Source organism: Curtobacterium sp. AC268 (genome assembly GCF_979258745.1).
On record NZ_OZ409878.1, the window covers coordinates 2,508,827 to 2,619,322 of the forward strand.

The 110,496-nt window shown below is 71.5% G+C and carries 117 protein-coding genes and 1 pseudogene (2 of these 118 only partly in view); 72 read left to right on the plus strand and 46 right to left on the minus strand.

The window, feature by feature from the left end; translation table 11 throughout:
• Both ACZZ9K_RS11895 and ACZZ9K_RS11900 read left to right on the plus strand, forming a co-directional pair.
• Window positions 1–625 carry the final stretch of an Ig-like domain repeat protein gene (locus ACZZ9K_RS11895; protein WP_463444142.1) on the plus strand. It extends 1,514 nt beyond the left edge of the window, so the window shows 625 of its 2,139 coding nt (coding positions 1,515–2,139); the start codon falls outside the window, past its left edge; its stop codon occupies window positions 623–625.
• 376 nt (window positions 626–1,001) lie between these two features.
• Window positions 1,002–2,210: an ice-binding family protein gene (locus ACZZ9K_RS11900; protein WP_463444143.1), complete on the plus strand. Its 1,209-nt coding sequence runs from the start codon at window positions 1,002–1,004 to the stop codon at window positions 2,208–2,210.
• A gap of 193 nt (window positions 2,211–2,403) precedes the next feature.
• Here ACZZ9K_RS11900 and ACZZ9K_RS11905 read toward each other — a convergent pair whose 3' ends face one another.
• Window positions 2,404–3,141: a GAF and ANTAR domain-containing protein gene (locus ACZZ9K_RS11905; protein WP_138802344.1), complete on the minus strand. Its 738-nt coding sequence runs from the start codon at window positions 3,139–3,141 to the stop codon at window positions 2,404–2,406.
• A 164-nt stretch (window positions 3,142–3,305) separates the two neighbouring features.
• Between ACZZ9K_RS11905 and ACZZ9K_RS11910 the strand changes: the two genes are divergently transcribed.
• Entirely contained in the window at window positions 3,306–4,457 is a 1,152-nt protein-coding gene (locus tag ACZZ9K_RS11910; RefSeq protein ID WP_463444144.1) for a fatty acid desaturase family protein, read from the plus strand.
• 57 nt (window positions 4,458–4,514) lie between these two features.
• A complete protein-coding gene (locus ACZZ9K_RS11915; protein WP_138802346.1) occupies window positions 4,515–5,450 on the plus strand; it encodes a diacylglycerol/lipid kinase family protein in 936 nt (311 codons plus the stop codon).
• Here the strand turns inward: ACZZ9K_RS11915 and ACZZ9K_RS11920 are convergent.
• Window positions 5,447–6,160 (minus strand): GAF and ANTAR domain-containing protein, encoded by a 714-nt coding sequence (locus ACZZ9K_RS11920; RefSeq protein WP_463444145.1) that lies wholly within the window; start codon window positions 6,158–6,160, stop codon window positions 5,447–5,449. The genes ACZZ9K_RS11915 and ACZZ9K_RS11920 overlap by 4 nt on opposite strands.
• 198 nt (window positions 6,161–6,358) lie before the next feature.
• Between ACZZ9K_RS11920 and ACZZ9K_RS11925 the strand changes: the two genes are divergently transcribed.
• From ACZZ9K_RS11925 to ACZZ9K_RS11945, 5 genes are all read left to right on the plus strand, one after another.
• Window positions 6,359–7,090, plus strand: coding sequence for a S1 family peptidase (locus ACZZ9K_RS11925; RefSeq protein ID WP_214527157.1), 732 nt, complete (start codon window positions 6,359–6,361; stop codon window positions 7,088–7,090).
• Between the two features lie 145 nt (window positions 7,091–7,235).
• Window positions 7,236–8,123, plus strand: a complete 888-nt coding sequence (locus ACZZ9K_RS11930) for an SDR family oxidoreductase (RefSeq protein WP_027467207.1) — start codon at window positions 7,236–7,238, stop codon at window positions 8,121–8,123.
• 42 nt (window positions 8,124–8,165) lie between these two features.
• Window positions 8,166–8,465 carry a Dabb family protein gene (locus ACZZ9K_RS11935; protein WP_301596955.1) on the plus strand — a complete coding sequence of 100 codons (300 nt, stop codon included), beginning with the start codon at window positions 8,166–8,168 and terminating at the stop codon, window positions 8,463–8,465.
• 208 nt (window positions 8,466–8,673) lie between these two features.
• On the plus strand, window positions 8,674–8,868 hold the full coding sequence (locus tag ACZZ9K_RS11940) for a hypothetical protein (RefSeq protein WP_071404793.1): 195 nt from the start codon (window positions 8,674–8,676) through the stop codon (window positions 8,866–8,868).
• The gene (locus ACZZ9K_RS11945) at window positions 8,865–9,533 is read left to right on the plus strand and encodes a hypothetical protein (protein ID WP_463444146.1); all 669 of its coding nucleotides are present in this window, start codon (window positions 8,865–8,867) and stop codon (window positions 9,531–9,533) included. Before ACZZ9K_RS11940 ends, ACZZ9K_RS11945 begins: the two co-directional genes overlap by 4 nt.
• A gap of 7 nt (window positions 9,534–9,540) precedes the next feature.
• Here ACZZ9K_RS11945 and ACZZ9K_RS11950 read toward each other — a convergent pair whose 3' ends face one another.
• Complete coding sequence (locus ACZZ9K_RS11950) at window positions 9,541–10,389, minus strand: helix-turn-helix transcriptional regulator (RefSeq protein ID WP_463444147.1); 849 nt, start codon at window positions 10,387–10,389, stop codon at window positions 9,541–9,543.
• A gap of 86 nt (window positions 10,390–10,475) precedes the next feature.
• Between ACZZ9K_RS11950 and ACZZ9K_RS11955 the strand changes: the two genes are divergently transcribed.
• Both ACZZ9K_RS11955 and ACZZ9K_RS11960 read left to right on the plus strand, forming a co-directional pair.
• The gene (locus ACZZ9K_RS11955; protein ID WP_463444148.1) at window positions 10,476–11,261 is read left to right on the plus strand and encodes an SDR family NAD(P)-dependent oxidoreductase; all 786 of its coding nucleotides are present in this window, start codon (window positions 10,476–10,478) and stop codon (window positions 11,259–11,261) included.
• Between the two features lie 38 nt (window positions 11,262–11,299).
• Window positions 11,300–11,719, plus strand: a complete 420-nt coding sequence (locus ACZZ9K_RS11960; RefSeq protein WP_463444149.1) for a Rid family hydrolase — start codon at window positions 11,300–11,302, stop codon at window positions 11,717–11,719.
• Between the two features lie 43 nt (window positions 11,720–11,762).
• Here the strand turns inward: ACZZ9K_RS11960 and ACZZ9K_RS11965 are convergent, their stop codons facing one another.
• The 3 genes from ACZZ9K_RS11965 to ACZZ9K_RS11975 all read right to left on the minus strand — a co-directional run bounded on the left by ACZZ9K_RS11965 (window position 11,763) and on the right by ACZZ9K_RS11975 (window position 14,227).
• Window positions 11,763–12,194 carry a hypothetical protein gene (locus ACZZ9K_RS11965; protein ID WP_463444150.1) on the minus strand — a complete coding sequence of 144 codons (432 nt, stop codon included), beginning with the start codon at window positions 12,192–12,194 and terminating at the stop codon, window positions 11,763–11,765.
• 89 nt (window positions 12,195–12,283) lie between these two features.
• On the minus strand, window positions 12,284–13,081 hold the full coding sequence (locus ACZZ9K_RS11970) for an L-threonylcarbamoyladenylate synthase (protein WP_463444151.1): 798 nt from the start codon (window positions 13,079–13,081) through the stop codon (window positions 12,284–12,286).
• Between the two features lie 303 nt (window positions 13,082–13,384).
• Window positions 13,385–14,227 (minus strand): helix-turn-helix transcriptional regulator, encoded by an 843-nt coding sequence (locus ACZZ9K_RS11975; protein ID WP_463444152.1) that lies wholly within the window; start codon window positions 14,225–14,227, stop codon window positions 13,385–13,387.
• A 101-nt stretch (window positions 14,228–14,328) separates the two neighbouring features.
• Here ACZZ9K_RS11975 and ACZZ9K_RS11980 point away from each other — a divergent pair, with 101 nt between their 5' ends.
• Window positions 14,329–15,012 (plus strand): SDR family NAD(P)-dependent oxidoreductase, encoded by a 684-nt coding sequence (locus ACZZ9K_RS11980; RefSeq protein WP_463444153.1) that lies wholly within the window; start codon window positions 14,329–14,331, stop codon window positions 15,010–15,012.
• A 66-nt stretch (window positions 15,013–15,078) separates the two neighbouring features.
• Here the strand turns inward: ACZZ9K_RS11980 and poxB are convergent, their stop codons facing one another.
• A complete protein-coding gene (gene poxB, locus ACZZ9K_RS11985) occupies window positions 15,079–16,803 on the minus strand; it encodes a ubiquinone-dependent pyruvate dehydrogenase (protein WP_463444154.1) in 1,725 nt (574 codons plus the stop codon).
• A gap of 98 nt (window positions 16,804–16,901) precedes the next feature.
• Between poxB and ACZZ9K_RS11990 the strand changes: the two genes are divergently transcribed.
• Window positions 16,902–17,609: a phosphatase PAP2 family protein gene (locus ACZZ9K_RS11990; RefSeq protein ID WP_412168917.1), complete on the plus strand. Its 708-nt coding sequence runs from the start codon at window positions 16,902–16,904 to the stop codon at window positions 17,607–17,609.
• 106 nt (window positions 17,610–17,715) lie between these two features.
• Here ACZZ9K_RS11990 and ACZZ9K_RS11995 read toward each other — a convergent pair whose 3' ends face one another.
• Complete coding sequence (locus ACZZ9K_RS11995; RefSeq protein WP_111032645.1) at window positions 17,716–18,960, minus strand: multidrug effflux MFS transporter; 1,245 nt, start codon at window positions 18,958–18,960, stop codon at window positions 17,716–17,718.
• A gap of 46 nt (window positions 18,961–19,006) precedes the next feature.
• On the opposite strand from ACZZ9K_RS11995, the gene ACZZ9K_RS12000 reads away from it, so the two are divergent.
• The gene (locus tag ACZZ9K_RS12000; RefSeq protein WP_216852147.1) at window positions 19,007–19,447 is read left to right on the plus strand and encodes a MarR family winged helix-turn-helix transcriptional regulator; all 441 of its coding nucleotides are present in this window, start codon (window positions 19,007–19,009) and stop codon (window positions 19,445–19,447) included.
• Here ACZZ9K_RS12000 and soxR read toward each other — a convergent pair.
• From soxR to ACZZ9K_RS12015, 3 genes are read right to left on the minus strand one after another with little or no spacing between them, the layout of a single operon-like run.
• The gene (gene soxR, locus ACZZ9K_RS12005; RefSeq protein WP_463444155.1) at window positions 19,444–19,986 is read right to left on the minus strand and encodes a redox-sensitive transcriptional activator SoxR; all 543 of its coding nucleotides are present in this window, start codon (window positions 19,984–19,986) and stop codon (window positions 19,444–19,446) included. The genes ACZZ9K_RS12000 and soxR overlap by 4 nt on opposite strands.
• Before the next feature lie 10 nt (window positions 19,987–19,996).
• Window positions 19,997–21,040, minus strand: a complete 1,044-nt coding sequence (locus tag ACZZ9K_RS12010; protein WP_463444156.1) for a YdcF family protein — start codon at window positions 21,038–21,040, stop codon at window positions 19,997–19,999.
• Between the two features lie 2 nt (window positions 21,041–21,042).
• Window positions 21,043–21,498: an iron chaperone gene (locus tag ACZZ9K_RS12015; protein ID WP_196783353.1), complete on the minus strand. Its 456-nt coding sequence runs from the start codon at window positions 21,496–21,498 to the stop codon at window positions 21,043–21,045.
• 90 nt (window positions 21,499–21,588) lie between these two features.
• On the opposite strand from ACZZ9K_RS12015, the gene mgrA reads away from it, so the two are divergent.
• Together mgrA and ACZZ9K_RS12025 are read left to right on the plus strand one after the other, a co-directional pair.
• Window positions 21,589–22,632, plus strand: a complete 1,044-nt coding sequence (gene mgrA / locus ACZZ9K_RS12020; RefSeq protein ID WP_111047715.1) for an L-glyceraldehyde 3-phosphate reductase — start codon at window positions 21,589–21,591, stop codon at window positions 22,630–22,632.
• Window positions 22,633–23,191: 559 nt separating this feature from the next.
• A complete protein-coding gene (locus tag ACZZ9K_RS12025; RefSeq protein WP_463444157.1) occupies window positions 23,192–24,454 on the plus strand; it encodes an MFS transporter in 1,263 nt (420 codons plus the stop codon).
• A 77-nt stretch (window positions 24,455–24,531) separates the two neighbouring features.
• On the opposite strand, the gene ACZZ9K_RS12030 is transcribed toward ACZZ9K_RS12025, so the two are convergent.
• The 7 genes from ACZZ9K_RS12030 to ACZZ9K_RS12060 form a co-directional block, all read right to left on the minus strand.
• Window positions 24,532–24,888 (minus strand): cation:proton antiporter, encoded by a 357-nt coding sequence (locus tag ACZZ9K_RS12030; protein ID WP_463444158.1) that lies wholly within the window; start codon window positions 24,886–24,888, stop codon window positions 24,532–24,534.
• Entirely contained in the window at window positions 24,885–25,223 is a 339-nt protein-coding gene (locus ACZZ9K_RS12035) for an MrpF/PhaF family protein (RefSeq protein ID WP_214520579.1), read from the minus strand. The genes ACZZ9K_RS12030 and ACZZ9K_RS12035 overlap by 4 nt, the downstream gene beginning before the upstream one ends.
• Window positions 25,220–25,801, minus strand: a complete 582-nt coding sequence (locus tag ACZZ9K_RS12040; RefSeq protein WP_463444159.1) for a Na+/H+ antiporter subunit E — start codon at window positions 25,799–25,801, stop codon at window positions 25,220–25,222. The genes ACZZ9K_RS12035 and ACZZ9K_RS12040 overlap by 4 nt, the downstream gene beginning before the upstream one ends.
• Window positions 25,798–27,489: a Na+/H+ antiporter subunit D gene (locus ACZZ9K_RS12045; protein ID WP_027467192.1), complete on the minus strand. Its 1,692-nt coding sequence runs from the start codon at window positions 27,487–27,489 to the stop codon at window positions 25,798–25,800. The genes ACZZ9K_RS12040 and ACZZ9K_RS12045 overlap by 4 nt, the downstream gene beginning before the upstream one ends.
• Window positions 27,486–27,896 carry a Na(+)/H(+) antiporter subunit C gene (locus tag ACZZ9K_RS12050; RefSeq protein ID WP_214560293.1) on the minus strand — a complete coding sequence of 137 codons (411 nt, stop codon included), beginning with the start codon at window positions 27,894–27,896 and terminating at the stop codon, window positions 27,486–27,488. Before ACZZ9K_RS12050 ends, ACZZ9K_RS12045 begins: the two co-directional genes overlap by 4 nt.
• Complete coding sequence (locus ACZZ9K_RS12055; RefSeq protein WP_463444160.1) at window positions 27,893–30,805, minus strand: Na+/H+ antiporter subunit A; 2,913 nt, start codon at window positions 30,803–30,805, stop codon at window positions 27,893–27,895. The genes ACZZ9K_RS12050 and ACZZ9K_RS12055 overlap by 4 nt, the downstream gene beginning before the upstream one ends.
• A 101-nt stretch (window positions 30,806–30,906) precedes the next feature.
• Complete coding sequence (locus ACZZ9K_RS12060; protein WP_176708019.1) at window positions 30,907–31,659, minus strand: SDR family NAD(P)-dependent oxidoreductase; 753 nt, start codon at window positions 31,657–31,659, stop codon at window positions 30,907–30,909.
• Between the two features lie 45 nt (window positions 31,660–31,704).
• Between ACZZ9K_RS12060 and ACZZ9K_RS12065 the strand changes: the two genes are divergently transcribed.
• From ACZZ9K_RS12065 to ACZZ9K_RS12090, 6 genes are all read left to right on the plus strand, one after another.
• Window positions 31,705–32,427, plus strand: a complete 723-nt coding sequence (locus ACZZ9K_RS12065; RefSeq protein ID WP_301580862.1) for an SDR family oxidoreductase — start codon at window positions 31,705–31,707, stop codon at window positions 32,425–32,427.
• Window positions 32,424–33,083, plus strand: coding sequence for a FadR/GntR family transcriptional regulator (locus ACZZ9K_RS12070; RefSeq protein WP_463444161.1), 660 nt, complete (start codon window positions 32,424–32,426; stop codon window positions 33,081–33,083). Before ACZZ9K_RS12065 ends, ACZZ9K_RS12070 begins: the two co-directional genes overlap by 4 nt.
• Window positions 33,084–33,150: 67 nt before the next feature.
• The gene (locus tag ACZZ9K_RS12075) at window positions 33,151–33,771 is read left to right on the plus strand and encodes a DedA family protein (protein WP_173032337.1); all 621 of its coding nucleotides are present in this window, start codon (window positions 33,151–33,153) and stop codon (window positions 33,769–33,771) included.
• 40 nt (window positions 33,772–33,811) lie between these two features.
• Window positions 33,812–34,678 (plus strand): SMP-30/gluconolactonase/LRE family protein, encoded by an 867-nt coding sequence (locus ACZZ9K_RS12080; RefSeq protein WP_216852218.1) that lies wholly within the window; start codon window positions 33,812–33,814, stop codon window positions 34,676–34,678.
• A 7-nt stretch (window positions 34,679–34,685) separates the two neighbouring features.
• A complete protein-coding gene (rlmC, locus tag ACZZ9K_RS12085) occupies window positions 34,686–35,837 on the plus strand; it encodes a 23S rRNA (uracil(747)-C(5))-methyltransferase RlmC (RefSeq protein ID WP_463444162.1) in 1,152 nt (383 codons plus the stop codon).
• 302 nt (window positions 35,838–36,139) lie between these two features.
• Window positions 36,140–36,829, plus strand: a complete 690-nt coding sequence (locus ACZZ9K_RS12090) for a transglycosylase family protein (protein WP_463444163.1) — start codon at window positions 36,140–36,142, stop codon at window positions 36,827–36,829.
• Window positions 36,830–36,911: 82 nt separating this feature from the next.
• Here the strand turns inward: ACZZ9K_RS12090 and ACZZ9K_RS12095 are convergent, their stop codons facing one another.
• Together ACZZ9K_RS12095 and ACZZ9K_RS12100 are read right to left on the minus strand one after the other, a co-directional pair.
• A complete protein-coding gene (locus ACZZ9K_RS12095) occupies window positions 36,912–37,955 on the minus strand; it encodes an LCP family protein (RefSeq protein WP_463444164.1) in 1,044 nt (347 codons plus the stop codon).
• 76 nt (window positions 37,956–38,031) lie between these two features.
• Window positions 38,032–38,439, minus strand: coding sequence for a MarR family winged helix-turn-helix transcriptional regulator (locus ACZZ9K_RS12100; RefSeq protein WP_463444165.1), 408 nt, complete (start codon window positions 38,437–38,439; stop codon window positions 38,032–38,034).
• A 77-nt stretch (window positions 38,440–38,516) separates the two neighbouring features.
• Here ACZZ9K_RS12100 and ACZZ9K_RS12105 point away from each other — a divergent pair, with 77 nt between their 5' ends.
• The 4 genes from ACZZ9K_RS12105 to ACZZ9K_RS12120 all read left to right on the plus strand — a co-directional run bounded on the left by ACZZ9K_RS12105 (window position 38,517) and on the right by ACZZ9K_RS12120 (window position 43,781).
• A complete protein-coding gene (locus tag ACZZ9K_RS12105; RefSeq protein ID WP_463444166.1) occupies window positions 38,517–40,631 on the plus strand; it encodes an MMPL family transporter in 2,115 nt (704 codons plus the stop codon).
• 12 nt (window positions 40,632–40,643) lie between these two features.
• Window positions 40,644–41,294 (plus strand): GntR family transcriptional regulator, encoded by a 651-nt coding sequence (locus ACZZ9K_RS12110; RefSeq protein WP_349847365.1) that lies wholly within the window; start codon window positions 40,644–40,646, stop codon window positions 41,292–41,294.
• A 163-nt stretch (window positions 41,295–41,457) separates the two neighbouring features.
• Window positions 41,458–42,960, plus strand: coding sequence for an LCP family protein (locus ACZZ9K_RS12115; protein WP_463444167.1), 1,503 nt, complete (start codon window positions 41,458–41,460; stop codon window positions 42,958–42,960).
• 38 nt (window positions 42,961–42,998) lie between these two features.
• The gene (locus ACZZ9K_RS12120) at window positions 42,999–43,781 is read left to right on the plus strand and encodes an endonuclease/exonuclease/phosphatase family protein (protein WP_463444168.1); all 783 of its coding nucleotides are present in this window, start codon (window positions 42,999–43,001) and stop codon (window positions 43,779–43,781) included.
• Between the two features lie 58 nt (window positions 43,782–43,839).
• Here the strand turns inward: ACZZ9K_RS12120 and ACZZ9K_RS12125 are convergent, their stop codons facing one another.
• Window positions 43,840–44,589: a hypothetical protein gene (locus ACZZ9K_RS12125; protein WP_463444169.1), complete on the minus strand. Its 750-nt coding sequence runs from the start codon at window positions 44,587–44,589 to the stop codon at window positions 43,840–43,842.
• Between the two features lie 199 nt (window positions 44,590–44,788).
• On the opposite strand from ACZZ9K_RS12125, the gene ACZZ9K_RS12130 reads away from it, so the two are divergent.
• Window positions 44,789–45,715, plus strand: a complete 927-nt coding sequence (locus tag ACZZ9K_RS12130) for an SDR family oxidoreductase (protein ID WP_027467175.1) — start codon at window positions 44,789–44,791, stop codon at window positions 45,713–45,715.
• 150 nt (window positions 45,716–45,865) lie between these two features.
• On the opposite strand, the gene ACZZ9K_RS12135 is transcribed toward ACZZ9K_RS12130, so the two are convergent.
• Window positions 45,866–46,183, minus strand: a complete 318-nt coding sequence (locus ACZZ9K_RS12135) for a hypothetical protein (protein ID WP_138802373.1) — start codon at window positions 46,181–46,183, stop codon at window positions 45,866–45,868.
• Between the two features lie 169 nt (window positions 46,184–46,352).
• Between ACZZ9K_RS12135 and ACZZ9K_RS12140 the strand changes: the two genes are divergently transcribed.
• Both ACZZ9K_RS12140 and ACZZ9K_RS12145 read left to right on the plus strand, forming a co-directional pair.
• Window positions 46,353–47,036, plus strand: a complete 684-nt coding sequence (locus ACZZ9K_RS12140) for a TetR/AcrR family transcriptional regulator (RefSeq protein WP_027467173.1) — start codon at window positions 46,353–46,355, stop codon at window positions 47,034–47,036.
• Between the two features lie 91 nt (window positions 47,037–47,127).
• Complete coding sequence (locus tag ACZZ9K_RS12145; RefSeq protein ID WP_027467172.1) at window positions 47,128–47,322, plus strand: DUF2795 domain-containing protein; 195 nt, start codon at window positions 47,128–47,130, stop codon at window positions 47,320–47,322.
• 79 nt (window positions 47,323–47,401) lie between these two features.
• Here ACZZ9K_RS12145 and ACZZ9K_RS12150 read toward each other — a convergent pair whose 3' ends face one another.
• The 5 genes from ACZZ9K_RS12150 to ACZZ9K_RS12170 form a co-directional block, all read right to left on the minus strand.
• Window positions 47,402–48,919, minus strand: coding sequence for a threonine/serine exporter family protein (locus ACZZ9K_RS12150; RefSeq protein WP_035809647.1), 1,518 nt, complete (start codon window positions 48,917–48,919; stop codon window positions 47,402–47,404).
• 58 nt (window positions 48,920–48,977) lie between these two features.
• Window positions 48,978–49,232 carry a hypothetical protein gene (locus ACZZ9K_RS12155; protein WP_138802375.1) on the minus strand — a complete coding sequence of 85 codons (255 nt, stop codon included), beginning with the start codon at window positions 49,230–49,232 and terminating at the stop codon, window positions 48,978–48,980.
• Between the two features lie 96 nt (window positions 49,233–49,328).
• Window positions 49,329–49,769 (minus strand): OsmC family peroxiredoxin, encoded by a 441-nt coding sequence (locus ACZZ9K_RS12160; RefSeq protein WP_027467170.1) that lies wholly within the window; start codon window positions 49,767–49,769, stop codon window positions 49,329–49,331.
• 187 nt (window positions 49,770–49,956) lie between these two features.
• Window positions 49,957–51,606 carry a hypothetical protein gene (locus ACZZ9K_RS12165; protein ID WP_463444170.1) on the minus strand — a complete coding sequence of 550 codons (1,650 nt, stop codon included), beginning with the start codon at window positions 51,604–51,606 and terminating at the stop codon, window positions 49,957–49,959.
• The gene (locus ACZZ9K_RS12170; RefSeq protein WP_463444171.1) at window positions 51,603–52,130 is read right to left on the minus strand and encodes a hypothetical protein; all 528 of its coding nucleotides are present in this window, start codon (window positions 52,128–52,130) and stop codon (window positions 51,603–51,605) included. The genes ACZZ9K_RS12165 and ACZZ9K_RS12170 overlap by 4 nt, the downstream gene beginning before the upstream one ends.
• A 222-nt stretch (window positions 52,131–52,352) precedes the next feature.
• Between ACZZ9K_RS12170 and ACZZ9K_RS12175 the strand changes: the two are divergent.
• Window positions 52,353–53,395: pseudogene (locus ACZZ9K_RS12175) on the plus strand (NAD(P)-dependent alcohol dehydrogenase).
• A 105-nt stretch (window positions 53,396–53,500) separates the two neighbouring features.
• On the opposite strand, the gene ACZZ9K_RS12180 reads toward ACZZ9K_RS12175, so the two are convergent.
• Window positions 53,501–55,381, minus strand: a complete 1,881-nt coding sequence (locus ACZZ9K_RS12180; protein ID WP_463444172.1) for a gamma-glutamyltransferase family protein — start codon at window positions 55,379–55,381, stop codon at window positions 53,501–53,503.
• A gap of 159 nt (window positions 55,382–55,540) precedes the next feature.
• Between ACZZ9K_RS12180 and ACZZ9K_RS12185 the strand changes: the two genes are divergently transcribed.
• The 10 genes from ACZZ9K_RS12185 to ACZZ9K_RS12230 all read left to right on the plus strand — a co-directional run bounded on the left by ACZZ9K_RS12185 (window position 55,541) and on the right by ACZZ9K_RS12230 (window position 63,783).
• Entirely contained in the window at window positions 55,541–56,734 is a 1,194-nt protein-coding gene (locus tag ACZZ9K_RS12185; protein WP_463444173.1) for a peptidoglycan DD-metalloendopeptidase family protein, read from the plus strand.
• Between the two features lie 157 nt (window positions 56,735–56,891).
• The gene (locus ACZZ9K_RS12190; protein WP_463444174.1) at window positions 56,892–57,695 is read left to right on the plus strand and encodes a sulfite exporter TauE/SafE family protein; all 804 of its coding nucleotides are present in this window, start codon (window positions 56,892–56,894) and stop codon (window positions 57,693–57,695) included.
• Window positions 57,692–58,327 carry a DNA alkylation repair protein gene (locus ACZZ9K_RS12195; RefSeq protein ID WP_463444175.1) on the plus strand — a complete coding sequence of 212 codons (636 nt, stop codon included), beginning with the start codon at window positions 57,692–57,694 and terminating at the stop codon, window positions 58,325–58,327. Before ACZZ9K_RS12190 ends, ACZZ9K_RS12195 begins: the two co-directional genes overlap by 4 nt.
• A 151-nt stretch (window positions 58,328–58,478) precedes the next feature.
• Window positions 58,479–59,402 carry an aminoglycoside phosphotransferase family protein gene (locus ACZZ9K_RS12200; RefSeq protein ID WP_463444176.1) on the plus strand — a complete coding sequence of 308 codons (924 nt, stop codon included), beginning with the start codon at window positions 58,479–58,481 and terminating at the stop codon, window positions 59,400–59,402.
• Window positions 59,403–59,547: 145 nt separating this feature from the next.
• Window positions 59,548–60,741: a zinc-dependent alcohol dehydrogenase gene (locus ACZZ9K_RS12205; RefSeq protein WP_138802386.1), complete on the plus strand. Its 1,194-nt coding sequence runs from the start codon at window positions 59,548–59,550 to the stop codon at window positions 60,739–60,741.
• Window positions 60,741–61,838, plus strand: a complete 1,098-nt coding sequence (locus ACZZ9K_RS12210; RefSeq protein ID WP_463444177.1) for an NAD-dependent epimerase/dehydratase family protein — start codon at window positions 60,741–60,743, stop codon at window positions 61,836–61,838. The genes ACZZ9K_RS12205 and ACZZ9K_RS12210 overlap by 1 nt, the downstream gene beginning before the upstream one ends.
• 217 nt (window positions 61,839–62,055) lie before the next feature.
• The gene (locus ACZZ9K_RS12215; protein ID WP_463444178.1) at window positions 62,056–62,412 is read left to right on the plus strand and encodes an SHOCT domain-containing protein; all 357 of its coding nucleotides are present in this window, start codon (window positions 62,056–62,058) and stop codon (window positions 62,410–62,412) included.
• A complete protein-coding gene (locus ACZZ9K_RS12220; protein WP_463444179.1) occupies window positions 62,409–62,663 on the plus strand; it encodes a hypothetical protein in 255 nt (84 codons plus the stop codon). The genes ACZZ9K_RS12215 and ACZZ9K_RS12220 overlap by 4 nt, the downstream gene beginning before the upstream one ends.
• Window positions 62,664–62,672: 9 nt before the next feature.
• Window positions 62,673–63,083, plus strand: coding sequence for a DUF6314 family protein (locus tag ACZZ9K_RS12225; protein ID WP_138802390.1), 411 nt, complete (start codon window positions 62,673–62,675; stop codon window positions 63,081–63,083).
• A gap of 34 nt (window positions 63,084–63,117) precedes the next feature.
• Window positions 63,118–63,783 (plus strand): pentapeptide repeat-containing protein, encoded by a 666-nt coding sequence (locus tag ACZZ9K_RS12230; protein ID WP_138802391.1) that lies wholly within the window; start codon window positions 63,118–63,120, stop codon window positions 63,781–63,783.
• A 60-nt stretch (window positions 63,784–63,843) separates the two neighbouring features.
• On the opposite strand, the gene ACZZ9K_RS12235 is transcribed toward ACZZ9K_RS12230, so the two are convergent.
• Window positions 63,844–64,839: an NAD(P)/FAD-dependent oxidoreductase gene (locus ACZZ9K_RS12235; protein WP_463444180.1), complete on the minus strand. Its 996-nt coding sequence runs from the start codon at window positions 64,837–64,839 to the stop codon at window positions 63,844–63,846.
• Window positions 64,840–64,906: 67 nt separating this feature from the next.
• Between ACZZ9K_RS12235 and ACZZ9K_RS12240 the strand changes: the two genes are divergently transcribed.
• A complete protein-coding gene (locus ACZZ9K_RS12240) occupies window positions 64,907–65,515 on the plus strand; it encodes a helix-turn-helix domain-containing protein (RefSeq protein ID WP_138802393.1) in 609 nt (202 codons plus the stop codon).
• A 20-nt stretch (window positions 65,516–65,535) separates the two neighbouring features.
• Here ACZZ9K_RS12240 and ACZZ9K_RS12245 read toward each other — a convergent pair whose 3' ends face one another.
• On the minus strand, window positions 65,536–66,291 hold the full coding sequence (locus tag ACZZ9K_RS12245) for a glycosyltransferase family 2 protein (protein WP_463444181.1): 756 nt from the start codon (window positions 66,289–66,291) through the stop codon (window positions 65,536–65,538).
• Window positions 66,292–66,437: 146 nt separating this feature from the next.
• Here ACZZ9K_RS12245 and ACZZ9K_RS12250 point away from each other — a divergent pair, with 146 nt between their 5' ends.
• From ACZZ9K_RS12250 to ACZZ9K_RS12290, 9 genes are all read left to right on the plus strand, one after another.
• Complete coding sequence (locus ACZZ9K_RS12250; RefSeq protein ID WP_463444182.1) at window positions 66,438–67,274, plus strand: hypothetical protein; 837 nt, start codon at window positions 66,438–66,440, stop codon at window positions 67,272–67,274.
• Window positions 67,271–67,714, plus strand: a complete 444-nt coding sequence (locus ACZZ9K_RS12255; protein WP_051597109.1) for a phage holin family protein — start codon at window positions 67,271–67,273, stop codon at window positions 67,712–67,714. Before ACZZ9K_RS12250 ends, ACZZ9K_RS12255 begins: the two co-directional genes overlap by 4 nt.
• Window positions 67,711–68,283, plus strand: a complete 573-nt coding sequence (locus tag ACZZ9K_RS12260; RefSeq protein WP_463444183.1) for a DUF3618 domain-containing protein — start codon at window positions 67,711–67,713, stop codon at window positions 68,281–68,283. Before ACZZ9K_RS12255 ends, ACZZ9K_RS12260 begins: the two co-directional genes overlap by 4 nt.
• Before the next feature lie 79 nt (window positions 68,284–68,362).
• Window positions 68,363–68,788, plus strand: a complete 426-nt coding sequence (locus ACZZ9K_RS12265; RefSeq protein WP_419766686.1) for a MarR family winged helix-turn-helix transcriptional regulator — start codon at window positions 68,363–68,365, stop codon at window positions 68,786–68,788.
• 58 nt (window positions 68,789–68,846) lie between these two features.
• Complete coding sequence (locus tag ACZZ9K_RS12270; RefSeq protein ID WP_463444184.1) at window positions 68,847–69,488, plus strand: MBL fold metallo-hydrolase; 642 nt, start codon at window positions 68,847–68,849, stop codon at window positions 69,486–69,488.
• A 54-nt stretch (window positions 69,489–69,542) separates the two neighbouring features.
• Window positions 69,543–70,232: an HAD family hydrolase gene (locus tag ACZZ9K_RS12275; protein ID WP_463444185.1), complete on the plus strand. Its 690-nt coding sequence runs from the start codon at window positions 69,543–69,545 to the stop codon at window positions 70,230–70,232.
• Between the two features lie 97 nt (window positions 70,233–70,329).
• Window positions 70,330–70,812: a GNAT family N-acetyltransferase gene (locus tag ACZZ9K_RS12280; protein WP_463444186.1), complete on the plus strand. Its 483-nt coding sequence runs from the start codon at window positions 70,330–70,332 to the stop codon at window positions 70,810–70,812.
• A gap of 51 nt (window positions 70,813–70,863) precedes the next feature.
• Complete coding sequence (locus ACZZ9K_RS12285; protein ID WP_051597108.1) at window positions 70,864–71,484, plus strand: TetR/AcrR family transcriptional regulator; 621 nt, start codon at window positions 70,864–70,866, stop codon at window positions 71,482–71,484.
• A complete protein-coding gene (locus ACZZ9K_RS12290; protein WP_138802399.1) occupies window positions 71,481–73,166 on the plus strand; it encodes an MDR family MFS transporter in 1,686 nt (561 codons plus the stop codon). The genes ACZZ9K_RS12285 and ACZZ9K_RS12290 overlap by 4 nt, the downstream gene beginning before the upstream one ends.
• Before the next feature lie 100 nt (window positions 73,167–73,266).
• Here ACZZ9K_RS12290 and ACZZ9K_RS12295 read toward each other — a convergent pair whose 3' ends face one another.
• A complete protein-coding gene (locus ACZZ9K_RS12295; protein ID WP_258370918.1) occupies window positions 73,267–74,265 on the minus strand; it encodes a LacI family DNA-binding transcriptional regulator in 999 nt (332 codons plus the stop codon).
• Between the two features lie 162 nt (window positions 74,266–74,427).
• Here ACZZ9K_RS12295 and uriH point away from each other — a divergent pair, with 162 nt between their 5' ends.
• The 6 genes from uriH to ACZZ9K_RS12325 are packed head-to-tail and all read left to right on the plus strand — an operon-like array spanning window position 74,428 to window position 80,087.
• Window positions 74,428–75,459: a uridine-preferring nucleoside hydrolase UriH gene (uriH, locus tag ACZZ9K_RS12300; RefSeq protein WP_463444187.1), complete on the plus strand. Its 1,032-nt coding sequence runs from the start codon at window positions 74,428–74,430 to the stop codon at window positions 75,457–75,459.
• 6 nt (window positions 75,460–75,465) lie between these two features.
• Window positions 75,466–76,896, plus strand: coding sequence for a uridine transporter UriT (gene uriT, locus ACZZ9K_RS12305; protein ID WP_111057977.1), 1,431 nt, complete (start codon window positions 75,466–75,468; stop codon window positions 76,894–76,896).
• A complete protein-coding gene (locus ACZZ9K_RS12310) occupies window positions 76,893–77,753 on the plus strand; it encodes a ribokinase (protein ID WP_418516377.1) in 861 nt (286 codons plus the stop codon). The genes uriT and ACZZ9K_RS12310 overlap by 4 nt, the downstream gene beginning before the upstream one ends.
• A 51-nt stretch (window positions 77,754–77,804) precedes the next feature.
• Window positions 77,805–78,752, plus strand: coding sequence for a Ppx/GppA family phosphatase (locus tag ACZZ9K_RS12315; RefSeq protein WP_463444188.1), 948 nt, complete (start codon window positions 77,805–77,807; stop codon window positions 78,750–78,752).
• A 16-nt stretch (window positions 78,753–78,768) separates the two neighbouring features.
• Window positions 78,769–79,479, plus strand: a complete 711-nt coding sequence (locus tag ACZZ9K_RS12320) for a DUF998 domain-containing protein (protein ID WP_463444189.1) — start codon at window positions 78,769–78,771, stop codon at window positions 79,477–79,479.
• Window positions 79,476–80,087, plus strand: coding sequence for a TetR/AcrR family transcriptional regulator (locus ACZZ9K_RS12325; protein ID WP_463444190.1), 612 nt, complete (start codon window positions 79,476–79,478; stop codon window positions 80,085–80,087). The genes ACZZ9K_RS12320 and ACZZ9K_RS12325 overlap by 4 nt, the downstream gene beginning before the upstream one ends.
• Here ACZZ9K_RS12325 and ACZZ9K_RS12330 read toward each other — a convergent pair.
• Window positions 80,084–80,695: an antibiotic biosynthesis monooxygenase gene (locus ACZZ9K_RS12330; RefSeq protein ID WP_035809639.1), complete on the minus strand. Its 612-nt coding sequence runs from the start codon at window positions 80,693–80,695 to the stop codon at window positions 80,084–80,086. The two genes, ACZZ9K_RS12325 and ACZZ9K_RS12330, sit on opposite strands and share 4 nt — an antisense overlap.
• A gap of 142 nt (window positions 80,696–80,837) precedes the next feature.
• On the opposite strand from ACZZ9K_RS12330, the gene ACZZ9K_RS12335 reads away from it, so the two are divergent.
• Window positions 80,838–81,647 carry a cupin domain-containing protein gene (locus ACZZ9K_RS12335; protein ID WP_463444191.1) on the plus strand — a complete coding sequence of 270 codons (810 nt, stop codon included), beginning with the start codon at window positions 80,838–80,840 and terminating at the stop codon, window positions 81,645–81,647.
• A gap of 13 nt (window positions 81,648–81,660) precedes the next feature.
• Here the strand turns inward: ACZZ9K_RS12335 and ku are convergent, their stop codons facing one another.
• The gene (gene ku / locus ACZZ9K_RS12340; protein WP_463444192.1) at window positions 81,661–82,677 is read right to left on the minus strand and encodes a non-homologous end joining protein Ku; all 1,017 of its coding nucleotides are present in this window, start codon (window positions 82,675–82,677) and stop codon (window positions 81,661–81,663) included.
• A 134-nt stretch (window positions 82,678–82,811) separates the two neighbouring features.
• Here ku and ACZZ9K_RS12345 point away from each other — a divergent pair, with 134 nt between their 5' ends.
• From ACZZ9K_RS12345 to ACZZ9K_RS12355, 3 genes are all read left to right on the plus strand, one after another.
• Window positions 82,812–83,702: an SDR family oxidoreductase gene (locus ACZZ9K_RS12345; RefSeq protein ID WP_071245906.1), complete on the plus strand. Its 891-nt coding sequence runs from the start codon at window positions 82,812–82,814 to the stop codon at window positions 83,700–83,702.
• Complete coding sequence (locus tag ACZZ9K_RS12350) at window positions 83,699–86,233, plus strand: ATP-dependent DNA ligase (protein ID WP_463444193.1); 2,535 nt, start codon at window positions 83,699–83,701, stop codon at window positions 86,231–86,233. The genes ACZZ9K_RS12345 and ACZZ9K_RS12350 overlap by 4 nt, the downstream gene beginning before the upstream one ends.
• A gap of 158 nt (window positions 86,234–86,391) precedes the next feature.
• A complete protein-coding gene (locus ACZZ9K_RS12355) occupies window positions 86,392–86,547 on the plus strand; it encodes a hypothetical protein (RefSeq protein WP_185974087.1) in 156 nt (51 codons plus the stop codon).
• Window positions 86,548–86,882: 335 nt separating this feature from the next.
• On the opposite strand, the gene ACZZ9K_RS12360 is transcribed toward ACZZ9K_RS12355, so the two are convergent.
• The 6 genes from ACZZ9K_RS12360 to ACZZ9K_RS12385 all read right to left on the minus strand — a co-directional run bounded on the left by ACZZ9K_RS12360 (window position 86,883) and on the right by ACZZ9K_RS12385 (window position 91,989).
• Window positions 86,883–87,059, minus strand: a complete 177-nt coding sequence (locus ACZZ9K_RS12360) for a hypothetical protein (protein ID WP_155896953.1) — start codon at window positions 87,057–87,059, stop codon at window positions 86,883–86,885.
• A 9-nt stretch (window positions 87,060–87,068) separates the two neighbouring features.
• Window positions 87,069–88,043 carry a sugar phosphate isomerase/epimerase family protein gene (locus ACZZ9K_RS12365; protein ID WP_463444194.1) on the minus strand — a complete coding sequence of 325 codons (975 nt, stop codon included), beginning with the start codon at window positions 88,041–88,043 and terminating at the stop codon, window positions 87,069–87,071.
• Between the two features lie 153 nt (window positions 88,044–88,196).
• Window positions 88,197–88,880 (minus strand): fumarylacetoacetate hydrolase family protein, encoded by a 684-nt coding sequence (locus ACZZ9K_RS12370; protein WP_301629169.1) that lies wholly within the window; start codon window positions 88,878–88,880, stop codon window positions 88,197–88,199.
• A gap of 33 nt (window positions 88,881–88,913) precedes the next feature.
• A complete protein-coding gene (locus ACZZ9K_RS12375) occupies window positions 88,914–89,129 on the minus strand; it encodes a hypothetical protein (protein ID WP_110893998.1) in 216 nt (71 codons plus the stop codon).
• Complete coding sequence (locus ACZZ9K_RS12380) at window positions 89,110–89,439, minus strand: hypothetical protein (RefSeq protein ID WP_463444195.1); 330 nt, start codon at window positions 89,437–89,439, stop codon at window positions 89,110–89,112. Before ACZZ9K_RS12380 ends, ACZZ9K_RS12375 begins: the two co-directional genes overlap by 20 nt.
• 93 nt (window positions 89,440–89,532) lie before the next feature.
• Window positions 89,533–91,989, minus strand: coding sequence for a phosphoketolase family protein (locus tag ACZZ9K_RS12385; protein WP_463444196.1), 2,457 nt, complete (start codon window positions 91,987–91,989; stop codon window positions 89,533–89,535).
• A gap of 212 nt (window positions 91,990–92,201) precedes the next feature.
• Between ACZZ9K_RS12385 and ACZZ9K_RS12390 the strand changes: the two genes are divergently transcribed.
• Window positions 92,202–92,885, plus strand: a complete 684-nt coding sequence (locus ACZZ9K_RS12390; RefSeq protein WP_110865654.1) for a hypothetical protein — start codon at window positions 92,202–92,204, stop codon at window positions 92,883–92,885.
• Between the two features lie 193 nt (window positions 92,886–93,078).
• Here the strand turns inward: ACZZ9K_RS12390 and ACZZ9K_RS12395 are convergent, their stop codons facing one another.
• Window positions 93,079–93,681, minus strand: coding sequence for a DnaJ family domain-containing protein (locus tag ACZZ9K_RS12395; protein WP_259411005.1), 603 nt, complete (start codon window positions 93,679–93,681; stop codon window positions 93,079–93,081).
• Window positions 93,682–93,727: 46 nt separating this feature from the next.
• Complete coding sequence (locus ACZZ9K_RS12400; RefSeq protein ID WP_463444197.1) at window positions 93,728–95,548, minus strand: glycoside hydrolase family 15 protein; 1,821 nt, start codon at window positions 95,546–95,548, stop codon at window positions 93,728–93,730.
• 502 nt (window positions 95,549–96,050) lie between these two features.
• On the opposite strand from ACZZ9K_RS12400, the gene ACZZ9K_RS12405 reads away from it, so the two are divergent.
• From ACZZ9K_RS12405 to ACZZ9K_RS12420, 4 genes are all read left to right on the plus strand, one after another.
• Window positions 96,051–97,217, plus strand: coding sequence for an RtcB family protein (locus ACZZ9K_RS12405; RefSeq protein ID WP_463444198.1), 1,167 nt, complete (start codon window positions 96,051–96,053; stop codon window positions 97,215–97,217).
• A 127-nt stretch (window positions 97,218–97,344) separates the two neighbouring features.
• Window positions 97,345–98,178, plus strand: coding sequence for a DUF1206 domain-containing protein (locus ACZZ9K_RS12410; RefSeq protein ID WP_463444199.1), 834 nt, complete (start codon window positions 97,345–97,347; stop codon window positions 98,176–98,178).
• 161 nt (window positions 98,179–98,339) lie between these two features.
• Entirely contained in the window at window positions 98,340–99,215 is an 876-nt protein-coding gene (locus ACZZ9K_RS12415) for an SMP-30/gluconolactonase/LRE family protein (protein ID WP_138802415.1), read from the plus strand.
• A gap of 70 nt (window positions 99,216–99,285) precedes the next feature.
• Complete coding sequence (locus ACZZ9K_RS12420; protein ID WP_463444200.1) at window positions 99,286–100,356, plus strand: alpha/beta fold hydrolase; 1,071 nt, start codon at window positions 99,286–99,288, stop codon at window positions 100,354–100,356.
• 120 nt (window positions 100,357–100,476) lie between these two features.
• Here the strand turns inward: ACZZ9K_RS12420 and ACZZ9K_RS12425 are convergent, their stop codons facing one another.
• From ACZZ9K_RS12425 to ACZZ9K_RS12445, 5 genes are all read right to left on the minus strand, one after another.
• On the minus strand, window positions 100,477–101,670 hold the full coding sequence (locus tag ACZZ9K_RS12425; RefSeq protein WP_463444201.1) for an NAD(P)/FAD-dependent oxidoreductase: 1,194 nt from the start codon (window positions 101,668–101,670) through the stop codon (window positions 100,477–100,479).
• Between the two features lie 31 nt (window positions 101,671–101,701).
• Complete coding sequence (locus ACZZ9K_RS12430; RefSeq protein WP_111101471.1) at window positions 101,702–102,502, minus strand: SDR family NAD(P)-dependent oxidoreductase; 801 nt, start codon at window positions 102,500–102,502, stop codon at window positions 101,702–101,704.
• A gap of 8 nt (window positions 102,503–102,510) precedes the next feature.
• Window positions 102,511–103,017, minus strand: coding sequence for a Dps family protein (locus ACZZ9K_RS12435; protein WP_017886495.1), 507 nt, complete (start codon window positions 103,015–103,017; stop codon window positions 102,511–102,513).
• 113 nt (window positions 103,018–103,130) lie between these two features.
• Window positions 103,131–103,643 (minus strand): MarR family winged helix-turn-helix transcriptional regulator, encoded by a 513-nt coding sequence (locus ACZZ9K_RS12440; RefSeq protein WP_027464983.1) that lies wholly within the window; start codon window positions 103,641–103,643, stop codon window positions 103,131–103,133.
• A gap of 174 nt (window positions 103,644–103,817) precedes the next feature.
• Window positions 103,818–104,384, minus strand: coding sequence for an NADPH-dependent FMN reductase (locus tag ACZZ9K_RS12445; protein WP_027464982.1), 567 nt, complete (start codon window positions 104,382–104,384; stop codon window positions 103,818–103,820).
• A gap of 106 nt (window positions 104,385–104,490) precedes the next feature.
• On the opposite strand from ACZZ9K_RS12445, the gene ACZZ9K_RS12450 reads away from it, so the two are divergent.
• The 7 genes from ACZZ9K_RS12450 to ACZZ9K_RS12480 form a co-directional block, all read left to right on the plus strand.
• Window positions 104,491–106,137: a glycoside hydrolase family 13 protein gene (locus ACZZ9K_RS12450; RefSeq protein WP_027464981.1), complete on the plus strand. Its 1,647-nt coding sequence runs from the start codon at window positions 104,491–104,493 to the stop codon at window positions 106,135–106,137.
• A 100-nt stretch (window positions 106,138–106,237) separates the two neighbouring features.
• Window positions 106,238–108,211: a hypothetical protein gene (locus ACZZ9K_RS12455; protein ID WP_463444202.1), complete on the plus strand. Its 1,974-nt coding sequence runs from the start codon at window positions 106,238–106,240 to the stop codon at window positions 108,209–108,211.
• Window positions 108,212–108,354: 143 nt separating this feature from the next.
• A complete protein-coding gene (locus ACZZ9K_RS12460) occupies window positions 108,355–109,014 on the plus strand; it encodes a DUF308 domain-containing protein (RefSeq protein ID WP_051596596.1) in 660 nt (219 codons plus the stop codon).
• Window positions 109,011–109,274, plus strand: a complete 264-nt coding sequence (locus ACZZ9K_RS12465) for a hypothetical protein (protein ID WP_027464979.1) — start codon at window positions 109,011–109,013, stop codon at window positions 109,272–109,274. Before ACZZ9K_RS12460 ends, ACZZ9K_RS12465 begins: the two co-directional genes overlap by 4 nt.
• 122 nt (window positions 109,275–109,396) lie before the next feature.
• The gene (locus ACZZ9K_RS12470; protein WP_463444203.1) at window positions 109,397–109,936 is read left to right on the plus strand and encodes an RNA polymerase sigma factor; all 540 of its coding nucleotides are present in this window, start codon (window positions 109,397–109,399) and stop codon (window positions 109,934–109,936) included.
• Window positions 109,926–110,315, plus strand: a complete 390-nt coding sequence (locus ACZZ9K_RS12475) for a hypothetical protein (protein ID WP_463444204.1) — start codon at window positions 109,926–109,928, stop codon at window positions 110,313–110,315. Before ACZZ9K_RS12470 ends, ACZZ9K_RS12475 begins: the two co-directional genes overlap by 11 nt.
• On the plus strand, window positions 110,237–110,496 hold the 5' portion of the coding sequence (locus ACZZ9K_RS12480; protein ID WP_463444205.1) for a hypothetical protein. It continues 181 nt past the right edge of the window; 260 of the gene's 441 nt are visible here — the first part of the coding sequence; the start codon lies at window positions 110,237–110,239; the stop codon falls past the right edge of the window. Before ACZZ9K_RS12475 ends, ACZZ9K_RS12480 begins: the two co-directional genes overlap by 79 nt.

Consider the following 110,496-nt stretch of genomic DNA (forward strand, 5'->3'; position numbering starts at 1 on the left):
GGCCACCGCTGACCCGGCTGCGATCGGATCGACGGTCGACAAGTTCAACCTGCACGCCACGCTGCCGACGACGAGCACCACGCTCACCGCGTCGGCGACCAAGCAGACCTACCGCACGGCCAAGCCGGTCAAGGTCACCGCGACCATCGGCGGTGGCATCGGCACGCAGAAGGGCACGGTGACGTTCAAGGACGGCAGCAAGGTCCTCGGCACCGCCCCGGTCACGAGCGGCACGGCCAGCATCACGCTGCCGGGCACCCTCACGGTCGGCAAGCACGCCGTCACGGCCTCGTTCGTCAACGCGGACCCGGTCTACTCGGGCACCGGCTCCTCGACGGCGAAGGCCACGACGGTCACCGTCGAGAAGAAGGCGACGAGCACGTCCCTGAAGTACAGCGGCGGCAAGGCGACCGTCGGGGTGAAGGCCACCGGCTTCCGGGTCGACGGCACCGCCCGGATCTACCAGGGCACGAAGCTCCTCGCCACCGTCAAGGTCCAGAACGGAACGGCCACCACGAAGGTGCCGCTGCGCGTGAAGGGCACGCACAAGCTGCACGCCGTCTTCGCCGGCACCTCGGTGCTCGACAAGAGCACCAGCCCGACGATCAAGGTCGTCGTCAAGTAGCACCAGGCACGAGCAAGGGCCCCGCGATCTCGATCGCGGGGCCCTTCGCCGTGTGGCCGGGGGTGGGCGCCCGGTCCTACCCGGGACCGGTGCCGCACCGGCTGACGGGAGACCCGAACTCCCTGTCCGTCCGCTGGTGAGAGCGACCGGTCAACCTGTGGTGAGCATGCGCCGACGGGGCTCGTTCGTCCACCCCACCAGGCCGATTGTCAGGCTTTGAGCGAATGTGCAGACATTCCTAGGTTCTGGCTGTGGAGAGGCGCATACTTCGAGCCTCCGAGAATGCGCGCTCGTCGCCGACGTCACCCCGCCTCTCCTTGCAGGAAGAGGCCGGACCATGCAGGCTCGCCATCTCAGACGAAGTTCCCTCCTGGTGGTGTCGGCCGCCGCCGTCGCGCTGATCACCCTCGGCACCGGTGGCGGGGCATCGGCCGCCACGGTCATCGACGGCCCCGTCAACCTCGGCACCGCCTCGACCTACGGCGCCCTCGGCGCGAGCGCGGTCACGAACACCGGCCCCTCCGTGATCAACGGCGACCTCGGGTTGTCGCCGGGCACGTCCATCACCGGCTTCGGCGGCGCACCGAACGGCGTCGTCAACGGCACCACGCACCAGACCGACGCCGCAGCCGCACAGGCCCAGCGCGACACCACCACCGCGTACAACGTCGCCGCCTCGCTCTCCCCGACCCAGACCGGTCTGACCGAGCTGAACGGCCTCTCGCTCTCACCCGGCGTGTACTCCGGCGGCGCCCTCGCCCTGGCGAACAACGGTGCACTGACCCTGGCCGGCAGCGCGAACTCCGTGTGGGTGTTCCAGGCCGCGTCGACCCTGACCATCGGGTCCGCCAGCCAGATCGTGATCACCGGCGGTGCCAGCTCGTGCAACGTGTTCTGGCAGGTCGGCAGCTCCGCGACCGTCGGCACCGGCGCCCAGTTCCAGGGCACCGTCCTGGCGCAGCAGTCCGTGACCGCCACCACCGGCGCGACCGTGCAGGGCCGACTGCTGGCCCGCACCGGCGCGGTGACCCTCGACACGAACACGATCACGGCATCGAACGGTTGCCCCGCGCCGGGCGCCCCGTCCGAGTCGCCGACCATCACCTCGGGCACCCCGTCCGACGGCACCGTGGACGTGCCCTACTCGTCCACCGTGACCGCGACCGGCACCCCGAACCCGACCTTCACCGCCACGGGCCTGCCCGACGGCCTGACGATCGACAGCACCACCGGCGTCATCTCCGGCACCCCGACCACCCCGGGCACGTCGACCGTGACGATCACCGCGTCGAACGGCACCAGCCCGGACGACACCAGCGTCGTCACGATCACCGTCCGCGCCCCGGCCCCGGTGCCCACCGCGACGCCCACCCCGACGGCACCCGCAGTGGCGCCCACCGGCACCCCGAGCGGCCCCGCAGGCGCCGGCGGTGGTGGCGGCGGAACCGGCCAGCCCACCGGTGAGCTCGCGTTCACCGGCTCGGACCCGACCGTCCCGCTGAGCATCGCCGCCGCGCTGCTCGCCGCGGGTGCAACGCTCATGGTCCTGCTCCGTCGTCGCCGTCGCACCGTCGGCCGCATCTGATCAACCCGTACGTCCTCACGGCCCCGCGACCCTGGTCGCGGGGCCGTCTGCGTGCCATCACCGGCCTTGCGGTCGGTCCACGTGCCCGATTGCATGGGGGCATGCCGACCGATTGTGTCTTCGACGACGTGCCACGGGCCTCCCGGCTCGTCGAGGACGACCTGGTCGTTGCCGGGGCGTCCCGAGGGAACCCTCAGGACGCTCCGGCTCCGATGAGGTCGGCGAGCGGGACGTCGTCGCGCGCCACGGCTGCGGCGACCTGGCTCAGCGAGCGCTGGTGTGTGCGGGCGTAGCGACGGATCATGCCGAAGGCCTCCTCGACGTCGACCCCGGCCGCACGTGCGAGGTACCCCTTGGCTTGTTCGATGGCGACCCGGCTGTCGAGCGCGCGCTGGAGCTGCTCCGCGGTGAGCGTCGCGTGCTCGAGGGTCCGTTGCTGCAACAGGCTGATGGTCGCGACGTCGGCGAGGGCCTGAGCGGCTCGGGCATCGGCGCCGTTCAGCGCTCCCTCCGTCTCGCGGAACAGGTTCAGCGACCCGACGGTGGTGTCCCGCAGCCGGAGCGGGATGGCGTGGACGCCCGCGTAGCCGCGAGCCCTCGATGCCTCGGCGAACCGGGGCCAGCGCTGCCGCAGATCGTCGGCGTTCTCCGAGGTCACCAGCCGGCCGGTGGTCACGGCGGTGATGCACGGCCCCTCACCGGCGTTGAGCTGGAGTAGACCGATGAAGCTGCTGCGCTCGCTCGTGGACGCGACGACGCGGAGCTCGTCCTGCTGGTCGAGCAGGTGGATCGCGCCCGCGGCGGCGTCGAACAACTCGACCGCCCGGTCGACCAGCGTCTGCAGGACGTCGACCACGTCGTAGTCCGCCACCAGGCTGTCGGTGAGGGTGACGAACGTCTCGACCAGTCGTGCTTCGCGTACCTCGGTCATGTGGAGCGGTCCTTCCGTCGAGCAGGCGGGACAACCGTAACCGAGCAGCAGACACGCGGACGTGTGGCTTGCACCCGGGAGCGCGGCGGCTCTAGCGTTGGAGCAGCTGCCCCAGACCCCGGCCGCCGGAACGTTCCGCCATTCCGATGACGACCAGGGAATCCATGACGACGCAGCACGCCGGTACCAGCCCGCAGCGGGAGACCAGCTCGAAACCCCTCACCGGCGGCTACCGGAAGACCGGCTCCCCGGCCGGACCGCGGACCGGCGGCACCTCGTCCTACTCCGCGCTGCTGGCGCAGGTGAAGGAAGCCGGGCTGCTCGAGCGCCGTCGGGGGTTCTACTGGGCGCTGTTCTCCGCGCTCGTCGTGGCGACGGCCGCGTGCTGGGTCGTGTTCGCGTTCCTCGGTGACTCGTGGTTCCAGCTCATCGTGGCCGGTGCGCTGGGTGTGCTGTTCACACAGTTCGCGTTCCTGTCGCACGAGGCCGCGCACCGTCAGGTGTTCGAGTCCCAGAAGTGGAACGACCGCGCTGGACGCTGGCTCGGCACGTTCCTGGTGGGCCTGAGCTACTCGTGGTGGATGAACAAGCACACGCGCCACCACGGCAACCCGAACACGGTCGGCAAGGACCCGGACATCGCCCCGGACGCGATCCGGTTCCTGCCCGAGGACGCCGCCGCCGTGACGAACGGGCCGCTGCGGGTGTTCGTGCAGTACCAGGGCTGGTTGTTCTTCCCGTTGCTGACGCTCGAGGGGATCAACCTGCACCGAGCCGCCGTCATGTCGGTGCTCCGGGGCACCGGCGGCCGCAGCGACACCCGGGGGCGGGTCCTCGAGGGCATCCTGCTCGTGGCGCGGTTCGCGATCTACCTGACGGTCGTGTTCTGGTTCCTACCGTTCGGGATGGCGTGTGCGTTCCTCGGGGTGCAGCTGGCCGTGTTCGGCGTGATGATGGGTGCCTCGTTCGCCCCGAACCACAAGGGCATGCCGACGATCGCCCACGATGCGAAGGTCGACTTCTTCTCCCGCCAGGTGCGCACCTCGCGCAACATCCGTGGCGGCTGGTGGGTGTCGTTCCTGATGGGTGGGCTGAACTACCAGGTCGAGCACCACCTGTTCCCGTCGATGCCGCGTCCGGCGCTGAAGCAGGCCCGCCTGCTCGTCCGTGACCACTGCGACACCCTCGACGTGCCGTACACCGAGACGACGCTGCTGCGCTCGTACGGCATCGTCGTCCGGTACCTCAACCGCGTCGGCCTCGCCGCCCGCGACCCCTTCGTCTGCCCGATGATCACCGAACTCCGGATCCACTGACCCCGTCCCGTGCCGAACCTCCCGAACGAACCCCACCAGCTGCGAGCAGCGGTGGTCGTGAACCCGACCAAGACCGACCAGACGCGCCTCCGAGGGGTGCTCGCCGCCGAGGAGCGCGCCCACGGATGGGCCGAGTCGCTCTGGTTCGTCACGAGTGCCGACGACGACGGACGGGCGGCTGCACGGGCCGCGCGCGACGCCCACCCGAGCGTCGTCCTCGTCGCCGGCGGGGACGGCACGCTCCGGGTCGTCGCCGAGGAACTCCGCGGCACCGGGACGCCGGTGGCGCTCGTCCCCAGCGGCACCGGCAACCTGTTCGCGCGGAACCTCGGGCTGCCCCTCGGTGACCTGGTGCGCTCCGTCCGTGCGGGGTTCAGCGGGACGGACCGCCCGATCGACGTCGGGCTGGCCGACCTGACCGACCCGGCGGGTACCACGACGTCGCACGCGTTCCTGGTGATGACCGGCATCGGGCTCGATGCGAGCATGGCGGCGGACACGAACGCGTGGGTGAAGAAGCGGTTGGGGTGGGTCGCCTACTCGGACCCCATCGCCCGGTCCGTGATCGGCAACCGGCAGATCCCGGTGCACTACGGGATCGACGACGGCCCGCTCCGCAGCATGAGCGCACACACGATCATCGTCGGGAACTGCGGCACCCTGACCGCGGGCATCCTGCTGCTCCCCGCGGCCCGCCCGGACGACGGGATCCTCGACGCCGTGGCGTTCCGGCCGGCCGGGTGGTTCGGCTGGACCAAGGTCGGGTACGCCCTGACGCTCAACCGGTTCTTCGCGCGCACCCGGTTCGGGCGGCTCCTGGCCCGGGTGCTGCCGACCTCGCGTGCGCTCCGGTACACCCGGGCACGGACGCTGCGGCTGACCGTCGACACCCCGGAGCGTGTGCAGCTCGACGGCGACGCGTTCGGCGAGGTGGTCGCGGTGTCGCTCACCACGCACCACCACGGCCTGGTGCTCCGGACGGAACCGGTCTAGCCGGTGCTGCCGAGGTCGGCACCCCGGTGCACGACGTCCTCGGCCATGGCCCGGATCCCGCGACCCGCGCCGGCAGCAGCACGTCGCAGGATCTGGAACGCCTCGTCAATCCGGATGCCACGGCGGTAGGCGAGTGCGCCCTTGGCCTGTTCGAGGAGCACCCGGGCCTCGAGCGCGTCCTCGACCTGTTCCTCGATCGTGGTCGACACCCCGCGGTCGCGCTGTCGGACCAGGGCAGCCGAAGCCGCGCCGGCGAGCAGCTGGAGCAGCACGACGTCCTGGTCGCTGTGCCCGCGGGTGTGTTCGGCGAAGACGCACAGGGAGCCGATGGTCCGGTCCCGCAGACGGATCGGCTCGGCGAACGTGCCGTGCAGCCCGCGTTCGCGCATCGTCGCCGCGAACGCCGGCCACTCCGACTCGTGCGTGGACACGTCGGGCACGTCGATCGTCTTGCCGGTCCGGTAGCAGTCGAGACACGAGCCCTCGTTCGTGCCGAGCTGCGCTTCCTCGGCCTCGCTGCTGCGCTCGCTCGTCGAGGCGATGACCTGCAGTGCACCGGACTGGTCCGCGAGCACGACGCCCGCCTCCGTCGCGGAGGTCCCCTCCACGCACGCCGCGATCACACGGTCCAGGGCGTCGAGCACCTCGAGGTCGGTGTCCAGAGCAGGCACCAACCGATCCGGCAGGTTGATTGCGCCACTGGTCGTCATGCTTCGACGCTACGACCAGACCGATGGCGCACGGCTCAGCCAGTTCGCGTACCGGATGACCGTCTGACGCCCGTGACGACCCTCCCGCCAGCCACGTCCGTCGAAGTGCGGACTGGTGCGACCCCCGGACAGGGGGTCAGGATGACGCATCAGTTGCACAGAGCAACTGGCAGGTGCTTCACCGACAGAGGAGTCGTCATGAAGAAGTCCATCGCAGCCGCGTTCGCCGCGGTCGCCGTCATCACCGCCGGCGTGTTCGCCGCGTCGCCCGCGTCCGCGCTGCCCGTCAGCACGAAGGTCGTCGGCGGCGAGAAGGCCCCCACCACCTCGTGGGCGGTGCAGCTCGAAGCCTCCGGCGGGAGCATCCCCGCAGGCTACGTCAGCAACTGCACCGGCGAGCAGCTCAACGCCTCGTGGATCCTCACCGCCCGGCACTGCATCGACGGCATCGGTGCGATGAACGTGTACCACTCCAATTCCACCGTCAACCGCGGCGCGGCCGTCGCCGTCGACCGGGTCAGCGCCTCGCCGGCGGGTGACATCGCGCTCGTGCACCTGCGGACCGCCTACTCGCTGTCCACCTACGCACCCCTCGACCTCACCGCGACGGCCAAGTCGAGCGGCACCGGCACCATCCAGGGCTACGGCTTGCGTGCCAACGCGACCCAGTCCGACGGCCTCTACCAGGCCACCGTCTCGCTCACCGGCGCGAGCACCGACGCCTTCAACGGTCGTGCCCAGCACCTCACCGGCGTGACCGGCGCCTCGAACCACGGTGACTCGGGCGGCCCGCTGCTCGTGAACGGCAAGGTCGTCGCCGTCTGCTCCACCGGCGACAGCGCCGACCCGGGTGCGAACACCAAGGCCGGCTCGAACTACGCCCTGCTGTCGCAGGCCTCGTCCTGGATCCGGACGACAGCCGGCGTCTGAACCACCTGACGGACGGGAGGCGCGGTGTCAGCCGGCACCGCGCCTCCCGTCCGTCCCCACCCATCTCCAGAACCGGGGTCGCCTGCTCGGCGTCCGTCACCCACCAGCTGAGCGCCCGTGCGGGCGCTGCGACGACAGTAGGGCCATGAGCCAGTACGAGAAGCGCGATCCGAACACCCTCTACCCGGCACCGCCGTACCCGAAGCAGGAGCAGTCACTGCCGGGTGCCGCGTGGAAGATGGACCCGAAGCCCGACCACGGCGAGGAGAGCTACACGGGGCTCGGACGGCTGAAGGGGTACCGCGGCATCGTCACCGGTGCCGACTCCGGCATCGGCCGTGCCGCCGCCATCGCCCTGTCGCGCGAAGGTGCGGACCTGGTGCTCTCGTACCTGCCGGACGAGCAGGAGGACGCGGAACAGGTCCGCGACCTGCTCGAGTCCGAAGGCCGTCGTGCCGTGCTGTTCCCCGGGGACATCTCCGACGAGCAGTACTGCACGGACCTGGTGCAGAAGGGGGTCGACGAGTTCGGCGGCCTCGACACCCTGGTCATGGTCGCGGGGCGCATGGAGAGCAACGAGGACATCCTCACGCTCGACACGTCGATGTTCGACTCCACCTTCAAGACCAACATCTACTCGCTGTTCTGGCTGACCAAGGCTGCGGTGCCGCACCTCGAGCCCGGGTCGACCATCGTGACGACCGGTTCGATCCAGGCGTCGACGCCCTCGCCGGACAAGATCGACTACGCCGTGTCGAAGGGCGCGATCAAGCTCTTCACCGAGGCCGTCGCGCAGCAGCTCGCGCCGAAGGGCATCCGTGTGAACTCCGTCGCGCCGGGGCCGGTGTGGACGCCGCTGCAGCCGGGCTCCGACGACGCCGAGACGGTGTCGCACTTCGGGGAGAGCTCGCCGTTCGGTCGCCCGGGCCAGCCCGCCGAGCTCGGTGCCGCCTACGTGCACCTGGTCAGCCCGGAGTCGAGCTACCAGTCCGGGTCGACGATCACGATCGCCGGTGGGACGCCGGCGTTCTGAGGTTCTGAGTTTCGTGTTCTTGCGTTCGAGGAAGGGGACCACGTGTCCGGAGTGACGCACACCGTGCTGGTCGAGTGGGACGGGGAGGACCGGTCGTCCGAGGCCTCGGCCCTGTCGCGTGAGCACCTGCCACGGGTCGAGGGGGTCGAGTCGGTGCAGTCCGGCACGAGCGTGAGCACCGAGGGGCTGGAGGGCGGGTTCCACTGGATGCTCGTCGTCCGGTTCCGCGATCGTGCCGCGCTCGCCGGGTACCTGCCGCACCCGGAGCACCGGCCGGTGGCCGAGTTCATCGGTGCAGCGAGTGCGCGTGTCGTCGTGTTCGACGTCGAGGACGCCAGCTGACCGCTGCGGCGGAAGCTGTGTAACGCTCTGGTTGCGATGGCGGCCGAGGGGTTCCGTTGTTCGTGGAGCCTCGACGTACGGTGGATCGGCCATCGCAACGGCGCGGGGGTCACCGGCCGGCGCCGTGGCTCTTCGGAGCCCGCGCAGGTCGGGTCCCCGCCTTGCGGGCGGGGACCGTTCGACATCCGCCGACGGAGGGAAACAGACGATGCCCGGCAACCCGAACCCGTTCGTCCACGACGGCGCGAAGATCCTGCTCGGCGAGGCGGGAGCGGCGCACTGCGACGAGTGCGGTGACGCCGTCCGGCTCGACCCGCGGATCGGCAGCTGGCGGACGGTGCAGCAACCCGGTCCTCAACTCCCACCTGACCGGCAACGGCGCAGTGCGGCGGGTGCCGCGTGAGCGGCACCGTCCGGACCGTCGGCATGACCCTGGGGTTCGTTGCGGCGATGGCGCTGACCGCCTGTTCCGGCGCACCGGCCGCGACGCCGACCCGGACCGTGACGGCGACCGCGACGCCGGAGGCACCGGCCGACACCGGCACTCCGACCCCGACCGCTCCCGCGACGGACGCAGCGTTCAGCCCGTCGGACCCCGCGACCTGGACCATCTCGACCGACGAGGTCGGACCGATCGCCCTCGGTGGTCCAGTGCAGGGCGAGATCGACGACCTGGCAGCCGCCTACACCCGGAGTACGGACGCGTGCCCGGCCAGCCCGGAGACGACGTTCTGGGAGCGAGCCGACACCCCCGGCCTCATCGTCATCCCCCGCGACGGCAAGGTCGTCGGGGTGACCATCGGTGGGGTGGGGGCGGACCCGGTGACCACGAACTCGCCCGAGACCGACGCCGGGATCGGCATCGGAGCGCCCCTGACCGAGGTGCGGTCCGCGTACCCGGACCTGCAGTACACCGGGACCTACGGTGAGGAGCAGGGGCCGTACTCGATGTGGAGCGTGCAGGCTGACGGACGCTACATGACGTTCCAGCTCGGGACGGACGGCGCCACGGTCGCTGCGATCTGGGTGGGGTCGGTCGCGAAGCTGCCGTACGAGTACTGCGCCTGACTCCTCGCTACCGGCTGACGGGTTCGGCTCCGAGCACACCGAGCAGCGCCAGGGCGTCGGCGTCGGGTGAGCCGACCGGGGCCGTGTAGAGCACCAGGTGCTGGTCGCGGTCGGTGAGCGCGAGACTGTCGCAGTCGACCGTGACCGATCCGACCGACGGGTGCTGGAAGGTCTTGGTGAGCACGGGCGTCATCTGCACGTCGTGCTGGTCCCAGAGCCGCCCGAACTCGCTGTCGCCCGCTCCGAGCTCCTCGATCAGGTCGCCCACGGCAGGGTCGTCCGGGTACCGGGTCCGGGCCGCCCGGAGCTGCATGACGACGTGGCGCCGGAACTCGGCGCCGTCGGAGATCCCGTACGGCGGGGGAGTCTCCGGCCCGGGGTGTGCGGGGAACGCCCGCCGGGCCAGGTTCCGCTCGGCCGGATCGAGCACCGAGAAGTCCTCCATGAGCGCTGCGGCGAGGGGGTTCCACGCGAGCACGTCGAAGGTGGCGGACAGGACGAGCGCCGCGGTCTGCGGCAGCCGGTCCACGAGCGCGAGGATGCTCGGCCGGACGTCGCGGCGCACCCGGCCCAGCTGCAGTGCGGCCGTGCCGGCGAGTGCGTGCAGGTGGTCGGACTCCGCCGGGGTGAGCAGGAGCGACCCGGCGATGCCCGCGAGGACCTCGGCAGAGGGTCGGGGTGCGCGTCCCTGCTCGAGTCGGACGTAGTACTCGGTGGAGATGTGGGCGAGGACCGCGACCTCCTCGCGACGGAGCCCGGGCGTCCGACGTCGTGGTCCCGACGGCAACCCGACGTCCTCGGGGCGCAGGCGTTCGCGCCGTGAGCGGAGGAACGCGGCGAGTTCCGGCTTGTCCATGGCACGAGTCTCCACCGGTTGGGGGCCCGGATCCTGGTACCGCTCGTACCTGTATCCGGGCAGTCGTCCGGCGTGACGCTGGTCCCGTGAACAACGAAACCACCACCACCAGTCCCATCGGCCTCTTGACCGACAAGGTCATCCTCATCACCGGCGCGAGCCGCGGCATCGGTGCGGCGGCCGCCCGACTCTTCGCTCGGGAGGGCGCCCGGGTCGTCCTCGCCGCCCGCAGCACCGCCGCACTCGACGCCGTCGTCGCCGACGTCCGAGCGGCTGGGGGCACCGCCGATGCCGTCGCACTCGACCTCGCCGACCCCGCCAGCATCCGTGCTGCGGTGGCCCGCGTCGACGAGCTGCACGGGCGACTCGACGGGGCCTTCAACAACGGCGCGACCATCCAGCAGCCCGGGCCGCTCGACACCACCAGCGACGAGGACATCGACACCCAGTTCGCGGTGAACTTCCGCGGACACTGGGTGGCGATGAACGCCGAAGCCGAACTGATGCGTCGCGGCGCAGGCGGCGCCATCGTGAACACCTCGAGCATCGGCAGCCGCCGGGCCAACCCGGCGTTGCCCGCCTACGGTGCGATGAAGCGTGCGCTCAACAGCATCACCGAGACCGCGGCCGTCACCTGGGCGCCGGCGCGCATCCGGGTGAACGGCATCACCCCCGGCGGCACCGCGACCGAGATGATCGACGCCTGGGAGGCCGCGACACCGGGCATCGTCGACCAGATCAACGCCACGGTGCCGCTCGGTCGGATGGCCGAGCCCGAGGAGGTCGCCGAGGTCGCCGCCTGGCTGCTCAGCGATCGCGCGTCGATGGTCACCGGGGCGATCGTCCCCGTGGACGGCGGCGCCGGAGCCTGACGCCGAACGCTCCGGGCCTCCCTGGCAGGATGACGGGCATGGCCAGCGCTGTCCGTCTCATCCGGTCCGACGTCCTGAGCGACGCGGCGCAGTACGCGTACGCGTCCACCGTGCCGGCCGGGACCCGGCTCGTGTTCCTCGCCGGGGCCTGCCCGCTCGAACCGGACGGGTCCACGGCGGCGGTCGGGGACTACGCGGGGCAGGCGGCGCGGTGCATCGAGACGATGCGGGAGGCGCTCCGAGCCGCCGGTGCGTCGATCGAGGACGTCGTGAGCACCCGGGTGCTCGTGGCGTCCTCGCGGCAGGCCGACCTCGTCGCCGCATGGCAGGTGGTGCGCGATGCCTTCGGCGTGCACGACGTGCCGAGCACCCTGCTCGGGGTCACGGTGCTCGGCTACGACGACCAGCTGGTCGAGATCGAAGCCGTCGCGGCCGTCGCCGACGGTCAGCCCACGTGACGGCGCGGGCTTTCGAGGCCCCGCGCTCCCTCGCACGCTCGCCTCAGAAGCCCGGACCCGCTTTGACCAGGGCGATGCCGACACCGACGAGCGCGAGGACGAGGCCGGCCACGAACGTCCGCGGGGACGGGTTCTCCCCGCGGAGCCTGGCCACGACGGGCCCGAGGAGGGCGAGCCGGACCACGAGGTACGCGATCGCGATGATCTCGGCCGCGAGCCCGGACGTGCCGGTCAGCCAGGCGTAGGCGAGGACGGCAGCCGGCAGGAAACCGGAGGTGAGGACGGGCAGCGAATCCCGCAGCTCGGCGCGGACGGTCTCCCCGGTGAGTCGATGGTCACTCCGCGCACGTCGGCCGACCGACTCGGCGAAGGTGTGTGCGAGGAAGGTCGAGAACGCCGTGGCGAGGACGTACCAGAGCCCCCGACCGCTCTCGGCCGTGTCCGGGACCATCGGTGCGATCGTGCCGAGGATCACGATGTTGCCGTAGACGAACGCGGTGATGCGGCTCGAGGCGTCCTCACGCGGCAGGCGGTTCCGGCCCGCGGAAGTCCTCTCGCGCGGGCTCAGTAGTACTCACCCTGCCGGTAGTCCCAGCTCGTGAACGTGTCGGCGAGCAGCCCCATGATCCGGTCGACGTCGAGCCCCTTGCGGATCAGCGTCGGTGCGGGGACGACCGATCGGCGTCCGTCCTGCAGCGGGATCAGGGCTCCGGCGCTGTCGACCATCGACACCATGACGCCCTGCTCGTAGCGGGTCTCGGCACTCTGCTCCGGCTGGATGGACGCGACGTAGTCGTCCGCCTCGACGATCACGTCGGCGCGCTCGGCGATGCGCTCGCCGATGCCGTCCACCACGCCACGGTTACCGGTGCCCGACGGGTTGGCCGAGCTCGCGAAGGCGAACCTGCCGTGCTCGGTCCAGAGCTCGCGGGCGGCGAGCTCACCGGGGACGCCGAACTTGATGACGAAGCAGGACGTCCCGCGGGTGTCCATCATGAGTTCGTCGGAGCCGTCCGTCGGCAACGCCGCTCGACCCTCGTCGCTCCAGGGCAGGATGCACCCGAGCAGGACGTCCTCGTCCCAGCACCGCTGGTACAGGGCGTCGATCTCGGGGGTGAGCTGCGCGATGCCTCGGAGCATCTCGAGCGAGCTCACGAGCACGACGCCCGGCTTGTTGCGGTTGCGTTCCTTCGCGTCGAACTTCCGCTCCAGACCCGCGCGGTCCGAGGTCATCAGGATGTAGCCGACCTTGGTGGGGACCACCGCCAGCCCGCCGTCGTGCAGCAGGGCGTCCACCGCGATGCGCGGCACACCGCCGGTCCAGTGCACCCGGTTCATGCTGACCTGCGTGTCGTCGTTCATGCCAGTCCTCGTCCCGCTCGTGAGCCAGACGATCGTCTGACAGCGGGAGCCTATGGACGGCGTCCGAGCCGGACAAGGGCGATGGACCCGACCTGTGGGCCTTCTCCGAAGGGTTCAGGCGGGCTCGCAGCGAAGGGCCGCGGCCGGTCGGCGCTGCGCCGCGCGCAACCAAAGTGCATCCGCGCCGCGTGGTCGCGTGGTTCGAGGTCACTTTGGTTGTGCGACGCCGCCGGACGCCGGACGCCGGACGCCGGACGCCGGACGCCGGACTCCGGACGCCGACGGCCGCCGACGGCCCCCGCCTCACCCCACCAACGACTGCGTCCCCACCACGATCGCCAGGGCCAGCCGCTCCGCGTCCACCGACCCGGGCTCGGCCGTGTACGCCAGGATCCGCAGGTCCTCCGGCCCGACGACCAGGGTGTCGCAGTCGAGCGTGATCAGTCCGACGTCCGGGTGGTCGATCACCTTCCGGCGGGCGGTCTCGCCGAGCGCGGTCGCGCCGGAGTCCCACAGCCCGACGAACCGCGGGCTCGCCGCCCGAAGGTCCCGCACGAGCTGCTGCAGCTGGCGGTCGAGCGGGTAGCGGGCCGCGGTCATCCGGAGCCCGGCCACCAGGTTGGCCTCGAAGGCCGCCTGCTCCTCGGGCGTGTGCACGGCGCGGCTGCCGGATCCGACCAGGTGCCGCCACGCGGTGTTCCGGTCGTTCCCGCGCAGTGCCCCGATCGGCCCCATCAGTGCGTCGTACGGGGCGTTGGCGACGAGCAGGTTCCCGGCCGCGTCGAGCACCGCGACGGGGGTGTCCGCCAGTCGGTCGAGCAGCCGCTGCACGCTCGGCGGGATCCGCGACGGCACCACGTCGGCACCGGGGACCGCGTGCCCGGCGAGCCGGTAGAGCAGCTCGCGGTCGGCATCGGCGACCCGCAGCGATCGCGCGAGTGCCTCGACGACCTGGGCGGACGGCGAGGTCGCCCGCCCCTGCTCGAGCCGGGTCAGGTAGTCGGCCGAGATCCCCGCGAGCCCGGCCAGCTCCTCACGCCGCAGACCGGTCGCGCGCCGACGCGGCCCGACGACCATGCCCGTCGCCTCGGGGGAGACGTGGTCGCGCAGCCGCCGCAGGGTGTGCCCGAAGTCCGTGTCCGCCATGTCCCCAGTCTGCGCGCGACGGGCGACCGGGTCCTGGCCCTGCCGGTCCTACGACAACCGGTCGACTCCCTGCGGCCGTCGCCGAGCGTGACGCTGGACCCATGACAACGACACTCATCACCGGGGCCACCCGCGGCATCGGCAAGGAAACCGCCCGCCAGCTCGTCGAGGCGGGCCACACCGTCTGGATCGGCGCCCGCGACGCCGACCAGGGCGCCGCGGTCGCCGCCGAGATCGGCGCACGCTCCGTCCAGCTCGACGTCCGCGACGACGACTCGGTCGCCGCGGCCTTCGCCCACGTCGACGCGAACGGCGGACTCGACGTGCTGGTCAACAACGCCGGCATCGCGGTCTGGGGGCAGAGCGGGCCCGAGGCGCTCGCCGTCTTCGACACGAACGCCGTCGGCACCATCCGCGCGACCGAGGCCGCGCTGCCGCTCCTGCGTCGCTCCGCGAACCCGATCGTGGTGAACCTGTCGAGCGCGCTCGGCTCCTTCACCGCCACCCACGACCCGTCGAAGCCCGCGTTCACTGTGCCGGCCGTGGTCTACGGCGCGTCCAAGGCCGCCGTCTCGATGCTGACGGTGCAGTACGCACGCGTCGTGCCCGAGGTGCACTTCGTCGCGATCGAGCCCGGCTACACGGCCACCGAGTTCGGTGGCATGCCGAACCCGGACGGTCGCCCCGTCGAGGTCAGCGCCGCGACGATCGCGGCCGCCGCGAGCGCGGGCACGGAGGGCCCCACCGGCGTGTTCCTGGAGGACGGCCAGACGCTCGGGTGGTGACGTCATGACGGCCTGGAGGCGCGGTGCCAGCTGGCACCGCGCCTCCAGGCCGTCGTCCGGTCGCGTCTACAGCAGCTGGCGCGCGTTGGTGGACGCGAGGTCCAGCAGCTCGTCGCCGCGACCCGACAGCACCGTGCGGATGGCGTAGAGCGTGAAGCCCTTCGCCTGCTCGAGCGTGACCGCCGGGGGCATGGAGAGTTCCTGGCGGTTCGCGCGGACCGACACGAGCGCGGGACCGTCATGCGCGAGCGCGGCGGCCATGGCGTCCTCGAAGTCGTCGGACACGTCGACGTGGAACCCCTTGATGCCGATCGCCTCGGCGACGGCGGCGAAGTCCGGGTTCTGCAGCTCGGTGCCGTAGTTCACGAAGCCGGCGGCCTTCATCTCGAGCTCGACGAAGTTGAGCGACGAGTTGTCGAACACGACGATCTTCACCGGCAGCTTGTTCTGCACGATCGTGATCAGCTCACCGAGGAGCATCGTCAGCCCGCCGTCACCGGCCAGGGCGATCACCTGCCGGTCCGGGAACGCCGTCTGCGCACCGATCGCCTGCGGGACGGCGTTCGCCATCGTGCCGTGCACGAACGAACCGATCAGCCGGCGCTTGCCGTTCATGGTGAGGTAGCGCGAGGCCCAGACGACGGGGGAGCCGACGTCGGGGATGAAGACGGCGTCCTCGGCGGCGAGCCGGTCGAGCACCCGGGCGACGTACTGCGGGTGCAGCGGCTTCTTCCTGCCGGCCGGCACCGCCAGGTCGTCGAGCTTCTCGCGGGTCTTCCGGTAGTGCCGCAGCGAGTCCTCCAGGTGCTTCGTCGGGTGCGAGCCGGTCAGCAGCGGGATGAGGGCGAGGGCGGTGTCCTTGACGGTACCGACCAGCCCGATGTCGACGGGGTGCCGCCGACCGAGCTGCGAGCCGCGGATGTCGACCTGCACGTGCTTCGCCTTGGCCGGGAAGAACTGCTGGTACGGGAAGTCCGTGCCGAGCATGAGCACGACGTCGGCGTCCTCCATCGCGCGGTACCCGGACGCGAAGCCGAGCAGCCCCGTCATGCCGACGTCGTACGGGTTGTCGTACTCGATGTACTCCTTGCCGCGCAGCGCGTGCACGATCGGGGCCTGCAGCCGCTCGGCCAGGGCGACGACCTCGTCGTGGGCGTCCGCGACGCCGGCTCCGGCCAGGATCGTGATCCGGTCGGCACCGTTCAGCAGGTCGGCGGTGCGCTGCAGCTCGGTCTCGCTCGGCACGATGCGTGGGGTGGCCCGCTCGATGCGGGTGGCGCGGTCGTCCTTCGCCTCGGCGAGCAACACGTCGCCCGGGATCACGAGCACCGCGACGCCGCGCTTCTCGATCGCCTCACGCATGGCGATCTCGAGCAGGCGGGGCATCTGGACGGGGTCGGCGACGTACTCGACGTAGACGGAGCACTCGCGGAACAGCTCCTGCGGGTGCGTCTCCTGGAAGTAGCCGGAGCCGATCTCCGCCGTGGGGATGTGCGCGGCGATCGCCAGCACCGGCACCCGCGAACGGTTCGCGTCGTACAGGCCGTTGATCAGGTGCAGGTTACCGGGCCCGCAACTGCCGGCGCAGACGGCCAGGTCACCGGTCAGGGCGGCTTCGGCAGAGGCGGCGAACGCGGCCGCTTCCTCGTGACGGACGTGCTCCCACCGCATCGTGCCGTCCTTGCGCAGGGCGTCGGTGAAGCCGTTCAGGGAGTCCCCGGGCAGGCCGTAGACCCGGTGGATGTCGTTGGCGCGGAGGGTGGCGACGATGTTCTCGGCAACGGTTGGCATGTGCCCTGTCTACTCGCGACCGCTGCGCTGAACGCTTTCGGAGTTTTGTGAGCCTCACTCGCCCTGGGATGCCGGGGTCATGCTGCGACGATGGCGGGATGACCGACGACGCGCCGCTCCTCCGTCCCCGCCGACGGGAGCCCGCCGCGTACGGGATCCTCGAGCGCTCGCCGTACCCGCTCGTCTCGGTGGCGATCGCCGTCATCGCGGTCGTCGTCATCACCATCGTCGGGTTCACCCTCGGCACCGTGGACCTCGGATTGTCCAAGGCCCTCAACGCGCTGCACACCGGGTTCATCGGGGCGTTCAGCACGGCGGTCTACCACGTGATCAGTCCGGCACCGGCGATCGGGATCACGGTCGTCGTCGTCGCCGTGATCTGGTGGCGCACGCGAGACCTGCGACCGGCCCTGGCGTTCGGCGGCACCATCGCGATCACCTGGGTGCCGTCCGCGATCGTGAAGGAGATCGTGCACCGCGCCCGGCCCGACGTCGCCGTGCTGCCGCACCCGTTCCCCGTGCAGCCCGACCCCGGGTACCCGAGTGGGCACACGGTCTACATCACGGCGTTCGTCATCGCCCTGATCTGGCTGCTCCGCGAGACCCGGTGGCACCGGCTGGCGTTGACGCTCGGGGTCGTGGCCATCGTGATCGTGTTCTTCGCGGTGTCGATCGACGCGGTCCACTACCCGACCGACGCCGCTGCCTCGATCCTGTGGGCGCTCGCCGTGGCGCCGGGGGTGCGGGTGGTGTGGGTGGACTGGCTCATGCCGCGGGTGCCGTTCCTGCGGCCGGGGCGGAGCTGACGCCGGGCGGGTTGTCGCGGGCGGTCTGGTCGACGCGGAACGACACTGTCGATGTCGTACGACGTCGACAGTGTCGTTCCGCGTCAGCGGGCGGTGGCGTTCCGGATCAGCGGAGCGTGCTGGTCCGGCCCCGCGCCGCGAGCAGTGCCACGACGGCCACCACGGCGGCGGCGAGCATCACGATCGCCAGCGGCGCCGCGGTGTCCGAGCCGCCGATGCTGACGAGCGGGGACACGAGCGCCGCGAGCCCGAACTGCAGGGCACCGAGCACGGCGGAGGCGCTGCCGGCGGCCGACGGCACGGCGCCGAGGGCGAGTGCCGTGGCGTTGCCGAGCACCAGACCGAGCGAACCGACCGCGGTGAACAGCGGCACGGCGAGCCAGATGACCGGCGCCCCGGAGACGACGAGCAGCGCGAACGCCACGGTCGACGCGAGCACCAGCACGATGCCGAGCGACAGCACGCCCGTGACCGAACGGGTCGCGGTGAGCTTGGCGGACAGGATGCTGACGCCCATCAGCGCCAGGGCGTTCAGCCCGAAGGCCAGGCCGTAGCCGACCGTGCCGAAGCCGATCATGTCCTGGTACAGGAACGGCGACGCGGAGATGTAGGCCATCATCACGGCGAACGCGAAGCCGAACACCGCGGTGTAGCCGAGGAACGTGCGGGAGCGCAGGGCACGCAGGGCCGAGCCGGAGCCACGGCGTTCCGCACGCAGGGCGTCGCGGTGTTCCTTCAGGTGGGTCTCGCGGATCACGGCGAGGACCGCGATGAGCATGACGACCGACAGGCCGAGCACGATCGAGAGCAGGCCGCGCCAGCCGATCGGGCCGGTGAGCAAGCCGCCGAGCAGCGGTGCGACGACCGGGGCGACCCCACCGACGATCATCATGAGCGAGAACGCGCGGGCGGCGGACTTGCCGGTCGCCAGGTCGGAGATGACCGCACGGCTGATCACCATGCCGGCCGCACCGCCGAGGCCCTGCAGCAGGCGGGCCGCGATGAGCACGCCGATGTTCGGCGCGAGCACCGCGGCGATGCTGGCGAGCACGCACACCGCGGCGCCGGCGATGAGCGGCGGCACGCGGCCGAACCGGTCGGACAGCGGACCGAACACGAGCTGGCCCGCGGTCACGCCCACCAGGAACGCGGTGAGGGTGAGCTGGACGGCGGTGGCGCTCGCCCCGAGCTCGGTGGTCATCTGCGGGAACGCCGGCAGGTACAGGTCGGTGGCGAAGGGGGCGACGGCGCTGAGCAGGCCGAGCACCAGGAGCAGCGCGGTCGTGATGCCCTGCTGCTTGGTCGTGGGTGTCGCGATCGTCGCGCGGATGGTTCCGGTGTCCGTGGTCATTGTTATGAAAGCATAACTCATCGCCGGAGATCGGTACAGTACGGTCATGCACTCCGCCGTGTCCGACCACGTCCTCGCCGAGTTCGCGGACGTCCTGCTCCGGATCGCGCGTGACATCGATCCACACGGCTCCGAGACCCTCGACATCGTGCCGCTGACCGGCACCGAAGCGCTCGTGATGCGCTGGATCAACCGCAATCCCGGCACCTCGCCCAGTGCCACCGCCGAGGCGACCGCCCTGCAGCGCAGCAACCTCAGCGTCGCACTCCGGTCGCTCGTGGCGAAGGGCATGGTCGAGCGGCGCCAGGACCCGGCGGACGCCCGGACCGTGCAGCTGCACTCGACCGCCCTGGCCCAGGAGAGCGTCGACCGGCTCTACCGGCACTGGTCCGGCAAGCTCCGCACGGCCCTCGGCGGCGACGAACGGGGTGCGGTCGAGGCGCTGGAGCTGCTGCAGCGGATCGACGACGGGCTCCGCGCGGGCTAGGCGACAGCGTCCTCGGCGGCGGCGGCGGCGACGGCGGGGTCGTCGGCAGTGGTGACGGCGTCGTCGGCCGCCTCGTCCTGGATCGGCAGCAGGCGACGCGCGCCGTGCCCCTCGTCGCCCAGGGCGTCGCCCGGGTTCACGACCGAACACGCTCCGAGCGAGACGCACCCGCAGCCGATGCACTGCGTCATCTCCTGCTGCAGGCGCTCGAGCTCGAGCTGGCGGGCCCGCAGCCGTGCGCGCCACCGTTCGTTCAACCGGTTCCAGTCGCGCAACGAAGGCATGCGGTCGGCGGGCAGGGCTTCGAACTGCTCGGCGACCTCGCTGAGCGGGATGCCGAGGCGTTTGGCCACCTGGATGATCGCGATCCGCCGTTCGACGTGCCGCGGGTACATCCGCGTCCCGCCGTCGGTGCGCTCCGGGTGGATCAGGCCCTTGCGCTCGTAGAAGTGCAGGGCCGAGGCGGCGACGCCCGTGCGGCGGACGATCTCGCCGATGGGCAGCAGGTCGGTCGGCCGCGGTGCCTGGATCTCGACCATGGTGGAGATCCTACTGCTGGAAGGACTCCCAGAGCAGGAACCCGGTGAACAGCACGAACGGCGTGCAGGCGACCACGTTGAGCCAGCGGTGCTCGACGATCACCGCGGCGAACTCCCGCAGGAACGCACTCGGCACGTAGTACGCCGCCGTGCGCGCGCCGACGACCTGGGCGGGCAGATCGAGGCGGCGGGCCAGGGTCGCCGCCCGCAGCACGTGGTAGTTGTTCGTGACCACGACCATCTGGCCGTCCCGACCGGCGGCCGTCTGCACGTCCCGCGAGAACCGGAGATTCTCGCGGGTGTTCCGCGACGCGGTCTCCGCGACGACGTCGTCCGCGTCGGCACCGTGCGCCACCAGGTACTCGGCCATCGCGGTGCCCTCGGGGCGGGGTTCGTCGTCGCCCTGTCCGCCGGACGGCACGAGGAGCGGTCGGCGTCCCGCTGCCCGTTCAGCCCGGTAGACGCCGAGCGCCCGGTCGAGTCGACTCTGCAGCAGGGGCGGGACCTCGCCGTGCACGAGCCCGGAGCCGAGGACCACGATCGTGTCGGGGACGATGCCGTGCCGCGTCCGCCCGTAGACCACGGAGTACAGGGCGAACGCGACCAGCGACAGCGCGAAGTACCCGCAGACGAACACCATCAGCACGGCGATCGCGATCTTCGTGCCGTCCCACAGTGTGAAGCCCTCGCCGCTGCCCGAGACGAGCAGGGCGATGGCGACCGCCGGCAGCACGAACACCGCCACCCCGGCGGCGAGCGACAGCAGGTTGCCGACGCTGCGCCCCTCGGCCCGGAGCATCTGCAGACCGTTCGCGACCAGGGCGACCCCGAGCACCACGACCGTCAGCGGCACGAGCAGCAGCACCACGGCGACGAGCAGGCTGAACCCGGGGACCACCCTGGTCAGCACGGCCACGACCGTCGCGAGCCCGAACAGCACGGCCGCCGTCAGGAACACCCCGTTGCGGAGCATCCGCGGGTCCCGTCGCCGCCCCAGGACGTACAGCACCAGGAACAGCAGGGCGAAGACGGGAGCGGCGCCCAGCCCGAGCACCGTCAACCGACCGCGCGACGGATCAGGTCGGCCACCCGTGCCTCGTCGGCCTCGGAGAACTCGGGGCTGATCGCCCACGACGTCGGCCAGAACGTGCCGTCGTCGAGCGCGGCCGAGTCCTGGAACCCGAGCGTCGCGTAGCGGGCCTTGAACTTCGCGGCGTCCTGGAAGAAGAACACCGCCTTGCCGTCCCGCGCGTAGGCGGGCATGCCGTACCAGAGCTTCGGCGCGAGCTCGGGCGCGACCTCGAGCGCGATGCGGTGGATGCGCTCCGCCAGCCCCCGGTCCGGCTGGGGCATCTCGGCGATCTTCGCCTCGACCGCAGCGGCGTCGGCCGCTGCCTTCTCGGCCTTGGTGCCCTTCGTGCCGCGGGCGCGCTTGACCTCCGCGGCGTGCTCCTGCATCGCCGCGCGCTCCTCGTCGGTGAAGGTGGTCTCGGTCTTCGTCGTCCGTGCCATCGTCGTCTCCTCGTGGTCTCGTGCACCCATCATGGGTCCGCGAAGCGAAGCGTGCGAGGCCCGGCCCCGATGGAGTGCCAGGCTCGTCCCATGACCTACATCGCCAGTGACGACCGCTACGACTCGATGACGTACCGCCGGACCGGCCGCTCGGGCCTCGACCTGCCGCTGCTCTCCCTGGGGTACTGGCACAACTTCGGGGACGACATGCCCTTCGAGAACCAGCGTGCCATCAGCCGCCGGGCATTCGACCTCGGGATCACCCACCACGACCTCGCGAACAACTACGGCCCGCCGTACGGTGCCGCCGAGGTGAACTTCGGCCGCCTGATGCGCGAGGACTTCCGGCCCTACCGCGACGAGATGGTCGTCTCGACGAAGGCCGGCTGGGACATGTGGCCGGGGCCGTACGGGCAGGGCGGTGGCTCACGCAAGTACGTGCTCGCCTCGCTCGACCAGTCGCTGCAGCGCACGGGCCTGGACTACGTCGACGTCTTCTACTCGCACCGTCTCGACGCCTCGACCCCGCTCGAGGAGACGATGGGCGCCCTGCACACCGCGGTCCAGCAGGGCAAGGCGCTGTACGTCGGGATCTCGTCGTACGACGCCGAGCGCAGCCGGCAGGCGGCCGAGATCCTCCGCGACCTCGGCACGCCGCTCCTCATCCACCAGCCCTCGTACTCGATGCTCAACCGCTGGATCGAGACCGAGGGGCTGCTCGACGCCGCCGGCGAGCTCGGCTTCGGCGTCATCGGCTTCACCGCGCTGGCGCAGGGGCTGCTGACCGGCAAGTACCTGAACGGTGTGCCCGAGGACTCCCGCGCGGCAGCAGGCAAGTCCCTCGACGCGTCGAGCATCACGCCCGAGGTCGTCGAGCACCTCCGTGCCCTGAACGACGTCGCGGCCGCACGCGGACAGTCCCTCGCGCAGCTCGCCCTCGCCTGGGCGCTCCGTGACGAGCGGGTGACCTCGCTCGTGATCGGCGCCTCGCGGGTGTCGCAGCTCGAGGACAACGTCGCCGCGCTGTCGAACACCTCGTTCACCGACGAGGAGCTCCGCGTCATCGACGAGCACTCCGTCGGCATCACCGACGTTGACCTGTGGGCGGGAGCCCGCGCGGGCGAGGTCTCCTGACCCGAGCGCCACGCCGCAGCAGTCCCTCGGCCGGTCGCATCTCGTCGCTCGGCGGATCCCGCCGGCCGGTCACGACACGTCGCGGGTCGCGTGCCGACCGGTCACGAACTGTCGGCTGGCGGCGCCGCAGGCGACGGTCTGTGACCGCACCGCGGACGGCGGGCGGGGTGTCGTGACCGGTGCGGGGCCCTGGACGCGCGGCGCGGCGGCCGGGAGGCGCGGGGTGCGCCGCCACGCGCCTCCCGTCCGTCGTCCGGTCACGTCGCGTCGCGTGTCCGGCCCGCGTCGGCCGGTCACGACACGTCGCGGGTCGCGTGCCGACCGGTCACGAACTGTCGGCTGGCGGCGCCGCAGGCGACGGTCTGTGACCGCACCGCGGCTGGCCGGCGGGACGGCGCCAGGAGCGAACTCCTCCGGGCCGCGGCGGCCGATTGGTACCATCGACAGCGTTCGACAACACGCAGTGTGTATCTACCGGCCGCCGGCTCCCCGGCGGACAACGGCGGCACCCGATGGGTCCGCCGCCACCGAACCGGGCGGGCCGAGAAGGCACACCCCAATGCTCCAGACCCGTTCCACCGGCGACACCCGTTCCACCGGCGACGCCCCGTCCGCTCCGGACCGCTCGCTCGTCTCCCTCGCCGGACGCTGGTACTTCCCCGTGGCGTTCATCGCCCGGCTCCCGTTCGCGATGATGGTGGTCGGCGTCCTGACCCTGGTCGTCGCCGCCCGTGACTCCGTCGCCCTCGGCGGCATCAACTCCGCCGCCGTCGGCATCGGCTCCGCGATCTTCGGCCCGATGGTCGGCGCCGCGGCGGACCGCTTCGGCCAGCGCGCGGTGCTCGTCCCCGTCGGCCTGGTGAACGCGGCGCTGCTCGGGCTCTTCCCGTTCGTCGTCAGCGGCACCGCGCCCGACCTCGCCGTCCTCGCCGTCGCGTTCTGCATCGGCGCCTCCGCCCCGCAGGTCGCCCCGATGTCCCGCACGCGGCTCGTCGCGATCATCCGGCAGCGCACGGCCCCGGCGCGGCGCGAGAAGACCCTCAGCGGCACCATGGCCTACGAGTCCGCCGCCGACGAGACCGTGTTCATCATCGGCCCGTTCCTGGTCGGCATCCTCGCCAGCGCGATCGCCCCGTGGGTGGCCGTCGCCGGCGCCTCGGTCCTGACGTTCGTGTTCGTGACGGCGTTCGCGCTGCACCCGACCGGCAAGCTCGTGGTCGGCCAGCACGCGGAGGCAACGCAGGCACCCGCGCGGCAGCTCCTGCGCCCGCGGCTCGTCGTCGTGGTCGTCGGCATCCTCGGCATCGGGCTGTTCTTCGGCTCGACGCTCACCTCGCTGACGGCGTTCATGGAGACCCACGGCGAGGCCTCGCAGGCCGGCCTGCTCTACGGCCTGATGGGCATCGGGTCCGCCGGGTTGGCACTCGGGTCGGCGGCGTTCCCCCGGGCCTTCGGCCTCGGCTGGCGCTGGCTCGTCTTCGGCGTCGTGCTCCTCGCCGGTGCGCTCGCGTTCGCCAGCGCCGACTCCGTCGTCGCCGCGGGCGTCGTCCTCGCGGTCATGGGCATCGGGATCGGACCCACCCTGGTCGCCCAGTACAGCCTCGGCTCGGACCGGTCACCCGTCGGCCGCTCCGCCACCACGATGACGATCCTCGGGTCCGCCGTCATCGTCGGCCAGTCGATCGCCTCCGCCATCACCGGTGACGTCGCCGAGCACCACGGCACCGCCGCATCGATGCTGCTGCCGGCGGTCTCCGCCGCGATCGTCGTGGTCGCCGCGGTCCTCAACCTGCTGCTCCCGCGTCGGGTCGCGACCGCCTGACCGCGAACGTGAGCGCCTGACGGAGCGGAGGCCCGTGGCGACGCCGCCACGGGCCTCCGCTCCGGCAGATCGGTGCGTCAGGACTCCGTGTCGTCGACGAGCAGGTCCTCGTGCCGGTAGTCGTCGGCGCGCAGGCCGGCGCGGGCGATCATGTGCGTCGACACCGGCACCAGGAACAGCTGGAACACCATGACGGGCAGGACGACCCAGAACGCCGTCCACGTCCACACTGCGACGACGATGGCGGCCAGCGCGAGTGCGAGCCCGAGCACCTGCGGCTTCGCCATCGCGTGCAGACGGACGAGCGGGTCCGGGAACCGGACGATGCCGACCCCGGCGCCGAGCGACAGCAGCGACCCGACGAGCAGCAGCCCGATGGCGATCCAGGCCCGGATGCCGGCGTCGTCGACGAACGACTCGATGATCTCGATCACGACTGGTCCTCCTCGGCGCGCTCGGGGGTGGTGACGGTCAGCCCCTCGTCGGACGGGTCCGCCGAGGGCGTGACGGCCCGGGCCACGGCGACCGTGGCGAAGACGCTCGTCGCCGAGATCACCACGAGCACGGGGATGCCGGTCAGGTCCTGGCGGATGACCATCGCGGCCGCGATCACCACGAGCACGGTGGTCAGCACCATGTCGGAGCCGATCATGCGGTCGAGGATGGTCGGCCCGCGCACGATCCGGAACACCGCGAGGGCGAACGTCGCCCCGAGGAGCGCGAGCACGAGCGCGACGGCGATGCCCATCACGACGACGGCGGCGCTCACCGGTTCACCTCCGGCAGCGGCTCGGACAGTTCGGAGACGTCCTGCTTGGAGCCCAGTGCGCGGATGACCATGGCCTCGATCCGGAGTGCGACGCGGCGTTCGTCCTCGACCTGCTCGAGGCGCTCGGTGTCGAGCACGTGGAGCAGCAGGCGACGGCGCCGCAGGTCCACGTCGGCGACGTACGAGCCGGGCACGAGCGAGATCGCGAGGGTGGCCAGCGTGAAGGTCATCTCGGACGTGGAGTGCAGCTGCACGAGCGTGATCGAGCTGCGCCGCACACCGCGGGGACGGAACGCGACCCATGCGACCCGGAAGGACGCCACGACGACGAGCCCGGACCACACCACCAGGAACCGCAGCACGTGCATGATCGAGAACCGTGCGGACAGCGGGACCGGCGGGAGCGGCAGCGCCTGGGTGACGAGGAGCGCCACGACGATGCCGCACAGCAGCGTCAGCGGGGTCCACGACCCCCAGAGCAGCGCCCAGAGCACGGTGAGTCCCGCGACGAGGGGCACGTCGTAGCGCCACGCCAGCGCGATCCGCCTGGCGTTGGAGATGCGGCGGACGTCGGTCATCGCTCACCTCCGAGCACGGCCTGCACGTAGCGGTCGGGCGATTCCAGCGACTCCGCTGCGCGGGTCGCGTAGCCGTAGAGCGGGCCGGCGACGACGGTCAGCGCGACGGACCCGAGCACCGCGATCGTCGTGACACCGACGAGCATGCGCGGCAGGCGCACCTTCTCGGGAGCCTCGCCGACCGCCTCGGTCGCGCCGGTGGTCGGACTGGAGGCGGTGGCTGCGTGCGGTGCGTCGGTGACCGTCACCGAGCCTCCCGGGTGGTAGGCCTCGCCCGTCTCCTCGGAGACGGTGAGGGGAGCCGGTTCCGGCGACCGCAGGTGGGCGTGCGGTTCCGCGCTCGTCGCGTGCGGGGCGGCGGCCTCGGCCGCCGGCTTCGGCCGCCAGAAGGCGGCGTCCCAGACCCGCATGAGCGCGTACAGGGTGAGCAGCGAGGTGACGACGCCGGCGCCGATGGTGACGTACGCCATCGGGGAACCGTCCTCGGCGGCGGCGCGGAACAGGCCGAGCTTGCCGATGAAGCCGGAGAACGGCGGGATCCCGCCCAGGTTGAACGCGGGGATCAGGTACAGGGCGGCCAGCAGCGGTGCGGCCTTCAGCAGTCCGCCGAGCGACCGGGTCGAGGTCGTCCCGCCGACGCGTTCCATCAGGCCGGACACCAGGAACAGCGTGGTCTGCACGACGATGTGGTGCACCGTGTAGAACACCGCTGCCGCCGTCCCCGCGACGGTGCCGAGTCCGACGCCCATCACCATGAAGCCGATGTGGCTGATCAGCGTGAAGGACAGCAGCCGTTTCACGTCGGTCTGCGACACCGCGCCGAGCACCCCGACCACCATCGTCAGTGCGGCGACGACGAGCAGCACCTCGTTGAGTTGTGGTCGCGGGAAGATCACCGTCTCGAGCCGGATGATCGCGTAGATGCCGACCTTGGTCAGCAGGCCCGCGAAGACCGCGGTGACCGGCGCCGGGGCCGTCGGGTACGAGTCCGGCAGCCAGAACGCCAGCGGGAACACGGCCGCCTTGATGCCGAACCCGATCAGCAGCATCGTGTGCAGGAGCAGCTGGACGTGCTCCGGCAGGTCGGCGACGCGCTCGCTGATCTGGGCGATGTTCACCGTGCCGGTGGCGCCGTAGACCAGACCGATGGCGGCGAGGAAGATCGCCGACGCGATCAGGCTCGTGACGATGTACGTCGTGCCGGCCCGGACGCGCTGTTCGCTGCCGCCCAGCGTGATGAGCACGTAGCTGGCCACCAGCAGCATCTCGAACGCGACGTACAGGTTGAACAGGTCGCCCGCGATGAACGAGTCGAGCACGCCGGCGGCGAGCACCAGGTACGTCGGGTAGAAGATCGTGACCGGGGCGTCCTCGTCGTCGGCGGCCAGACCCTGGCCGATCGAGAACAGCAGGACGAGCAGCAGGACGCTCGCACTGACGGTGAGCAGCAGGGCGCTCAGCCGGTCGACGACGAGCGAGATGCCGTACGGGGCGTCCCAGCCGCCGACCTGCACCACGATCGTGCCGTGCCGGTCGACCAGGACCATGAGCGTGGCGGCGACGGCGAGGGCCACGACGAGCACCACGACGGTGATCGCACGCTGGAGCTTCTGGTGGCGGAGGAGTCCGAGCGCGACCGCGGCACCGAGCAGCGGGACGAGGACGAGGAGCGGGACGAGCCAGGTCATCGGGCCGCCTCCTGTTCTGCGTCGGTGGTGGTCTCCGGGTCCTCGTCGGCCGGCTCGTCGCGGTCACGGCCGATCGCGGCGTCGGCCTCGTCGACCTCGACCTCGTCGGCGCGGGACAGCTGCCACGACCGGTGGATCAGGGCCAGCAGGAACGCGCTCACGGCGAAGGTGATCACGATCGCGGTCAGGGCGAACGCCTGGGGGAGCGGATCGGTGATGCCCTCGGCGCTCTCGCCGATCGGCGGGTCGCCCGCGGCGCCGGACATCACCAGCAGCAGCAGGTTGAGCGAGTTGCCGAGCAGCAGGAAGCCGAGGAGCATCCGGGTCAGGGAGCGTTCGAGCAGCAGGTAGACGCCGCACGAGAACAGCACCGCCATGGCGATCACGAGGACGAGGGTGACGGTCATGTGGCGCTCCCTTCCGGGGTGGGGGCATCGAGGGTGTCGCTGACGGACCCCTCGGTGGTGTCGCGGGTCGGGGTCGACGCGTCCTCGAGGCGCTGCCGGTCGACCTCGGCGCCGAGGCTGCGGAGGACGTCGAGCACCAGGCCGACGACGACCAGGTACACGCCGATGTCGAAGAACGTGGCGGTGACGAACTCGACGTGTCCGAGGATCGGGACGGTGGCCTCGAAGAACTCGGAGTACAGGGCTTCGCGACCGAAGAACAGCGGCACGATCGCTGTGACGGCGGCCGTCGCGACCCCCAGGCCGAGCAGGCGACCGGCACGCACCGGGGCCGCGGCGCCGAGTTCGGCCGGGCCGCCGGCCAGGTAGCGGGCCGCGAGGGCGATGCCGGCGACCAGACCGCCGGCGAACCCGCCACCGGCCGAGTTGTGGCCGGCGAACAGCAGGTAGAGCGACAGCACGATCAGGCCGTGGAACAGCAGTCGGACGACCACGTCGAGCAGAGCCGAGCGGCCGGTCGGGATCGCGGCGCTCGTCGGCAGCCAGGCGCGGGGCTCACCGTCGGTGCGCTCGCCGTTCGCGGTCAGGGTCTCCGGCAGGTCGCGCAGCCGGGGCAGGGTGTCCTCGCGCGAGTTCACGAAGATCAGGCTCGCGACGCCGGTGGCCGCGGCGACCACGACGGTGAGCTCACCGAGGGTGTCCCAGCCGCGCAGGTCGACGAGGGCGACGTTCACGACGTTCAGACCGTGCCCGAACGAGCTCGTCAGCGCGGGCAGGTCGGGCCAGAGGGGGCGTGCCGTGCGGGCGGAGGCGGCCACCACGACGACGATCGCCAGTGTCAGCCCCGCCAGCCCGGCGAAGAGCGCCCGCACGACCCGGAACCGCGACGGGTTGGTCGTGGCGATGCGCGGGGGCAGCCGTCGGAGGACCAGGACGAAGGCGATCAGGGTGACCGTCTCGACCACGAGCTGCGTCAGGGCGAGGTCGACGGCGCCGTGCAGGACGAACAGCACCGAGAGGCCGTAGCCCGTGACGCCGACCAGCACCGCGGCGGCGAACCGGGTCTTCGCCGTGAGCACCGCGATGCCGGCGATCGACATCACGATCATCACCGGGATCTGGCCCCACGAGTCGGCGAACCGGACGTGGAACTCCCACGGCCCGCCGAGCACGAGGTTGGCGAGCGCCCCGGCGACGAACACCGACAGGATCACCGTCAGGTAGTAGGGGAGCGAGCCGCGCTGCAGGCTCGCGGTGAGTCCGGTCGCTCCGCGGTCGAGCAGTCGCATGCCGTGCCGGTACGTGCCCGCGGCGCTCGGGAACCCGGCGAGCCGGTGCTGGAGTGCCTCGACCGGACGTCGGAGGGCGAACAGCGCGAGACCGCCGACCAGGGTGACGGCCGAGATGCCGAGCGCCGGTTCGAGGCCGTGCCAGAGTGCGAGGTGGGGGACTTCCTCGCCGGGGAGCGAGGCCACCGTCGCCGCGGGCTCGATGCCGTGCGCGACGACCGGGGTCAGCAGGCCGAGGGCCACACCGGTCAGTGCCAGGATCGACGGCACCACACCCAGGCCGTGCAGGGCGTGCGGTTCCGTCTGGGCGACGTCGGGCTTGCGGGCGAACGCTCCCCAGAAGAAGCGGAGCGAGTAGGCCACGGTGAGCACCGAGCCGAGTGTCACTCCGACGAGGGCGAACCAGGCCCAGCCGGCGTCGGGACCGTGCAGCGACTCGGTGAAGCCGGTCAGCACGGCTTCCTTCGCGACGAAGCCGATCGTCGGCGGGATGCCGGCCATCGACACGAGCGCGAGTGCGGCCACGACGGCCAGCCACGGTGCCTTCCGGCCGAGGCCGCTCAGGCGCCCGAGGTCGCGGGTGCCGGTGGTGTGGTCGATCGCACCGACCACCAGGAAGAGCGTGGACTTGAACGCGGCGTGCGCCACGAGCAGGGCGACCCCGCCGAGCGCCACGGCGGGCGCGCCCCACCCGGCGGCGAGCACCAGGAACCCGAGCTGCGCGACGGTGCCGTAGGCGAGCAGGAGCTTGAGGTCGGTCTGCCGCAGCGCCCGGTAGCCACCGATGAGCATCCCGAGGACACCGAGCACGGTGATCGTCTCGCGCCAGCCGTCGAGCAGTGCGAACGCCGGGGCGAGCCGGGCCACGAGGTAGATGCCGGCCTTCACCATCGCTGCGGCGTGCAGGTACGCGCTGACCGGGGTGGGTGCGGCCATCGCGGCGGGGAGCCAGAAGTGGAACGGCACGATCGCCGACTTCGTCAGCGCGCCGAGCAGGACGAGGACCACCGAGACGGTGACGATCGGCCCGGTCGGCGGGGCGGCGATGATGCCGGAGAGCGAGGTCGTGCCCGCCGCGACCGACAGCGTGACCAGACCGGCGAGCATCGCCAGACCGCCGGCGGTGGTGACGACGAGGGCCTGCATCGCGGCCGCACGGCTCGCACGCTTGTCGGCGTCGTGTCCGATGAGCAGGTAGGAGAAGACCGTGGTGGCCTCCCACAGGACGAAGAGCACGATGACGTCGTCGGCGAGGACGAGCCCGAACATCGACCCGGCGAACGCGGTCAGCACGCCCGCGAACCGGCCGATCCCCGGTTCGTCGCGCCCGAAGTACGAGGCGCAGTAGACGAGCACGAGGGCCCCGACGATCGACACCACGAGCGCGAGCACCCACGACAGGGCGTCCATCCGCAGCGTGACGTCGAGGTCGAGCTGGGGGACCCACCGGTGCCGTTCGACGACGCTGCCGTGCAGGGCGGCGTCGGTCTGGGCGATCGTCAGCACCGCCGCCGCGGCGGGGGCGAGGGCCGCCACGTAGAACACGCGGCGGCCGAGGACGGGGGTCAGGGCGGGGACGATCAGGGCGACGATCGCGAACGCGACGAGGACGAGGACCATCGGGCACCTCCTCGGGGTCGGGCTGCAGTCCGGCTCACTGGGCCCTCACAGCCTACGGAGGAGGCCATGTGGAGAACCTGTGCGGTCGGACAGCAGTCTGCTCAGGTCCGGCCGTGCGCGCGTGCCGGGATCTGCGTCGCGAGCTTGCCGCCGGAGACGTCGAGCAGGGTGCCGGTGATGTACCCGGAGGCATCGCTCGCCACGAAGACGAGCAGGTCGGCGACGTCGTCCGGCGTCTCCCACCGGCGGAGCGACAGCGTGTCGAGCAGGCGGTCCTGGGCCTCGGCCGGCATGGTCGCGAAGCCGTTCATCGCCGTCGGGACCATGCCCGGCGCGTAGGCGTTGACGGTGATGCCCCACGGTCCGAGCTCCGATGCGAGCACCCGGGTGAACGAGACGACGGCGGCCTTCGAGGCCGCGTAGGCCGCGCTCCCGACACTGGGCACGATCGCGGCGAACGAGGCGGCGTTGATGATCCGACCGCGCCCGGCCGCCTGCATCACCGGGGCCACGGCCTGGCTCATCAGGAAGGTGCCGCCGAGGTTGACGTCCACGCAGCGTCGCCAGGCGTCCCACTCCAGTTCGGCGACCGTGCCCGTGACGTTGATGCCGGCGTTGTTGACCAGCACGTCGATCGTGCCGTGCCGCCCGACGACCTCGTCCACGGCGTCGTGCACCGACTGCGGGTCGGCGACGTTGCACACGACGTGGTCGAGCGGGAAGTCCTGCTCGAAGGCCAGGTCGAGCGCGACGACGCGGCACCCTTCGCTGACGAAGCGGTCGGCGAGGGTGCGGCCGATCCCGCGCGCTGCGCCGGTCACGACGACCACGCGGTCGGTCAGGTCGAGGTGCATCGTTGCTCCCGTCGTCGGTGGCTTCAATAGGCATACTATTCGAGCATGACGGATCAGCGTGTGCTCTGGGTCACGGGTGGGGGCAGCGGCATGGGAGCCGCGAGCGCCGAGGCGGCGGCGCGGGACGGCTGGACCGTGGTGCTCAGCGGACGTCGTGCCGACCGGCTCGAGCAGGTCGCGCGCACCGTCCGCGGCGCCGGGGGAACCGCGGACGTCCTGCCCCTCGACGCGAACGATCCCGACGCCGTCACCGCCGCGCGGGACGCCGTGCTCGAGCGGCACGGCCGACTCGACGGGCTCGTGCTGGCGGCCGGGCTCAACGCCCCGCGACGCCGGTGGGACGACCAGTCGCTCACCGACTTCCGCGCGATCGTGGACACGAACCTCACCGCCGTCGTCACGCTGGTGGACGCCGCGCTGCCGGCACTCCGCACGGCCGGCGGCGTGGTCGTGGTGGTGTCCTCGTACGCCGGGTGGTCCTTCCAGCCAGGGGCGGGTGTCGCGTACTCGGCGAGCAAGTCCGCGCTCGCGTCGGTCGTCCGCACGCTGAACCAGCAGGAGGCCGAGCACGGCGTGCGTGCCACGCACCTGTGCCCGGGAGACGTGGCGACGGACTTCCTCGACCAGCGGCCGGAGGTCCCCGACGCGGCCGCCCGGCAGCGCATGCTCCAGCCGGAGGACGTCGGGCGGACGGTCGCCTTCGTGCTCGGGGTACCGGCACACGTGCGCATCGACGAGCTCGTGGTGTCGCCGGTCTCGCAGCGGTGACGAGCACCTTCGAACGGGTCCTCGACCAGATCGGTGCCGCCGTCGTCTCCGGTGCCGTCGCCGTGGGCAGCCGCCGGAGCATCGACGACCTGGTGGCCTGGACCGGTGCCAGTCGCAGCATCGTCCGCGAGGCCGTCCGGGTCCTCGTCGCCCTCGGCCTGCTCACCGCGCGGCAGCGGGTCGGCGTGACCGTGCTCGGCGTGCGGGAGTGGGACGTCCTCGACCCGCGCGTGGTGCGGTGGCGTCTGCGGGGCCCGGACGCCGACCGCGTGGCGGTCGAGCTCCGTGAGCTGCGTGCGGCGGTCGAGCCCGCCGCCGCTGTCGCAGCAGCCCGGCGGGTGGCGCTCGACGAGTTCGCGGACCGACGGGAGGCCCTCCGCACCACCGCGGACGAACTCGCCGCCGCCGCGACCCGCGACGACCGCCCCGACTTCGTGGCCGCGGACGTGCGGTTCCACGCGCTCGTGCTCGACCTGTCCGGCAACGCGCTGTACCGACGACTGCACCAGGTCGTCGGCCAGGTGCTGCGCGAACGCGGGAGCGTCCGCCCGGACCGGCACGACGTCGGCCTCCACCTCGCACTCGCCGATGCCGTCCTCGACGGTCGCCCGGACGAGGCGGCCTCGACGATGCGGGCGATCGTCGACCGCACGTGAGTGGAGCCCCCCGGACCTGCGAGGATGGACCCCGGTGTGCCATTCCGGTGCCCGTGGAGGGTGAGTCGTGGACGCAGCACAGGACCTGGTCGTCCAGCTCGTCGGCACCCCGTGGGCGTTCTTCGTGGTCGGCCTCGTGCTCGCCGTGGGCAGCGTCGCGGTCTTCCTGCCCAGCCAGGCACTCGTCGTCGCGATCGGCACGCTCCTGGTGGGCGGTGACGGCGGTCTCCTGCCGGTCCTGTTCCTCGTCGTCGCGGCGTCGATCGGCATGGTCCTCGGCGACCTCGGGCTGTACCACCTGGCGCGTTCGGTCGACCTCGGCTCGAGGTCGTGGTTCTCGCGGCCGAAGGTCCGCGCGGCCCGGGACGCCATCGACGGCCGCTACCGTGCTGCTCCCGGACGCATCGCGGTGCTCGGACGTTTCATCCCGATGGGCCGGTTGACGACGAACCTGGTCGGCGCGGACAGCGGGCTGGACCTCCGGCGGTTCCTGCTCAGCTGCGTGCTCGCCGACGTCGTGTGGGCGGCGTACTGCGTCGGCATCGCCTCGGCCACCGGGCGCTGGAGCCGCGAGCAGCCCTTCCTCGTCACGACCCTCGCGGTCGTGGCGTCGATCCTGCTCGGCCTGGCGATCTCCGCGATCGAGAAGGCCGTGCGACGACGCACCCAGGCGGCGGCCGCGGCCTGACGAAAGTAGGGTGGGCACCCCGTTCGAAGGAGAACCCGTGCTGTTCGACGACCTCGTGCCGGACCGCGACGCGCTCGAGCGCATCGCCACCGGCAGCACCTGGGCCGAGGGGCCCTGCTGGATCCCGTCGACCCGCACGCTGCGGTGGTCCGACATCCCCGGCGACCGGATCCTGCAGTGGCACGCGGACTCGGGGGAGACCTCGGTGTACGCGGACGGTGTCGAGTTCACCAACGGCCGCACGCTCGATCGGGACGGCAGCGTCGTGCAGTGCTCGCACGGCCTGCGTCGGGTCGAGCGTGACCGCGACGGCGTCGTCACGCCGATCGTGGACGCGTGGGACGGGGGCCGGTTCAACTCCCCGAACGACGTCGTGGTCGCGCGGGACGGCGGCGTCTGGTTCACCGACCCGGCCTACGGCATCACCCAGCCGCGTGAGGGGCACCCGGGTGTGCGCGAGTACGGCGACCACTGGGTGTTCCGGTGCGGACCGGAGGGCGAGGACCTGCGGCCCGTGGCGACCGACCTCGACGAGCCGAACGGCCTGGCCTTCGACCCGGACGAGCGGGTGCTGTACATCGCGAGCTCGTCGGGCGACGAGCCGGTCATCCGCGCCTACGACCGCCGTGGCGACCTGCTGAAGAACGGCCGGGTGTTCGCGCGGCTCGAGCCCGGAGAGGGTGCGCCGGACGGCATCCGGGTCGACGTGCACGGCAACGTCTGGTCGTCCTCCCACCACGGCGTCGTCGTGTTCGACCCCGAGGGAGCCCGGATCGGAGCGGTCGCCGTGCCGGAGGTCACGTCGAACCTGTGCTTCGGCGGCGACGACGGCACGACGCTGTTCCTGACCGCGACCACGTCGGTGTACCGGATCGCCACGACGACGCGGGACGCTGCCGTATCCTGACTCGGCCATGCAGTGCGACTACTTCGACCGCGGGGTGTGCCGGTCGTGCACGCTCATGGGCCAGCCCTACGCCGGCCAGGTCCTCGACAAGGAACTCCGCACGCGCGAACTCCTGCACGACGCGGTCGAGGCTGCCGGGGGCCCCGGAGCAGTCTCCTGGTCGCCCGCGATCACCAGCCCGGAGTCCGGGTACCGGAACAAGGCGAAGATGGTCGTGGGCGGATCCGTCCAGCACCCCACCGTCGGGATCCTCGACCACCGGCAGCGCGGGGTGGACCTGCGGCACTGCGGGATCTGCACGCCCGGCATCCGGCACGCGTTGCCCGTGCTGGCCGAGTTCGTCTCGACCGCGGGGCTGATCCCGTACGACGTCGCTGCGCGCCGGGGCGAGCTGAAGTACGTGCTGGTCACCGAGTCGCCCGACGGTGAGCTGATGATCCGCTTCGTGCTGCGCTCCGAGGGGCAGCTGCCACGGCTCCGGCAGCACCTCGACGCCCTGCGCGCCGCGCTGCCGAACGCGGTCGTGGTGACCGTCAACCTGCTGCCCGAGCACAAGGCCGTCACCGAAGGCGACCGCGAGATCGTGCTGACCGACCAGGAGACGCTGCCGATGCGGCTCGGCGGGATCACGATGCACCTGCGGCCGCAGAGCTTCTTCCAGACGAACACCGGTGTCGCGACCGAGCTGTACGCGCAGGCGACCGCCTGGATCGACGAGCTCGACCCGGCGTCGATGTGGGACCTGTACTGCGGCGTCGGCGGGTTCGCGCTGCACGCAGCCCGCCCCGGCCGCGTGGTGACCGGCATCGAGACGAGTGCCGAAGCGATCCGCTCCGCCGAGCAGTCCGCTCGTGAGGCCGGCCTCGAGGGCCTCCGGTTCGCCGCCGACGACGCGACCGAGCACGCACTCCGGGCCCGTCCGGACGCGGTGCCCGAGCTCGTCGTCGTGAACCCGCCGCGTCGCGGGATCGGCGAACGGCTGTCGACCTGGCTCGAGGAGTCGGACGTGCAGCACGTCGTGTACTCGAGCTGCAACCCGGTGACCCTGGCGAAGGACCTGGCACGCATGCCGTCGTTCCGGCTGCGTCGGGCCCGGGTGCTCGACATGTTCCCGCAGACCGGGCACCTCGAGGCCGTGACCCTGCTCGTACGGGGCTGATCCCGAGCGCGGATCGGCATTGCCAGGGAATTGCCAAGGACACGTACCCGGGTACGGCTCGATGACCATGGCCATGGGGATCTGACCGTTCAGGTTCGGGGTAGGGGTACATAGCATGCACGGGTAGAACCGTTTGTCTCGGTTTGATAACGGTCAAGAGTTTCCTATGGTTGCCGACCGAGGTGCCGCCGGCCCGATGACCACTGCCCCCGGTGGCGCACCCCCACAACTGACCGCGATCGGTCGGGGTGGGCAGTGGATTCCGCAGCAGATGCGGCTCGTGACCCCGGTGGAGCAATCACATGAAGAAGCTTTCCCGTACCCGCACCATCGTCGGTGGCCTGGCGTTCGCCGGCATCGCCGCGACCGGTGTCGGCCTCGCGGCAGCCCCCGCGAACGCAGCGTCCGGTTCGACCTGGGACCAGCTCGCGCAGTGCGAGTCCGGTGGCAACTGGGCCATCAACACCGGCAACGGCTACTACGGTGGCCTGCAGTTCAACCTCGGTACCTGGCAGGCCAACGGTGGCGCGGGCAACCCCGCCTCCGCCAGCCGCGAGGCCCAGATCGCCGTCGCCGAGCGTGTCCTCGCCTCGCAGGGCTGGGGCGCATGGCCCGCCTGCTCCGCCCAGCTCGGGCTGAGCGGCACCAGCGGTGCGGCCCCCGCCGCGGCTGCTCCGGCCCCCGCACCGGCTCCGGCCCCCGCACAGCAGGCTGCCCCGCAGCCCGCCGCACCGGCTCCTGCCGAGCAGGCCGCCCCGCAGCCGAGCACGACCGAGGCGACGCCCGCCCCGGCGGCGACCACGCCGAGCAAGCCGGCCCCGGTCAAGACGAGCGGCAAGACGTACACGATCGCCTCGGGTGACACGCTCGACACGATCGCGACGAAGCTCGGGATCGACGGTGGCTGGAAGCAGCTCTGGGCCGCGAACACGTCGACCATCGACGACGCGAACCTGATCTACGCCGGCCAGGAGCTCCAGCTCCCCGCCTGATCTCTCCGCAGACCGAACACGACGACGCCCCACGACCTCGAGTCGTGGGGCGTCGTCGTGCGTGCGGCCTCGCGGTGCCGGACTACTGCGGGTTGTCGGCGAGCCAGCCAGCGACGTCGTCGGACCGGAGCGCCTGGGACAGGGACCCGACGGCGAGCTCGTTCAGGTTCACGATCGACTGCCCGTCCGGTGACGTCCCGGAGCCCGCGGTCGGCACGGTGAAGGTCACGAGGTCGTCCGCTCGGACCGCTCGGAGCGACCACCCGAGTTCCGCCATCCGTGCGAACGAGAACCCGGCGTCGACCGACAGGTGCGCACTCGTCGCGGCCACGAAGTCCTGGATGCGCCCGGGGTTGGTGACGGTGCCACGGGACAGCAGCCCGTTCACGACGCCGCGCATGAACGCCTGCTGGTTGCGGACGCGGGTGTGGTCGGCGTCGACGAAGGAGTAGCGCTCCCGGACGAAGGCCAGTGCTGCGGCCCCGTCGAGCCGGTTCGCCCCGGCCGTGAAGTCGTGGCCGCGTGCCGAGAACGCCCGGGGGGAGTCGACCGTGACGCCGCCGAGGGCATCGGTCATGTCCTCGAACCCGGCGAAGTCGATCTCCGCCACGTGGTTGATCCGGATGTCCAGGAGCTGTTCGACGGTCTCCGTGGTGAGGGCGACACCACCCCAGGAGTAGGCCGCGTTGATCTTCGCGCGCCCGTGTCCGGGGACCTCGACCCACGAGTCGCGCATGATCGACATGAGGTACACGTGCTGTCGATCGGCGGGGACGTGCGCCAGCATCAGGGTGTCGGAGCGCCCGCCGAGCTCGGGCCGCGCGCCCTCGGGGCCGCCCTGCGCGCGAGCGTCGGATCCGATGAGCAGGATGTTCTCACCGCTGGACGTGCTCGGCCGCGCACCGCTCGGGAACGGGTCGGCGATGGTGTCGCGACCGGCGTCGAAACTCCGGGCGAGTCCGCCGACGAACACGCTCGCCACGACGGCGAGGACCAGGGCGACACCGACGAGCGAGCCGAGCGTCGCGACCAGGGCGACCAGGAACGGTCGCCGTCGCCGGGTGCTGCGACGGGGTGCGCGGAGAGTGTGTGCTGCGGCCGCCCGGGCGGCTCGGCGTTCGGACATGCGGGGGCTCCTGCGGTCAGGTCGGCACGCACCGACCACAGGATCTTATCGCATGTGGTATTTCATGAACAGTGTTTCACCCGGACGGCGGCTTGGCGAGCAGTTCGCCCAGTGCCGTCCGGAGCGCCGGGTCCTCCGGCAGGACCTCGCGCTCGATGTGCCGCGCGGTCTCCCACGCGGACCGGCCGGCGGGCGTCACGCTGACCACGCGGCGCCGACGGTCGGCGGCGTGCGGGGTGCGTTCGACGAGGCCGTCCCGCTCCATCCGCTCGAGGGTGCGCGACATCGTCTGCGGCTGGACCCGGGCCGTGCGGGCGATGGTGTCGGCGCCGGTCGGTCCGGTCCGGATGAGGATGTCGATCGCGACGACCGCGGCGTGCGAGAGCCCGATGGCGCGGAGGCGTTCGTCCCAGTCCCGTTCGACGGACCGTGCGGCCGCGGACAGCAGGCGCCCGAGGGGCCACTGCTCGGTCGTGTCCTGCATGTCGTGATTCTATGGTCGGCGAGTGCGCTCGACCGTCAAGTAATCAGCATGCTGACGATCGGTGTACGCTCACCGACGTGTCCCGCTTCCTCCGCATCGTCCTCCCCGCGCTCGTCATCGTGGTCTGGCTCGGCATCGCCTCCGTCGGCGGTCCCTTCTTCGGCAAGATCTCCGAGGTCTCCACCAACGACCAGACCTCGTTCCTGCCGGCCTCGGCCGACGCCACGAAGGTGCAGGAGCGGTCCTCCGAGTTCCGCGACGAGTCGGGGGCGCCCGCGATCATCGTCCTCGAACGCGACGGCGGCCTGACGTCGACCGACCTCGTCGACGCGAAGGCACTCGCGACGACGCTGTCCGACCGCGCCGACGTCGAGGCCGTCAGCCCGGTGATCCCGAGCGAGGACGGCGACGCGGTCGAGATCGTCGCCACGCTCACGCAGGACGCCGAGACCGGGGACGCGGTCGAGGCCATCCGCGCCGACGTCGACGATACGCTCCCGTCCGGTGTGAGCGGCTACGTCACCGGTCCCGCCGGGTTCACCGCGGACCTGACCGAGGCCTTCGCCGGCATCGACGGACTGCTGCTCGGGGTGGCGCTCGCCGCGGTGTTCGTGATCCTGATCATCGTCTACCGATCACCCCTGCTGCCCGTCCTCGTGCTCGGCACCGCCACCTTCGCCCTGTGCGCCTCGATCCTCGTGGTCTGGTGGCTCGCCAAGGCCGACATCGTGACGGTCAACGGGCAGGTGCAGGGCATCCTGTCGATCCTCGTGATCGGCGCGGCGACGGACTACGCGCTCCTGTACACCTCGCGCTTCCGCGAGGCGCTGCGCGACCACCGCACCGGTTGGGACGCGACGAAGGCCGCTCTGCGGGGGAGCCTCGAGCCGATCCTGGCCTCGGGCGGCACGGTGATCGTCGGGGTGCTCTGCCTGCTGCTCTCCGACCTCAACTCGAACAAGGCGCTCGGGCCGGTCGCGGCCATCGGCATCGCGTTCAGCCTGCTCGCCGCCCTGACACTCCTGCCCGCGCTGCTGCTCGCGTTCCGCCGCGCCGCGTTCTGGCCGCTGCGTCCCGCGTTCGGCAGCGCCCACCCCGAGCTCACCGGTCCGGATGCACGCGGCATCTGGGCGCGCGTCGGCCGGCTCGTCGCCCGTCGGTCCCGGGTGGTGTGGATCGTCTGCACGGTCGGCCTGCTCGCGATGGGCGCCGGCCTGTTCGGACTCAAGGCGGACGGGGTGCCGCAGAGCGACCTGATCATCGGGTCGTCCGAGGCCCGTGACGGTCAGGACGTGCTGGCCGACCACTTCCCGGGCGGTTCCGGCAGTCCCGCGCAGGTCATCGGCGCGGAGCGCGACCTCGGCCAGCTCGTCGACGCGATCACCGCGGTGGATGGGGTCGACGGTGTGGTCGCCGCAGCGAAGGACAGCCCCGCCGGTACCGTCCCGGTGACCGGGGACGCCGCCGGCAGCGGCACGCCGACCGTCTCCCGCGGTGACGTCCTGCTCGAGGCGACGCTGTCCGACGCCGCCGACTCGGACGCCGCCGAGCAGGCCGTCCGCGACCTCCGCACCGCCGTCGAACGCGTCGACCCTGGAGCGATCGTCGGTGGCGTCACCGCGACGGCGGTCGACACGAACGACACCGGGATCCGCGACCGCACGCTCATCATCCCCGTGGTGCTCGTCGTCATCCTGCTGATCCTGATGCTCCTGCTCCGCAGCATCGTCGCGCCGCTCGTCCTGATCGGCAGCGTGATCGTGTCCTTCGCGGCGGCCCTCGGTGTCGGAGCGCTCGTCTTCGACCACGTGTTCCACTTCCCGGGCGCGGACCCGAGCGTGCCGCTGTACTCGTTCGTGTTCCTGGTGGCACTCGGCGTCGACTACAACATCTTCCTCATGACACGGGTGCGCGAGGAGGCGCTGCGGCACGGTCCACGCGAGGGCGTCCTGCGCGGACTCGGGGTGACCGGCGGGGTGATCACGTCGGCGGGCGTCGTGCTCGCCGCCACGTTCGCCGCCCTCGGCGTGATCCCGATCCTGTTCCTCGTGCAGATCGCGTTCGTCGTCGCGTTCGGCGTCCTGCTCGACACGATCGTGGTCCGCTCACTGCTCGTGCCGGCGCTGGCCTACGACCTCGGGCACCGGGCCTGGTGGCCGTCGCGCCTCTCGCGCACGCGCCCTGACATGTGACACGCTGGACCCATGCCAGTTCCCTCGACGCAGCCCGCTGCCGAGCGCAAGCTCCTCCGTGACACGGTGCAGGACAAGATCCGAGACGCCATCATGGACGGCACGCTCGAGCCCGGGGAACGCCTCAACGACGACGACCTGATCGCCTGGCTCGGTGTCTCCCGGACGCCCATCCGCGAGGCCCTCGCCGAACTCGCCCGGGCCGGACTCATCGAGATGGCGCCGAACCGCTACACCCGGGTCGCGGCGCCGACGAAGGAAGAACTCCTCGACGCGTACCGCACCCTCGGCGTGATCTACGGCGGCGTCGTGCGGCTCGCGGTGCCCCGGTTCACGGACGCGCAGCGCAAGAAGATCGTGAAGATGCTCGACGACGTGCACGCACGGGTGAGCGCCGACGAGCAGGACAAGGTCGCGCGTGAGGGCGCCGGTATCTACGCCGTGTGGGCCGACGCGTGCGGCAACCCGTCGCTCGTGCAGCTCTGCAACTCGACGACCGACGGGCTCTCGTTCAAGCTCCGCGTGCCGGAGCTCGCCGAGCTCCTGCCGGCCGACGTGATCCTGCCCGAGCTGACGAAGCTCAAGGACGCCGTCGTCGCGAAGGACCCCATCGCTGCCGAGCTCGCCATGGAGGCGATCCACCTGCTGCCGTCGCGCGACTAGCGCGACGAGCGCGACGAGCGCGACGAGCGCGACCAGGAGACGGACGGGAGGCCCGTGGCGACGCCGCCACGGGCCTCCCGTCCGCCCGGGGTGACGGCGAGTACGGGGCGACCTTCCAGGCGCATCCCATGTCCGTTCCCCGCGCGGCGGTTATGGTTTCCCGGTGAGCAACGAACCCGAGCAGACGACCGAGCCCGCACGCCGCGGTGCCGCGACGCCGCGCCACGGGCGCCAGAAGCGACGCGCGGGCGTCGTGTTCCCGGCGGTCGCGGGAGTGCTCACCATGGCCCTCCTGCTGAGCGGCGGCTACGCGGCCTTCGCGTTCAACCGCCTGCAGAGCGGCGTCACGCACATCGACGCGATCGCCGGCACGAAGAGCCAGAAGGACGACGTCGACGGCAAGGCGCAGAACATCCTGCTCGTCGGCGACGACCACCGCCCGGACAACGCGACCCCGGAGCAGCTCGCCGAACTCAGCACCGAGGACGACGGCGGTGCGACGAACACCGACACGATGATCGTGCTGCACATCAACGCCGACGGCACCCAGGCGACGATGATCTCGTTCCCCCGCGACTCGTACGTCGACATCCCGGACGTCGGCAAGGGCAAGCTCAACAGCGCCTTCTACTACGGCACGCTCAACGGCGGTGGGGACACCGGCGGTGCGAAGATGCTCATCAAGACCATCGAGAACCTGAGCGGCCTGCAGATCGACCACTACGTCCGCGTCTCGCTGCTCGGCTTCTACCAGGTGGTCAAGGAACTCGGACCGGTCCAGGTCTGCCTGAAGCAGGCCACCAACGACCCGTACTCCGGCGTGAACCTGCCGGCGGGCAAGTCCTCGCTCAACGCGAAGGAGGCACTGTCCTTCGTGCGACAGCGCCACGGCCTGCCGAACGGCGACCTCGACCGCAACGTGCGGCAGCAGTACTTCCTGTCGCAGGAGGCCCGGAAGGTCCTGTCGGCGGGCACGCTGCTCAACCCGGTGAAGATGAACAACATCCTCGGCGCCATCGGTGACTCGATCCAGACCGACACCGACCTGGTGTCCTTGGCGTCGCAGATGCGCAACCTCCGGCCCGGCAACATCCAGTCCGCCACGATCCCGACGCTCGGCACGCCGACCATCTACGCGAACGGCTCCGCCCTGTCGATCGTCGAGGTCGACACCGTCGGTCTGCCCGCCTTCGTGCAGGGCCTGGTCGGCGAACCCGAGGCGTACACGAAGGCCGGCCGCGCGCAGCCCGCGAACACCTCGGTCACCGTCGTGAACGGCAGCGGGGTCCAGGGTGCCGCGGCGGCTGCGGGGCAGGTCCTGACCGCCCGTGGGTTCCAGGTCGCCCCGCCCGGCTCGTCCGCGACCACGAAGACCACCCAGGTGCAGTACCCCGCCGGCCAGGAGTCGCAGGCGAAGGCCGTCGCGTCCGCAGTGCCCGGTGCCGTCGCCGTCCGGACCGCCGCGGTCACCGGTGTCACGCTGGTGCTCGGCACCGACGGCGCGACCGTGAAGCCGATCGCGACCGAGCCGAGCGCCGGGGCATCGACGCCGTCGACCGGCGGTTCGAGCACGGACTCGAAGCCGACGAAGCAGCCCGCGAAGGAACCGTCGCCCAAGTCGACCGACGTGCACAACTACGGCAACGACAGCACCTGCATCTACTGATGGGAACCTGCCGGGCAACCGGTCGGTAGGTTCACGGTGTGACCAGCGCCGCACGCCCGATCGTCCTGATGACCTACAACATCAAGAACCCGGACCCCGCGCACGACTGGCCGGCCCGCCTGCCGGTCGTGCTCGACCTCATCCGCCGACACGACCCCGACCTGCTGTGCGTGCAGGAGGCCTTCGCGCACCAGATGGACGACCTGCGTGCCGGGCTGCCCGACCACGCCGACGTCGGGCAGGGGCGCGAGGGCGGCGACGCCGGCGAACACGCGGCCGTCTTCTACCGCCGCGACCGGTTCCGTCCGTCCGACGAGGGGTCGTTCTGGCTGTCGGACACCCCGGACGAACCCGTCTCGAACACCTGGGGCAGCCTGTACCCGCGGATCGCGAACCACGCCCGGTTCCTCGACGCCGAAGGGCCCGCGTTCACCCTGCTCACCACGCACCTGGACCACGAGCCCGGCCCGCACGGCGACGAGGTGCGCGGTCGGAGCGCCGCCCTCATCGCCGAACGACTCGCGAGCGCCACCGGCCCGGTCGTGTTCGCGGGCGACTGCAACGAACCCGCGGGCAGCGGGACGGCCTCGCGGGTGTTCGCCGAGGCCGGGTTCGCCGACGCCTGGCTCGCCGCGGGGGACCCCGCCGACCGCACCGCCACGTTCAACGACTGGCAGCCGCCGGTCGATTCGGGCGAGCGGATCGACTGGGTGCTCACCCGAGACGTCAGCGCCGTGGACCGCGTCGTGATCGACCACGACGGCCCCGAGACCTGGTTCGCCAGCGACCACTTCCCGGTGATCGCGACGCTGCGGATCTGAGTCGCCTCAGCAGCTCCGCGCTCTGCTCGCTGTCAGCAGCTCCGCGCTCTGCTCGCTGTCAGCAGCTCCGCTGCGCGTGGACGGGCATCGGTGAACCGAGCACCGTGACGGTCGTCTCGTTCGTCAGGGCGGAGACCCCGTTGGTGCCGACGTCGTCGGAGTGCTTGCCCGACTCGTCGTCGTCGTTCTCGTCGTCGTGCCGGTCGGCCCAGCCCTCGCGGAGCAGGAGCTGCCAGGCGCGCGAGTCGTCCGAGCCGAAGGAGACCCGCTCCGAGCGGGGGGCGTCGGCGATCTCGTCCGCGATGTCGTCGCCCACCCGGACACCGCCCGGGCCGGTCAGCTCGATCCGCTTGCCGAGCACGCTGCGGACCGAGTCGCGCAGCACCCGGATCTCGACCGCGTTGCCGGCCGCCGCGTCGGTCGCCAGGGCTGCGACGCGGAGGGCGCCGCCCCAGGTGTAGGTGGTGCTGGCGGGGAAGCACGCCCCGCCGTCGCCCTCGGCCGTCTGTGTGCGCGAGGGGGTGCCGAGCAGGCGGTTCAGCACGCTCACGGTGAGTCCGGAGTCGCGCATCGAGGACTTCACCACGGTGTCGTCGCCGTTCCGGAGCACCAGGGCCTCGGCGTCGAGCTCGATCGAGTCCACCCGGCGGAGTTCCGCCTTCGTCACGTGCACCGGAGCGGCGTCGTGCGAGGTCTCGGCGGCCACGGCGACGTCCGCCCCGAGCCCGGTGGTGCCGTCGAACGTGAGCGCACCGGCCGAGAAGGCCAGCACGGCGGCGCCGAGCGCCAGCAGGGTCCGAGGAGTCACCGTTCGACGGTAGGGCCTCGACCGGGACAGAACGACAGGTGTTACCGAATCGGAGCCTGCCCGTCACCGGACCGTGACAAACGAGGATCACGCACCTGCCGGCCCTGGAGTGTTGCGGCCGGCGGGCGCAGGCCGCTCTGCGCAACGGGGGACAGCCTCCTGGACGGCCCGCAGCGACCCCCTGCGTACCGTCGGCGACATGACGGACCAGCAGAACGACCAGACCGGGCCTGACCAGTACGTGATGCAGGACCCCACGAAGATGTACGCCGACAAGAAGCCCGACGAGCAGTACCTCGAGGGTGCCGGCACCGACGCGGAGATGGCGCAGAACGTCCCCGCAGACCACGGTGAGGACACCTACCGCGGCTCGGGTCGTCTGACCGGACGCAAGGCGCTCGTCACCGGTGGCGACTCCGGCATCGGTGCCGCCGTGGCCATCGCCTACGCCCGCGAGGGCGCGGACGTCGCGATCTCGTACCTGCCCGAGGAGCAGGAGGACGCCGACCGCATCGTCGGGCTCATCGAGGCCGCCGGACGCAAGGCCGTCGCGCTGCCGGGCGACATCACCTCGCTCGAGGTCTGCGAGCAGCTCGTGGCCGACGCGGTCGAGCAGCTCGGTGGCCTCGACATCCTGGTGAACAACGCCGGCAAGCAGCAGAACGTCGACGACATCACCAAGATCTCCGACGAGGAGTTCGACGAGACCTTCAAGACGAACGCCTACGCGACGTTCCGGATCACGAAGGCCGCCGTGCCACACCTGCAGCCCGGCTCCACGATCATCAACACGACGTCGATCCAGGCGTACGCCCCGTCGCCGCACCTGGTGCACTACGCGGCCACGAAGGCGACCGTGAACAACCTGGCGAAGGGTCTGGCGGCGCAGCTGGCGCCGAAGGGGATCCGCGTCAACGCGGTCGCCCCCGGCCCGATCTGGACGCCGCTGCAGCCGGCCGGCGGCCAGCCACCGGAGGCGCTGCCGAGCGCGGGCGAGCAGACCTACCTGGGTCGCTGGGGGCAGCCGGCCGAGCTCGCGCCGGCCTACGTGTTCCTGGCGAGCGGTGAGTCGTCGTACGTCGTGGGCGAGACGCTGCACGTCGACGGCGGGATGCCGACGCCGTAGGGCGCCTGTTCCTGACGGGGACCTGACGGGAGGCGCGGTGCCGGCGGGTACCGCGCCTTCCGTCGTCCGTGTGGTCGGGTCGACGGCTCCTGGTCGCGTCGACTGCTCCTGGTCACGTCGGCGGGTCCGCTCCGGATCCGGGTCGTGGCGTCAGCAGCTGACTGAGCGAGCCATCCGCTCGAGGAGCTCGCGTGCCGACATCGCGGCGGCCAGCTCGACCTCGACGGGGTTGATGCCGATCGCCCGCTCGAACGCGCGACGGCGGGCCTGGTCGGCGATCGGCACCTCGGGGCGCTGGGGCAGCACGGCGATGGCTCGCGCCGCCGCCTCGAACGCACCGGCGGGACGTCCGAGCTGTTCCCACATGGCCCGGACGTCGTGCGCCACCTGATCGGGGTCGCCGCCGAACTCGAAGCCGGTCGAGGCCATGGTCGCGAGTCCCTGGGCAGTGGGGTCGTTCGGGGTCATGCCGGCATGGTCGCACGGACGGCCGCGAACCGGCTCGACGTCGTGGCCTGTCCCCCCTTGTGCCGACACCCGTACCGGGGATTCTGGTGTCCCCCGTTCTGCGTTTGGATGGAGGTGCCCCGGACCCGGGGTGACGCGGACAGGACGTCCGGGGACGACGGAGGGCACGATGCTCGAACACACCAGCGCCGACACGCAGGCCGCCGCGGCCGCCGCGGCCACGCTGCACCTGCGGATCACGATCGTGGGTGCCACCGTCGACCTGCTCCGGGACGTCCCCTTCCACGAAGCCCGGCCCGTGCAGGTCGCCGAGCGGATGGGCATCAGCGTCGCCGAGCTGGAGCAGCACTTCCCGTCGTGGGACGGCCTGGTCCTCGCCGCGCTCGACCGCTGGAACGGCGCCCGGATGGACGAGGTCACGCACGAGGTCGGTGACGGCTCGACCGTGGACCTGCTCCGCGCCATCGTCGCCTCGAACGCCGAGGACCCGGCCCTGATGCGCCTGCTCGTCGCCCTGCTGTCCGTCGCGGGCAACCCGGCGCACCCGATGGCGACCTACCTGCGGTCGCGGTACCAGCTCTTCTTCGCCCAGATCAAGCGCGGCCTGGAACACGACGTCGCCATCGGCCGTGCCCCGCACACGATGGACCCCCGCCGCGGCGCCGAGCAGCTCATCGCCCTGTACGAGGGGCTGCAACTGCAGGCCCTGCTGCGCGCCGAGCTCGACCTGGTGGCGGCGTTCGACCGCGCGGTCGCCCGGCTCGAGCGCGGCTGGATGGAGCGGTACGAGCCGCAGGCCGCCCGCCGTCTGGCGATGTGGGACGACGACGACTCGGGCAGCTGGGAGATCTGACCGGCGGTTCGTCCGCGGAGCGCGTTCCCCGCGCCGTCGTGCAGCGCCCCCCGGGTAGTCCGGGAGTCGCAACCTGACGGAAGGAACCGACATGGCAGCACCGAACCCCATCCAGGTCCAGAAGTACCTGAGCGGCATCGACTACCCGGCGTCCAAGGACGACGTGGTCTCGACGGCCGAGCAGGAGGGCGCCCCGGACGATGTCCTCGAGGCGCTCCGCGCGATCCCGGACGGCGAGTACGACGCCCCGACCGCGGTGTCGAGCGCGGTGTCCGACGCCGGCTGAGCGCGGCACGCCCACTCGGTGAGCAGCAGCGGTCGGGTGCGTTGACCGCACCCGACCGCTGCTGCTCACGAAGCGCAGCTCACGAAGTGCCCCCGGAGCGTGACCCGCGCGGCACCGACCCGTCGCCGGGGTCGTACCCGGTGTCACGGATGACGCGGAGCGCCGTGGTGTCGTTGTGGACCGAGTGCACGACGACCCGACGCGTCCGGCGGAGCGCTCGACGGGCACCGGGTGTCGCGAAGAGCCCGCCGAGCACCAGACCTGCGCCGATCCCGAGTGCCACGGACACCGCCGCCACGAAGTCGAGCGCCGCGCTCGACGACCCGGACATGAAGTTCAGCAGGGCGTTCGACACGGCGACACCGGGCAGCAGTGCCCCGCAGAACGCCGGCACCGCGATCGCCGCCACGGCCGTGCGCATCCGGACGGCCGCGTAGGTCGAGAGCACTCCGAGCAGCACCGCCGCCAGGAACGTCGCCCCGAGCAGCGGCAGCCCGGCCTGCCGCAGCGCCCACAGCGCGGCACCGGCGGCGACCGAGAACACCACGGCGACGGGGATCACCCGGGCGCTCGCCTGCTGCACGAAGCAGTTCGCGCCCGCCGACACGACGGTCAGCGACAGCGACGCCCAGAGCGGCAGGGTCTGCGTCACGATGCCGGACGGGTCGACCTCGATCTGCAGCCAGTGCGTCATCGCGATCCCGGCCGGCACCCCGACCACGATCGCCGCGATGACCAGCCCGATGTAGAACGCCCGGGCCACGGCCATCGCCCGGAACCCCGAGATGGCGTCCTGCGCCCAGGTCACCAGGGACGGGTGCGGCAGCAGGAGCACCACGAGCGCCGCCACCATCGTCGCGGCGCCGTTCGCGTTGAGCACGCCGGCCCAGATGGCCAGCGTGCCGATCGCCGACGCCACCGCGCCCTGCGCCCCGGACACGAAGAACTGCGGGTACCCCCGGTCGGTCAGCCAGCGTCCGGAGACGATGATCCCGAGCATCAGCACGAACGCCCCGAGTCCCGCACGCCACCCGCCGCCTGCCTGCACGGCGATCGAGATGCCGAGGATCGACAGGCCGACGTCGGACAGCCACATCGGCCACCGAGGCGGGAGCCGCAGCACGGCGACCAGGGCGTTCACCGCCGAGGTCATGTCACGGTCGTCGTGGATCAGGTCGTCGACGATCTGGTTCGCCCGCGCGAGCTTGTCGAGGTCGGAGCCGTCCGAGCGCACGGTCCGGACCTTGACGAGCGGCGGGACGTCGGCCGGGGCGTACTGGATCGTCACCGAGCTGCCGGAGAAGTCGAGGTCGAGCGGTGCGAGGTTCCACTTCGTCGAGACCGCGACGACGGCCGTCTCGACGCTGCGGGTGTCGGCACCGGAGGCGAGCATGACCTCGGCCAGGTCGAGGCAGAAGTCGACGATCTGGGTCGCCGTGTACTGGTCACGCCCCTTGGCGTCGGGCTCGACGTGCTCGTAGATCGTCCCGCGCAGGCGGGCCCGTGCGTCGCGCAGGTCGTGCTGCGCGAGACTGCGGCGGCGTGGCCGGGGCGGGCGGCCCGGCTTGTGCGGGCCCGGGGGGTGCTGCTCGGCCATCACGCCATGGTGCCAGTCGACGGCGGCCGAGTCCGGACGTCCGCTGGACGCGTTCGGATCAGCCCCGGCGGCGCGTGCTCAGACGACCGAGGGCGAAGGCCGCGACGACCGCGCCCACCAGCACGAGGACCGGTCCGGCCGTCAGCTGCCACGGTCGGCCGTTGGCGACGAACGCGTAGTCGGACAGCGGGGCGTACGCGAACCACCCGAAGGACGACGGCGGAGCCGTCAGGACGAACACGATCCCGACGACGACGGCCAGCAGGCCGAGCCAGAGGGCGACGAGGGTCGGGGTGGCGAGGAATCGGGGCACGGCAATCAGCGTAGGTGGACGACGGACGGGAGGCCCGTGGCGGGGTCGCCACGGGCCTCCCGTCCGTCACGTGGTGACGGTTCCTGCGTTCCGCGCCTACTGCTCGAAGGTCGCGTGCAGCGTGATCTCGACGCCGGTCAGCGCCTTGCTCACGGGGCAGGTCGCCTTGGCGTCCTCGGCGGCCTTGAGGAAGGCCGCCTCGTCGATGCCGGAGACCTCACCGCTGACGGTCAGGACGATGCCGGTGAGTCGGAAGCCGCCGGCCGGGTCCGGGCCGAGCGAGACGTCGGCCTTGACGTCGAGGGCCTCGACCGTGCCGCCGGCCTCGCCGAGGACCGCGGAGAACTGCATGGCGTAGCAGGCCGAGTGTGCGGCGGCGATGAGCTCCTCGGGGCTCGTGGTGCCCCCGGCGTCCTCGGCGGTGCGCTTCGGGAACGAGACGTCGTACGTGCCGACCTTCGAGCTCGAGAGTTCGACCTGGCCGGAACCGTCCTCGAGGCCGCCGTTCCAGGCGGTGCGTGCGGTGCGAGTGGGCATGCCCGCTCCTTTCGTGTGGGGGAGCGGCCCCGAACGGGACCACCGCTCCTGAGTCAATCGGAGAACGATCGTTCTCGCAACGGGCTCACGGCGAAGACGCAGGATCGCGAGACTCCCGCACCTTCCACCTGCGAGGGACGTAGGCGGCAGTCGCTTGTGCCGACCGAATTGTTTCTCGTGGAACGAACTAGGACAATCTCGCGAGAGGGAGCACTGGCCCTCGTCGAAGGATTCCGATCAACTGAAGAGAAGTGCTGCCACGCTGGGGCGCCTCCTTGCTACGGGTTAATTTGCTCACGAAGTGCCCGTCTTCGAAATCCAGAACCGTGATATTTTGCTTCAAACGTGAGCCGGAGAATTGGCTCAAGTCAAGCATGTAAGCCTCCGAACGGCTTCCGGCCTCATGCGCGTCGGACACGCCGCTATCAATCAGGTGAATGAGGCGAACATCCATGAGATCCGTGAGGAGTGAATAAAGTTTCGGAGCCGCTTCTTTATCCCGATATCCGACGAGGAAGTAGGTGAAGGATTGTTCGTTGAGGCAGAAGTCTCGCACGGCAGCGAGGGTTGCAAGCGTACGCTCAGCGACGCCGCTGTTCGCGGCCATATCCTCCTCGAGTTCATTGATCTTGGCCGACGCGGCGTCGCCCGCCGCCTGATTTACGTCCTGAACGCCCGTCGCTCGCGCCTTCGGGCGACGTAATGCTCGGTTGATAGCGCTAACCGCAAGGACCATGTAGTCACGGGGCACCGCACCTGAGGCGAGTACAAGGCGATCGAGCGCAGATCGGTTGAAGACCCTCGCGAGAGTCGGGATGCCGACGCGTCGCGCGTATTCGGCGAGGATTCCTTCGAGAAATTCGCTTGCCTTTTCCGGGTCCTGCAGGGTTACGTCAAGATCAATCAGATCTGCGTCCTGACCACTTTGCAAACCCGTGGGGGGAGAGGCCTGCCACCAATTTGTCAGGTGACGGATTGAAGCTATTTTCATCCAGATGTTTGCGTCCCGGAAAGCCCCGTGTAGCATGTCTAAGATTGTCGGTTGAGCATCCCGGGGCATGTAATAAAAATCGTCCACAAAAACAACCACACGACGGCCTTCGATATCGAGGAAGGCAGACAGGGCACGCTGAACCCGTGGGACAACTCGTTGCGCCTCCTCGATGCTCGTTTCATCGCGAGAGAGCATGGACCGAATCTGCTCATGCATTTCATTCACAGCGAGCGTGAGTGAGGATCGCGGAGAAACTGTCCGCCGACCAGCAATCACCGAGCTCAGCACGTCGGCGATGACGAATAGGAAGACCCGCTGCGGCGTCTCATGGCGGAGTGTTTGGATGTTGGTCCAGGAATCGATTGCTGCCTCGGAAACGATCTGGCGACGTGCTTCCATAAGCAGGGCTGATTTTCCAGCCCCGCGTCGACCGAAAACCAGATGGTGCCGACTTGCGGTGACTGTCGAAAGACTTGCGCGTGCGTCCGGAACATAGACGAGACTGGGCTCGGCGCTAGAAACTCTCGATTTCGCACTTATCAGGCGAAGAAGTTCAGCTACCTTTGGATCCTGCATGCCCTCGAATTTAGGAGCAGCCGCCACTTCGTTCGTTCCACTTTTTCGGACAACGAGGAAGTAGGTGACACCGAACGCGCTCTTGAGCGCACTTTCGATCGCGTCCGACATCTCGACAAGCGAAAGGAAGTCCGCGGGGCTTACGTAAACCAGGACGTTTACTTCGTCGGGAAAATTCTTGAACTCTATGCGTGCAGGGGTAATCCCTGCCGGACCAAGCAGGCCCTCGATGATGTGCGACGCGGTTTCTTCATTTACATCGATCATGCGTGGGAGTTTCCTTTTGCTCGGATATAGGCGCGGGCTTCTAGAACGAATGGTTTCGCGACGGGCCCAAGTCCGCGAACAATATTTCGAAAGTAGGACTGATTCGACGGATATTGATCGTAGTCAGCCTCGTTGCGAAGCGCACGCGCATCCTTCAAGTCGTTCGCGGCAATCGTCCGGGAGGGAAAGTCATGAGGGACGCCCTTTACCGAAAGGACCGTGTGTTGTTCGTGGTCATCACCACCGTGGAACTGGAAGGCGGCGGCGCGCATGGCGTGATACATTGCGTAATAGTACCGAGCTATTGCCGGGCGGCTAAGGTCGGATCGCGAACGCTCCATTCGCTCTGCCATGAGGATGAATGAATCCGCCAAAGCGAGTCGGTCGGCAACTGTGCGAGCAAGAACGTCGTCGAGTGAAGCCCCGAAGGCCGTTTCGTGGGCGACGCCTTCCTTGAACAGTTCGACTTGTTTAGTTGTCAGCTTCGTTATGCGTTGAAGCCTGGTTTCCTGGCTCGTGAGCACGAATCCCCCTCTGCTGATGAGCTAGCCACTTGCCAGCCTAGGGCACGAGGTAGCGACCGAGTCTTCGTTCTTCAAGGCAGTCTGCGGGCGACGACGGTCTACCGGCCTAGCGATTCCGGGAGGTCTCCGAAGTGGTGTAGCTGCACGAACTTCGTCGTCGTTCGCGTGATTGAGCGTGTTAATCAACAGGTGTAGCGTAAGGTGCGATCAAAGGAGAACCCCATGCGCGCCGTCGTGTTCGAGCAGTACCAGACCTTCCCGTCCCTGACCGAGGTCCCGAAGCCCGCACCCGGGCCCGGTGAGGTCCTGCTCAAGGTCGCCGGCGCCGGTGCCTGCCACTCGGACGTCGCCGTGTACCGGGAGTTCCAGCAGGGGCAGCCGGGAGCCCAGGCCCCCGCGTTCGTGCTCGGCCACGAGAACTCCGGCTGGGTCGAGGCCGTCGGCGACGGGGTCACCGGCTTCGCCGAGGGCGACGCCTACCTGGTCTACGGGCCGGTCGGCTGCGGGCACTGCTCGTACTGCTCGAAGGGGCAGGACACCTACTGCGAGAACGCGGCGACGAACCCGTACATGGGGATCGGTCTCGGGCGTGACGGCGGCATGGCGGAGTACGTCAGCGTCCCGGCGCGGAACCTCGTGCCGCTCGGTGACGCCGACCCGATCGCCGCCGCACCGCTCAGTGACGCCGCGCTCACGCCGTACCACGCGATCAAGAACTCCCTGCCGAACCTGGCTGGTGGCGGTCGCTTCGCGCTCGTCGTCGGGCTCGGTGGCCTCGGGCAGATCGCCGTGCAGATCCTGACGGCGCTCACCGGCGCCACGGTCATCGCGACCGACATGAAGCAGGACGCGATGGACCGCGCCGCCGCCCGGGGCGCGATCACCGTCCCCGGCGGCCCGGACCAGGCCGAGCGCATCCGCGAGATCACCGGCGGACGCGGCGTCGACGCGGCCTTCGACTTCGTCGGTGCCACCCCCACGATCAAGGTCGCGCAGACGTCGATGGCGGTCGGCGGGCGTTTCACCGTCGTCGGGATCGCCGGCGGTACCACCGAGTGGAACTTCTTCGCGACGCCGTACGAGTCGACGATCACGAACACCTACTGGGGCACGATCGAGGACCTGCACGAGGTCGTCGCGATGTACCGCGCCGGCCAGATCGTCCCCGACGTCGAGCGGTACGCGCTGTCCGACGCGCTCGAGGCGTACCGGAAGCTCGAGGCGGGGAACTCTCGGGCCGCGCGGTGGTCGTCCCGACGCTCTGAGGCGGGCGTACCTGGTGGAATCGGGCGTACCTGGTCGGGAGTTCTGACCAGGTACGCCCGATTCCACTTTCCAGTGCGGGTGTTCTGGGAAGGAACGGGCGTCGGTCAGCGTCCCGCGGCGTAGCCCTGCGCACCCCGCGGGTTCGCGGCGGCACCGAGGATCCCGGTGTCCGGGTCGCGGGTGACGCACGACAGCCGCCCCAGGCTCCAGTCACCGCCGCGGGTCACGACGTGCCCGCGGGCCTCGAGTGCCGCGATGACCTCGTCACCCAGGCGGTCCTCGACGACCAGGCCCGCGGGCTCCCACGTGCGCGGCCAGAACGAACCGGGGAACGACGTGGTGTGCAGCGCCGGCGCGTCGATCGCCTGCTGCGGGGTGTACCCGCCGACGATCCACCGCAGCAGGAACAGCAGCTGCCACTGGTCCTGCTGGTCACCGCCGGGGGAACCGAGCGCGGCGACCGGCTGTCCGTCGCGGAGCACCAGGGTCGGTGTCAGCGTGGTGCGGGGGCGCTCGCCGGGCCGCAGGGTCGACGCGGTGTCCGGTTCGAGCCAGGTCATCTGCAGGCGGGTGCCGAGGCAGAACCCGAGCTCGGGGATCGTCGGTGACGACTGCAGCCAGCCGCCGGACGGGGTCGCACTGACGATGTTGCCCCAGCGGTCCACGACGTCGATGTGGCACGTGTCGCCGCGGGTCTCGCCGTCGGGGGTCACGAACGGCTCGCCGCGGTCCTCGAGCGGAGCGGCCGGCGGGGCCTCGGTGCCGGCTTCGGTGTCGCGGGCGACCTGCACGGTCGGTTCGCCCACCCCGACCGAACCGGAGGAGTCGTACGAGGTCCGGACCGGCGGCAGCGCGTGCTCGACCCCGGCGATCGTTCCGGGCCGGAGCTCCGCCGAGGCCCGCTCGCCTATCAGCGCACGGCGCTCGTCGGCGTAGGCGTCGGAGAGCAGGACGTCCATCGGGACCTCGCCGTCGCCGTAGAACGCCTCACGGTCGGCGAGGGCGAGCTTCTGCGCCTCGACGATCGTGTGGGCGCCGAGCTCGGTCGACGGGTCGAGCAGGGCGTCGTCGAGCGGTTCGAGCAGCCGCAGGGTCTGCAGCAGCGCCGGCCCCTGGCCCCACGGCCCGGTCTTGGCGATCGTGCAGCCGCGGAACTCGGCGGTCGTCGCGGGTTCGTACGACGCCCGGAACGCCGCCAGGTCGGACGCCCGGATGACCCCCGCGTGGTCGGTGCCGGACGCGTGCCGGTGCGGTTCGCGGACGAACCGGTCGATCGCCTCGGCGACGAACCCCTCCGCCCACTCGGACCGGGCCGCATCGATGCGGCCGGTCCGGCTGCCGGCACCGGCGCCGGCCTCGACCAGCCGGTCGAGCACTGCAGCGAGTGCCTCGTTGCGCACCAGGTCCCCGGGGACCGGCACCGTGCCTCCCGGCAGCCACTGCGTGGCGGAGGTGGGCCAGTGCTGCTCGAACAGCTCGCGCACTGCGGTGATCGTCCGGACCACCGCAGGTGCGACCGGGTGGCCGTCGCGGGCGTACCCGACCGCGGGGGCGAGGACGTCGGCCAGCTCCATCGTGCCGTGGTCGCGGAGCAGGAGCAGCCAGGCGTCGACCGCACCGGGGACGGTCGCGGCCAGCGCGCCGGAGCCGGGGACCAGGTCGAGGCCCTCGGCGCGGTAGTGCTCCGGGGTCGCGCCCTCGGGGGCGGGGCCCTGACCGACCAGCACCGTCGGCACGGGGTTCACGGCCGTCGCGAAGACCGCCGTCAGGTCACCGCCGGGGCCGTTCAGGTGGGGCTCCACGACCTGCAGGACGAAGGCCCCGGCGACGGCCGCGTCGAAGGCGTTGCCGCCGCGCTCGAGCACCGACTGGGCCGTGGCCGTCGCGATCCAGTGCGTCGAGGCCGCCATCCCGAACGTGCCCCGCAGGTCCGGGCGGGTGGTCTGCGCTGCGGGCGGGACGAAGGCGGGGTTCGGCGTCGGCATGGTCCCATCCTGTCCCGCGGCGATCGGCTCCGTGCTGTACACCCCCAGTCCAAGGGGTTGTGCACCCCGTGCAGAAAAGCGAACATCGTTCGGCGACTCGTGCAGGGCGAGCGCCGAACGACCGGGCGCTCGCACGGTCGGTTCCAGGGCAGGGGATCCATGACCACCACTCCGTCGACCGTCGCACGTGCGCGCCGACTCCCACGCATCGCCGGCGCCGTGATGGCACTGGCCCTGGCGGCGGGTGCGCTCGTCGCCACCGCCGAGCCCGCCGCGGCGTCCGCCGTGTGGGTCGGGTCGGTACCGGCCGGCACGAAGCTCCTGCCCGGTGACCAGGTGACCTCGTCGAACGGTCAGTTCCGGCTCATCATGCAGGGTGACGGGAACCTGGTCGAGTACGGCATCGGGAACCGTGTGCTGTGGGCCTCGAACACCGCGGGTTCCTCGAACGTCTACGCGGTCGTGGGGAGGGACCGCGCACTCGACATCATGCGCAACGGCAAGCGCGTGGCGCGCTGGGCCTCGGCTGGCCGAGCGAACTCGACCGCGCTGGCCGTCCGTGCCGACGGCACCATGGCGCTGCTCGCCGGCACCACCGTCGTCGTGAAGTGGAACACGTTCCAGGACCGGATCAGCTCCGGCGGCGCTCTGCTGAGCGGCACCGTGCTGCGTTCTGATGCGAGCACCAACCGCACGCTCGAGATGCGTGCGGACGGCAACCTGGTGCAGCGGGTGAACGGTGCAGTGGTCTGGCACACCAAGACGGGTGGCCACCCCGGGGCCTGGGCAGAGTTGCAGAAGAACGGGAACTTCGTGATCTGGTCGAAGGACCCGGCGCGCAAGGTCGCGCTGTGGACGACGAAGACGACCACCGCGGGCTCGAGCAACCTGCTCCTGCAGGTCGACGGCAACCTCGTGATCTACGGAGCGAAGGACACCCGCGTGTGGTCGAGCCGTCCCGTGACCGGGCTTGCCTGGCCCGTGAAGGGCACGAAGATCACCGGCCGGTACGGCGACGACCGTGGCGCCGGACACGTCCCGCGCTACCACCAGGGCACCGACGCCCCGGTCGCGGTCGGCACCGCGGTGTACGGCGCGGGAACCGGAACGGTGACGAAGACCGTGGCGAACGACGGCGCGTACGGCAACTACATCGTCGTGACCTACGGCATGACCACGGTGCTCACCGCCCACCTCAGCAAGATCGAGGTGAAGAAGGGTCAGATCGTGAAGCTCGGCACCGAGATCGCCAAGTCCGGCAACACCGGGCAGTCGACGGGTCCGCACGTGCACGTCGAGACGCGGCGGAACGGCAGCCTCGTCGACCCGCTGAAGACCCTGCACTTCCGCTGACGCGGGGTCGGCGCGGTCGGCGCGGTTCCGTGTTCGCTTCGTGAGCAGAAGAGGTCGGGTGGCTGTACGCCACTCGACCTCTTCTGCGCACTCGATGCAGTTCCTCGCACGGTGCGAGAGCACGGCGGCGCGGCGCGGCGCGGCTAGCCTGGGCGGGATGAGGAAGCGCGGCGGAACGGTGCTCGTGTTGGTGGCGATCGGGGTCCTGGCGGGGGTCCTGTCCGGGCTGTTCGGCGTCGGCGGTGGGGTCATCGTGGTGCCGGCGCTCATGGCCTTCGCACAGATGGACCAGCGTCGGGCCTCGGCCACCTCGCTCGTGGCGATCGCCCCCGCCGCCGTCGTCGGTGCGGCCACCTACGCCGTGCAGGGCGAGGTGCACTGGCTCGCGGCCCTGACCCTGGCGGTCGGCAGCGTCGTCGGCGCGCCGATCGGTGCCCGGCTGCTCCGTGCCCTGCCGCTCCGCGTGCTGCCGTGGATCTTCGTCGGGTTCATCGCCGTCGTGCTGGTGTCGCTGTTCACCACGGTGCCGACCCGCGGCGGCGAGGTGCACTTCGGGGTCGTCGAGGCGATCGTCCTGCTGCTGCTCGGGCTGCTGTCGGGCGTGCTGTCCGGGCTCGTCGGGGTCGGCGGCGGGGTCGTCATCGTGCCGGGGCTCGAGGTCGTGCTCGGCGCCGGCGACCTGCTGGCGAAGGGCACGTCGCTGCTCACGATGGTGCCGACGTCGGTGTCCGGGACGGTCGCGAACCTGCGGCGTCGCGCGGTCGACCTGCGGGTGGGGCTGACGGTCGGCATCACCGCCGCCGTCTGCTCGCCGGGTGGTGCCGTGCTCGCGCGCCTGGTCGACCCGCAGGTCGGCACCTGGCTGTTCGCGGCGTTCCTGGTGGTCGTCGCGGTCATCGTGCTCAGCCGCGGCCGTCGGAGGGCACCACAGAACGACGCGAGCGACGGGGAGGTCGCGTGACGGGCCTCCCGGCAGGGCGCGACGCGGAAGCCGTGCTGGCGGCGTTCGCCCGCACCACCGGCGACGTGGCCGCGGCCCGCCGGGTCGCGCGGCAGTTCCACGACCTCGACGAGGGGGAGCGTTCGGCGCTGCTCTGGAGCGAGGACGACGGCGCGAAGCTCGTCGCCGTCCTGCTGCTCGTGCAGGCGATGCGGGCGTACCCGGACCCGGAGCTCACCGACGAGTACCTGTCCGCGGCGAAGGCCGAGCGGTTCGAGGACCCGGTGCTCGTCGACCTGGCCGCCGAGGAACTCGTCGGCGCCCCGTTGGTGGGCGCCTCGACCGGTCCGCTGTTCGCGTTGGCGAAGTCCGACGTCGCGATGGTCCGCCGGATCGCGGTCGTGGCGACCCTGGCGTTCGTGAAGCAGGGCGACGCCGAGGTGCCGCTCGGGATCGCCGGGCGCCTGGTTCGTGAGCGCAGCGAGACGGTGCAGTCGGCGCTCGGTCTCGTCCTGCGCGAGACGGGGAAGCGGGCGTCCGAGCCGGCACTCGTGGCGTTCCTCGAGCAGAGCGGCCGGTTCCTCAGCCCGGCCGCCCGCCGGACGGCGACCGAGCACCTGCCGCCGGGGGAGCGTGACCGGCTGCGGGGCTGACGGAGCTCGCGGTCGCGCGCGACGCCTTGCTCGCCCTGGCAGAACCCGCCTGGGGCGACGGCCGGGAGGCCCGGTGCGGGTCCGCCCCGCCGCTGGCCGCCCGCGCGCACCCGCTCCACCGCCGTCCCGGTCCGACGCCTAGGCTGCGGGCATGCACACCGAGGTGCCCCGGATCGACGCCGGACTCGTCGAACGACTCGTCGCGGAGCAGTTCCCCGACTGGGCCGACCTGCCCGTGCGCGAGGTCGACCACCAGGGCTGGGACAACCGCACCTACCGGCTCGGGGACGCGCTGTCGGCGCGACTGCCGAGCGCGGCCGGCTACGTGCCCGCGGTCGAGAAGGAGCAGGACGTCCTGCCGTACCTCGCCCGGCGGCTGGACGTCGCCGTCCCGGAGCCCGTGGCGCTGGGGGAACCAGGCCAGGGGTACCCGTTCCCGTGGTCGGTGCGGCGGTGGCTCGACGGGGTGCCCGCCGTGCAGGTCGACGACCTCGACCACGAGCGCTTCGCGGCCGAGGTCGGTGCCGTGCTCCGGCAGCTCCGGAGCATCCCGGCGACGGGCGGCCCCACTGCCGGTGCGCACTCGTTCCACCGCGGGGAGCACCCGTCCGTGTACGACGCCGAGGTGCGGGCGGCGCTCGACACGCTCGGCGGCAGCGGCAGCGGCAGCGGCAGCGGCAGCAGCGGCAGGACCGGCGGCACCGTCGTCGACCGCGGCGCGTGCGAAGCGGTCTGGGCCGAGGCCCTCGCCAGCCGGTGGGAGGCGCCGGCCGTCTGGTTCCACGGAGACGTCTCCCCGGGCAACCTGCTCGTCGACGACACCGGGCGGCTGTGTGCGGTGATCGACTTCGGCACGTGCGGCGTGGGGGACCCGGCGTGCGACCTCGTGCTCGCGTGGACGATGCTGGACGGCCCGGCGCGACGGGTGTTCCGGCAGGCCGTCGACCTGGGCGACGACACGTGGGCGCGTGCACGGGGATGGGCGCTGTGGAAGGCGCTCATCATGCTCGCCGGCAGCGCCGGACCGGGCGGTCGCGACGAGCACGAGCGGGTCCTCGCGGCCGTCCTCGCCTGAGGTCGCGGCCACGGCTGCCGACCCGCGCCGACGTGCGCGAGGGGGACGCGGGGCTGGGAGCGTCCACGGGGCGGGCGCGTACCGAGGAGGGGAACGCGAGTCGTGCCTCCAGGCCGGCTCGAAGCGACCACGAGAGGAACGCAACGTGCGCGCACTGACCTACCAGGGCACCGAGAAGGTGTCCGTCGAGACCGTCCCCGACCCGACCATCCAGGAGCCGACCGACGCGATCGTGCGGATCACCTCCACGGCGATCTGCGGGTCCGACCTGCACCTGTACCGCGTGCTCGGCCCGTACATCGACCGCGGCGACGTCCTCGGCCACGAGCCGATGGGCATCGTGGAAGAGGTCGGATCCGGCGTCACGAACCTGAAGGTCGGCGACCGGGTCGTCATCCCCTTCAACATCTCCTGCGGCCACTGCTGGATGTGCCAGCACGGCCTGCAGTCGCAGTGCGAGACCACCCAGGTGACCGAGTACGGCACCGGTGCCTCGCTGTTCGGCTACACGAAGATGTACGGCCAGGTCCCCGGTGGCCAGGCCGAGTACCTGCGCGTGCCGCACGCCGACTACGGCCCCATCGTCGTGCCGGACGACGGCACCCCCGACGACCGCTGGCTGTTCCTGAGCGACATCCTGCCGACCGCGTGGCAGGCCGTGCAGTACGCCCAGGTGCCCGAGGGCGGCACGCTCGCCGTGCTCGGCCTCGGCCCGGTCGGCCAGTTCGCCGCCCGCATCGGCAAGCACCTCGGCTACCGCGTGCTCGCCGTCGACCCCGAGCAGGTCCGCCGTGACCTGGGGGCGAAGCACGGCGCCGAGGTGTTCGACCTCACGAAGGACCTGGTGCCCGAGCTCGTCGACCTGACCGACGGCCGCGGCCCCGACGGGGTCGTCGACGCCGTCGGCATGGAGGCCCACGGCAACCCGATGGCGGGCTTCGCACAGCGTGCCGCCGGCCTGTTGCCCGACAAGCTCGCGCAGAAGGCGATCGAGACCGCCGGTGTCGATCGGCTGGCCGCCGTGCACGCGGCGATCGACCTGGTCCGCCGCGGCGGCACCGTCTCGCTGAGCGGTGTCTACGGAGGCATGGCCGACCCGATGCCGATGATGACGCTGTTCGACAAGCAGATCACCATCCGCGAGGGCCAGTGCAACGTGAAGCGCTGGATCGACGACATCATGCCGCTCGTCTCCGACCCGTCGGACCCGCTCGGCACGCTCGACCTCACCACCCACCGCGTCTCGCTCGAGGACGCCCCGCACATGTACGAGGTCTTCCAGAAGAAGCAGGACAACTGCGTCAAGGTCGTGCTCGACCCCGCGATGGCCGCGGCCTGATGCGCATCGTCGTCGTCGGCGCGACCGGCAACGTGGGGACGGCGGTGCTCCGTCGGCTCGCGGCCGTGCGCGCCGACGACGACGGTGACACCGGCCGTCACGCCGCCGGTGACGCCGCCGGCGTCGCCGCCCGTGACGCCGCCGGCGTCCAGGTCGTCGGCGTCGCCCGGCGGCTGCCGGACCTGCGCGCGGAGCCGTACGCCGCCGCCGTCTGGCACGCGGTCGACGTCGGTGCCGCGGACGCCGTGGACCAGCTCACGGCCGTGTTCCAGGGCGCCGACGCCGTCATCCACCTGGCGTGGGCCCTCCAGCCGACGCACGACATCCCGGCGCAGCACCGCACGAACGTGACCGGCACGGCGAACGTCCTGGCAGCCGTCGCGCGCGCCGAGGTGCCCCAGGTCGTCGTGGCGTCCTCGGTCGGCGCCTACCGCGGGGTGGACGTCGACGGCAAGCGCACCCCCGTGGACGAGAGCTGGCCCGCCGACGGCATCCCGACGGCGACGTACTCGATCCACAAGGCCGCCAACGAAGCGGCGATGGACGCGTTCGAGGCCGAACACCCCTCCGTGACCGTCACCCGGCTGCGCCCGGGGCTGATCTTCCAGCGGGACGCCGCGGCCGAGATCCGGGGGCTGTTCCTCGGACACCTCGTGCCGATGTCGATCGTGCGGTGGATCCGCTGGCTCGTGCTGCCGCTGCCGTACCCGTTCGTGTTCCAGGCCGTGCACGCCGACGACGTCGCCGACGCCTACTGGCGCGCCATCGACCGACGGGCAGCTGGGGCGTTCAACATCGCCGCCTCGCCCGTGCTCAACCCGCCGCGACTGGCCCGGGCCTTCGGCATGCTCGGTGCCGTGCGGATCCCCCTGCGGTTGCTGCGCGGGATCGTGACGGTGACGTGGCGGCTGCGGTTGCAGCCGACGGACGCCGGGTGGATCGACATCGCGGCCGGGGTGCCGATCATGCGGACCGACCGTGCCCGGTCGGTGCTCGGATGGGAGGCCCGGCACACCTCCGAAGAAGCGTTGCGTGCACTCGTGGCCGGGTTCGCGGACGGTGCGAACGTTCCGGGGTCGGAGCCGCTCCGCGGCTGACCCGGCTCGGGCTGGCCGGGGGGCGGCGCTGCCGGGTCGCCCCGGGCGTACCGGGTGGTTTCGGGCGTACCGGGTGGTTTCGGGCGTACGGGGTCGGAAGTTCTGACCAGGTACGCCCGGTTCCACATTCCATCGCGGGCGTTCTGGGAAGGAACGTCCGCTCGTGTTCCCCGTCTCGCGCTACGCTTCGCTCGTCGTTGTGAGAAGGGGGAGCGCGATGGTGCTCAGTTGGTCCGCGTTCAGTGAGCTCGAGGGGCCGGGGGAGTCGGGGATGCCCGACCTGTTCGGCGGCTGGTTCGGCATCGCCTTCGGGGTCGTCGCGGCCCTGATGATCCTCATGACCCTGACGATCGTCATCCTCACGCTCTACCGGGGCAAGCGGATGGCCGACCGTGGTCAGAACCCGCTCACCATGCAGGAGGACATCGCGTACCAGGCGATGCAGAGTCGCACGCTCGCTCCGGACAAGCCGCTCGAACAGCGCCTCGCCGAACTCGACGACCTGCACGCGCGCGGTGTGATCTCCGACGAGGAGCACCGCAGCGCCCGAGCCGAGGCCCTGCGCGGACGATGATCGCCTCCGAAGACGTCCGCAACCCCCTGATCCCGCCGGTCTACGACCTCGTCTGGACCCTGCTGATGGCGCTCGTCGTCATCGCGGTCATCGTCGCCGTGTGCATCGCGGTCGTCCGCAGTCGGCGTCCCCACGGTGTCCGTCGGACCTCGCCGGAGCAGCGGCTCCTCGAAGTCGACGAGCTGCACGCCCGCGGTGTCATCACCGACGACGAGCGCCGAGCCGCGCGGGCCGAGGCCCTGCGCGGTTAGCCTGGTCCGGTGCTGCTGCCGACGGACCTGCTGGGGGTGTGGGACCTCCACCGCACCGTGCACGACCACCGTGCCGGTGCCACGGGGGTCGTCACCGGGACCACCACCCTGACCCGGGTCGGCGACGACGAGGTGCGCTGGGACGAGTCCGGCGTGATGACCTTCGACGGCCGGTCCACCCCGGTGTCCCGGACCCTCATCCTCCGGCGCGGTCCCGACGGCGGCTGGACCGTGCACTTCTCCGACGGTCGGGTCTTCCACGACTGGGTCTGGGGCACGAGCGTCGCCCACGCCTGCGCTCCCGACGCCTACACGGGTGCCTTCGACGGCGACGGGGACCGCTGGACGGTGCGGTGGGAAGCGCGGGGCCCGGCGAAGGACTACCGGCTGGACAGCGTCCTCACCCGACCGCGGTCGTGACCCGGGAGTCGGCGGCCACCGCCAGACTGGGGGCATGGCACGCTCCTCCGGCACCGACGCCCCGCGCATCACCCTGACCGAACCGACGAACCTCGAGGACTGGGCGCCAGCTCCCGGTGACGTCCTGACGGGGGACCGCATCGAGGGCAAGCGCATCGACGTCCTCGACCTGGCCGGCGAGCGGCTGCCCGACCTGGAGATCGAGGAGTGTGTCATCGACACGTTCCGGGGCGACGACGCGGACTTCCGTGGGCTCCGGGTCCGTGACTCGATCATCGACTCGCTCGACGCCCCGATCCTGCGGGCGTCGAGCAGCTCGTGGCGCGAGGTCCGGGTCTCCGGCGGTCGGGTCGGCTCGGCGGAGCTGTACGACTCCGGACTGAACGGCGTCGAGTTCGTCGGCATGAAGTTCGGGTTCGTGAACCTGCGCGGCTCGACGATCACCGACGTGGTGTTCCGTGACTGCGTCATCGACGAGCTCGACATCGCCGACGCGAAGCTGCTGCGCGTCTCGTTCGACGGCAGCAGCATCCGCGCCGCCGAGGGGTCGAACACCCGCATCGACCACGTGGACCTGCGCGCAGCGGACCTCGATCGGGTCGAGCGGCTCGAGGGCTTCCGCGGGGCCACGATCGGCGCCGACCAGCTGTACACGCTCGCACCGCTGCTGGCCGCGCAGGCCGGCTACCGCGTCGACTGACCCACGCCGAGTTTCGCGCTCACCGACACTGCACGCCCGACCGGCCCCGCGAACTGTCGCTCAGCCCGAAACAGCGCCCGAAACAGCGCCAGCGCCGACCCCGGCCAGCGCCGCGGCCAGGTCGGCCTGCACCAGGTCGCCGTGCACCGCTGCGCCCACCTGGGTGCCGGCAGCAGCCGACGCGATGACCGTCGCCATCGGGGCCGTCACGTTGCCGGCCGCGGACACCCCGCGCACGGTGGTCTGCCCGGCCGCGTCCACGGTCAGCGCGGTCGCGAAGCGGTGGTCGCCCATGAACTGGTCGGTGGCTGCGAGGCCGAGCCCGGACAGGAAGTCCACCCGCGCCTCGGGCCGGCTCGCCGTGGCCAGGGCATCGAGCTCGACGAAGGAACCGTCGCCGAGCCGGACCCCGGTCAGCCGGTCGCCCTCGGAGACCACGGCGGCGACCGGGCCCTGAACCACCGAGACGCCGCGGGCTGCCAAACCGGCCAGGGTGGTGTCGTCCATCAGCCTCGGATCGGTCAGGAACGCGGTCACCCGGTCGCTCAGTGCCCGGAACATGAGCGCGTGGTGTGCGGCGTTCGGCGTCGTTGCGAGGACCCCGATCCGCTGGTCGCGGATCTCCCACCCGTGGCAGAACGGACAGTGCACGACCCCGCGCCCCCACTGTGCGGCCAGGCCCGGGACCTCGGGCAGGACGTCCACGGCGCCGGAGGCGACGACCAGTCTGCGGGCCGTGACGACCGCGCCCGAGTCCAGCGTGACCGAGAAGCCGACCGGGTCGTGACCGTCACCGGTCGTGGCGGACGTGGCCACGACCCTCCCGGCCGTGACCTGGACGCTGTAGGCGGCGACCTCGTCGCGACCGATGCGGATCAGCTCGGCGGGCGCGACGCCCTCGTGGCCGAGGTAGTTGTGTGCGCCGGCCGCCGGAGCGTTGCGGGGCTCGCCGGAGTCGACGACGAGCACCGAGCGCCGCGAACGGCCGAGGATCAGGGCGGCGGAGAGGCCGGCGGCCGAGCCGCCGATGACGATGACGTCGAAGTGTCCAGGCATGCGCTGATCATGCGGCCGGTCACGAGAGAACGGCAACGAAGTTTGCTGATGTGGCAACATGGCCCGCATGGCACACAGCACCTCGGGACCGGTCGTCCCGCGCACGACGGCCGACGTCGTCGACGGGGTCGGCCCCCGACTCCGCGCGCTGCGCGCCCACCGCGACGTCACGCTCGCGGCACTGTCCGCGCAGACGGGGATCTCGGTGAGCACCCTGTCGCGGCTCGAGTCCGGCCAGCGGAAGCCCACGCTGGAACTGCTGCTGCCCCTCGCCCGGGCCTACCAGGTGCCCCTCGACGACCTGGTCGGCGCACCGCAGACCGGCGACCCGCGCGTGCACATGAAGCCCGAGGTGCACGGCGGCCGCGTCGTCGTCCCGCTGACGAAGCGGACCGGCGGGGTGCGCTCGTTCAAGCAGCTGTTCCCGCCGAACACCCCGGGTGGGGAACCGTCGCTCAAGACGCACGAGGGCTACGAGTGGCTCTACGTGCTGTCCGGACGGCTCCGGCTGGTGCTGGGGGAGCACGACCTCGACCTGGGTCCCGGTGAGGTCGCCGAGTTCGACACCCACACCCCGCACTGGATGGGCAACGTGACCGACTCCGTCACCGAGGTGCTGTGCCTGTACGGGCCGCAGGGCGAGCGGGCGCACGTGCGGTCGCGACCTGCTCGGTGACCGGCTGACCGGAGCCGTCGTCAGCGGCTGCGCCACCACCGCCGCGACCGCGACCGCGATCGCAGCCGACGTGCCCACCGGCGCACCGGGTTGGCCCGCCGGCCGTTCACGCGGAACGTGTGGAAGGCGCGTCGCGTCCGCACCCAGACGGACGGGAGGCCCGACAACGGTCGCGCGGACACCTGCACCGTGAGCACGGGGTCGGCCACCACCCGCCAGGCCGGGTCGAGCTGCATGCTCAGGTCGACGTCGTCGTGCACCTCGGCGTCGTCCCGGTGCGTTCGCCCTCCGACGGCGGCCCACGTCGACCGGCGCATCGCCATGGCGGACCCGAACAACGGTGGGTGTCCGAGCGCACTCCACATCAGCACGAAGTACGGGCCCATGTAGACGGCGTCCCACAGTCGGCGCACCACGGGGCCACCGTTCCGGGGCCGGCCCGGACCGGTGACCGCGACGACCTCGGGGTCGGCGAGCAGGCGGACGGCGTCGGCGATCCAGGACGGCGGTGGGACGGAGTCGGCATCGAGCCGCACGACGACGTCGCCGGACGCCCGGTCGTAGCCGCGCGCCGAGGCCCGGGCGATCCCGCGCACCGGCTCCGTGACCACGACCGCGCCGGCGTCCCGGGCGATCGCCGCGCTGTCGTCGGTGCTGCCGTTGTCGACCACGACGACCTCGTCGGCGGGCCGGGTCTGGGCCGCGAGGGCCGCGAGGCACCGGCGCAGGTGCACGGCATCGTCCCGCACGGGGATCACGACCGAGACACAGGGCACCCGTCGATCCAACCGGCTGTCGGCTGTGCGGATTGCCGGACCGCGTTTCCCGGTGATCCTGGGACAGGCCCAAGAGGGCACGGCGCAGGTTCGTTGCGAAACGCCCCCGGTGCACGCCGGGGGCGACGACAACCGGAAGGCCGACCATGACCACGAACCCACCCGGGAACGACTCCGGGACGCCCATCCACGACCGCACCGCAGCCTCCGAGGGGCACGAGGTCGCCCCCGGCGTGACCGTGCCGTCGTACGCCAGCGGTACCCCCGCCGCGCGATCCACCGACCCCGGTGCGCCCCGGACCGACGACCCGTACGGCGAGAGCGCCGCAGAGGTTCCGTTCGACGCACCCCTCGACGCCGTCCCGGCCGACGAGCAGCTCCCCGCCGTCCCGTCCGCCGCGTCCGCTGGCTCCGCCGACGGCGTCAGCGGCTCCAGCGGCTCTGGCAGCGCCAGCGGCGACGGCAGCGGCTCCGGCAAGGCCGATGCGGCGAAGGGTGCCGCGCAGGACGTCGCCGGCGACGCCAAGGAGAAGGCCGCGAACGTCGCGGGCACCGCCAAGGAGCAGGCGTCGAAGGTCGCCTCCGAGGCGACCGACCACGCCAAGCAGCTCTACGGCCAGGCGTCCGAGAACCTCAAGCAGCAGGCCGGCGAGCAGCAGCAGCGCGCTGCCGGCGGACTCCGCTCCCTGGGCGAGCAGCTCGGGCGCATGGCCGAGAACGACGACGAGCAGGGTGTGGCCTCGAAGGTCGTCCGCGACCTGTCGGGCCGCGCGACGTCCGCCGCCGGGTTCCTCGAGAACCGCGACCCGGGCTCGCTGCTCGACGAGGTGAAGACCTTCGCCGCGAAGCGCCCCGGCACCTTCATCGCGATCGCCGCGGGCGCGGGCCTGCTGGCCGGCCGCCTGACCAAGGCGCTCGCGACCGAGGTCAAGCACGAGAAGGAGGCCGGCGACGGCACGACCGGATCGGGGAGTGGCGTATGAGCCAGTCCGTCCCCGGCGCGACACCCCTGGGCGAACCGACGCCCGAGGAGCGCGCTGCGACCACACCGCTCGGTGAGCTGCTGTCCGACGTGTCGCGCGACCTCTCCAGCCTGTTCCGGCAGGAGGTCGCCCTCGCGAAGGCCGAGCTGACCGACTCCGCGAAGAAGGCCGGCAAGGCGGGCGGGATGTTCGGCGGCGCCGGACTCACCGCCGTGTTCGCCCTGCTGTTCCTGTCGATCGCCGCGTGGTGGGGCCTCGGTTACCTGATCGGCAACGCCTGGTCCGCCCTGATCATCGCGGTCGTCTACGCGATCGTCGCCGCGATCCTGGCTGTCCGCGGGCGCAAGGAGATCAAGGAGATCAAGGGCGCCCCGCAGACGGTCGAGACCGCCAAGGAAGTCCCCGAGACACTCAAGCCCAACACCGGGAGGAAGCCATGAGCACCCCAGACGAGATCCGCGCCGACATCGAGCGCACCCGCGGCGAACTCGGCTCCGACGTCGACGCCCTCGCCGACAAGGTCAGCCCGTCGTCCATCGCCCACCGCCAGAGCGAGAAGGTGAAGGGCCGGTTCCAGGACGTCCGCGAGTCCATGATGGGCGCGGCCCAGTCGGCCCGCTCGAGCGCCTCCGGTTCCGCCTCGGGCGCGACCGGCCAGGCGAAGGACGTCGCGCAGAAGGGCGTCGAGAAGGCGAAGGGCAACCCCCTGGCCGTCGGCCTCATCGCGTTCGGTGCCGGTTGGCTCGTGTCGTCGCTCCTGCCGACCACCGAGAAGGAAGAAGCGCTCGCCGGTGAGCTGAAGGACAAGGCTGCACCGCTCGTCGACGAGGTCAAGGAGCAGGCAAAGGACGTCGGCTCGCAGCTCGGCGACGTGGCGAAGGAGCACGCGCAGGACCTCAAGGGGACCGCGCAGGACGCCGCGCAGGCGGTCAAGGGCGAGGCACAGGGGGCCGCGTCCGACGTCAAGGACAACGCGCAGGGTGCGGCGGACGACGTCCGCAGCAGCTGAGCGGAACCCCGTGACGGACAGGAGGCGCGGTGCCAGCTGGCACCGCGCCTCCTGTCCGTGACGCGGTAGCGTTCCGGGCATGGACCCGATCGACGAGCTCGCTGCGGAGCTCCGACAGTCCATCGGCCGGGTCGTGCGTGCCGCACGACGCGAGGCGGACGCGCTGCCGGCCACGCACACCACCACCCTCGGGTTCCTGCACCGCGAGGGTCCGATGACGATCGCGGAACTCGCGCGCCGCCGCGGGGTGAAGCACCAGGGGCAGTCCCGCACGGTCGGCGAACTGGCCGAGCTCGGCTACGTCGACCGGACGGCGTCGGACACCGACCGCCGCGCGTCGGTCATCCGGATCACGGACGCCGGCCGGGCCGCACTGCAGCGGGACATGGACGCCCGCACGGACTGGCTGGCCGAGGCGATCCGCGAGGAGACCGACGCCGAGGAGCGTGCGCTGCTGCGCCGTCTGCCCGAGTTGTTCGAGCGGGTCGCGCGTCGGGCCGACTGAACGACCGCTCACCTTATCGGGAGCCCGAGAAGTACAACACGGCTGTACAGTTGTGCGCATGGAGTTGACGAAGTACAACCACGCCACCGTCGTCCTCGAGCAGGACGGCGTCACCCTCGTCATCGACCCCGGGGTGTTCACGCCCGAGGCCGTCGACCTCGTCCGCGGAGCAGCGGGCGTCCTCGTCACGCACGACCACCCCGACCACTTCGACATCGACGCCCTGCGCGCGGGACTCTCCGCGAACCCGGACCTCGTCGTCCGCGGTCCGGAGACCGTCGTCGAGCAGCTCGGTGAACACCACGGCCGGGTCCAAGCGGTGCACGCCGGCGACACGATCGCGGTCGGACCGTTCTCCGTCCGGGTCTTCGGCGAGCAGCACGCCGTCATCCACCCCGACATCCCGTCCACCGCGAACGTCGGCTACCTGGTGGACGACGCGGTGTTCCACCCGGGCGACGCGTACCTCGAGCCCGGTGTCCCGGTGCCGACCCTGCTGCTGCCGACGAGTGGGCCGTGGACGAACACCGCCCAGGCCGTCGACTACGTGCGAGCCGTGGCGCCGGAGCGGGCCGTGCAGATCCACGAGGCGATGCTGAGCGAGCTCGGCCAGCAGTCCGCCGCGCGCTTCCTCGGACCCGACGGTCTCGGGCCGGTGCCCGTCCTGATCCTGCCCGCGGGGGAGACGATCACCGTCTGACGGACGCGGGCGGCCCCTGGGAGGCGATCCGGGCCTCCCGAGCAGCATGGTGGGATGGCCGACGCACCCACGACAGCAGTCCTCTTCGACATCGACGGCACCCTCGCCGACTCGAACTACGCGCACATCGACGCGTGGTGGCGGGCGTTCCTGGCGGCGGGGGAGTCCGTCGACGCCTGGCGGATCCACCGCGCGATCGGGATGGACTCAGCGAAGCTGCTCGAGACGCTGCTGCCGGACGCGTCCCAGGAGACCCGCGACGCCGCGAAGCAGTTCCACACCGCCTACTACGCCGAGCAGATGCCGCGGCTCCGGCTGCTGCCGGGTGCACGCGAACTCCTGCAGGCCGTCGCCGAAGCGGGGCACGCCGTGGTCCTGGCGACCAGCGCTCCCGAGCACGAACTCGCCCGCCTGCGCGACCTGCTCGACGCGGGCGAGTGGGTCACCGCCGAGACCAGCTCCGAGGACGTCGAGCAGGCGAAGCCGGACCCCGGCATCATCCGGGTCGCGCTCGACAAGGCCGGGGTCTCCGCCGACGACGCCGTGATGGTCGGGGACGCGATGTGGGACGTCGAGTCCGCCGGCAAGGTGGGGGTGCAGTGCGTCGGCGTGATGACCGGCGGCATCGGCGGCGACGAGCTCCGCGGTGCCGGGGCGGCCGAGGTGTACGACGACGCTGCGGCCGTGCTCGCGGCGTTCCGAGCCGGCGAGGGCCCGATCGCGGCACTCGGCCAGCGCGCCTGACGGGCGGCGCCGGTCGCGCCTGACGGGCGGCGCCGGTCGCGCCCGACGGGCACCTCGGTTTCCGCGTCGTCGGTCGCCCGTGCCAGGATCGACGTTCGTGATCACGATCGAACGCGTGTCCTGGGACGACCCCCGCAGCGTGGTGCTCCGCGCCCGCATGGACGACGAGATGCACGAACGCTACGGGTCGGCGAACGCCGGCGAGGACCCTGCTGTCACCGCCGAGCGGGGTCGTGCGTTGAGCGTCGACCCGTCGACCGTCGTCACGTCGATCCTGGCCGTCGACGAGTCCGGCGAACCGGTCGGGCACATCGCCGTCCGGCGTCTGGGTGACGAGGTCGAGCTGAAGCGGCTCATCGTGCTCGCCTCGGCGCGCGGCAAGGGTGCGGCCACCGCGCTGCTCGACGAGTGCGAGCGCGTCGGTCGCGAACTCGGCGCCGGGCGGCTCATCCTGCAGACCGGTGACAAGCAGCCCGACGCCGTGGCGCTCTACCGCAAGACCGGCTGGGAACAGATCGCGGTCTACGAGCCCTACGTCGCGACCATGCCGTGGTCGTTCTGCTTCGAGAAGGCCCTGTAGCCCGTTCCCAGCCGTATTGCACTTTCAGCAGGAGAGTGCAATTCTTGCTCGGTGAGCACCACCGAACGCACCCGCGCACTGCGTCGACGCATGATCGTCGAGGCACGTCGGGCGACGGTCGAACACGGGCTGCACGGCTTCACGATCGAGCAGCTCTGCGAGACCGTCGGGGTGTCGCGCCGCACGTTCTTCAACCACTTCGGCTCGAAGGACGACGCCGTGCTCGGCATCGAGCTCAACGCCGACGTCGAGGCGATCGACGCCTACGCCGCGGGCGGGATCGTCCCCGGCGAGCTCGACCCCCTCGGGTCGATCGTGGCGCTGGCGATCGACCAGTTCGGCCGGGTCGGGTTCGTCCGTGCCGACGAGGCCATGATGCGTCGGGTCTTCGAGCGGGAACCGGCGCTCGTCGCGCGGTTCCTGTCGGCGACCGACGTGCAGCTCGCCCGGGTCACCGTGGCCGTGCGCCGTCGGTTCGGGTGGGACGACCCTGGCGACCGTCGGGCGCGCCTGGTGACCGAGGCCGCGGCCGCGCTGCTGAAGGTGACCGCGGAGACGTACTTCGACGACGCCTTCGACGAAGCCACCGGACCGACGTTCGACGCGCTGCTCACCGAGAACCTCCGCCTGCTCAGGGCGGTCACCACGACCGAACGGGAACACACCACATGAGCGCCACCGCGCCGGGCACCACCAAGCGTGCCCGCCCAGGCTCCGACGGCCCGCTGCTCCTGACGCAGCGTCGCATCTGGATCATCTTCTCCGCCCTGATCGCGGGGATGCTGCTCTCCAGCCTCGACCAGACCATCGTCTCCACCGCGATGCCGACCATCGTCGGCGAGCTCGGCGGCGTCGCGCACCAGGCCTGGCTGACGACCGGGTACCTGCTCGCCTCCACCATCGTGATGCCCGTCTACGGCAAGTTCGGTGACGTCCTCGGTCGCCGCAACCTGTTCCTCATCGCGATCGCGCTGTTCACCATCGCGTCGGCCGGGTGCGCGTTCGCCACGGACTTCACGCAGCTCGTGGCGTTCCGCGCCATGCAGGGGCTCGGCGGCGGCGGCCTGATGATCCTGTCGCAGGCGATCATCGCGGACATCGTCCCGGCCTCGCAGCGCGGCAAGTACCTCGGCCCGCTCGGCGCGATCTTCGGCCTGTCCGCCATCGGTGGCCCGCTGCTCGGTGGCTTCTTCGTGGACCACCTCACCTGGAACTGGGCGTTCTACATCAACATCCCGGTCGGCATCGCGGCGTTCTTCGTGGCGTGGTTCGCACTGACCCTGCCGAACAAGAAGGCGACGAAGCGCATCGACGTCCTCGGCGTGCTGTTCATGTCCGCCGCGACCACGTGCCTGGTGTTCTTCTCGGAGTTCGGCGGCAGCAAGGACCACGGCTGGGACGCCCCCGAGACCTGGGCCTGGTTCGCCGGTCTCGTCGTCTCGGCAGCGCTCCTGGTGTTCGTCGAGTCCCGTGCCCAGGACCCCGTGCTCCCGCTGTCGTTCTTCCGCAACCGCACCTTCCTGCTGGCCACCGGCATCGGCCTCGTGCTCGGCATCGGTATGTTCGCCGCGATCGGCTTCGTCCCGACGTTCCTGCAGATGGCCTCGGGTACCTCGGCGGCGGTCTCCGGCCTGCTGATGCTGCCGATGATGGCCGGCCTGATCGGCACCTCGATCGCCTCGGGTGTCCTGATCACCAAGACCGGGCGCTACCGGATGTTCCCGATCGTCGGCACGGTCCTGGTGGCCATCGCGATGCTCGCGATGACCCAGCTGGCGGCGGACACACCGATCTGGCTGATCTGCGCGTACCTGTTCGTCTTCGGTGCGGGGCTCGGCCTGATCATGCAGGTGGTCGTCCTCGTCGCGCAGAACGCCGTACCCGCCGAGCAGGTCGGTACCGCCACGTCGACGAACAACTACTTCCGCGAGGTCGGTGCCTCCCTCGGCACCGCCGTCTTCGGTGCGCTCTTCACCGCGCGGCTCACGACGTCGCTGACCGACGTGTTCCGCGGTGCCGGTGGGTCGGCGACCGATGCGGCGTCCTCGGCGGGGAGCATCGACCCGTCGACCGTCGCGGGCCTGCCGCCGGCGGTGCAGGACGGCGTCGTGAACGCCTACGCCGACTCGCTCGCACCGGTGTTCTGGTACCTGCTGCCGTTCATCGCGGTGGCGTTCCTGCTCGCGCTCTTCCTGCCGCAGATCACGCTCTCCGACACGGCCGGCATGGTCGCCCGTGGCGAGGCCGTCGGCGGCGACGAGGCCGACGAGCTCGAGCGCGCGCAGCGTGCTGCGCGTGCGGAGCACGCGGCGGCTCCGGAGGGTTCCGCACCGGGGCGGGACACCGACCGGTAGACGCTCATTGCCGCGGCCGGACTTTCGCGCTGAGCGACACCTCGCGCGTTCCCGCGCGCGTGAGCTGTCGCTGAGCGCGTGAGGTCGCGGTGACCCCGCGCTACGCGCCGGTGCTCGCGCGCGGCACGAGCCGCGTCGGCAGGGCCGCGGGCTCGGCGGCCGTGCCGTCGAGCGTCGCGAGGAGCCGCAGTGCCGCAGCCCGACCGAGGTCGGCGCCGGGCAGCGCCACGCTCGTCAGGGCCGGCGCGGTGACCGACGACGACGGCAGGTCGTCGAAGCCCGCGACCGCGAGTGCGCCGGGGACGGCGATGCCGAGCGCGCCGGCGACCCGCAGGACTCCGTAGGCAAGGGTGTCCGCGGCTGCGACGACGGCGGTGACGTCGTCGTCCTGCCAGGCCTCGATGACGTGCTCGGTGGCCGAGGCCGCGGCCTCCACGGTCAGGTCGGCGCGGGCGGTGACCTCGGACACCGTGATGCCGGCCTCCGCACAGGCCTGCTCGAACAGTTCCCGGCGCACGCCGAACGTCGCAGCCCGCGAGGTGCCGTCGAGGTAGCCCACGTGCCGGTGTCCCTGGTCGTGCAGGTGGGCGACGAGGTCGTGCACGCCGGTGGAGAGGTCGTAGTTGACCGCCTCGGGCCCACCGGGGGCGTCGAGCAGCACCACGGGGACGCTCGCCGACATCGACTCGTCGGCGGCAGGTGCGTCGACCAGGATGCCGGCCGGCCGGAGCCGTTCGAAGCGCCGGACGTCGGCCGCGACCGGCTGTGCACCCCGCTCGGTGACGGAGAGCACGAGCTGGAACCGGTCGCCCAGGGTGTCGCGGACGCCACGGATGACCTCGGCGAAGAACGGGTTCGACAGGTCGGGGGCGATGAACACGACGAGGTCGCCGCTGCCGCGCGCCAACGAGCTGGCGGCGTGGTCGACGACGTAGCCGAGGTCGTCCACGGCGTCGCGGACCCGTGCGGCGATGGGAGCGGAGACCCGCCCGCGGTCCTTGCCGTTCACGACGAGGGAGACCGTGGCGATGCTCGTGCCCGCACGCTCGGCCACCATCGCAGCGGTCACACGACGGCTCGGGGCGGCGGGGGAGGGCACTCGTCGATGCTAGCGAGCGCGGTGGTCGAACTTGACGTCAAGCGTTTGACGTGTTTCGATGTCAAACGCTTGACGCGCCACGTCGCCAGCGCTCTGCCGGCCCGTGGATCCCCACCACGTCGAGCACTCACCTCGATTCCCCGAAGAAGTGGAGCGCCCAGCGTGCCCGATGCGACCCAGCCCGCCGCGAAGATCATCCTCGACTGCGACCCCGGCCACGACGACGCCGTGGCGCTCCTGCTCGCCCACGGCAGCCCGGCCATCGACCTGCTCGCCGTCACCACCGTCGTCGGCAACCAGACCCTGCCGAAGGTCACCCGCAACGCCCTGGCCGTCGCCCGCATCGCCGGCATCACCGGGGTGCCGTTCGCCGCCGGAGCCGCCCGCCCGCTGCTGCGCCAGATCGAGGTCGCACCGGACATCCACGGCGAGAGCGGCCTGGACGGCCCGATGCTCCCCGAGCCGTCGTTCGACCTCGACGAGCGCCACGCCGTCGACCTGATCATCGACACCGTGATGGCCCACGAGCCCGGCACGGTCACCCTCGTGCCGACCGGCGGCCTGACGAACATCGCCCTCGCCGCCCGCAAGGAGCCCCGCATCGTCGAGCGCGTCAAGCAGGTCGTGCTCATGGGCGGCGGCGTGCACGTCGGCAACTGGAGCCCGGTCGCCGAGTTCAACATCGTCATCGACCCCGAGGCCGCGGCCATCGTGTTCGAGGCTGGCTGGGACGTCGTGATGGTCGGCCTCGACCTGACGCACCAGGCCCTGGCCACCCCCGAGGTCGCCGCGCGCATCGCCGGCGTCGGCACCGCCCCCGCCGCGTTCGTCGGCGAGCTGCTCGACTTCTTCGGCCAGACCTACAAGGACGCCCAGGGCTTCGACGCCCCGCCGGTCCACGACCCCTGCGCCGTCGCGTACGTGATCGACCCCACGATCGTCCGCGCCGTGAAGGTCCCGATCCACGTCGAGACCCAGGGCGCGCTGACCCTCGGCATGACCGTCGCCGACTTCCGCGCCCCCGCACCCGAGGACTGCCGCACGAGCGCCGCGATGGAGCTCGACCACGGCCGGTTCTGGGACCTCGTCGTCGACGCCCTCGAGCGCATCGGCGAGACGGCCGACACCAGCTGGACCCCACGTGCCGCCGCCGACGCCGTCGAAGCCGGCATCACCACGACCCCGGAGCGCTGAACCCCCATGACCACCACCTCGACGAAGAAGTCGATCGGCGCCCTCACCGCCGCGCTCCTCGCCGCGTGCATCGCGTTCCAGCTGAACGCGAGCATGCTCAGCCCCGCCCTCGTCACGATGGCGCGCGAGCTGAACACCGACGACGCCACCATCGGCCTGTCGCAGACCCTGTACTTCACGCTCGCGGCGCTGTTCTCGCTGTTCCTGCCGCGGCTGTCCGACATCGTGGGCCGCAAGCGCGTGCTGATCGGCATGCTCGCCGTGATGCTCGTCGGCAGCATCGTCGCCGCGCTCGCGGTGAACGTGCCGATGCTCTTCGCGGGTCGCATCATCCAGGGCGTCACCGGTCCGGTCGTCCCGATCTGCCTGCTCGTCCTGCGCAACGAGATCAGCGACCCGAAGCGCTACGGCGCCGCGCTCGGCCTGCTGACCGCCGTGAACGGCGGCATCGCGGGCGTCGACGCCCTGGCCGGCGGGTGGATCGCGACGAACTTCGGGTTCCGCGGGATCTTCTGGGTCATCGCCGTCGTCACCGTGATCGCCCTGCTCCTGGTCGCCGTCTGGGGGGTCGAGTCGAAGCCCTCCGCCGGCACCCGGATGGACTGGATCGGCGTCGTGCCCCTCGTGGTGAGCGTCGGTGCGCTGCTCACGGCGTTCAACGAGGCCGGCAAGCTCGGCGCGGCGAACCCCGTGCTCGTGGTCGGTGGCGTCGTCGTCGCGCTCGTCGCCTTCGCCGTGTTCTGGGCCGTCGAGTCGCGGGTGCGGGAGCCCCTGGTCGAGACCCGGTTCCTGAAGCGCCGTGCGACCTGGGCGCTCCTGGCGACGACGTTCCTGACGATGACGGGCGTCTTCGCGGTGGTCAACGGCCTGGTCACCTCGCTCGCGCAGAACGGCGACGCCGGCTTCGGGATGGAGCCCGACCTGGCGTCGCTCGTGTTCCTCACCCCGTACGCGCTGGTCGGGTGGATCGTCGGGCCCTTCGCCGGCCGCCTCGCCCCGACCATCGGGTACCGCGCCGTCCTGCGCGTCGGCTTGATCGGCAGCATCGTCTCGACCGTCCTGATGGCGTTGGTCGGCGTGCACTCGCTGCCCGTGCTGGTCACCGCGACCGTGCTCATCGGCATCACCTACGCCGGCATCGCGAACATCATCCTGAACGGCCTGGGCATCGTGCTGTCGCCGGAGTCGAACCCCGGGTTCCTGCCCGGCCTGAACGCCGGTGCGTTCAACCTCGGCGCGGGCGTCAGCTTCGCCGTCCTGCCCGCGCTGCAGATCGCGCTCGGCGTCGGCGGTTCCGCGGGCACCGCCGGGTACTCCGGTGGCATGCTGCTCGGGGCCGCGATCACGACCGTCGCGCTCGCGATCTCGTTCCTCATCCCCCGTCCGGAGGGCGCCGAGACCACGTCCGTCGCCCCGCAGAAGGAGACCGTCCGTTGACCGAGAGCATCGTCGTCGTCGGGTCGCTCAACGCGGACCTGGTGGTCCGCACCGCGCGCTTCCCCCAGCCCGGTGAGACCCTGCAGGGCTCCGACCTCGCGATCCTGCCCGGCGGCAAGTCCGCCAACCAGGCGGTGGCTGCCGGGAGGCTCGGGGGCACGGTGCGCATGATCGGTGCGGTCGGCGACGACGGGAACGGTGCGCTGCTCCGCGACTCCGTCGCGGCTGCGGGGGTCGACACGACGCACGTCGCGATCCGGGAGGGCGTCGCGACCGGCACCGCCGTCATCACGGTCGACGCCGCAGGTGAGAACACCATCGTGATCTCCGCCGGGGCGAACGGCACGCTGACGCCGGACGACGTGCCGGACGACGTCTTCGCCGGCGCCGCGGTGCTCGGACTCTGCCTCGAGGTCTCGATCGACGTCGTCCTCGCCGCCGCCCGGGCCGCGCACGCCGCCGGCGTCACGGTGCTCACGAACCTGTCACCGTTCGGTGCCGTGCCGGCCGAGCTCCTCGAACTGACCGACGTGCTGCTGGTGAACGAGCACGAGGCCGCGGCGCTCGGTGACCACGGCGTCGCCCGGTCGATCGTCACCCGCGGCGGTGCCGGCTGCGTCGTGCACGACGGGGGTGCCGAGCCGGTGTCGATCGACGCCGTCCGGGTCGAGCCCGTGGACACCACGGGCTGTGGCGACGCCTTCATGGGTGCGGTGGCGCTGCGTCTGGCCGCGGGGGACACCCTCGTCGACGCCGCTCGGTTCGCGGTGGGGGTCGGGGCGTACGCCGCGACCAAGCCGGGCGCACAGGCCTCGTACCCGACCACCGCCGAGCTGGAGGCGTTCCTGCGGGCGTAGGACGGGCCTCCCGGCCGTGGGGTGACCGCGCGGCCCACTAGCGTTGAGTCCATGCGCGTGGGAGTCCTCGACATCGGGTCCAACACCGGCCACCTGCTCGTGGTGGACGCCCACGGCGGCGCCGCGCCGCTGCCGGCGTCCTCGTTCAAGCAGCCGTTGCGGCTGGCCGAGCACCTCGACGCCTCGGGCGCGGTGACCCGGCAGGGGATCGACGCCCTGACCACCTTCGTCGCCGACGCCGTCCGCGTCGCCGAGGAGCGCGGCTGCGAGGACATGCTCGCGTTCGCCACCTCGGCGGTGCGCGACGCCGGCAACTCCGAGGCGGTGCTCGCCCACGTCGAGTCGTCCACCGGGGTCGAGCTGGCCGTCCTGTCCGGCTCCGACGAGGCCCGGTTGACGTTCCTGGCCGTGCGCCGCTGGTTCGGATGGTCCGCCGGTCGCCTGGCGGTCTTCGACATCGGCGGTGGCTCGCTCGAGATCGCCGGTGGTGCCGACGAGGCACCGGACGTCGCGTGGTCGATGCCGATCGGCGCCGCACGCCTGGCGCGCTCCTACTTCGCCGCCGGCACCCCGACCGAGGACGACGTCCGCCGCATCCGGCACGAGATCCGCGTCGAGATCGCCCGGGACGCCGGACGGCTGCTCCGCTCGGGCCGCCCGGACCGGGCCGTGGCGACGTCGAAGACGTTCCGGTCGATCGCCCGGATCTGCGGGGCCGCGCCCTCGGCCGCCGGACCGCTCGTGCCCCGTGCCCTCGACGGCGACGTGCTGCGGCAGCGCCTGCCGGAGCTGCTCACGATGTCGGTCGACGAACTCGCGGCGCTGCCGGGCGTCTCGGCGAGCCGCGCACACCAGGTGGTGCCCGGGGCGCTCGTCGCCGAGGCGTGCCTGGACATCTTCGACCTGCCTGCGCTCGAGATCTGCCCGTGGGCGCTGCGTGAGGGCGTCATCCTCGAGCGGCTCGACCAGTTGTCGGTGCTGGGCAACTCCCAGTCGTGACCGATATGGTCAGGAGATGACCAAAACGGACACTCGCGGAGCGCTGGTCCCCGGGGCACTCTGGACGGTGGCGGGAGTCGGCTGGCTCGTCGGCGAAGCCGTCTCGGCGTCGGCGTTCCCCGGCTACGACTACGCGACCAACTACATCTCCGACCTCGGCGTCCCCGACGTCGGCACGTTCCAGGGGCGGTCGATCGACTCACCGCTGCACGTGCTCATGAACACGACGTTCATCGGGCAGGGCGTCCTGTTCGGGATCGCAGCGGTGCTCGCCGCCGTGGTGTTCCGCGCCGCGTCCCGCCGTGCGCGGGTGGCGACCGCGGTCCTCGCCGTGGTCCACCTGGTCGGGATGGTCCTGGTCGGCTCGTTCCACGGCAGCCAGACGAGCACCGACGCGGGCACCATCGTGTTCCACGTGCTCGGCGCCGCCGCAGCGATCACGACCGGCAACCTCGTGGCGATCACCGCCGGGATCGGGTCCCGGGCGCTGCGGGCGCCGACGGCCTACCGGGTCGCGAGCGTCGTGCTCGGGATCGTCGGCCTCGTCTCCCTCGTGATGCTCCTCGTGGACTCGTCGTCGACGGCGATCGAGGTGCTCCCCGACGGCGTGTGGGAGCGTGCGTCCGTGTACACGATCGTCGCGTGGGAGCTCCTGACCGGGATCGCCCTGCTCGTTGCGGGGACCCGGCGCCTGCGGACGGCACGGGCCTCGGCGGTCGGCGCGTGAGCCGGCCTGCGCGCCGTGCTCGGCCCTCCGCCGAGGAGATCAACGGGGGCGTCCTGGACATCACCGCCGGACTCATCGCCCGCCGCGGCATCAAGGACACCGCCGTGCAGGCCGTCGCCGACCAGGCCGGCTACTCGAAGGCGGGCATCCTCGCCCGGTTCACGAGCAAGGAGCTGCTCGTCGAGGCCGCGCTCGCGCAGTGCACCGCGCAGACCGAGGCGATCCGGGCAGTCGCCGCCGCCGCCCCCGCGGGGGAGGCCCGCGACGCCGCGGCGCTCGCAGGGATCGCCGACCTCGCTCTCGCCCGGCCGGGGTGGGCGGAACTCGCGCTCGCGGCGTTCACCCTGCGGCGCGGGGACGACGTCGGCGTCCGGCTCGAACCGGTCGCAGCGACGCTCCTCGACGTGTTCGGCATCGACATGGCCGACGCCACGGCCACCCCGCTCGACCGGCGGGCACGGGTCTCCGGGGCGTTCGGTGCGATCGTGATGCTCGCGCTGACGTACGAGACCGACGCCTCTGCGACCGAGGCCCGGCCGCACATGCTGCAGGTCGGATGGGACGCCCTCGGCCACGACGGGCCCGTGCCGCTCGGGGCCGTCGGCTAGGCCCGCTCGGACCTCGGCGGTGCGAGCAGCCACGGACGGATCAGCTTCGTCACGAACGGCAGCACCCAGAACGTCATGATCGGCGTGAGCACGACGGTCGTGATGAGCACCCGGGGCAGGATCGCGACGTGCGCGAACGCGGGGACGAGCCAGGCCGTCAGGTACGTGAACGCGAGGTTCACGGGGAAGAAGCCGAGCCAGATGCTCACGGACTGCTTCCACCGCGGGGGAGCGCTCGAGGCCGGGGCGTCCTGCGGGACGTCGAACCACCCCTCGATGCCGGTGCGCTTCTCGACGCGGGACTCCACCACCAGGTCACGGCCCAGGTCGAGCCAGCGCAGCCGGTCGTCGGAGTTCTCCCACGTGGCCAGGGAGTCGTGGTCGGCGAACCGGTAGAGCATGTGCCACTCGCGGGACTGCGCGGTGGAACGCACCCACCCCGAGCCGAGGAAGCCGGGGTAGCGGTTCGCCAGGTTCACCCCGGACTGCACCCAGCGGGTGACCTCGGGGATGCGGTCGGGTTCGACCAGGCGGGTGACGGAGACGGTGACGGGCGGGCCTGCGGTCTCGGATGACGACTGCAGGCTCCCAGGCTCTTGTGGAGTCATACGACCAGTGTCCCGGACCCGTGTTTCCGGCTCGTGACGCGTGCCGCGGTCGTCGGCTGAACGGATCCGCGTCGTCCTTCGACCACCGTCCCAGGCGGGTGCAAGACGATCATCTGGCGAACGCACGACCGAGAGGACCCAGATGCTCCCCGAGCCCACCACCACCCTTATCGCCACCGTCGACGGGCCCGACGGCGGCACGTACGAGGTGCGGCGGCTGACGCTCCCGACGGGTGCGTCGACCGGATGGCACCGCCACGACGCGCGTCAGACCGGACTGGTGGTGCGCGGCGCGCTGACGCACGTCACCGAAGAGGCGACACGGGTCGTCGGGCCGGGGCAGGCCCTGGTCGAGGAGCCACACGTCGTGCACGACGGCCGCAGCACCGGCACGGAGGACGCCGAACTGCTCTACGTCGCCCACCTCCCGGCAGGCGGAGTGGCGTCGACCCCGGGCGAGGCGCCACCGAGCGAGGGGCCGGTCCGCAGCGCGGTGGTGTCGGTCCCGCTGGGGCGGCCACGGTTCGTCCACGCCCTGCGCTACACCGCGATGTACGCCCCGAAGCCCTTCGCCGAGGCCCTGCTCGTCTACCGGGACAACGGCACGTACACGATCCTGTCCCCGGGTGAGGACCACCACGGCTGCTACGTCTCGGCGACCGATCCCGCCGAGGGGATGCGGCACGTCGCGTTCATGTCGTGGCCGTCCGCGGACTGGGGCCGGAACGTCGCGTCGCACACCCTGACCTTCGAGGCGGCGAGCGGCGCCTTCACCCAGGAGCTCCGGCTGCCGGGCGACCCGGTGCCGCGGGCACAGCACGGGTACGCGCTGCCCGTCGAGCACCCGGAGCGGATCGACACCGGCGCCGGGTGGACCGCCCTGCGCCAGGAGCACGCCGGGGTGTTCACCACCCTGGAGCGGCTGGCGGGCGGCGGCTCGACCGCGGCCTGACCCCCGCCAGCGGTCAGCTCGCCTGCTTCTTGGCGGCGGGCTTCTTCGCCAGAGCCTTCTTGACCGGGGCCTTCTTCGGCGCCGACTTCGCGGGGGCCTTCTCGGCCGTGCTCTCCGCGGCCTTCTTGGCTGGCGCCTTCTTCGCCGGCGCCTTCCTGCCGGAGCCGGACGTGCCCGAGCCGGAACCGGACGACGACCGAGCGGTCGACGACGAACGCGACCCCGAGCCTCCTGTCCGCTTCTTGTCGACGGACGCACGCAGGGCGGCCATCAGGTCGAGCACGTCACCGCCCTCGTCGTCGTCGTCGTCGTCCTCGTCGTCCTGGGCGCCGAAGGTCTTCTCGGTGTCGATGTCGTCGCCGGCCTCGAGCTTGGCGTCGATCAGCTGCTGCAGTTCCTCCTGGTAGGAGTCGGTGTAGCGGTCGGGGTCGAAGTCGGTGGACATGCTCTCGACGAGCGAGGACGACATCTTCAGCTCGTTGGCGCTGACCTTCACCGTCGTGTCGAGGGTCTTGAAGTCGGCCGCGCGGACCTCGTCGCCCCAGAGCAGCCCCTGCAGCAGGATGACCTCGTCGTGCACCCGGAGCACCCCGAGCCGGGTCTTCTGCCGCAGGGTGAACTGCACGATCGCCAGGCGGTCGGTCTTCGCCAGGGTCTCGCGCAGCAGCACGTACGCCTTCGGCGAGCGCGAGTCGGGCTCGAGGTAGTAGGTCTTCTCGAACATCATCGGATCGACCTGCTCGACGGGCACGAACTCGAGCACCTCGACCTCGTGCGACTGCTCCTCGGGGAGCTGCTTGAAGTCGTCCGCCGTGAGCACCACGGTCTTGTCGCCGTCGTCGTAGGCACGCTGGATGTCCGCGTACTCGACCTCGTGGCCGAACTCGCACACCCGCTTGTACCGGATGCGGCCCTTGTCCTCGTCGTGGACCTGGTGCAGGGACACGTCGTGCGTCTCGGTGGCCGCGTAGACCTTGATGGGCACGTTGACGAGCCCGAACGCGATGGAGCCCTTCCAGATCGACCTCATGCGCACATGATGCCCGCCCGCACGCGTGCGTGCCCGGAGCCGTCGGTTCCTCCACAGGTCCGCGTCCGGGGGATCGTTCCACGGATGTCCGGTTCGCTGGGCCGCCGCGAGGCCGGCGCGAGCACGATGGGCCCATGAGCCAGCTCGACAAGCAGGACCCGCGCGACCAGTTCCCCCGTCCGCCGTTCCCCGCGCAGACCCAGCAGGGGTCCGGGCTGGCGAGTGCGATGGACCCCGCCCCCGACCACGGCGAGACGAGCTACCTGGGCACCGGGCGGATGCGCGGGTACCGGGTGCTCGTCACGGGCGCGGACTCCGGCATCGGGCGCGCTGCGGCGATCGCGATGGCGAAGGAAGGGGCCGACGTCGCCCTGAACGCCCTGCCCGAGGAACGCGAGGACCTCGAACAGGTCCGCGACGTCATCGGTGACCTCGGGCGCAAGGCGGTGCTGCTGCCCGGCGACCTGACGGACGAGGCCTTCTGCGACGTCCTCGTGCAGGACGCCGTCAGCGAGCTCGGCGGCCTGGACGCGCTCGTGCTGGTCGCGGGTCACCAGCAGGTGCACGAGGACATCACCGTGCAGAGCACCGAGGACTTCGACCGCACGATGAAGGTCAACCTGTACTCGCTGTTCTGGCTCGTCCGCGCTGCCGTCCCGCACATGGCGCCGGGGAGCTCGATCGTCACGACCAGCTCGGTGTCCGCGTACCAGCCGCAGGACCGCATGATCGACTACGCGGCGACGAAGGCCGCGATCATCACCTACACGAACGGGCTCGCGCGGCAGCTCGCGAGCAAGGGCATCCGGGCCAACACGGTGGTGCCCGGGCCGGTGTGGACGCCCCTGCAGCCGATCAGCTACCCGGGCGACGAGATCGCGGCGTACGGCCAGGACACCCCGTTCGGCCGTCCCGCCCAACCCGTCGAGCTCGGCAGCGCCTACGTCTACCTGGCCGGGCCCGAGTCGTCGTACACGTCCGGCACGACCCTGACGGTGGCGGGAGCGACCGGGGTGGCGCTGTGAGTCCCGCCTCGCGCAAGACCGTCGTCATCGTCGGCGATCGGCGGCTCGCGCTCACGAACACCGACAAGGTGCTCTACCCCGAGACCGGCACCACGAAGGGCCGGGTGATCGAGTACTACGAGCGGGTCGCGCCGTGGATGATCCCGCACGTCAAGGACCGCCCCGTGACCCGCAAGCGTTGGGCCAACGGTGTCGAGGGCAAGGTCTTCTTCGAGAAGAACCTGCCCGACTCGGCCCCCGACTGGGTGCGGCACCACACGATCCACCACTCGGAACACGACAACGAGTACCCGATCGTCGACGACCTGCCGACCCTGGTGTGGATGGCGCAGCAGGCCGCGCTCGAACTGCACGTCCCGCAGTGGCGGTTCGGCCCCCGCGGCGCGCAGCAGAACCCCGATCGGCTCGTCCTCGACCTCGACCCGGGCGAGGGCGTGGGGCTGCCCGAGTGCGTCGAGGTCGCCGTGGCCGCGCGCGAGATCCTGCACGGCATGGGACTCGACCCGTACCCGGTGACGTCCGGCTCCAAGGGCATCCACCTGTACGCGGCCCTCGACGGCAAGGCGACGACCGCACAGGTCTCCGACGTCGCCCACGAGCTGGCCAAGGCCCTCGAGACTGACCTGCCGGACCTGGTGCTGTCGTCGATGAGCCGTGCCGAGCGGAAGGGCAAGGTCTTCGTCGACTGGTCGCAGAACAACGGCAACAAGACGACCATCGCCCCGTACTCGCTGCGCGGCCGCGAGCGGCCGACGGTCGCGGCACCCCGCACCTGGAAGGAGCTCGAGGAACGCGGGCTCGCGCAGCTCACGTTGGACGAGGTCCTCGAACGCCTGGAGGCCCGTGGGGACTTCCTGCACCCGGTCGCCTCCGCGTCGCTGGCCGTCGGGCGCGACGACCACGGCCACTGGGACAGCGACCGGACCGAGCGCGCGAACGACGCCGAGCAGCCCGCACGTGACCGGCTCGCCGCCTACCGGGCGAAGCGGGACGCCTCGAAGACGCCGGAGCCCGTTCCCGAGGGTGCACCCACCGTGCGGAAGGACGGCACTCCGACCTTCGTCATCCAGGAGCACCACGCCACCCGCGACCACTACGACTTCCGGCTCGAGCACGACGGGGTGCTGGTGAGCTGGGCCCTGCCGAAGGGCGAGCCCACCGACCCGGGCAAGAACCACCTGGCCGTGCAGACCGAGGACCACCCGCTCGAGTACGGGGCGTTCGAGGGCACGATCCCGAAGGACGAGTACGGCGGCGGCACGGTCACGATCTGGGACGACGGCACCTACGAGCTCGAGAAGTGGCGCGAGGGGCAGGAGGTCATCGTCACGCTGCACGGTCGGGCCGGTGGCGCTCGCCGCCTCGCGCTGTTGCACACCCGCGGCCGTGGGGGCGGGGACGAGAAGAACTGGCTGATCCACCGCACGAAGGAGCAACCCGAACGGCTGGCTGACGGCGGCGGCTCTGCCGGGCAGGCGGTGGCACGACGGGCGGACCGGCCGTCGGACGGGCACGGCGGTGCACACCGCGCCGGGCAGCGACGGATCAGCGGGGCCGCGGACGCCGAGACCCCGCCGTCCGAGCGCCGGACGATGCAGGCGACCCTGGCCAAGGGCGAGCCCCGGCTGGACCCGGCGGACTGGGCGTTCGAGATGAAGTGGGACGGGGTGCGCGCCCTGGCGACGGTCCGCGACGGGTCGGTGACCCTGCGTAGCCGCAACGACAACGACCTGACGGCCCAGTACCCCGAGCTGCAGGAACTGGGCGAGCGGGCCGGCGTGGACGGCGTGTTCGACGGTGAGATCGTGGCCGTCGACGATCGTGGCCGCCCCTCGTTCCAGCTGCTCCAGAACCGCATGGGCCTGACGAAGGCGCGCGAGGTCCGGAGCGCGCAGGAGACGACGCCCGTGCGGTTCCTGCTGTTCGACGTGCTCGAGGCGGACGGGCACGAGCTCACGCGGCTCGGCTACGACGCCCGGCGGCAGGCACTCGAGACGGTCGTGGAACCCGGCGGTGCGATCGACGTGCCGCCGGCGGTGCAGGGCGACCTCGACGCGGTACTGGCTGCATCGCGCGAGCAGGGCCTCGAAGGCGTCGTCGCGAAGAAGCGGTCGTCGAAGTACGCCGAGGGACGGCGGTCCGAGGCCTGGCTGAAGCGCAAGCACCACGCCACGCAGGAAGTCGTCGTCGGCGGTTGGAAACCGGGCAGCGGGCGACGTGCCGGCGGGATCGGGTCGCTGTTGCTCGGGGTGCCCGGCCCCGACGGCCTGGAGTACGTCGGCAAGGTCGGCACCGGGTTCCGTGACCGCGACCTCGACGAGATCGCCGGTGTCCTCGCACCGCTGGAGCGCAAGACCCCGCCGTTCGTCGATGTCCCACGACCTGACGCGCGTGATGCGCACTGGGTCACGCCGAAGCGCGTCGGCGAGGTCGAGTTCGCCGAGTGGACCGGCGACGGACGGCTCCGGCAGCCGTCCTGGCGAGGGTGGCGGGTGGACAAGGACCCGGACGACGTCCTGCGGGAGACCTGACCCGAGCCCCGCCTTCGGGGCCACATGCGTGCGCATGGGGTCCGCCGCTGGCGAACATCCGTCCCCCGTCCGGAGCCTCCGCGGGGGACAGTATCGGCACCGCTGGCCACAATCGGCCATCGGCTGTTACGTTCGCGGGGACGAAGGGGGCTCCGAGGATGAACTCGAGCAAGTACCTGCCGCCCTACACGGCTGCAGAACGCGTCGCGATCACGGGGGACGACCTGTCGCAGCGCACCGTCGAACCGGGCACCGGCACCACGGAGACCGAGGTCCGGTACGCGGACTTCCTCGCCGACGAGGACGACGACTGACGAAGACGACGACTGACGAAGACGACGGCTGACGAAGACGACGACTGACGGGGGAGCCCTGAACGCCTGACCGCTCGACGGGCCCGACAGACCCGACGGCCCGCACGCTGGATCAGGGAGCGCACGGACCGTCGCCGAGGCACGTGACCAGCCGGTTCAGGGAGACCGACCACGAAGCCCCGCACCGGGCTCGCCGAAGCGACACTCGGTGGGTCCACTGGTGAGACGTGCCGAGTGAGCGTTTCGTCACGCGGGGGCAGAAAAATCGCCGGGCGACCTCGATGGTCACCCGGCGATCTCGTCCGTGCGCGGGATCCTGTCGGATCAGGACCGCGTCAGGCCGCGGGCGCAGGGCCGTCGGTGGGCACCGCGTGGTCGGCCACGGGTGCGTCCTCTTCGATGAGCTCGTCCTCTTCCGGTTCGACCACCTCGGCCGCGGCGGCCTTGGCCTCGTCGATGGACTCCTGGGAACGGCGGAGCAGGTCGTCGTCGTGTGCTGCCTGATCGGTCATGCCAGCAACCTACGCGGGCGTCCCTGTGTCGGCGTCCCGGCGACGGGCATCGTGGGTCGGGTCAGAGCGGCCGGTGTGCGGGGGCTCGAAGTCCACCGCGGACGTCGGTGCGGGGGTCGAGGGCATCGCGGGAGCGGCCGGGGCACCGAACGCATCAGCGGCGTCGAGCACCGCACGGGTGGCGGCGACAGCTGTCCGGAGCGCATCGCGGACGGGCATCGCCCGGTGCGCCGGGGTCCGGACCTCGACGCCCCACGGCTCGGCGAACCCGAGTTCGCGCACGGTCCGGATGAAGCCGGGCAGGTCCCACGCTCCGGCACCGGGCAGGTACCGTGCCGTCCGGGACTCCTCGGCGAGGGTCATCCCGCTCGGGGTGTGCAGCAGTCCGTCGCTCAGCTCGACGGCTGCGAGGACCCCCGGTGCGACGCCCTGCCGGATCGACGCGAGGGTGGAACCGCCGCGGAGTGCGTGCATGGCGTCGATGAGCAGGCCGCCGTTCGGGTGTCCGGCGGCGGCGACGAAACGGGAGGCCCGTTCGATCGTGGGCAGGTTCGACCACGGTTCCGGTTCGAGCACGAGCTGCGCTCCGACCGCCTCGGCCTGGTCGGCGAGCACGACCCAGTCGTCGGCCATCGTCGCGGGGGAGGCTCCGGGCAACGAGGTGTCGGCGCGCGCCACCACCTGCCAGGCGCTCAGCGTCGCCGCGGCCTCGAGCACGACACCGCGGTCGGCATCCTCGTCCTGGGTGCGGCTCGTGCACGTCCACCAACGGTCCAGCGGTCCGAGCTGGACCCAGACGATGCCCGCGGCGTCGAGCATGCGCCGCAGTTCGGCGAAGCCCGTCGTGGCGCGGACCTCGTGCAGGTCGTCGAGGGACAGCGACAGGCCGGCGAACCCGGCGGCGCCGACGGCGTGCACCCGGTCGCGGACGCTCTCGTCGCCAGCCCACGTCCAGGACGTGGCGAGCAGGTCGTGTTCCAGCACGGTGGTACCTCCGGCAGTCCCGGGGTGTCCGCGTCGCCCCGTCGCGATGCGCCGCCCCGTGTCCGCCGCGGGCCCCACCCGCGACGATGCCCAAGGATTACCCGTTCTGCCTGCGAGCGCTCCCAGCCCGTCGACACATCGCCGACACGTGCTTCAGACGATCCGGGTCCGGACCTCGCCGACGCCGGCGATCGTGCCGACGAGCACGGCGCCGCGGTCGAGCACGCCGACACCGTCAGGAGTGCCGGTCATCACGAGGTCGCCGGGCGCGAGCGCCACGGACCGTGACAGGGCCGCGATCGTCTCGCCGACCGACCAGATCTGGTCGGTCAGGTCGCCCGACTGCCGGAGCTCGCCGTCCACCGTCAGCTCGATCGCGCCGCTGGTCGGGTCGACGTCGGCCGCCGGGGTGAGCGCCCCGATCGGTGCCGAGGCGTCGAAGCCCTTGGCCGTGTCCCACGGTCGTCCGAGTCGCTTCGCCTCGGCCTGCAGGTCTCGGCGGGTGAGGTCGATCCCGACGGCGTAGCCCCACACGTGTGCGAGCGCGTCGGTGGCGGCGATGTCCGTGCCGCCGGTGCCGATCGCGACGACGAGCTCGACCTCGTGTTCCAGTTGCTGCGTCAGCGGCGGGTACGGGGTGTCGCCGCCGTCGACCACGACCGCGTCCGCCGGCTTGGTGAAGAAGAACGGCGGCTCGCGGTCCGGGTCGTGGCCCATCTCGCGGGCGTGCGCGGCGTAGTTCCGGCCGACGCAGAACACACGGCGGACGGGGAAACGCGCGCCCGTCGTCGTGGGCACGGTCGGGAGGCTCGGGGCCGGGATGACGAGTTCGGTCACGTTCACAGCCTGGCAGGCGCGCAGAGCATCGGTTCAGCTCTCACCGAAGGACGCCTCGTCCTTGAGCTTCCGCGCCCGGGCGCGCTCCTGGCGTTCGCGCCATTCGATGCGCGCCTGACGGAGCTCTTCCTCGGCGCCCTTCGCCCGCATCATGGGCCCGTAGTGCGGGTCCGCCAGCAGTGCGGGCGTCGTCAGTTCGCGTCCGTCGAGCCAGCGCTTGAAGTCCTTGTCACTCAGCTTCGAGATCACCGTTCGCTCCTTCGATCGTCGCTGCGGTCAGGTCGTCGAGTGCCTGGCCGACCCAGCGGTCGTCCGCGGTCGTCCAACTGCGGGTCACCAGCGCAGCCGACAGCACACCCGCAGCCGCGCGCTTTCCTTCGTCGTCCGAGGTTGCCCGGTCGGCGACCCATGACCAACGCTGCCACCACAGGTCGCGGTGCACCGAGAACTCTGCATTTCGCCGTCCGGCGCGCCCGTCGAGCACCGAGGCGACGAGCGCACCCAGCGCGACGGACGCGCTCGTGACCGACACGAGCGCGCTGATCCAGCCGATGTCCATGCCGGAACCCTGACAGCACGGAACCGGCCACGTGGCGGGCGTGACCGGTCCTGTGGAGGGTGCTCCGGGCCTCCCGGCCTGTGGAGGAGTGCGTCAGTTGCCGGGTGCGGCCGCCTCGGTCTCGCCCGCACCGGGGTCACCGCCGGTCCCGCCGCTGGCCGGCTCGTCCTGGGGCCAGCCCGCGAACTCCCAGCCCGCGAGCGACGGGTGGTCCTCGCCCTTCGTGTACGCGAACGTCCGCGCAGCGTCCCGCGCTTCGGACAGCTTCGTGAGCAGGTCGGCGTGCGCCTCGGCGTCCACCCGCGTCAGGGCATCGTGGGCCAGGGCGAATCGGTCCATCTCGTTGCGCATGAGCATGTCGAACGGCGAGGTCGTCGTGCCCTGCTCGAGAAACCCGTGCACGTGCAGGTCGTCGTGCCCGTTCCGGCGGTACGTCAGCTGGTGCACGAGGGTCGGGTACCCGTGGAACGCGAAGACCGTGGGCGTGCCGGGCAGGAAGAGCGCGTCGTACTGCTCGTCCGGGATCGGGTGCTCGTGCTTGCGCGGGTCACCGAGCGCCAGCAGGTCGACGACGTTGAGCACGCGGACCCCGACGCCGGGAGCGTGCTTCCGGATGATGTCGGTGGCGGCGATCGCCTCGACCGTGGGGACGTCGCCGGCACAGGCGAGCACGACGTCGACCTGCCCGACGGCCTGCTCGGTGCCGGCGAAGTCCCACACGCCGAGTCCGGCCTCCGCGTGCGCGACCGCGTCGTCGAGGGACAGGAAGACCGGCTCCGGGTGCTTGCCCGCGACGATCACCTCGATGCGGTCCGTGGTCTCCATCGCGTGCGCGGCGACGGCGAGCAGGGTGTTGGCGTCGGCCGGCAGCTTGATCCGGACGAGGTCCTGCTGCTTCGACGCGACGACGTCGAGGAACCCGGGGTCCTGGTGGGAGAACCCGTTGTGGTCCTGTCGCCAGACGTGCGACGAGAGCAGGAGCGACAGGTTGGACACCGGCACCCGCCAGTCGATGTCGGTCGAGGACTCCAGCCACTTGGCGTACTGCCCGACCATCGAGTCGATGATGTGGGCGAACGCCTCGTAGGTGTTGAGCATCCCGTGCCGACCGGACAGCACGTACCCCTCGAGCATCCCCTCGAGCAGGTGCTCGGACAGGACCTCGGTGACCCGGCCGCGTGCGGCGAGGTGCTCGTCGCCGGCGGCGCGCTGGGCCCGCCAGACGCGCGAGGTCACGTCGAACACGGCGTCGAGCTTGTTCGAGATCGTCTCGTCCGGGCCGAACAGCCGGAAGGTCGACGCGTTCTTCTCGATGAGTGCGGCGAGCCAGGGGCCGAGCGCGCCCGTGGCGGACGCCGTGGAACCGACCTCGACCGCGTACGGCTCGAGCGGCGGCCGATCGAGCGCGGTCCGCAGCCGACCGCCGTTGCCGTGCGGGGTGGCGCTCATCCGTACGTCGCCGGTCGGACGGATCGTGGTCATGATGCCGACCGGGTGGCCGTCCTCGTCGAAGAGCTCCTCGGGACGGTACGAGCGCATCCACTCCTCGAGCTGGGCGCGGTGGCCGTCGTCCTCGCGCACCGCGGGCAGCGGCACCTGGTGCGCGCGGAAGGTCCCTTCAACCTGCTCGCCGTCGACCTCCTTCGGGCCGGTCCAGCCCTTCGGGGTGCGCAGGACGATCATCGGCCAGCGCGGACGCAGGTCGGCGGCACCGGCGGGCTGGCCCGCGGCGGCACGGGCCGCCTGGGCGCGGGCAGCGGCCTGGATGTCGTCGATGCCGGCGAGGGCGCGTCGCAGGGCACCGTCGAACAGGGCGTGCACCGCGTACGGGTCGTCGTCAACGCGGCGGGAGTCGACCACGATCGGGTCGTAGCCGAGCCCGCGGAAGTACGCGGTGAGGTCCTCGTCGGGGATGCGGGCCAGGACGGTCGGGTTCGCGATCTTCCAGCCGTTGAGGTTGAGGATCGGCAACACGGCACCGTCGGACACCGGGTCGAGGAACGTGTGCGCCTGCCACGACCCGGCGAGCGGACCGGTCTCGGCCTCACCGTCACCGACCACGCACGCGACGACGAGGTCCGGGTTGTCGAGCGCCGCACCGTAGGCGTGCGACAGCGAGTAGCCCAGCTCACCGCCCTCGTTGATGGAGCCGGGCGTCTCCGGGGCGGCGTGCGAGGGGATGCCGCCGGGGAACGAGAACTGGCGGAAGAACCGCTGCAGGTCGACGTCCTGGTACAGCTCGTTCCACGTGCCGTCCAGCCAGGCGTTCGCGTTCATCGCCGGGCCGCCGTGCCCCGGGCCGCAGATGTACAGGAACTCGCGCCCGGTCTCCGTGATCAGCGCGTTGCAGTGTGCGTACACGAGGTTCAGTGCGGGGGAGGTGCCCCAGTGGCCGAGCAGCCGCGGCTTGACGTCGTCGGGTTCGATCGGCCTGGTGAGCAGCGGGTTGTCCAGCAGGTAGATCTGCCCGACCGTCAGGTAGTTGGCGGCGCGCCACCAGGCGTCGACCGCCCGGAGCCGGTCGGTGGTGGAGATGTGTGCTGGAGCCATGGGTACACGGTACGAAACACCGGGTTGCGGCACCTCAGGAAACTCGTCCCAAACCGTTCGGGCGGGGGTGCCGAATCACTTGCACAGGGCAAAAGCCCAGGGCGCTCTCCGGTCACAGTTGGCCGGGCTGCAGCTTGTACACAGCAAGCGTGCACACCACGTGCACATTCGGCCACCGGCCGGAGCGCCTCCAGAGCAAAGGACTGATCACGATGCGTAAGAGCCTCAAGACCTCCATCACCCTCGCCACGACCGGCGCCCTCGTCCTCGGCGGTGCCGCGTTCGGGATCTCCTCCGCCCAGGCCGCGACCCCGAACGTGCACACGGTGTCCTCGTCGTCCGAGTCGAAGATCCCCGCACCCGTCGCCTCGGTCCCCGAGGTCCTCGGCGGCTCCACCGCCGTGAAGCTCGACTCCGGCTTCACCGACGCCCTCACCGCCCTGAAGCTCACCCCCGGCGTCTCGGGCGATGCGACCCTGGCTGACGGGTCGGTGTCGTTCCCGATCACCGCCGGGTCGGTCACCTACTGGTCGCCGGATGGCAACTACCGCCCGTACGTGCAGGGCCTGCTGAACCACGACGACTCGGGGCTGACCCTGAAGGCCGGCGACACCACCGTCACGCTGGAGAACTTCGTCGTGAACCCGGGCTCGTCCAAGCTCTACGGCGACGTCCTCGTCAACGGCAAGGTCGCCGCGGCCAACGCGTTCCTGTTCGAGCTGCACGGCGGCTCCCTCAAGCCCCTCCAGCTCGAGGGCGACAACGCCATCCTCACCGGCACCACCGTCCACATCTCCGAGGACGCCGCGGGCCTGCTGAACAAGACCTTCGGCACCGACGCCGTCAAGCGCGGCCTCCTCGTCGGCACCGCCACCATCACCGCGCAGATCAAGTAACACCCCGCACCACCACAGTCGGCCCGGACCACGCAGCAGCGCGGTCCGGGCCGACTTGCGTTTCGCGTCGAGCGTCTCGGGCGCACGCCGGGCCGGCGGCAGCCGCCGTCGTCACGGGCTGGGCGACACCTCACGCGCTCACGTTCGCGAGAACTGTCGCTCAGCGCGAAATCTCGCCCCCGGACGGCGCCGCTCAGCCGCGCCGCCACCACCGCCGTGGCTTCGCCTCGAGCCGCGCCTGCTCCGCAGCCCGCGCGGCAGAAGCCATGCGCACCTCGCGGCGCTCCCGCCAGGCGAGCACCTCGGCCTCGACGTCGCGCATCGGCGTCACCACCGGCGGCCCGCCGAGCAGCTGCCGCCGGGCCTCCTTCACCCGGGCGTTGAAGTCCACGAGGACGTCGCGCACGTCGGTCTCGAGCGACAGGGCATCGAGGGCGTCGTCGAGTTCGGCGTCCTCGGTCCGCAGTGCCAGGGCCGGCGGCGCGATGCCCCGGATGTCCTCACGCTCGATCTTCGACTTGATCCACCAGTCCGGGTCGTGCTGCCCGTCGAGGCCCGGCAGCGGCTTGCCGTGGTACGGGTTGCCCTCGAAGACCCCGCGCCGCTCGGCCTCCGCGATCTGGGCCCGGGCGTGCGCGGCGACGTCGGCGGCCTTGAGCAGCCGACGCTCCTCGCGTTCCGAGCGCACCTCGTCGGGGTCGAGCGACCCCCGCTCGATCTCCTGGTCGACGAGCTGCTGGTAGCGGTAGCGGGCGGCCCTGCGGAGCCGGTCCATCCGTGCATCGACGTCGTTCATCGTCAGACCATGATGCCCCGCGCCCCCGAGGGGCCGTCCAGCCCGGTCAGGACTCTTCTGAGACTTCTTCGATGGTCAGCGCGGCCTGGATGAGCGCCAGGTGTGACAGCCCCTGCGGGAGGTTGCCCATGAAGTCCCCGTCGACGGCGCTGAGCATCTCGCTGAACAGCCCGACGTCGTTCGCCTGCGCGACCATGTCGTCCATCAGCTGCTTCGCGTCGTCGATGCGTCCGACGCACGCGAGCGCGGCGGCGAGCCAGAACGAGCACGCCACGAAGGGGGACTCCTCGTCCTGGATGCCGGAGTACCGGTACACGAGCGGCCCGTGCTGCAGCTGCTCCTCGATGGCGCGGATCGTGGACTCCATGCGCGGTCCGCGGTCGAACGCCGACATCGCGTGCAGCAGGATCGAGCAGTCGAGCGCGTCGGTGCCCGGGTACATGACGTAGTGGCCGAGCTCCTCGTTCCACCCGTTCTCGGCGACCCAGTCCTCGATGAGCTCGCGGTTCTCGATCCACTTCTCGCGCGGGCCGTCGATCATCCCCGCGTCGTGCAGCTCGACCGCCGCGTCGAGCGCCTGCCAGCAGCCGATCTTGCTCGTCGTGTAGTGCTGTGCCTCCTGCAGCTCCCACATGCCCGAGTCCGGCTCCACCCAGCGGTGGCACGCGTCGTCGGCCAGTTCCTGCAGCACCGCGGCCGTCTTGCGGTCGAGCACGTTGCCGGCTCGGACGTACTGGCGCATGATCTCGAACACGTCGCCCCAGACCCCGAGCTGCAGCTGGTCACCAGCCCGGTTGCCGATCGTGACCGGCCCGATGCCGCTCCAGCCCGGGACGTCACGTTCCTCGACGGTGTCGCTCTTCGACCCGTCGAGTCCGTAGAAGATCGGCATCGTCTCGTCGTGCTCGGCGATCGTGCGCATCACCCACGACACGGCGGCGTGCGTCTCCTCGCGCAGGCCGAAGCGGGTGAGCGCGTGCACCGTGTACGCCAGGTCGCGCACCCAGGCGAACCGGTAGTCCCAGTTCTTGCCGCCGGTGCGGTCCTCGGGCAGGCTCGTCGTCGGGGCCGCAGCGATGGCGCCGGTGGGGGAGAAGATCAGGAGCTTCAGGGCGAGGGCGCTGCGCTGGACCGCGTCCGACCAGGGGCCGTCGTAGCTGAACTCCTTCGACCAGGTCGACCAGTTCTCGATCGTGCGGTCGACCCCTTCGAGCGTGCGCTCCGGCTCGGGCAGGAAGATCGGCTCGTCGTACGTGCCGACGATGGTCAGGATCGACTTCGAGCCCTCGGTCGTCGAGAACCGCCCGGAGAACCGTGGCCCGTCGTCGTGCACCGGTTCGAAGCCCTGCTCGACGATCGCGATGGTCACGCCGTCGACGCCGATCACCGTGCCGTTCGCGGTGTCGAGTCGGCGCGGTTCCGCGGTGTTCAGGATCGTGCCGGGCACGACCGCCCACTCCATCTCGACCGAGCCGTCGACCCCCTGCACGCAGCGGCCGATCTCGGCCCAGGGCAGCCGTCCGGCCACTCCGGTGACCATGGCGTCGGTCACGGTGGCGGTGCCGGACGGGGTCGTCCAGGTCGTCACGAGCACGTTCGTGCCCGGCAGGTAGGCGCGGGACACCTGCGCCTGGTCGTCCACGGGCCGCAGGGCGACGTGTCCGCCGTGCTCGGCGTCGACGATGCTCGCGAACACCGGCGGTGAGTCCATCGACGGGATCGGCAGCCAGTCGATCCGGCCGTCGAGCGCGATGAGGGCGACCGTCCGCCCGTCGCCGATCGCGCCGTACGAACGGAGCGGGACGTACCCGTTCGTCCGTTCCTCGTTCTCGGTCGCGTCGGGGGTGTCTCGCGTGCGCTCGGTCATGCGTCCAGCCTGCCCCGGCCCCGGTGGCGACCATCAGGCGGACGTACCCCTCGTGGAGAACGCACGCCGGGCCTCCAGCCTGTGGAGAACCGCCGGAGAACCGCCGGAGCACCCCCGGAGCCCGCCGGGGAAGCGCCAGAGCACCGCCGACACGCCCACGTGACTTGCGCATCCCGGGCGTGTCGCACTAGCGTCGTGCTCCTGCCGATCGGCAGACCGCCCGCCCCGGGCACACCGGAAGGACCGCGCATGCGCGCCGTGCAGCACAACGAGGAACGCGTCGAGCTCCAGCTCGCCGCGGCCGCCGTGCTGCCCGAGCAGCAGTGGTCCCTCCGCTATCCCGCGTAGGCACGCGACGTCCCACGACGCCCCGTGCCCACCCGGCCCGGGGCGTTCGTCAGCACCGCCTCCTTCCGTCCGCCACGTCCGGCGACGACCAGGAGGCCCGGCGTACGACCGCCTCGGACCGTCACCTCGACCGTCACGAAAGCGAGACGACTCCATGAAGAAGATCAACGACCGATTGCTCAGCTGGGCCTCGATGCTCGAGGACAACACCGAGCAGCAGGCCCGCACGACCGCGCGCATGCCGTTCGTGTTCCCGCACCTGGCCCTCATGCCCGACGCACACCTCGGCCTCGGGGCCACCGTCGGGTCCGTCATCCCGACCCTCGGCGCGATCATGCCGGCGGCCGTCGGCGTGGACATCGGCTGCGGCATGATCGCGGTCCGAACGCAGTTCACCGCCACCGACCTGCCCGCCGACCTGCAGGGGCTGCGCGAGCAGATCGAGCGCGCGATACCGCTGTCGGCCGGTGCGTCGAACCGGAAGATCGTGGCGACCGCCGCGCCCCGGATCGCCGAGCTCGAGGCGATGGCCGAGACCGCCGGGTTCGACCCGGACGGCGTGCACGGCGGGTGGCGGAACCAGCTCGGCACCCTCGGGTCCGGCAACCACTTCATCGAGGTCTCCCTCGACGAGCAGGACCGGGTCTGGCTCTTCCTGCACTCCGGGTCGCGTGGCGTCGGCAACAAGATCGCGCAGCGGCACATCAAGGTCGCCAAGAAGGCGATGGAGCGGTGGTGGATCCAGCTGGCGGACCCCGACCTGGCGTACCTGGTCGAGGGCACGCCGGAGTTCGACCGGTACATCGCCGAGCTCCGGTGGGCCCAGCACTTCGCGCTGCTCAACCGCGAGGAGATGATGGACCGCGTCGTCCGGCAGCTGTCCGAGGCCGTCGGCACGCCCGTCGACGAGCTCGAGCGGATCAACTGCCACCACAACTTCACGCAGCGTGAGACGCACTGGGGCAAGTCCGTGTGGGTGTCGCGGAAGGGTGCGATCCAGGCGAAGGCCGGGCAGCCCGGCCTGATCCCCGGGTCGATGGGCACCGCGTCGTACGTGGTCGAGGGACTCGGCAACAAGCCCTCGCTCGAGTCGTCCCCGCACGGTGCCGGCCGGCTGTTCTCGCGGAGCGCGGCCCGGCGGACCTTCACCCACGAGCAGCTGCGCGAGGCGATGACCGGCATCGAGTACCGCGACACCGACGCGTTCCTCGACGAGATCCCGGCGGCGTACAAGCCGATCGACCAGGTCATGGCGGACGCCGAGGACCTCGTGTCGATCCGGCACACCCTGCGGCAGGTCGTCAACGTGAAGGGCGACTGAGACGCGCCCACCGACGGACGGGAGGCCCGTGGCGGCACCGCCACGGGCCTCCCGTCCGCCACGTGGCGGACCGCACGGCCCGGCGCGCCCCGGACAGGACGGCACGCGTCGGGCACGCTGGGGCGTGATGAGCGACACGGCGGAGCACGCGGCGAAGGAAACCGGACGACAGGTCCGGCGAGCGGCCGACAGCCGTTGGTTCGAGGTCACGGCACGCGCCGGGTTCGTCGGCAGCGGCATCGTCCACCTGCTGATCGGGTACCTGGCGATCCTGCTCGGGATCGGCAACGCGTCCTCCGGCGGCGAGACGGACCAGTCCGGTGCGCTGCAGCAGATCGCCGCGGTCCCCGGCGGGGTGTTCCTGCTCTGGCTGATCGCCGTCGGCACCGCCGCACTCACCGTGCGCCTGATCGTCGAGGCGATCGTCGGCGGCCGTTCCGACACCACCCGGGGCTGGCTCGCCCGGCTGAAGGACGTCGCGAAGGCCGTGGTCTACGGCGTGATCGCGTACTCGGCGGCCTCGTACGCGCTCGGTGCCGGGTCGAGCTCGAGCAGCTCGTCGCAGAGTGCCGCGGCGAAGACCCTGGCGACGCCGGGCGGGGTGTTCGTGCTGCTCCTCGCCGGGGCGATCGCGGTCGCGGTCGGCATCGGCCTCGTGGTGATCGGCTGCCGCCGGTCGTTCCGCAAGCAGATCACGCGACCGTCGGGTCAGCTCGACCGTGTGGTCACCGTGCTCGGCGTCGTCGGGTACGTCGGCAAGGGGATCGCCGTGGTCATCGTGGGCGTGCTCATCGCCGTCGCGGGGCTGCAGAGCGACCCCGACCAGGCCACCGGCCTCGACGCAGCGTTCGACGCCGTGCGGCGCATGCCCGGTGGGGTGTTCGTCCTCGTCGCGATCGGCATCGGGTTCCTGGCCTTCGGCGTCTACAGCTTCTTCCGCGCGCGGTTCGCCCGCCTCTGACCCGCGGGTGCACGGACGACCGGGCCGGCGCGGACCTTCGCGCTGCGCGACACCTCACGGGCCGGAGCGGGCGTGAGGTGTCGCGCAGCCCGTGAACTCGCCGCCGCCGCCGCCCCCCACGCCTGAGCGAGCACGGACCGTCCTCGCGGTAGAAGGGGCCGATGAGCACGAACGTCACGACCGGCCCCGCGACCGTCTTCGCCGACGCCCGAGCGGTCCTCGCCGAGAGCATCGTCTGGGACCCGTCCGCACAGCTGCTCCGGTGGGCCGACATCACCCTCGGCACGCTCAACACCGCCGAGGCCGACGGCACGGTGCGGTCGAGCGTGCCGCTGCCGCCCCCGCTGGCGAGCTTCCAGCCCCGGGCCTCCGGCGGGTTCGTCGCGGCCCTCGGGGACACCGTCGTGGTGACGGACGAGCAGGGTGCCGTGGAGCGCGAGATCGCCCGCGTCACCCACAGCACCTCGGGCAACCGGTTCAACGAGGGCAAGTGCGACCCGTTCGGCCGGTTCCTGGTCGGCAGCATGAACGTGACGACCGGCGAACCCGACGCGGCGCTCTACTCGATCGAGGCCGACGGCACGACCCGGGTGCTCCGCGGCGGCTTCGGCGTGACGAACGGCATGGAGTGGTCGGAGGACGGCAGCACGATGTACGTCACCGACACCAGCGCCTCGACGGTCTTCCGCGGGTCGTACGGCGCGGACGGCGAGCTCGGCGAACTCGAGCCGTTCATCGTCGGTCACGCGCACGACGGCCTGGTCCGCGACGACGAGGGCTGTTTCTGGAGCGCGATCTACGGCGGTTCCCGCGTCGAGCGCTACGGGCCCGACGGCTCGCACCTGGAGACGGTGGAGCTCCCCGTCGCCAACCCGACCTCGGTGGCGTTCGGCGGCCCGGACATGTCGACGCTCTTCGTCGGGACGGCCCGCGAGAACCTCACCGAGCAGGACCTGGAGCAGGCGCCGCGGTCCGGTGCGGTCTTCGCGGTGCCGACGACGGTGCACGGGTTCCCCGCGAACACCTTCAGCGGCTGAGCACGTCGTCGCCGCCCGCGCGGACGGCGGCCGGGTATCCTGGGCGACCGCCCGACCGGAGGAGACCCACGTGGACGACGAACGCCAGGCACCCCGGCCGGACCCGGCCGGCGAGCTCGCCCAGGCCGAGGACGCCGACGTCACGGTGCAGGTGGACCGGGTCGCGGTCGACGGCACCTACGTCCGGGTGAGCTCGATCGGCGAGCCGGGCGCGCGGGCCTTCGTGCTGGTCGCGGGCCTGGGCATCGCGTCGACCTACTACGAGCGGCTCGCCCCGCACCTCAACGAGAACGGTCCGGTGCACGCGCTCGACCTGCCGGGGTTCGCCGGCGTCCCGCGATTCCGCGGGAAGGTCTCGATCGAGCGCTACGCGGACGCGGTCGAACGGGTCATCGACGACCTCGGGCTCCAGGACCCGGTCCTGGTCGGGCACTCGATGGGCACGCAGGTCGTCACCGAGGTCGCCGCCCGCCGTCCGGGGATCTCCGACCTCGTGCTCATCAGCCCGGTGGTCGACTCGTCGGCACGCACGGTCCGGCAGTCGGCGTTCCGGTTCCTGCGGTCGACGCTGCACGAGCCCGCCGCGGTCCGGTGGCACGGCATCACGGCGTACGCGCTGTGCGGGTGGCACTGGTTCCGGAAGGTCCTGCCACGGATGATCGCGTTCCCGATCGAGGAGCGCGCCGCCCACGTGCAGGCCCGCACCCTGATCGTCCGCGGTGAGCACGACGCGATGGTGCCGCGGGACTGGGTCCGCCGGCTGGCGCGGGTGTTCCCGTACGCGGTCCTCCGCGAGGTCGTCGACGGCGCACACTCGGTCATGCACGCACAGGCCGACGCGGTCGCGCGCCTCGCGGTGGCGCACGTCGACCACCGGATCCCCGACCGGGGCGTGTCGTCGCTGCAGCGGGTGCGCGACCACTCGACGTCGTCGGACCTGGCGCGGCTCAGCCCGGGGGACGCCTGGTTGCTGGTCAAGTCGCGCTTCATCGAGCTGTTCGGGATGGCCCGGAACGACGACGAGACGCTCGAGGCGGCCAAGTCCGCGCACGCCGTCGCGATGGCGGACGGCGACGACCTGCCGGTCGACCCGGCGGACCGCCGGGCGGTCGTCGACGAAGTGGCGCCGGAGTCGAAGTAGCGAGCACCGTCGCACCAGCGCGCGTCGCGATCTGCGGGCGACCGCCTGGAGGCCCGGTGCCGGTCCGACGGACCGGCGCCGGGCCTCCAGGGCGTCGCGACCAACGCGACGGGCGAGCGGTCAGGGCGTGATGCGGCCCGGCAGCATGTCGGGCGTCAGCGCGTTCGCCTCGGCGAGGACCTTGCGGGCCTCGTCGGTCTTGTCCCACACGTTCCAGAGCAGCACGCCCCGGACGGTGTCGTCGTCGTCCAGGTAGTAGACGACGCCGGTCACGGTGGGGTCCTGCCAGTCCTCGACCGTGCGGAGCTTCGAACTGACCTGCCCCACTGCCTCGTACCCCATGTCGAAGACGTCGGAGTAGAACATCGGCGTGTGGTCGTAGGTCTCGTCGGCGTCGGCCAGGTTGCGGCCGGCCTGCCGACCCTGCTGCTGGGCGTTGTCGACGTGCTCGACGCGTCGCGTGCCGAGGATCCGGTCCGGGTACTCCGCGACGTCGCCGGCCGCGAAGACCGAGTCGTCGTCGGTGAGCAGTGTCGAGGTCACCACGATGCCGTCACGGACGGTGAGTCCGGCGTCGGCGGCGAGCTGCGTCGCGGGTTCGATGCCGAGTCCGGCGACGACGGCGTCGGCCTCGACCACGGAGCCGTCGTCGAGCGTCAGCCGCACGCCGTCCGTCGTCTCGGTGCCCTCGGACACCCGGCGGCCGGTGCGGAGCTCCACGCCGTGGTCGACGAAGCGCTGCTGGAACGCCCGTGCCAGGTCCTCGGGGAACATGCGTCCGCCGACGACCTCGTCCGGGTCGACCAGTGTGACGCGCGCACCGTTCTGCACGATGCCCGCCGTGATCTCCTGGCCGATGTACCCGCCGCCGACGACGGCGACGTGTGCTCCGGCATCCGCGAGTTCGCGCAGCCGGCGGTAGTCCGACGCGCTGCGGTAGTCGAGCACGCGTGCCGACGGGGACAGCCCCGGCAGCCCGCGCGGCTTCCCTCCGGTCGCGAGCAGGAGCCGCTCGTAGCCGTGGGTCGCGCCGTCGGCCGTCGTGACGGTCGTCGCGGCACGGTCGATCGCGGTCACCGCGGTGCCCAGGACGAACTGCGCCCCGGTCTCCTCGGTGTGCAGGTCGACCTTGTCGTCCCAGCTGAAGTCCGGGTCGGTCCAGAGCTTCTTCGACAGCGCGGGCCGCGCGTAGGGCCGGTCGACGTCCTCGCTGAGGATGCCGATCGATCCGTCGGTGTCGAGTTCGCGGATGCCGCGGGCAGCGGCGTCGGCGACCATCCCGCCGCCGACGATGAGGTAGCGGAAGTCGGTCATGACGCCTCCTGGCGGTGCTGTGGCACCACGATCAGATCGTGGCGACCGAGCCGGAGTCGACCCGGTAGTTGGCGCCGTTCACGAAGCTGGCCAGGTCGGAGCACAGGAAGGCCACGACGTTCGCGACCTCTTCCGGCTCGCCGCGGCGCTTGAGCTCCATGTACGGCCGCTCTTCTTCGAGGAAGCTGCCGATGGCCTCGTCGAACGAGGTCCCGCGTTGCTTGGCTCGCTTGTCCATCATCGCGTCGGTCATCGGCGTGTGGATGAACGCGGGAGAGACCGTGTTCACCAGCAGGCCCTCGGAGGCGTAGGAGCGCGACAGGCCCTTCGCGAACGAGAGCACCCCGGCCTTGGCGGCGCAGTAGGGCAGTTCGTCGTCGTACGGCTGCGAGGCGTCCTCGGACACCAGGTAGACGATGCGTCCCCAGCCGCCCTGGCGCAGGTCGCCGATGAACTCGCGGGTGATCCGCACCGGCCCCATCAGGTCGATGTCGATCGTCTCCGCCCAGCCGGCCTCGTCGATCTCGTGGAACATGCCCTGGGCGCCGGTGACGCCCGAGGACTGCACCAGGATGTCGATCTCGCCGACGGCCTCGCGCACCTTGTCGTGCAGGGCGGCGAGGCTCTCGGCGCTCCGGACGTCGGCGGCGAAGGCGTGCAGCTTGCCGATCGGTGCCTCGAGCTGGTCGGCACTGGTGTCCAGACGGCTCTGGTCGATGTCGGTGACGACCACGGTCGCACCCTCTGCCAGGAGGATTCGCGCCGTGTTCCAGCCGATGCCGGAGTCGCCGCCGAAGACGAGTGCGGTCTTGCCCTGGATACCGAGGTCCACCCGGGCCCCTACGCGTGCGCCGACGCGTCGGCGACGGCGGGCGTGGTGGCGGAGGCCAGCGGAGTGCTGGGCGCGCGGTTCTCGGCGGAGACCATCCACGCGAGCTGCTCGAGGCGCTCGATGAAGCCGTGGAGCAGGTCCGCGGTCGTCGGGTCTTCCTCGTCGACCTCGTCGTGGACGTCGCGCATGGTGCCGGTCGCCTGGTACAGCCGGAGCGTGACCTGGTCGATGGCGTCGTGCGTGGTGATCTCGCCCGAGGGGAACGCGTCGAGGTGGCTTCCCGCGGAGACGGTCGCCGAGCGGCCGTCCGGCACGAGGTACAGCGCGCGCATGCGCTCGGCGGTGTCGTCGGCGAACTCACGAGCCGCGTCGACGATCTCGTCGAGCTGCAGGTGGAGGTCGCGGAAGTTGGTGCCGAGGATGTTCCAGTGGGCCTGCTTGCCCTGCAGGTGCAGGTCGATGAGGTCCACGAGGACCGCCTGGAGGTTCTTGGCCATCTTGTCCGAAGCGTGCATGGTTGTGGCTCCTTTCGCGTCGGTGTGACCGTTCCGGTCTACGCGGTGCCGCAGTGCACGCTCTCAGTGCGCTCGGAGGCAGCGTCCCCCGGGGTCGTCCGGCGCGGTGCCGCTCAGTGCGACGGCGCGGGGTCGACCTGGTCGACGGCCTCGCGCATCTGCTCCAGGAAGCCGGCGACGATCCGGGCCTCGGACGCGGGGAGTCCCTCGGCGATCGACATCATCCGGCGGTGCATCACGCCGAGCGTGGCGCGGACCTCGTCGTCGGTCTCGGTCGTCGGCGTGATGACGAGCGCCCGGCGGTCGGTGGGGTGCGGGTCGCGGCGGACGTGGTTCGACTTGACCAGGCGGTCGATGAGGATCGTCGTCGAGGCCGACGAGATCTTCAGGTACGCGGCGAGGTCCTTCGGGCTCACGGCGGTGCCGGAGCGCTGCGCCTGCAGCAGGAAGCGCACGGCGAGCAGGTCGGTCTCGCCCATGCCCATCGAGTCGCGGGTCCGGCGGCGCATGGCCGTCTCGGCGGATCGGTACCGGCGCAGGGCGTTGAGCACGGCGACCCCGCGTTGGGTCGCGTCGTCGTCCGGGAACCAGTACCCGGACGCCTCGGTGATCTCCTGCGTCGACATGGCGTTCAGGGTAACCCGTCTCGTATCTCGGTCGTCTAGCGGACTCCCGGGTTCCGCCACGACCGGTGCGTCCGCACCGTCCGATGCGTTCGCAACGACCGTTGCGTCCGCACCGGACGGACAGGAGGCCCGTGGCGGGGTCGCCACGGGCCTGGTGTCCGGTGGTTCGTCGCGTTACGCGGCTGCCTGCTCGTCCGTGCCGGCTGCGGCCTCGGCGAGCGCGGTGAGCGCGCCCTGCACGAGCGTCGTGACCTCGGCGTCCTCACGCGGGTGGGTCTCCGCGAAACGGACGACCGACTGCGGGATGGCGACCTTGACGTCCTCCAGGACCTTCGCACCGGCGATGCCGGCGGCCTTGCGGGCGTCGTCGTGCGCCCAGACGCCGCCGTACTGGCCGAACGCCGAGCCGATCACGGCGAGGGGCTTGCCGGACAGCGGCGAGGCGCCGAACGGACGCGAACCCCAGTCGAGCGCGTTCTTCAGGACGGCGGGGATGGTGCCGTTGTACTCGGGGGTGATCAGCAGGACGGCGTCCGCGGTGGCGACGGCGTCGCGGAAGGCGACGGCAGCGGCGGGCGGGGTGTCGCCGTCGATGTCCTCGTTGTAGAACGGCAGGTCGACGATGCCGTCGAAGGTGTGCAGCTCGATGCCCTCCGGCGCGTGGTGCGCGGCGGCCTCGGCGAGCTTGCGGTTGATGGAGTCGGCGCGCAGGCTGCCGACGAGGACGAGGACGTTCGTCATGGAGCTCCTTCTGTTGCGGGATGCTGTTGCTGGACGGAAAGGTGTCAGCGACAACCAATGCGATCGTACGGGGCGCTATTCCCAGCCCCCTGGGTACGGTGGCGACGTGACCACGCTTCGGACCCCGGCCAGCACGCCACGAACCACCGACCCGACCTGGTGGCGCGATGCCGTCGTCTACCAGGTCTACCCACGCAGCTTCGCCGACACCGACGGCGACGGGCTCGGTGACGTCGCGGGCATCACGAGCCGGGTGCCGTACCTGGCGTCGCTCGGTGTCGACGCGCTGTGGCTCTCCCCGTTCTTCCCGTCGCCGCTCGCCGACGGGGGCTACGACGTCGCTGACTACCGTGCGGTCGACCCGAAGCTCGGGTCCCTCGACGACCTCGACGCCCTGGTCCGGGCAGCCCACGAACACGACCTGAAGGTCATCGTCGACATCGTGCCGAACCACACCTCGGACCAGCACGAGTGGTTCCGGGCCGCACTGGCGTCCTCGCCGGGGTCGGCCGAGCGTGCGCGGTACGTGTTCCGCGAGGGGTCCGGCGACTCCGGGGAACTGCCGCCGAGCGACTGGGTGTCGAACTTCGGCGGCAGCGCGTGGACCCGGGTTCCGGACGGGCAGTGGTACCTGCACCTGTTCGCCCCCGAGCAGCCGGACCTGGACTGGTCGAACCCCGAGGTCCGCGCCGACTTCGAGGACACGCTGCGCTTCTGGTCCGACCGCGGTGTCGACGGGTTCCGCGTGGACGTCGCGCACGGGCTGGCGAAGGACCTGTCGACCCCGTACCGGCCGTCGAACGAGCAGGACCTGCCGCTCGACGGCTCCGACCCGCTGTACGACCGCGACGAGGTGCACGAGATCTTCGCCACCTGGCGTCGGGTGCTCGACGAGTACGAGCCGCCCCGTGCCGCGGTCGCCGAGGCCTGGGCCCCTGCACCCCGCCGTGTCCTGTACGCCCGGCCGACGGAGCTCGGGCAGGCCTTCAACTTCGACCTGCTCGAGGCCCCGTTCGAGCCGGACGCCTTCCGTCAGATCATCGAGCGGAACCTGGCCGCCTCGGAGCACTCGGGTGCCTCGAGCACCTGGGTGCTCTCGAACCACGACGTCGTGCGGCACCCCACCCGGTACGGCCTGCCGGACGGCACCGACACCGACGCCTGGCTCATGACGGACGGCACGACGCCGGAGCTCGACCGTGCACGGGGGCTCCGCCGGGCACGCGCGGCGACGCTGCTGATGCTGGCGCTGCCGGGGTCGTCGTACGTGTACCAGGGCGAGGAGCTCGGGCTGCACGAGGCCGCCGCGATCCCGCGCGACCTGCTGCAGGACCCGAAGTGGCTCCGCACCGGGCACACCGTGAAGGGCCGGGACGGCTGCCGCGTGCCGATCCCGTGGACGCGCTCCGGGCCGTCGTTCGGCTTCGGGGACGTCGCTCCGCACCTGCCGCAGCCGCAGGACTTCGGGGAGTCCTCGGTCGAGGCCGAGGACGGCGATCCCGGGTCGACCCTGTCGCTGTACCGCCGGGCGCTGGCCGCACGACGTCGGCTGCAGCAGGGGGAGGCGCTGACGTGGCTGGAGTCCGGCTCCGAGGTCGTGGCGTTCGCCCGGCACGACGGCTGGCGGTCGTTCACGAACTTCGGCACGGAGCCGGTGCCGTTGCCCGCCGGCACGGTCGTCGTCGCGTCGGGACCGCTCGACGAGGTCTCGCCCGGTGTGCTGCCCGGCGAGACGACGGTGTGGTTGGCCTGAGCGGACAGGTTCTTCCTCCACAGCCCGGAGGCCCGTGGTGGTGTTCCACAGATCGTCTCGCCGCCGCCCGGGGTGACCTCCCGATCGCGAGCATCGGGGCATGACAGATCCCACTGCTCCAGCATCCGGTCCACGACCACTCCGGTCGCGGGTCGTCCGCCGCCTCGCTGCGGTCGGCGCCGCGCTGACCGCCCTCGGTGTGCTCGCGGCGCCCGCCGTGCTCCCGTCCGGGTCGAGCGCCGCTGCGCTCGACTTCCCCTACGTCAACGAGTTCGCCGGTGCGTCCGGCGGCACCCTGCAGGGTGACGCCGCGGTGTCCGACGGCCGCCTTCGACTCACCGACGACGTCCGGGACCAGGCCGGTTCCTGGTCGACGAACGACACGTTCCCCTCCGACACCGGGCTCGAGATCGAGTTCACCTACGCCATGTACACCGCGAAGGACGACCCCGGGGCCGACGGCCTGCTGCTCTACCTGGCCGACGGGGCCGCACCACAGGGTGTCGGGTCGTACGGCGCCGGCCTCGGGTACGCCTGCCGCAGCACCGAGACCGAGGGCGGTGGACGCCCGTGCGACCTGCCGGGGGTCCCCGGTGGCTTCGCCGCGGTCGCGATCGACCACTACGGCAACTTCTCGTCGCGCATCAACGACTCCGGTCCGGGTGCCCAGGCCGACCACGTCGTCGTCCGCGGTTCGGGTGACGGGACCGATGGCTACCGCTACGTCGCCGGCGTCGCGGCCCCCGGCGGCACGGTGACCGACGGCGCCACACCGCGGAAGGTCCGCGTCACCCTGCTGCCCGAGGCCGACGGCGGCCTCGCCGTGACGGTCCGGATCCAGGCCGGCGGGGCCCTGCGGACGGTGCTGGACTCGGTGCCGCTGCACGGCGACGGACAGGCCCCGCTGCCGAGCACGCTCCGCCTCGGGTTCGCCGCGGCCACCGGCAGCCACGTCGACAAGCACGAGGTCGACGCGCTGCAGGTGTGGAAGCCGGCGGACCTGTCGGTCGAGCACGACCTGCCCGCGACCGTCACGGCCGGCGACCCCGTCCGGTACGACGTCACGGCTCGGAACCCCGGTCCGAACGCCGCCGATCCGAGCCCGTTGCACGTCGACGTGCCGGACGGCATCCAGGACGTCACCTGGACGTGCACCGCGGCGGCGGGCTCCGCCTGCGCGACCGCGACGGGGAGCGGTGACGTGGCGACCGACCTGTCCCTGCCCCGCGACGGTTCGGCCGTGGTGACGATCGAGGGGCGGGTCGCCGCGGGCACCGAGGGGAGCCTGGAGAGCGTCGCCACGATCGCCACGCCTGCGTCGTTGTCCGACACGAACGAGACGGACAACGTCTCGCGGGCGAGCACGACCGTGACGGCACCGGCGGCCGTCGCGCACGTCGAGACGGACAAGTCGGTGTCGCCGTCGACCGTCGCACCCGGTGACGAGGTCGAGTACCTCGTGACCGCACGGAACCGGGGTCCGGCGGTCGCGGAGCACGTCGGGGCCGTCGACGACCTGCCCGAGGCCATGCGCTTCGCCGGTTCGGACGACGGGTGCACCGCCGAGGGGCAGCGCGTGACGTGCCGATCCGACGTCTCGCTCGACGTGGGGGAGACCCGGGCCTTCCGGATCCGCGCCGTGCTCGATCCGGGCTACCGGGGGGACGGATCCGACGTGGTGAACGTGGCGACCGCGACCTCGCCGACCGACCCGGACGGTGGCGACCCGTCCACCGGTGTGGCGATCGTCGTCGACCCGGACGACGACGGACCGGCGCCGAGCCCCGCGCCGACGACCGGTCCGGCACCGGACGACGGGGACGGATCCGGTACCGGTGGCTCCGGCGACGGCGACGGCCCCGGGGCGGGTGCTGACCACGGGCGTGCGGGTGCTCCGGCAGCGGACCACGGCGCCGCCGCGCCCGTGGGAGCCCTCGCGTACACCGGCGCCGAAGGGGTCGGCCTCGCCGCCGCGCTCGCCGCCCTGGCCGCCGCCGTCGGGTCCGTGTGCTGGTGGCTCGCCCGACGTCGTGCCCGCCGGAACGCGCCGACCGACGACCCGCAGCAGCCCTGAACACCGCCGGGACGGCACCGGAAGCGGCGCCGTCCCGGCGCACGGGTGTGCACGTCCACAGGGGGTGGAGACGCCGCCGGTCGGGCGTTCACCCCACCGGCGGTAGGATCGGATCCACGATCCGCATGCCCGAAAGAGGTCTCGTGTCCGACACCGTGGACGACGCCACCACCGTGGAAGACGCGACCCAGCGCGCGCGGTACTGGCCGATCCCGATCCTCCGGGCGGTCCCCGCAGCGGTCGTCGCGATGGTCATCACCTTCTCGACCAACCACGCCGCGGGCTACGGTCTCGTGCTGTTCGGTGGCTTCGCCCTGGTCGAGGGCCTCGTGCTCCTGTTCGCCGGGATCTCCCGACTGCCCCTCGACGGCCGTTCGCGTCGCACGACCCTGCTGCAGGCCGTCATCACCCTGCTCGCCGCGGTCGCCGCGTTCGCGTGCAATGGGTTCGGGCTGCCGGCCTTCATCACGGTCATCGTCGCGTTCGCGGTGCTGACCGGGGCCCTCGAGCTGTCGCAGGGGCTCCGTGCCCGGCGTCGCTCACCCTTCGCTCGCGACTGGACCACGATCGGCGGCCTCACGCTGCTGCTCGCGGTCGCCTTCCTCGTCACGCCGCCCGACTACTCCCAGCAGCTCGGTGGCGTGGAACAGGTCACCGGCACCCTCGACGCCTCGATCGTGCTCGTCGGCCTGCTCGGCGCGTACCTCGCCATCACGGCCGTCTTCCACGTGATCGCCGGCCTCTCGCACAAGTGGGGCACGGCCACGCCGGCCGTCGCCCCGGACGGAGCACCACACGCATGACCACCCCCAGCCGTCGTGACCGTCTGCGCCCGGTCGAGCTCCTCGGGATCTCCGCGATCGTCGCGGTGTTCACCGGGCTCGTCGTGCTGTTCTCGACGCGGGAGCTGCAGCTGGCCGTGATCTTCCTCGGCGTTGCGTTCATCGTGGTCGTCGTCGTGCTCGCGATGCTGCAGCTCGCCTCGTCGAGCGAGCAGGACGACAACGACATGCTCGGCGGGCACAAGACGCCTGGCGAGGGCGACGGCGACGACTTCCACTGACGGCTGACCCAGCGGCGACCGCGTCCTGACGCCGGACACGCCCGAGGTCACGAATCAGGAACGGTCCTGTCAGGATCGCGGGTCCTGCCGACACCTCTGGGTGAAGGAGGTGGGATGTGGACGTGACGACCGGCACCGACACGGACGAAGGACTCGTCCGTGCGATGGCACAGGGGGACACCGGAGCGCTCGCACGAGCGTTCGACCGGTACGCCGCCACCCTCACCCGGTACGCCTGGGCACTCGTGGACAACCGCTCCGACGTCGAGGAGATCGTGCAGGACGCGTTCCTCACGCTCTGGCAGCGGGCGGCGACCCTCGAGCTGCCGGCGGACACCGTGCTGCCGTGGCTGCTCGTCGTCTGCCGCAACCACGCCTTCAACACCGGCCGCAAGCAGGCCCGTCGTCGCGCGGACGAACTCCCCGAGCACCTCGCCTCGCCCGCCGACCACGACGAGGCCCGCGAGACCCTGCGCTGGGTCCGTGCCGAGATCGCCGCGCTCCCCGACCTCGACCGCCGCATCTGCGAGCTCTGCCTCCTCGAGGGGTACTCCTACGCCGAAGCCGCGGAGTTCCTCGGTCTCACGGTCGGTGCGGTCACCCAGCGGGTCTCCCGCAACCGACGTCGACTCAAGAAGGCGGTGATGCACGATGAACACTGAACCTCCCCAGGGAGACGAGCTGCAGCGCATGCTCGTCTCGATGAAGCAGAACGTCCTCGAACGCGCCACGCCCCGCCCGAAGCGACGTCGTGGTCGCTCGGGCGTCGTGGTCGGCGTCGTCGCCCTGCTGGCACTCGGCACCGCGACCGGTGCCGTGGCCCTGACCCTGTCGCAGCAGAACGCCGACCCGGTCGCCGCTCCCACCCAGACCCAGCAGCCCGAACCGTCGCCGTCCGCGACCACGCCGAGCTCCGCCCCGATCACGGGCGCCCCGGTCCCGAAGCCCACCCCGACCCCCCCGTGGCGACGATCCCGGCGACCTGCCGCGACATGGTGCCGGCGGAGGACTACACGCGGCTCTTCGGGGATACTCCGCTGACCGAGATCTCGAAGGCGAAGGACGGGACGGCCGGCGGCGATGGTGAAGACGTCACCTGGGCGGACGGGGAGTCGGAGATCATCTGCAACTGGGCCGACCCGCGGGCGGACGTCAGCGGGCTGACCATGACCATCGGGACGGCCGGGCCCGGGGCCGCGGACGTGCTCGCGACCAGTCCGCT

Bases quoted from the DNA above. Each gene is read 5' to 3' on its own strand.
- ACZZ9K_RS12095 (WP_463444164.1), bottom strand. From the start codon at position 37,955: ATGTCCGAACGCCGAGCCGCCCGGGCGGCCGCAGCACACACTCTCCGC.
- ACZZ9K_RS12240 (WP_138802393.1), top strand. From the start codon at position 64,907: ATGGCACACAGCACCTCGGGACCGGTCGTCCCGCGCACGACGGCCGAC.
- ACZZ9K_RS11970 (WP_463444151.1), bottom strand. From the start codon at position 13,081: ATGAACGACGACACGCAGGTCAGCATGAACCGGGTGCACTGGACCGGC.
- ACZZ9K_RS12400 (WP_463444197.1), bottom strand. From the start codon at position 95,548: ATGACCGAGCGCACGCGAGACACCCCCGACGCGACCGAGAACGAGGAA.
- ACZZ9K_RS12255 (WP_051597109.1), top strand. From the start codon at position 67,271: ATGAGCCAGTCCGTCCCCGGCGCGACACCCCTGGGCGAACCGACGCCC.
- ACZZ9K_RS12135 (WP_138802373.1), bottom strand. From the start codon at position 46,183: ATGACCCCGAACGACCCCACTGCCCAGGGACTCGCGACCATGGCCTCG.
- ACZZ9K_RS12405 (WP_463444198.1), top strand. From the start codon at position 96,051: ATGAAGAAGATCAACGACCGATTGCTCAGCTGGGCCTCGATGCTCGAG.
- ACZZ9K_RS11905 (WP_138802344.1), bottom strand. From the start codon at position 3,141: ATGACCGAGGTACGCGAAGCACGACTGGTCGAGACGTTCGTCACCCTC.
- poxB (WP_463444154.1), bottom strand. From the start codon at position 16,803: ATGCCAACCGTTGCCGAGAACATCGTCGCCACCCTCCGCGCCAACGAC.
- ACZZ9K_RS12455 (WP_463444202.1), top strand. From the start codon at position 106,238: ATGACAGATCCCACTGCTCCAGCATCCGGTCCACGACCACTCCGGTCG.
- ACZZ9K_RS11925 (WP_214527157.1), top strand. From the start codon at position 6,359: ATGAAGAAGTCCATCGCAGCCGCGTTCGCCGCGGTCGCCGTCATCACC.
- ACZZ9K_RS11980 (WP_463444153.1), top strand. From the start codon at position 14,329: ATGACAACGACACTCATCACCGGGGCCACCCGCGGCATCGGCAAGGAA.
- ku (WP_463444192.1), bottom strand. From the start codon at position 82,677: ATGAGGTCGATCTGGAAGGGCTCCATCGCGTTCGGGCTCGTCAACGTG.
- ACZZ9K_RS12360 (WP_155896953.1), bottom strand. From the start codon at position 87,059: ATGACCGATCAGGCAGCACACGACGACGACCTGCTCCGCCGTTCCCAG.
- ACZZ9K_RS12335 (WP_463444191.1), top strand. From the start codon at position 80,838: ATGCTCCCCGAGCCCACCACCACCCTTATCGCCACCGTCGACGGGCCC.
- ACZZ9K_RS12380 (WP_463444195.1), bottom strand. From the start codon at position 89,439: ATGGACATCGGCTGGATCAGCGCGCTCGTGTCGGTCACGAGCGCGTCC.
- ACZZ9K_RS12410 (WP_463444199.1), top strand. From the start codon at position 97,345: ATGAGCGACACGGCGGAGCACGCGGCGAAGGAAACCGGACGACAGGTC.
- uriT (WP_111057977.1), top strand. From the start codon at position 75,466: ATGACCACCACCTCGACGAAGAAGTCGATCGGCGCCCTCACCGCCGCG.
- rlmC (WP_463444162.1), top strand. From the start codon at position 34,686: ATGCAGTGCGACTACTTCGACCGCGGGGTGTGCCGGTCGTGCACGCTC.
- ACZZ9K_RS12040 (WP_463444159.1), bottom strand. From the start codon at position 25,801: ATGACCGACGTCCGCCGCATCTCCAACGCCAGGCGGATCGCGCTGGCG.
- ACZZ9K_RS11950 (WP_463444147.1), bottom strand. From the start codon at position 10,389: ATGGACAAGCCGGAACTCGCCGCGTTCCTCCGCTCACGGCGCGAACGC.
- ACZZ9K_RS12065 (WP_301580862.1), top strand. From the start codon at position 31,705: ATGACGGATCAGCGTGTGCTCTGGGTCACGGGTGGGGGCAGCGGCATG.
- ACZZ9K_RS12100 (WP_463444165.1), bottom strand. From the start codon at position 38,439: ATGCAGGACACGACCGAGCAGTGGCCCCTCGGGCGCCTGCTGTCCGCG.
- ACZZ9K_RS11995 (WP_111032645.1), bottom strand. From the start codon at position 18,960: ATGACCACGGACACCGGAACCATCCGCGCGACGATCGCGACACCCACG.
- ACZZ9K_RS12045 (WP_027467192.1), bottom strand. From the start codon at position 27,489: ATGACCTGGCTCGTCCCGCTCCTCGTCCTCGTCCCGCTGCTCGGTGCC.
- ACZZ9K_RS12000 (WP_216852147.1), top strand. From the start codon at position 19,007: ATGCACTCCGCCGTGTCCGACCACGTCCTCGCCGAGTTCGCGGACGTC.
- ACZZ9K_RS12345 (WP_071245906.1), top strand. From the start codon at position 82,812: ATGAGCCAGCTCGACAAGCAGGACCCGCGCGACCAGTTCCCCCGTCCG.
- ACZZ9K_RS12475 (WP_463444204.1), top strand. From the start codon at position 109,926: ATGAACACTGAACCTCCCCAGGGAGACGAGCTGCAGCGCATGCTCGTC.
- ACZZ9K_RS11990 (WP_412168917.1), top strand. From the start codon at position 16,902: ATGACCGACGACGCGCCGCTCCTCCGTCCCCGCCGACGGGAGCCCGCC.
- ACZZ9K_RS12355 (WP_185974087.1), top strand. From the start codon at position 86,392: ATGAACTCGAGCAAGTACCTGCCGCCCTACACGGCTGCAGAACGCGTC.
- ACZZ9K_RS12445 (WP_027464982.1), bottom strand. From the start codon at position 104,384: ATGACGAACGTCCTCGTCCTCGTCGGCAGCCTGCGCGCCGACTCCATC.
- ACZZ9K_RS12435 (WP_017886495.1), bottom strand. From the start codon at position 103,017: ATGCACGCTTCGGACAAGATGGCCAAGAACCTCCAGGCGGTCCTCGTG.
- ACZZ9K_RS12055 (WP_463444160.1), bottom strand. From the start codon at position 30,805: ATGGTCCTCGTCCTCGTCGCGTTCGCGATCGTCGCCCTGATCGTCCCC.
- ACZZ9K_RS12165 (WP_463444170.1), bottom strand. From the start codon at position 51,606: ATGATCGATGTAAATGAAGAAACCGCGTCGCACATCATCGAGGGCCTG.
- soxR (WP_463444155.1), bottom strand. From the start codon at position 19,986: ATGGTCGAGATCCAGGCACCGCGGCCGACCGACCTGCTGCCCATCGGC.
- ACZZ9K_RS12190 (WP_463444174.1), top strand. From the start codon at position 56,892: ATGAGGAAGCGCGGCGGAACGGTGCTCGTGTTGGTGGCGATCGGGGTC.
- ACZZ9K_RS12060 (WP_176708019.1), bottom strand. From the start codon at position 31,659: ATGCACCTCGACCTGACCGACCGCGTGGTCGTCGTGACCGGCGCAGCG.
- ACZZ9K_RS12330 (WP_035809639.1), bottom strand. From the start codon at position 80,695: ATGACTCCACAAGAGCCTGGGAGCCTGCAGTCGTCATCCGAGACCGCA.
- ACZZ9K_RS12160 (WP_027467170.1), bottom strand. From the start codon at position 49,769: ATGCCCACTCGCACCGCACGCACCGCCTGGAACGGCGGCCTCGAGGAC.
- ACZZ9K_RS12265 (WP_419766686.1), top strand. From the start codon at position 68,363: ATGGACCCGATCGACGAGCTCGCTGCGGAGCTCCGACAGTCCATCGGC.
- ACZZ9K_RS11940 (WP_071404793.1), top strand. From the start codon at position 8,674: ATGCCCGGCAACCCGAACCCGTTCGTCCACGACGGCGCGAAGATCCTG.
- ACZZ9K_RS12110 (WP_349847365.1), top strand. From the start codon at position 40,644: ATGCCAGTTCCCTCGACGCAGCCCGCTGCCGAGCGCAAGCTCCTCCGT.
- ACZZ9K_RS11930 (WP_027467207.1), top strand. From the start codon at position 7,236: ATGAGCCAGTACGAGAAGCGCGATCCGAACACCCTCTACCCGGCACCG.
- ACZZ9K_RS12140 (WP_027467173.1), top strand. From the start codon at position 46,353: ATGCTCGAACACACCAGCGCCGACACGCAGGCCGCCGCGGCCGCCGCG.
- ACZZ9K_RS12130 (WP_027467175.1), top strand. From the start codon at position 44,789: ATGACGGACCAGCAGAACGACCAGACCGGGCCTGACCAGTACGTGATG.
- ACZZ9K_RS12390 (WP_110865654.1), top strand. From the start codon at position 92,202: ATGCGTAAGAGCCTCAAGACCTCCATCACCCTCGCCACGACCGGCGCC.
- ACZZ9K_RS12395 (WP_259411005.1), bottom strand. From the start codon at position 93,681: ATGAACGACGTCGATGCACGGATGGACCGGCTCCGCAGGGCCGCCCGC.
- mgrA (WP_111047715.1), top strand. From the start codon at position 21,589: ATGACCTACATCGCCAGTGACGACCGCTACGACTCGATGACGTACCGC.
- ACZZ9K_RS12235 (WP_463444180.1), bottom strand. From the start codon at position 64,839: ATGCCTGGACACTTCGACGTCATCGTCATCGGCGGCTCGGCCGCCGGC.
- ACZZ9K_RS12150 (WP_035809647.1), bottom strand. From the start codon at position 48,919: ATGGCCGAGCAGCACCCCCCGGGCCCGCACAAGCCGGGCCGCCCGCCC.
- ACZZ9K_RS12215 (WP_463444178.1), top strand. From the start codon at position 62,056: ATGGTGCTCAGTTGGTCCGCGTTCAGTGAGCTCGAGGGGCCGGGGGAG.
- ACZZ9K_RS12275 (WP_463444185.1), top strand. From the start codon at position 69,543: ATGGCCGACGCACCCACGACAGCAGTCCTCTTCGACATCGACGGCACC.
- ACZZ9K_RS12440 (WP_027464983.1), bottom strand. From the start codon at position 103,643: ATGTCGACGCAGGAGATCACCGAGGCGTCCGGGTACTGGTTCCCGGAC.
- ACZZ9K_RS11920 (WP_463444145.1), bottom strand. From the start codon at position 6,160: ATGACGACCAGTGGCGCAATCAACCTGCCGGATCGGTTGGTGCCTGCT.
- ACZZ9K_RS12415 (WP_138802415.1), top strand. From the start codon at position 98,340: ATGAGCACGAACGTCACGACCGGCCCCGCGACCGTCTTCGCCGACGCC.
- ACZZ9K_RS12290 (WP_138802399.1), top strand. From the start codon at position 71,481: ATGAGCGCCACCGCGCCGGGCACCACCAAGCGTGCCCGCCCAGGCTCC.
- ACZZ9K_RS11975 (WP_463444152.1), bottom strand. From the start codon at position 14,227: ATGGCGGACACGGACTTCGGGCACACCCTGCGGCGGCTGCGCGACCAC.
- ACZZ9K_RS12230 (WP_138802391.1), top strand. From the start codon at position 63,118: ATGGCACGCTCCTCCGGCACCGACGCCCCGCGCATCACCCTGACCGAA.
- ACZZ9K_RS12425 (WP_463444201.1), bottom strand. From the start codon at position 101,670: ATGACCGACTTCCGCTACCTCATCGTCGGCGGCGGGATGGTCGCCGAC.
- ACZZ9K_RS12145 (WP_027467172.1), top strand. From the start codon at position 47,128: ATGGCAGCACCGAACCCCATCCAGGTCCAGAAGTACCTGAGCGGCATC.
- ACZZ9K_RS12015 (WP_196783353.1), bottom strand. From the start codon at position 21,498: ATGGCACGGACGACGAAGACCGAGACCACCTTCACCGACGAGGAGCGC.
- ACZZ9K_RS12385 (WP_463444196.1), bottom strand. From the start codon at position 91,989: ATGGCTCCAGCACACATCTCCACCACCGACCGGCTCCGGGCGGTCGAC.
- ACZZ9K_RS12180 (WP_463444172.1), bottom strand. From the start codon at position 55,381: ATGCCGACGCCGAACCCCGCCTTCGTCCCGCCCGCAGCGCAGACCACC.
- ACZZ9K_RS12050 (WP_214560293.1), bottom strand. From the start codon at position 27,896: ATGACCGTCACCCTCGTCCTCGTGATCGCCATGGCGGTGCTGTTCTCG.
- ACZZ9K_RS12220 (WP_463444179.1), top strand. From the start codon at position 62,409: ATGATCGCCTCCGAAGACGTCCGCAACCCCCTGATCCCGCCGGTCTAC.
- ACZZ9K_RS12315 (WP_463444188.1), top strand. From the start codon at position 77,805: ATGCGCGTGGGAGTCCTCGACATCGGGTCCAACACCGGCCACCTGCTC.
- ACZZ9K_RS12260 (WP_463444183.1), top strand. From the start codon at position 67,711: ATGAGCACCCCAGACGAGATCCGCGCCGACATCGAGCGCACCCGCGGC.
- ACZZ9K_RS12270 (WP_463444184.1), top strand. From the start codon at position 68,847: ATGGAGTTGACGAAGTACAACCACGCCACCGTCGTCCTCGAGCAGGAC.
- ACZZ9K_RS12465 (WP_027464979.1), top strand. From the start codon at position 109,011: ATGACCACCCCCAGCCGTCGTGACCGTCTGCGCCCGGTCGAGCTCCTC.
- ACZZ9K_RS11910 (WP_463444144.1), top strand. From the start codon at position 3,306: ATGACGACGCAGCACGCCGGTACCAGCCCGCAGCGGGAGACCAGCTCG.
- ACZZ9K_RS12210 (WP_463444177.1), top strand. From the start codon at position 60,741: ATGCGCATCGTCGTCGTCGGCGCGACCGGCAACGTGGGGACGGCGGTG.
- ACZZ9K_RS12250 (WP_463444182.1), top strand. From the start codon at position 66,438: ATGACCACGAACCCACCCGGGAACGACTCCGGGACGCCCATCCACGAC.
- ACZZ9K_RS11960 (WP_463444149.1), top strand. From the start codon at position 11,300: ATGGCCAGCGCTGTCCGTCTCATCCGGTCCGACGTCCTGAGCGACGCG.
- ACZZ9K_RS12320 (WP_463444189.1), top strand. From the start codon at position 78,769: ATGACCAAAACGGACACTCGCGGAGCGCTGGTCCCCGGGGCACTCTGG.
- ACZZ9K_RS12090 (WP_463444163.1), top strand. From the start codon at position 36,140: ATGAAGAAGCTTTCCCGTACCCGCACCATCGTCGGTGGCCTGGCGTTC.
- ACZZ9K_RS12025 (WP_463444157.1), top strand. From the start codon at position 23,192: ATGCTCCAGACCCGTTCCACCGGCGACACCCGTTCCACCGGCGACGCC.
- ACZZ9K_RS12200 (WP_463444176.1), top strand. From the start codon at position 58,479: ATGCACACCGAGGTGCCCCGGATCGACGCCGGACTCGTCGAACGACTC.
- ACZZ9K_RS12185 (WP_463444173.1), top strand. From the start codon at position 55,541: ATGACCACCACTCCGTCGACCGTCGCACGTGCGCGCCGACTCCCACGC.